The following is an 85,566-nucleotide window of genomic DNA, read 5'->3' as shown; positions in this document are numbered from 1 at the left end:
TCCACCCGTTCCCATACCGAACACGGAAGTTAAGACCTCCAGGGCCGATGATACTTGGGGCATAGCCCCTGGGAAAGTAGGTTATCGCCAGGTAACACACAAAGAAAGACCATCTCTGAATGAGGTGGTCTTTCTTTGTGTGTCATCCTTCCACCTCATCTGGGGTGTCTTAAATTCGCCAACGTGGGCGAATTTGGGGAGTCGGGGTTACAATAATATCTCTATTAGGGGATAGGCTAATTCGAAATTTGCAATTAAATATAGTTTTTAGTCATAAAAAACATGAATAACTCAAAAGATGAGTTAGTGAACAATAAAACATACTTTTCCAAGATGATTGTGTTAAAATAAGAATAAATGGGGATATACAGCACACAGATGGTCTGGCCGTCAGACAATAATAGATGAACCCAAGTGGTAATTTTCTTAGAGGAGATGAGTTTGTGGTCTTTACGCTAAGCAATCAAATTGCGAATAAGATAGTTGATTTTATTCATGAGCAAAGCGGGTTTGCTGTTATAGTATGTAATAAATCAGGGATAATCATCGCTGATTCTGCCCAAACAAGAATAGGGGTAGAGCATAAGGGAAGCCATAGAATAATGACTACAAATATTGATAACACTGCCGTTACTAATGAAGAAGCAGTGAATTCCGGAGGTACGCTAAAAGAAGGCTACAATCAAGCCATTAAAGTAGATGGAAGTAAAATTGGCACCTTTGGAATAGCAGGGCCTTTAGATATTGTCACTCCGGTGGCCAAAATTGCTGCTGGTATGGTTGTGATGATGATGAGAGATGAAGAATTAAAAGAAATTATTCGAGACCAAGTAAAAGCTTTGAGTTTAGCAATAGAAAAGGCGGTGAGTGCAGTACAACAAACCGCTGCCTCTGCTCAAGAAGTGGCTTCTATTAGTCAAGTCATTGCGACTGAGGCACGTGAGGGTGAAAACTACCTTCAATCTACTTCAGATATTTTAGGCTTTATTCGTAAAGTAGCCAAACAAACTAATCTATTGGGTTTAAACGCTGCTATCGAGGCAGCCCGGGCCGGGGAAAATGGCCGTGGCTTTTCCGTAGTAGCAGGTGAAGTTCGAAAATTAGCAGATGAAAGTAATCAGTCAGCCAACGAAATCAGTGCCTTACTATTAGAATTTCGCTCTATTATTGAAAGAATCTCTGAAAGTTCATTGCGAAACAGTGCCATTACAAGAGAACAAGCACAGGCAAATCAAGAAATTGCTATATTAGTAGAAGGGTTACAAGAAGTGAGCAGAGAGTTAAATTCGCTTGCATTAAGTTTATAGACGAATGTTCCTTTGTACATTACTTTGAGCCAATGCTTCCGATGGGATATAACAAAATCTATCGTGTTAGAAAATGATTATATCTGACAACTAAAGAAAGCTCTAAATAACATAAGGGACGACGTTTTTCAACGCGTCCCTTAAGCTAGAAAAGTTAGGTTTTATACCCAGATATTAGTCTATAACATCGGCCCCTTGTTCGGCCATTTCTTTTTCTGCAAAGGTAATCATTTTTTTAACCATATTTCCCCCGATTTGACCTACTTCTCGAGTGGTCATATTGGCAAACCCTTTTTCTTCTATATCGTCATCTAAATTTAGTTCTTCAGCTACTTCCCACTTAAGCTGATCCAACTGGTTTTCGGATTCTGGAACTTCAGGTGTGTTTCGACTCATATTGACCATCCTCCTTCTCAGTTGTATTTGAAATCATTATTATATTAACCATTAAGAACTTTTTTATCCGTACAGTACATACATATTAAATTTATTTGATAGCAAACTAAGTCAAGCTTAGAATAAAAAGTACACTTCATAATTTAAATTACAATAACCGGTACTTTAAAAGGAAAAATAATCCTTCCGTCGAATCTAAGATGTTATAAAGATATTCTAAATATTATCTTTCAGGAATTATTGGTTAGCCATGGAGCATGAAAATACGTATACCACCCCTTTGATAGAAAAAAGAGCTTGAAAAGTAGATAAACTTGAACTAATAAAATTCATTGAAAGGATCGGTTAAGTTTTTCAAGTTATGCTTAACTAAAGAAATAATATGCATGAAATGTCTTTGATGGGAGGAGTATTTGAAGTCATCGAACAAACTATCTCCCAGCACAACGTAAAAAAGGTGATTCAAGTTAAACTTAAGGTTGGGGAACTAACGAATGCAGAACCTGATGCCCTTCAGATGGCGTTTGAGGCTTATTCTAAGGATACTATAGCTGAAGGTGCAGAGTTGATTATAGAGCGTGTAGGCGTAATTGCTCGGTGTACAAAGTGTCAGAAGGAATTTTCAGTAAAGAGTATGTTTTTTCTGTGCCCCAATTGTGAAAACTCAAATATCAAAATTATTTGTGGTGAAGAATTATTATTAGAAAGCCTGGAGGTGGAATAATGGAATTAGGCCGTCGTGAAATTGAGGTAATGGCTAATCTACTTAACTCAAATGATACACAGGCAGAGAAAAATCGTGCGCATTTCAGAAAGAATAATTGTTTAGCAATTAATATGATTGGCTCACCGGGAGCAGGAAAGACTTCACTGTTAGAAAAGTCCTTACCCCTCTTAACGCGAAATTTGTGTGTCGGCGTAATAGAGGGTGATATATTTACTAGTAAAGATGCAGATCGCATAGCTATTTACGAGGTACCTGTGATACAGATCAATACCGGTGGAGGCTGCCATCTTGACAGTAAAATGGTTAACAAAGTTTTGCCTGACTTTGATTGGACTGCTATGGATCTCATGATCATCGAAAATGTCGGAAACCTAGTTTGTCCGGCAGATTTTGATTTAGGAGAACAATTTAAGGTTATAGTTCTTAGTATTGTTGAAGGGGATGATAAGCCCTCAAAATACCCCGTTATTTTTCGCAATGCTGAAGCTGTTATTCTAAACAAAATGGATCTTGAAAAGCTTACAGATGTTAATATGGAGTCAATGAAAAGAGATATTCTAGCCATAAATCCAGAGATAAGAATTTTTGAAGTATCTTGTCGTAACGGGGACGGCTTAAATGATTGGATAAACTGGCTAAGTCAAAAAGTTAATGATTATCAGGAACATAAGGATTAGGCAACATAGTGATGATGTTTCAGAGATTGGTAGTTCTAACAGAATAAAGAGCCTTTCACTTAGATTTAACACTGTTAAATCTAAGTGAAAGGCTCTTATTTTAAGTTGCAGTGAATTTACCTTCGTAACTTATAGAGTCTATCTCTTTAAGAACTAATTCTTTCAAGCGAGGAAATAGTGCTTCAATATCGGCACTTATTTCTAAGCCCCACTCCAAACTTTTTGGTTGGATACCAAAAATTAAGGTTTGTGGGGCATGCCCTAATACATTAGCCAGAGTCAGTACTTCGACAATCCCAATTTGATGAAAGGATACTTCATATTGTTCTGGGATTACTTGGAGATCACCGGGTTGAAAGCGGAATAATGCTCCAGGTTCAGCATTAGCATTAAAAGCATCTATGATAATGAGAAAGTCTACATCCTGAATTAGATGAACAAGTTCAAGTCCCGCCGTGCCCCCTTCAAGCAGTTCTACATTGTCGGGGAGCTTATCTTTTGCAAATACGTCTAAGAACCGAACTCCTAATCCCTCGTCAGACAAGAGAATATTTCCTACCCCCATCACCATAATTTTTGGCGATTGCATAGCTATGCGCTTTTCTCCTTTCGTTTCTTACCAAAAAACATAAACAGAAATTGCTCATAGGCGGATGTAAAAACTAGATAAAGATGAACAGCGATTACAGCCATAAATAACCACATGAAGAGGTAATGAATTCCACGAACGGCTGCCAAACCTCCAAAATATCCTGCTGCATTAGCTAATTCCACGGGCTTGTAAAGGATAAACCCTGTAACTGCTTGAACCACAGCCATGATAGGCAAGGCAATATAGGCCATTTTTTGGAGAGGGTTATATTTTCCGGTTTCAGGGTGTTTGCCAATAAATAAATAGTACTTTATTTGTGGCCAAAATGTTTTAATGTCCTGTGAGTTGATCAGAAATGCATCATAGTCTTTATTTTTGCCAAAAAAGGAGTAATAGAAACGGACAATTCCGTTAATAATTAATAGATACATAAAGATGAAGTGTAAATTCCGCATGAGGTTCATAGGCATCCCTGGGTAAGGGGAATGAATGAACCAACCTGTAATAGTTAATATAAAGAAATTAATTAAATTGATCCAGTGGCTAACGCGTTGAAACAATGGGTGGTCTAAGTCTAATTGGCTAGACATGTCCTTCCCTCCTTTATTACCAGCCGATCTGGAATTTTTTGATGTTGTTTGTTTCCGGATGGATGAGATGGATCGCACAAGCCAGACAAGGGTCATAAGAGCGCACCACTCGTACAATGTTGACTGGATTCTCCAGGTCGGGAACCGGGACGCCTATTAGTGCTTCCTCCACTGGACCACGAACCCCTTTATCATCTCTTGGCGAAAAATTCCAAGTAGTCGGAACGACCATTTGATAGTTCTCAATCTTATGATCCCCTACTTTGATAAAGTGACCCAGAGAACCGCGAGGGACTTCTGTCATACCTGCACCTTGTCCTGTGGCCGGAGCCTCCCAATGATCGGTATCATGAATGCGGAAATCTTTAGATCCCATTTCCTTCTCTAAGGCATCTAACCAATTGAACATATCTTTGGCCATCAGGAGAGTTTCATAGGCTCGGGCAGCATGACGTGCTACAGCACCGGGCTTAATACCATACTTAGCGATAATATCCATGAGACCTTTAGGCTGCATTACAAGCATACGCGCGAGAGGGCCAACCTCAATAGGTTTACCATCATAGCGGGGAGCTTTAACAAAGGTATAAGCTCCTTTTTTATCAAGATCCGGTATTGTATCTTCGGTGTAGGGTGTTTTGCCCTTAGCGCTTGCCTTATACCAAGAATACTGAACGTCTTCTGTAATTTTAGATTCATCTACAGGAATGATTTTGCTTAAATTACCATCCATAATGACTCCGGCTTTGAAGAACATATCTTTACCGGCATCGTCACGGGCAAATCCGCCATAAGACAGATAGTTTGGACTTCCTCCTCCGACACCTGCCTGCGCTAAGGGCAGAAGTGGGCCGGTACCAAATGTTAATACGTCTTGTAAATAGATTTTTTCAATAAAATCCAGCTGCTCATAAAGCATGGAGCGGAATTGCTCTACCACTTGAATACTTGGAAGCATTGTTACCCCACCGACGACAATAGAGGATTGATGGGGCTGTTTTCCAGCAAACAGTGCCGACATCTTCTTAGCCTTTGCTTGCATCTCAAGGGCTTTAAGGTAGTGGGCAACAGCCATGGTCACTAACTCTGGATCATTAACGCTAAAATCATCTGGTTTATAGCGTGGAGTGAGGGGGGAAGTATCTCCGGCATTGACAAGTTTGATAATTTTGTCTTTCACTGCCACAAGACCTGGATCGTTACCCTGATATTGAGCGACTGCCATGACATCTAAGTAGTCCAGGGCACTTAGATGGTAGAAATGCAGAGGATGGTCATGGAGGTACATGGCTCCAATGATTAGATTTCGGATAAGCCGACCTCCAGCGGGGACATTTGCCCCGTAAGCTTTGTCTAGGGCCAGCGAAGATGCCCAACCATGGGAGCCTGCACAAACGCCACATACACGCTCGGTAACAAATGTGGCATCACGGGGGTCACGGCCACGGAGCATTGCCTCAATTCCACGGTACATTGTTCCTATTATATGAGCGTCAACAACTTTTCCATTTTCAACCTCAACTTCAACTCTTAAATGTCCTTCAATACGTGTTAAAGGATCGATTACTACTTTCGCCATTACATGTCCTCCTTATGATCCTTGTTGCCCAATCTTCCGCTTGCTGCTGTAGCAATTAAATGTGCTCCCAGTCCTATTGCCGCGGCCCCTCCAACAACGAACCCTACGGTATCAGCGTCAACATGGCCAATTCCCGGCAGCTTAAAGATCTCTTGTTTAGCATATAAAGGACTAAATCCGTTATAAAAGTCTTTTTCTGAACATCCGGAACATGGAGATCCTGCATTAATGCAGAAGTTGGCATTGTCGTTCCACCATACTTGTGCACAGTCAGTGTATGTTTTTGGGCCTTTGCAGCCCTTTAATATCAGGCAATACTCCTTTTGAATCGGATCATTCCAGTCTGTAAGGTAGTTTCCGTTTTCAAAGTGACCGCGTCGCGGACAGTTGTCATGCAGTAAAGAGCCATAGTAAGCTGTCGGACGATTTTGGGAATCCAGGGCTGGCGCCTTTTGGTAGGTTAGGTAATATAGAATAGTGCCAATTAAAGTTGTAGGTTTAACTGGGCAACAGGGAAGATTTATGACCGGCTTGTTAATTCCCTCGTTTCTGAGAAGCTCTGCTACCCCTACGGCACCTGTGGCACAGGCACCTGGGATACCGGCACCTTCAGAAGCACAGCTTCCAATGGCGAGAATCACTTGGGCTTTTTGAGCAGCTTCAATAAGTATTTTGCGGAATGGTCTTCCACCTACCATACAGAACCGGTCTTCTTTAGCAGGACAGGATCCCTCTACAACCAATACGAAATTTTCGTTTAAAGTTGCTTGGTATGCTTCTTCAGATTTATGACCTGATGCAGCCATAATAGTTTCATGATAGCGTATGGAAAGCATGTCTAGAATGAGTTCAGCGGGAGAAGGATTCAGGGTGGAAATTGCCGATTCCGTACAACCGGTACAATCCATCCCTTCCAACCAGATAACCGGTGGCTTCTTTAGTGCTTGTTCTAACGCACTGGCTGCTTTAGGGACGATAAGCTCGGGTAAGCCTAGGGCTGCTGTTGTTGCTGCAACTAATTTCATGAAATCACGCCGAGAAACCCCTTTGACTTTGAGTAAATCAAAATTACCCATATTTTGCAGAACACCTCCTGATTTTAATTCCAAATGGGATGTGTGCATGAGATTTTTACTATATATGTAAGGTATATTCGAGGGAAGATCTAAGTTTCCTCTATATATATAGAATATTTTGAAGATTGTTAATATTAATTTATTATTTTCTAATCAGAAATATTTATGATTAGTAATTGTCAAGGGAGAGCATGTTCGCTGCATTTACTTCGATTTGTTGTTGGTTATTGCAGTACTCGCCTTAATAGATCTGAGATGACTAAATATTAAACTAATTACTTGAAGTATAGAGAGCCTGACGTGTACAATGAGAGTATTACTATTAAAAATTGTAATTATAACCGTGAAAGTTGGTTTAACCAAAAATGAAAAATGAAGCGAAAACTATTTTTTTTAATGGTATAGTTCAAGGTGTAGGTTTTCGACCGTTTGTTTATAAGCTTGCTGAAGAGCTGGGGATCAACGGGTGGGTAAATAACTCTAGTCATGGTGTAACAATCCATGCTGAAGGGAATAAGCTTGACTTGTTTTATGATCGTTTGCTTAAAGAAGTTCCCTCATTAGCAAAGATTGTTACTGCACAAGTAATTGATGTTGAGCCAAGGTATTATAAGACATTTAAAATTGTTGAGAGTAAAGCTGAGTCTAAGGCGGACGTATTAATTTCGCCGGACGTAGCAACTTGTCGAGATTGTCTTGCGGATATGGCTGATTCTAATAGTCGATTTTACCAATTTCCATTTACAAACTGCACAAATTGTGGGCCTCGTTATACAATCATTCATGACGTGCCTTATGATAGGGCATTAACAACTATGTCAGAATTTCGAATGTGCAAGTCTTGTGAAGAAGACTATGTGAATCCAAGAAATCGGAGGTTTCATGCTCAGCCAATTGCCTGTAAAAACTGTGGGCCGAAGTTTCAACTAACGGATGGAAGTGGTCGATCCCTCCCGGGTCTTGGTGTTGATCAATTGTCCCAAGGCGGAATTCTTGCGGTAAAAGGGCTAGGCGGATTTCATCTGGTTTGCGATGCCCGAAACGTTGAAGCTGTACGCCGGCTGCGAGAGAGAAAGGAACGCGGCTTCAAGCCTTTCGCGGTTATGGCCAGGTCTATAGCGGTTGCTCGCGAGCAGGTAAACATTCTTATTAAAGAAGAGGAGCTTTTAACCAGCTCATCAGCCCCTATCGTAATCCTAGAACGAAAACTTGCTTCAAGAGGGGGATTATCTGAGGATATTGCACCTGGTATACAGACTCTGGGCATCCTACTCCCTTACGCCCCAATACATTATCGCTTATTTGAAGGACCATATGATTTTTTAATTATGACGAGTGCTAACCTCAGTGGACGGCCACTGATTTATTCCAATGATGAAGCGTTGGCAGAGTTACAGGGAATTGCGGATTATTTTTTAATGCACAATCGGGATATTTATCATCCTTGTGATGATTCAGTGGTTCAATTGATTGGCGATGAAATTGTCTTTCACCGCAGAGCACGGGGCTATGTCCCTTTACCGATTTTGATGAGTAGTTATCAAGTCGAGACTCCCCTCCTTGGTGTGGGGGGCGAACTGAAAAATTCATTTTGCCTTGTTGCCGGGCAACGGGCTTTTGTGAGTCAATACATTGGGGATATGGAAGGATATGAAAATCTCCAGCGTTTTCACCAGGAATTAGAATCCTTTCAACGAGTCGTTAACATTGTGCCTAGTGCAGTTGCCCATGATAAACACCCAAACTATCAACTTACTAATTTTGCTTTGGAGCAGCCTTGGCCAAAGTGTGCTGTACAGCACCATCACGCACATTTAGTCAGTGTATTGGGAGAATGGGACAGAACTGAACCTACCCTTGGAGTTATCTGCGACGGGACTGGCTACGGGGATGATCATTGTATTTGGGGATTTGAATTTCTCTATGGGAACTCATCCGGTTATGAACGCAAGGCACATCTGGAGTATTTAGGGTTGCCTGGGGGAGATGCCGGTGCGAAACACCCTTTGCGAATTGCCTATGCCTATGTTAAAACTCTTTTGAGGGGTGAAGCCTGGGAAAAGACTAAACCTTTGTGGAGGCCTCTTTCCAACATGGAACGCCGGATTCTTGACCGCCAAGTTGACACGGGGGTCCAACTCTTTCAAACCTCAAGTGCAGGCAGACTGTTTGATGCAGTCAGTGCCCTAATAGGTGTGTGTATAAAGGTTACTTATGAAGGTCAAGCTGCTATCGAACTGGAAAGTGTCGGAGCTGGCTTTTTGCAGGATCATCTTGAAGATGAAGAAAGCAGTCAAAAGAATTCTCAAGTCCTTTATTCTTTTGAAACAAGAGTAGAGGAGGGGGTTCTAATACTGGGAGTAAGAGCACTTTTTGAAGATCTTATTCAAGATGTTTTACTCGGTGTGAGTAAAGAGGAAATTTCCTATCGGTTTCATATGACAATTGCCCAGGCTATTGTAGATATTGCTTTGCAGTTGGAGGTAGGGGATGGCCCCATGGTTTTAAGCGGAGGGGTGTTTCAGAATAGGCTTTTAACAGAAGCGGTTCTCAGAAACTGTCAGAGACATGGCATAAAAGTCTTGCGTTCTCGAAGCCTTCCTCCAGGAGATGGTGGATTAGCCTTCGGACAGATATTAATTGCGAATGAGGTGTTATAAATGTGTTTAGCCATTCCTGCTAAAGTAATCATGATTGAGGGATCGATTGCCAAGGTAGATATGATGGGTAATGAACGGGTTGTCAGTATCGACTTGGTTCCAGAGGTTGGAATTGGCGAATACGTGTTAGTTCATGCCGGGTTTGCCATCAGTGTTATTGATGATGAAAGTGCTAAAGAAACGGAAGAACTGCTGCTGGAGGTGGCTAATGCTTATGAAGAGGGGGAGTAAGGAGTCTGCGGCAAAGGCAGGTATACTTCTTGCGGAGATTGAGTCTTTAGGGCAAAGTCCATTTACCATCATGGAGGTATGCGGAACACATACTGTTGCCATAGCTAAAAATGCCATACGTGAGTTGTTGCCCAAAAGTATTCGCTTGGTTTCGGGGCCGGGGTGTCCGGTTTGTGTCACCTCTAATGGAGATATTGATCGCTATTTGTACTTGGCAGCTCAAAAAAATGTAATAACGGCAACCTTTGGAGATATGATTCGAGTACCGGGCACAGAGAAAAATCTACAAGAGTTGAGAGCTGAAGGAGCAGATATTCGAGTTGTTTATTCAACTCAGGATGCTTTAGAGTTAGCTCGTCAAAATCCCGACAAAGAAGTTGTCTTTCTAGGTATTGGCTTTGAAACCACAGTCCCGACAGTAGCCGTGAGTTTAGAAATTGCTAAACGTGAAGCAATAAAAAATTATAGTGTGTTGTCTATGCACAAAGTAGTGCCCCCTGTTTTAAAGTTATTAGCAGAAGACGAACAATTATTGGTGGATGCTTTTCTTGATCCGGGGCACGTCTGCTCGATTATCGGAATAGAGCCTATAAAATTTATGGCTGAGGATTATGGTAAACCCGGTGTTGTTACAGGATTTGAAGCCTTAGATATCTTAGAGGGGATTGCCATGCTCCTGCGGCAACGTGCTGAAGGTCGCTCAGACATTGAAATCCAATACCAGCGCGTGGCTAAGCCGGAGGGTAACCCACAGGCCAAGATGTTTATCGAGCGGGTTTTTGAGAGGATTGATGCATCTTGGCGGGGAATAGGAATTATTCCACAAAGTGGTTTGGGTATACGGGCAGACTATAGTCCATGGGATGCTGCACGGAAATTTTCCTTGCCCGTTTTTCAATCTCGGGAGACACCCGGCTGCCGTTGTGGAGATGTCTTAAGAGGGGTAATCTATCCTACCCAGTGTCCTTTATTTGCTGAGTATTGTACGCCAATGAAGCCTATTGGGCCATGTATGGTGTCTACAGAAGGGTCGTGTGCGGCTTATCACCGTTACGCCCAAAGGAGTGTGGATTAGTTGGAACGCATTATGTTGGCACACGGAAGCGGTGGTCGGTTAAGTCACGAATTAATTCTTAACCTTTTTCAGAAACACCTGGGAAATGCTCACCTGAATCAAATGAATGATGCAGTGCTCTTACCGGGAATGGAGCGGATTGCAGTGTCAACAGACTCTTTTGTAGTATCGCCATTATTTTTTCGGGGCGGAAATATAGGTAAACTTGCGGTCTGTGGAACTGTCAATGATTTAGCGGTAAGTGGTGCAATTCCGAAGTTTATAACCCTGGCCCTTATTTTAGAAGAGGGTTTACCTATAGAAGAATTAGAACAAATCATTAAAAGTGTTGCGGGGACCGCTGCCGAAGCAGGAGTATTGGTGGTTTGTGGGGATACAAAAGTCGTAGAACGTGGAAGTGCTGATAGGATTTTTATAAATACAACAGGGATAGGATACATTACCGATCGTTTAGTGGAACCTAAGCGAATTCAGCCCGGTGATGAGATTATTATTACCGGAACCATTGGGGATCATGGGATTGCAATTTTGTCTGAGCGAGAAGGGCTGGAATTTCAAACACCTGTGCTGAGTGACTGTGCTCCATTAAATAAACTAATTGATACTTTTTATTTGCCCGGAGTTAAGTGCATGAGAGACCCTACCCGTGGTGGTGTGGCGACAACACTTAATGAATTAGCACAACAAGCTGGAGTGAGTATGCTCTTAAAAGAGGAGCTCTTGCCCTTGTTGCCAAGTGTTGAAAGTGCCTGTGAGATGTTAGGTCTAGATCCTTTATATTTGGCAAACGAAGGAAAAGCTTTAGTTATTGTAGCTCCCGAAGTTGCGGACGAAGTGCTTTTAAAGATGCAATCTCATCCTTTAGGACAGAATGCAACTCGTATTGGGATAGTACAAGAAGGAAAGTCGGGGCTCGTGCTTTTGGAAACTTTCCTTGGGGGAAAACGCTTTGTCGGTATGCTTGAGGGCGAACATCTTCCCCGGATATGTTGAGAAAGTATGAGGCGGTATTATGCGGATAGCAGTCATCGATGGACAAGGTGGCGGTATTGGTAAACACATTGTAGAGCAATTACGCAAAAAGATTCCGGATCTCAATATTCTTGCCCTTGGTACAAATGCCTTGGCAACCGGTGCCATGCTACGGTCAGGGGCCACAGAGGGGGCGTCTGGGGAGTCAGCGATATGTTATAACGTGGAGCGAGTGGATATAATTGTTGGTTCAGTAGCGATTATGATGGTTTATGGCCTATTGGGAGAGATTACAGCAACTATGGCTACAGCAATTTCGGCCAGCAAAGCAGAAAAATTGCTGCTGCCTATTCAACGTGGAAATGTTCAGCTTATAGGTGTCCAACGCATTCCTCTGCCTCACCAGATTGAAGCTTTGGTAGAGGTAGTAGAGGAACGCCTGAAGGGTTAAACAGGGGACGGTTTACTTGTTAGCTTAAGACGAGTAACCGTCCCTTTGTGGTCTCTGTTCGGGGTGAACGTCTGACATCTTTTTTGATTAAAAGGGCATACTTGACAAAGGTTATATTGATTGCTATTATCAAAACATAGTAAATTGATATGAAATGGGGTAATTGATATGAGAGTTGTTGACAATATTACAGAATTAATAGGAAAAACCCCTTTGGTTCGTCTGCAGCGGATAGTTAAGCCTGGTATGGCTAACGTCTATGTCAAGGTGGAGTTCTTTAATCCGGGCGGAAGTGTCAAAGATCGGATTGCCTGGGGGATGATTAAGGATGCCGAGGAGCGAGGGATACTTCGTCCCGGCGGTACTATAATTGAGCCGACAAGCGGGAATACAGGGATCGGACTAGCCATGATCGCGGCTGCTCGAGGTTACCGCTTAATTGTGGTTATGCCAGATTCTCTAAGTGTTGAACGACGGATGCTGATGGCAGCCTATGGAGCAGAGTTTATCTTGACTCCCGGAGCAGAAGGAATGAATGGGGCTATCGCCGAAGCTAAGCGCTTACTCAACGAAAACCCCGATTATTTTATGCCTCAGCAATTTGAGAATCCTGCTAACCCGGAAGCTCATCGAAAGACAACGGCTTTAGAACTTCTTGAGCAATTGCAGGATATCCATGCCTTTGTTGCCGGAATCGGTACCGGGGGTACAATAACCGGAGTTGGAGAGGTACTAAAAGCTCGTCTGCCGGAAATACAGATCATCGGAGCTGAGCCGGCTTCATCTCCGGTCATCTCAGGAGGGAAACCTGGTTCCCATAAAATTCAAGGAATTGGTGCTGGGTTTATACCGGAAGTATTGAACAAGTCGATCCTGGATCAAGTTATACAGGTTAGTAATGAGGAAGCCATGGAAACAGCGAGGCGTATGGCTCGCGAAGAAGGACTTCTAGTAGGCATTTCCTGCGGAGCGGCAGTCAGCGCAGCCCTTCAGGTAGCAGCTACCTTGGGTGAAGGAAAGAACATCGTTGTCTTAGCACCGGATACTGGGGAACGGTATTTGAGTACGGAACTATTTAGTAATCGATAGAATAGTAAAAGTGTCCCCTCGTCAAATTCGGAACGAGGGGATTTTTGACTGGTACTGCATGATTGCTTGTCCAACCGTCATAATGACTATCCAAAATCGACACTGGTGACGATTTTGACCTACACTCAGGCGATTCTCTTACCCCAGCAAGACTAGCTGATAACCCCCAATGGCCACTATAATCACTTGGCATCGGTGGCTAGTGGGTCTGCCATGCATTTAAGCTTCGGCAGGCTTTGCTGTTATTAAAGAGTGATCTGTATACTGACAAGTTTTAATATACCTTTACAAGAGAAATTACCCTATGCTAAACTATCTGATAGTGATTAGCATAAGGAGGATTAACAGAATGTCAGGACATTCAAAGTGGTCAAACATTAAACATAAAAAAGGTAAGGTTGATGCTCAAAAGGGAAAAATATTCACTAAGTTGGGCCGTGAATTATTAATTGCTGCCCGGGCTTGCGGAGGAGACGTCAATGACTTCCGCCTCAAGATTGCCATAGAAAATGCTAAAGCACAAAACCTTCCTAATGAAAACATTCAACGAGCTATTCAAAAAGGGGCTGGCGGAACAGAAGGTGCAACTTATGAAGAGCTGCGTTATGAAGGGTACGGTCCGGGTGGGGTAGCGATTATGATCGATATCCTAACGGATAACCGCAACCGAACTGCTGGTGAAGTGCGGCATATATTCTCCAAGAATGGTGGAAATATGGGTGAGACCGGCTGTGTAGGCTGGATGTTCGAAGACAAAGGGCAGCTTAGGATCCTACGTGAGGGGCTAAAGATAACTGAAGATGATTTAATGATGATCGCTTTAGATGCCGGAGCAGAGGATTTTGAATCCGACGAGGAGGGGTTTGTTGTTTTAACCTCACCCTCAGACATGGAGGCGGTACGACAGACTCTTATTGACCAAAAAATTCCTATTGAAGAGTCAGTGCTTAGCCCTATTCCCCAGAACTCCATTGAAATTACAGATCCCGATCAAGCCCGTAAGATTGTTAATTTGATGAATAAGTTGGAGGACCATGATGATATTCAAGGGGTTTATTCTAACTTTGAATTAGCAGAAGGGCTTAATTGGTGAGCTGGTAGTTGAACGAGTTCACTTTTTGTAACGTAAAATTATTAAATTAAGCCCTCTTGGTAAGACTATAGTTATTTAAATTATAGTCAGGAGGGTTTTTTTCATTATGTCTAAGTGGAAAGTCATCAGTTTAGTTCTTATTATTGGCTTGGCAATTGGCGGCATAGTACCTGCTGCAACTTTTTGGTGGTCCAACAAAGATCAAGCCCATTCAGTGTTGAATACTTTTGACTCGGAACAAAAATTGTCAAGTGAACCTTCCGAAAGAGAAAGTTATCATTTTGGCGTGGAGCAGGGAGTTCTTTCTGTGATCGAAGGAAAACCCGGCGAGAATGGGAATGTTGTCCTCTCAGGCCTATGTGTGGAGTCTTGGCCTGAGGAGATTGTAGAAATGGCCCATAAAGTTGAGTTCTATTCCCTAGATGAAGTTCAGTCATTTATTGACACGGCAACGGAATCATTATGGCTTGAGTAAAACAGAATAGAGAAGAGAGAAAGGGAATCCGCCGTCTTCTGTCGAAATCTATATGGATGGAAAGGAAGACGTAAATGATTATTTTAGGAATTGACCCAGGGACGGCCATTATGGGGTATGGATTAATTGAGCAAAAGGGTAATGACTTAAGGCCAATCGACTATTCTTGCTGGCGAACTCCTGCTCACACGCCTTTGGCAGAACGGTTGTTAATGCTGTACGAGCAGATTGACCCTTATCTGCGTCTACACACACCTGATCATATTGCCGTAGAAGAATTGTTCTTTAATAGCAATACTTCAACCGCTTTATCTGTTGGGCATGCCCGGGGTGTTGTCTTGTTGACAGGAGCACAACACAGCATACCAATTTATGAATATACTCCTTTACAGGTAAAACAGGCTGTAGTTGGGTATGGAAGAGCTGAAAAAGCTCAAGTTCAACAAATGGTTAGAGGATTATTAAGACTCAAAGACATTCCGAAACCGGATGATACTGCAGATGCCTTAGCGCTGGCAATATGTCATGCGCACAGCTTTTCTTTGAACCAGAAGATTGGAGAATTTAGATGATTGGAATGTTGCGGGGCAAGGTTTGGGAAATCCAAGGTGAGCGTTTAGTGATGGATGTACAGGGCACTGGGTACCTGCTGACGGTTCCCTATGGACTTTTAGCAAAGATACACCCCGGGCAAGAACTTGTCGTCTACACTCACGTGGTCATGCGTGAAGACGATTTATCTCTTTACGGTTTTTCTTCATTTGAAGAGAAACAGCTCTTTCTCCAAATGTTAAGTGTTTCAGGAATTGGCCCCAAAGCAGCTATATCCCTACTTTCAACCTTTGGAGCGATACAGATTGAAAGCGCGATTGCAAGTGAAAATCTTAACTTATTAACAAAGGTTCCTGGTATCGGAAAAAAGACAGCCCAGCGGCTAATTCTAGAACTGAAAGAGAAATTTAAAGGGCATAATTTAGTTTCGAATGAAAGCGGTTCGTTTTCTGAACCCTTGTCTAAGCCTCACTCGGAAGCTCTGGAAACCTTGCTGGCTTTGGGATTTGGTTTGGAGGAAGCACGGCAGGCTCTGGGCCGAGCCTTAAAGGACGGCGGGGAATTAACGACAGAGGAGCAAGTAAAGAAGGCGCTGCGTTTTCTCGCCTCAGGGCACTAATAGTACTTTCTCTATAAATTCTGGTTGAAAACCATATATTTTTAAAACTTACAACAAATAGAGCTGCCCAATGAGGGTAGCTTTATTTGTTGTAGCAAGTCTCAGAAGGACGCTAAATCATTTAATTATGCCTCAAAAGCAGGAGATTCAGGGAATATGAAAGAATTAATATAGTTTGGGCAGTGGAGGATTTGCAAACAACTCTGCTCTGTATTATATTAAATTTTGATGGTTGCGAGAGGGGGTTAGAATATGGAAGAACGTCTGGTTGCGCCGCAGGAACAGCCTGCAGATCGCGAAGGAGAGGGATTGCGTCCTCAGCGCCTTAATGACTATATAGGGCAGAGAAAAGTTAAAGAAAATTTAAGCGTTTTTATCCAAGCCGCATCCACTCGCGGGGAAGCACTGGATCACGTTTTATTGTATGGGCCGCCCGGTCTGGGGAAAACAACTCTCGCGAATATTATTGCTGCGGAGATGGGGGTAAGTGTTCGTACCACCTCCGGCCCGGCGATTGAACGTCCCGGTGATTTAGCAGCGATTCTAACCGCTTTAGAACCCCGTGATGTGCTTTTTATTGATGAGATACACCGCTTAAGCAGTGCAACAGAAGAAATTTTGTATTCTGCCATGGAAGATGCATGTCTGGATATTGTCATCGGAAAAGGACCCAGCGCTCGCTCGATCCGCTTGTCCCTTCCACCCTTTACCTTAGTAGGAGCAACGACCCGTGCTGGACAATTAACCTCTCCTTTACGTGACCGTTTTGGGGTTATCAGTCGGTTGGAATTCTATGAAGTTGAAGATTTAAAGGAAATTATTCTCAGGGCGGCAAGTATCCTGCACTTAAGAATTACCGCCGAAGGGGCTGAGGAAATTGCACGCCGTTCAAGAGGTACACCTAGAGTGGGGAATCGCTTGTTAAAGAGAGTCAGAGATTTTGCTCTGGTTTGGGAAGACGGAACAGTTACCCAGTCTATTGCCAAGGAAGCCCTCAATCGCTTAGATGTTGACCCAGAGGGTTTGGATCAAATTGACCAAAAGGCCTTAAAGACGATTATTAAGACATTTGCTGGTGGACCTGTCGGACTGGATACCCTTTCGGCGACAATTGGAGAAGAGTCGGTTACCTTGGAAGATGTGGTTGAACCATTTTTGTTGCAAATGGGCTTCTTACAACGTACCCCGCGTGGGCGAGTGGCTACAGCAAGGGCTTATCAGCACCTAGGGTATCCGATGCCTCAGAGTCGTGCCGAAACCGAGCTTTTCCCAGAGTAGTTATATCTGTCACTGACTTGCGAGCATATATGATGAGGAAAAAGGGCAATCTGAGCATAAAAGCAAACTTAAGGGTGTGAAAGCATGCTCCAGATGATGTATCGGTTGCTCTGTTTATGGATCGTATCCTTATTAATCGTGCTGGCGCAGCCTGCACCTTGCACCGCAAAGATGATTTCAGTTGAGCTTGTTTGGAATCTTAGCCAAGCGGGGTGGATCCAGGTAGATATCGATAAAGGGGATTATCTGCTTAAATTAGGAAATGAATCCTATAAGTTTTCCGCTGGCTCGACTCTTCAGGTTGGTTGGGGAGGGTGGACTCCCGTCTTGAGGATAAACCATGAAGAGTTTAGAGTAGTTGATGGTTCTTTGTTAGATATTATCGCCCTTAACTCCGGGAGTCTGCGGATTAAAACTCCTGAGGGCAAAGCGGCAAGCTATCGTGGGGGATTACAACTTAATTGGCAAGATGGTCATTGGCGTTTGATTAATCAAGTTGACAGTGAAGACTACTTAAAAGGGGTAGTGCCAATTGAGATGAGCAACGAGTGGGCTAATGGAGGGCTTGAGGCACTTAAGGCTCAGGCTGTAGCTGCCAGAACGTATCTTGTAAGACAGCTAAGTAATGGTAAGCTAATCACAGATTCGCCGGATATCCATCAAGCCTATTCAGGTTTAAGCGTAGAAGGAGAGGCCTCACAGGCAATCGAAGCAACGCGAGGGGAAATCCTTGTAGATGCCCAGACTAAGCAACCCATCGATGCCCTCTACTCATCACATAGTGGAGGGCATACTGAGGATGCTAAAAATGTTTGGGGAAATGCAGATCTCCATAATATATCCCATCCTGACCCTTACTCGAAAGGAGTCGGAGGTGCGGTCAATCATTGGAGATTTATCGTATCTGCGCCTCTCCTGGGTTCAACATTTGGGCTAGGCCCTGTACGAGAAATAGAACTTGATAAGTTCCCTTCAGGAAGGGTAAAAAGTGTAAAGTTGGAAGATGAATTTGGTCAGACCACGATTGTTAAAGGCAGAGCATTTGTCCAAGCTTTCTATCCTTTTGGTCAACCAATACGAAAAGAAGCTTTTTTAGGAAATTTATTTGAGGCTAAGACCGTTGTTTCAAACCGTAGTTTATCTGAAAAATCCATATCTGATGGGCCTTTTAACTCTGCTGGATATTCAGGATTTCTGGATTTAACAAAGCAGCCTGAGCAGGAGCAGGGGCCATTACTTTCTAAAATCCTTAGTTCATCTTTAGGAACTAACACTAACCCTCAGCCCTATGCAGTCTTTATATTTGAGGGGCAAGGTTGGGGACATGGGGTAGGAATGTCACAATGGGGTGCTTATCATATGGCCCAATTGGGTTTTAAATATCAAGAGATATTGACCTATTATTATAACAATGTTCTTATATCCAAAGTATAGTTGACTGTTTCAGTAAGTCATAATGAAGGAGCAAGAAAGATTGAATGTCTCAGATTTTGATTTTGAATTACCTGAGGACTTAATTGCCCAACATCCGGTAGAGCCTCGGGATACTTCCAGGTTAATGGTTGTTAATCGCGGAAGTGGAGAAATAGCACACCACACTTTTAGGGATTTGAAGTCACTATTAATCAAAGGTGATGTCCTTGTATTAAACAATACCCGGGTTATTCCTGCACGGTTGATCGGGGAAAAAGAAGGAACTGAAGTAAAAATTGAAGTTCTCTTGCTTAAAAGACTTGAACTTGATGTATGGGAGGCTTTGGTTAAACCCGGAAAGCGTCTTAAGATCGGGCAAAAAGTAAGCTTTGGAAACGGAATATTAGTCGGAGAACTTCAGGAAATTTTAGCAAATGGGAACAGAAGGATTCATTTCAGTTATTCTGGAATGTTCGAAACTATACTCGATGACCTGGGGCAAATGCCCCTTCCACCGTACATAACTGCTCAATTAGAAGACCGAGAGCGCTATCAAACGGTATATGCCAAAGAGAGAGGATCTGTTGCAGCCCCCACAGCTGGGCTACATTTTACCCCGGAGCTTTTAGAGGAACTCCGGATGAAGGGGATAGAAATTGTTGAGATTCTCCTTCATGTTGGCTTAGGAACTTTCCGCCCGGTTAAAGTGGAGGATATCAGTGAACATGCCATGCATTCGGAGTACTATCGTGTTGAAGTTGAAGCAGCGGAGCGAATTAACCGAGCCAAGTTAGAGGGGCGTCGTGTCATCGCCGTAGGGACAACCGCAGCACGAACCTTAGAGTCTGTGGCACAGAAGGGGCAGGTCATTCCCGGTGAAGGGTGGACGGATATTTTTATTTATCCTGGTTATTTGTTTCAAATTGTAGATGTCCTTCTGACCAATTTTCATTTTCCAAAGTCTACTTTGGTCATGTTGGTTAGTGCCTTGGCGGGGAGAGAACTAATCTTAAAAGCCTATGAGAATGCTGTTCAGGAGCGGTACAGATTCTATAGCTTTGGAGATTCTATGCTTATATTATAAAGCTCAATGTAATTGGCCAGAGGTTCGGAATGCTTTTTAAATTTAAGAAGGAAGTGAATAGGTTTGGCTGCCGTATATTTGGAAATACTTAAGGAAGATTCTCGAACGAAGGCTCGTTTAGGTAAACTCCATACACCTCATGGAACTATAGATACACCGGTATTCATGCCGGTTGGAACCCAAGGGACTGTGAAAACTATGACTCCGGAAGAGATCAAAGAAATTGGGGCCGGAATGATCTTAAGTAACACTTATCATTTGTTCTTGCGCCCGGGGCATGAATTGGTTCGAGAGGCAGGGGGGCTTCATCGCTTTATGAACTGGGATGGGGCAATTCTTACCGACAGTGGCGGTTTTCAAGTGTTTAGCTTAGGAGATATGCGTACTATAAGAGAAGAAGGGGTTGAATTCAGATCACACATTGATGGATCTCGTCAATTCCTAAGTCCGGAAATATCAATGCAGGTTCAAATGTCTCTGGGCTCTGATGTGGTAATGGCTTTTGATGAGTGCGCACCTTATCCGTGTACTCATACATATGCTAAGGATTCTTTGGAGAGGACCACGCGCTGGCTTAAGCGTTGTAAGGAAACTTTAACTACGACGGATACACAATCCTTGTTTGGGATTGTTCAAGGAGGTATGTTCGAAGATCTGCGACGACAAAGTGCGGCTGAGATCACGGAATTAGATTTGCCAGGCTATGCTATTGGGGGCTTAAGTGTCGGAGAACCAAAGGATATTATGTATGAGGTGTTGGACTATACCGTTCCTTTACTCCCGAGAGAAAAACCCCGCTATCTAATGGGTGTAGGATCACCGGATGCACTGATTGAAGGTGTTATGAGGGGAATCGATATGTTTGACTGTGTGCTGCCAACTAGGATTGCCCGGAATGGGACAGCACTGACTCGTTTTGGCAAAGTAATTGTTCGTAATGCAGGATCTGCTCGGGATTTTGGGCCCATTGACCCATCCTGTGATTGTTATACCTGTCGGAATTATTCTCGTGCTTATATTAGACATCTGCTCAAAGCTGAAGAAATTTTAGGCCTTCGATTAATGAGCATTCATAATCTGCGCTATCTCCAGATCCTAATGCATGAAGTTAGGGAAGCAATTAAGGAAGACCGTTTGCCGGAATACCGGGAAAAGTGCTTTTCTGATTATGGGTATGAATAACAAGAAGTAAGCAAAAGCGACTTATATTTTTAGTAATTCGGAAGGATTTTTGCTATGATATGGTGAAGTAGTTTAGGAGATAAATAAAGGAGGAATATAAGTTGAATCAATCTACCTTAACTTTAGTCCTGTATTTTGTGGTCTTTTTTGGGATAATGTACTTTCTCATGATTAGACCTCAACAAAAACAAGCTAAAAAGCGTCAGGAATTAATGAATAATCTTCGTACCAGAGATCAGGTAATTACAACCGGTGGAATCTATGGTAAAATCACAAAAGTCAAAGAAGACTCTGTAATGTTGCTTATTGCTGAAAAAGTAGAGATAGAGCTGGCTAAAAGTGGCATAGTAAGCGTAGAGAACCGTGATATTGAGTTAGAAAAGGACAAGTAGTTCATTCTATTAGTAGATTTAAACTTATGTAAAAGCAAGAATAGGTAAAAGCAAGTGGCAAGACCACTTGCTTTTTAAGCTTATACTGTACATAACTGTAAACGAGGTGAACACTGTGCCCTTCTATAAAGATCCTAAAATTAATGAAGAAATGTATGAAGAGCATGTGCGAGCAGATTTAAATCACTGGGTTAGGAAATTGTTGCAAAGGCCGGGCTTGGTGGAACGAACCTCAAAAGTCATTCAAACCAAGGTAAATGACAAAATTATACCTCAAAAAGTCCATACTGTAATTACCGCGACTGTTAAAGGATTGATTAAATCCGTGGTCTTTGGACTTGAGTATGTACCCAATAGTCCCACAATTTATGGAATAAGCTTACGAGAACGCGACTTGAAGGCCCAGAGCCTCTTAACCAAATATCGAAAAGTTGCTGCAGCAGAAGGGGCCGGAACCGGTGCAGGCGGCTTTACACTAGCGGTAGCGGACTTCCCGGCTCTTATCGTAATTAAAATGAAATTTCTTTTTGAGTTAGCGCATATTTATGGGTTTTCTACCGAAGATTATCGAGAGCGTTTATTCTTGTTATATGTTTTTCAACTTGCATTCTCAAGTCAAGAGAAACGCCCCGAACTTTATAATGTCATTCTAAATTGGGATAAGAACATAGCGAATTGGCCGGTGGAGAAAGAAAGTTTGCAGCAAGTTAATTGGGAACAATTTCAACGGGAGTATCGTGATGCCATAGATTTCCGAAAAACACTTCAGCTCATACCTGGTTTGGGTATAATTGTGGGGGCCTGGGCAAATTATGGGCTATTAGACGATTTGGGAATTGTAGGTATCAATTGTTATAGAATGAGAATTTTGGGAGGGGTTAAACTTTGACAAAGGTCACTCTGCAAGAAATTAAAGCGGATCCTTATGTACAAGCTCTTATTGATGCCGGAAACCGCCATCTTGCTGCCATAGGCTATACAGAGCATGGCCTAAGGCACGCCGGCCTGGTCTCTCATATTGCGTCAAATATTTTAGAGAAAATGGAGCATTCCGATAGGGAGTGTGAACTGGCTGCGATTGCCGGCTATCTACATGACATTGGAAATGCCGTGAACCGTGTGGATCATGCTCACTCCGGGGCAATTCTGGCGGCGGGAATATTGGAACGCCATAAGATGAATTCCGAGGAAATCGCAATCATTATTGGGGCAATTGGAAATCATGATGAGCAAGATGGTAACCCGGTTAATGTTATTTCTGCGGCTTTGATTTTAGCTGATAAATCAGATGTTCACAGATCCAGAGTAAGAAATTCGGATTTGGCAAAGTTTGACATTCATGATCGGGTGAATTATGCAGTTAAACGGTCTTTTTTGCGAGTCTATCCCAAAGAACGTATTGCTTTAGAACTAACAATTGACACGGAAATTTGTCCGGTTATGGAATACTTTGAGATATTTCTGGCACGGATGCTTCTTTCCCGCAAAGCTGCAATTTTTTTAGGAACAAAATTTGAATTAAAGATTAACGAGGTAAAGCTACTCTAATAGTAAATTTTCCGTGGTATTCCCTAATTTTCTCAGATTACTGGTTATCGAAGATTGACATTGCAAACTTGAAGGTTCTATAATGGAGTTTGGCATGGGCAAGTCCCATAACAATAAAAGGGAGGAAGGCAGATGAGACGGGGAAACATCATCAAACTGATAGTGCTGGTGCTTCTTGTAGCGGTAGCTACAGGGTTATCGATTAAGCCCCTTGTGGATCCCGTAAATGGAATCCCGTTGGGACTTGATCTACGCGGCGGGGTACATCTAGTACTTCAGGCAGAGCAGGATAAAGAAGGCAATCAAATTACTAATGACGATATTGACAAAGCGAAAGCGATTATTGAGAACAGGGTTAACGATCTGGGAGTTTCCGAACCGATCGTCCAGGCAGACTATGGTAAGAAAAGGATTGTTGTTGATTTAGCAGGTGTTACAGATCCGGATAAGGCAGTTAATATCCTCAAAACAACCGCTAAATTAACCTTTAGAGATGCTCAAGGAAAGGTTCTCTTGCAAGGAGACGATTTAAAAGATGCCAAGGGCGGACAAGGTCAAGGCGGACAAGGGTATGTGGTAAATTTAACGTTTTCCTCTGAAGGGGCGAAAAAGTTTGGTGATATAACAACCCAGTTAGTGGGTCAGAGACTAGGTGTATATCTTGATGAGGAACTCTTGACCAATCCAACCGTTAACACACCGATTCTTAACGGTCAAGCAGAGATTACCGGCTATGCTACTTTAGATGAGGCAGCTGCAGATGCAGTTCTCATGCGTTCAGGATCGTTGCCTGTGAGCTTAAGTATTGCTGAGAAACGTCAAGTGGGAGCATCTTTAGGTGTAGACTCTTTAAACAAAAGCATTCATGCAGGTATTTACAGTTTGATTTTTATATTTCTCTTTATGTTGATTTACTACCGCTTACCTGGTGTTGTAGCTGATTTTTCGCTAATTGTTTACGGACTTATTGTCTTGTGGGCCTTTTGGGGGTTCAAGGTGGTATTAACTCTTCCAGGTATTGCAGGTTTCATTCTCTCAATTGGGATGGCTGTAGACTTTAATATCATTATATATGAGCGGGTAAAAGAAGAAATTCGGGCAGGGAAGTCGATTCGAGCTGGTGTAGAGTCTGGGTTTAGCCGAGCTTTTATAACGGTCATTGATGCCCACGTGACGACTCTTATCGCAGCATTTACTCTTTATCTCCTCGGGAGCGGTTCTGTTAAGGGATTCGCATTGACCCTGGGTATCGGGATTCTTGTTAGTTTATTTACTGCGATTACGTTTACTAGGCAGGTATTACGCTGGGTAGTGGGAATTAGCCCTAAGATGAAGACATTCTGGTTTGGCGTTAGGGGGGATGTGTAATGACGAAGACTGGACATTCAGCAACCTATGAAGAGGTTCAGAAATTACATCCACTTTATTTTAATATTGTAAGAAGACGGTTTTGGTGGTTTGCAATCTCTCTTTTAATTATTATCCCGGGGATTATTTCCTTGTTCCTCCAAGGGCTAAATTTGGGGATTGATTACACTGGTGGAACAATGCTCGATATTACCTTTAATAAGGCCGTGACACAAACCGCAATATCAGATACCATGAAATCTGTTGGGTTGGAAGGGCCTGTACAGTTGTCCAATGGTGACACTGCTGCCTTGATCAGAACTGAAGCCCTCGAAGAAGACAAACGAAGTGAATTACTGAACGCTTTAGAGACTAAGGTTGGGGCCTTTGACAAAGCATCTTTAAAAGAGGATAAGGTAGGCCCGGCCATGGGACAAGAACTGACCAGAAATGCTATATATGCTTTGATTATTGCCATGGGAATGATGATCATCTATATTACTATTAGATTCCAGTTTGTCTTTGCTATCTCAGCAATATTAGCTTTGTTGCACGATGTTTTTGTGGTTGTCGGAGTTTTCTCGTTGTTTCGCTGGGAAATTGATGCTACCTTTGTGGCAGCGATCTTGACAATTGTCGGTTACTCCATTAATGATACAGTGATTATCTTTGACAGGATTCGGGAGAATGAACCCAAGATGAGGCGGGGAGACAGTTATGAGGATATGGTGGACAAATCTGTTTGGCAGACTATGCGTCGGTCAGTTAATACGGTCATAACTGTATTAATTTCTCTGTTTGCGGTATTTATCCTGGGTGGAGAATCGACAAGAATGTTTTCCTTAGCCATGTTAATAGGTGTGTTTTGTGGAGCCTACTCCTCAATTTTCATTGCTAGTCAAATACTTGTCGAGATAAAAAGACACATGAAGAAAAAGCCTCGCTCAGGTGGTAAGGTGGCACAAGCTACTACAAAATAATTGTTCGTATTAAAAAGAGATCTCAAGCTAAGCTTTGGGATCTCTTTTTAATAGAAATAAAGTTTTAGCAAAGGATATAAGACTGATGAAATTAAGAATATATGTTAGAATAATGGCGACAAGTAATTTTGTTTAAATATCTCAAGCAAAGGGAGCAAGCGCTGTGAGCAAAATTGTGAAAAAGCTACTATTGGTTGTCCTTTTTCTGATTGGACTTGGTATTAGTGGTTGTAGTGATGAGAAAGCTTCAAATGTCACTTCTCAGTCTACACTATCCTTGGATGAACCTAGTTTGGCTAAGATTGAGTCATCTAATATTACCGCCAAAGTACAAGCTCTTCAGGAAGTTCAACAAATACCGGTCCTTTATTACCATTCAATTATGTTGGAGGAAGGTAATGAAGTAAGAATGCCTCCCGAACAGTTTGAAGCACAGATGTCCTACATGCGAGATAAAGGCTATGAGAGTGTTAGTCTGAACGAATTATATAATGCCTTTTATAACAATGAAATACTTCCGCCTAAACCGTTTGTGATTACCTTTGATGATGGTTATGGAGATAATTATACAAATGCGTTTCCTATTGTGAAAAAGTATGGTTTTACTGCTACTGTGTTTATGGTGTCAAGTTATATTGATGGAGAGGGTTTTTTATCCTGGGCACAGCTTAGAGAATTAGTGGCAAATGAATGGGAAGTTGCTGGACATACTGTAAGTCATCCCTACTTATCTCAATGTGATAGAAAAGTGCTATACAATGAACTTTTAAGTTCCAAGGAGGCCCTCGAAAAAGGTCTTGGCCTGCCGGTAAGATTTTTTGCTTACCCTTACGGAGATGTCACTGGGGATGTGGAGCAGGCAGTTAAGGATACTGGTTATGTGATGGCCTTTACTACAAAACGGGGTTGGTTTGACCCCAGCCTTGATAAATGGCACCAGAAACGTGTTTATTGCTTTGCTAATATGGGGCTAAACGAGTTTTCTCGACGACTTCAGGATTCAAACTACTAAGAGCTCTTACAGTTTAAGTGAACATGGGAACCCTGCTTACAAGAAGTGGGAGTTTAAGCTTTTGATAAAACCGAGCTAAGTTCAGAGGTAACGCTCCCATTAATTTGGAGAGGGTTATTTTTAATTTTATATGGAAAATATTAACACAATTTCTGTTTTTTACATATCTTACTGTGAGCCCAAGAAAATAGAATATATTGGAATAAGGAGGTAACTAATATGGCATATGGTGTTGGAGCAGTTGAAGGTGTTGAAGGTGTTGGATGTGGACCTAATTTCTTACCGGGTATTGCGGTAGTTGTAGTAATTATCCTCTTGTTAATTGCAATGGGTATAGTTTTCTAAATAAAGATCTTCTAACTTCTAAAAAATGAACTATAAGGAGGAAATACAATGTACGGATATGGATATGGAGCAGGAGCAGGATTTGGTGGAGCGGGATATGGTGGAGCATGCTGCCCAGTCACCCCAGTCGCCCCGGTTGGCCCGGTAGGTAATGGAATCGGAGCAGGAATTATCGCAATCGCTATTCTGATCTTAATTGCTTTAGGCGTTATTTTTTAATAGCTCACCCTCATGAGTTGTTGAGCAAAAAACTTTAAACTTCGGTGGCGAAACCTCCGATGGCAAAAGCCTGAGGATGGTTTCGCTGAGTGGGAGTTTTAAAACGGATAAGGGAGGTCATAAGTATGTTTGGAGCAGGCGCAGGTGGATTAGGTGCAGGGATTGCTGCAGTTGTAGTTATTATTCTTTTGCTTATCGCAATGGGAATCGTATTTTAAGTAATTAAATATGAGGAGGAGATATTATGTACGGATATGGTTATGGAGCTGGAGCAGGCGTTTGTTGTCCGCCAGCTGGCCCAGTTGGTACTGGAATTGGAGCAGGAATTATCGCAATCGCTATTCTAATCTTAATTGCCTTAGCAGTAATATTCTAAGCAAAAAAGTAATTTAAAGGAGGTCATAATATGTTCGGAGGAGCTGGAGTTGGCACTGGATTAGGTGCAGGAATTGCAATCGTTGTTGTAATCATTCTTTTGCTTATCGCAATGGGAATTGTATTCTAAGTTTGTAGCACATTTCAGTTGACATTTGGAGGTGAAGTTCATGTACGGATATGGTGCTTGTGCCGGTGCCGGTGGGTATGCTGGGGCTGGAATTATAGCTATTGCCGTTTTGATTCTGATCGCTTTGGGAGTTATATTTTAAGTTAGATTAGAGTGTTGTTAGGCCCCTTGGCTATGAGGGGCTTTTTTTTTGGCTATGGCAGACGATCCCTTCACACCTTTACGCAGTTGCAGAATTGGGGTAGTAGAGCGTAGGATCTTAAGTTAGTTGAGTAAGTAAGGAAATAGATAATGGCGCCGGCATATTGCTGCAGCGCCATTATCTGTAAATTTAAAAAGAGTCATAATATAGAAGGCTAGAATCAAATTAATATATCAACATAAGATTAAAGTTTGAACATATCAGGATTATCCCTGAGTTTACGGCCTACCACCACCAGCGGCGAAAGCCCCACCAAGGACCGAAGCCAAAGCCAAACCAAGGGAAACCCCAACCCCAACGACGTCCCCACCACATAGCAAAAACCTCCTTTTCAATATAGAAATAATTCTTGGAAAAGGTTTGAATTAGATCTACCTTGATACAGAGTATGTGGAATAATATAACTGTGTTAACAAATAAAGGGCTATATTCAAAATTTCCAAAGTGACTCTTTTTATAAGATTAGATTGGTAATTGGTGGGATATACTAACACGAATAAACAATGGGGGGAAAGGGCTCTTGGGATTTATACAACTAGTTCTATTAGAGGGTATACTTCTTATTTGCGCAGGAATGATTTTCTTTGGAGGAATCTGGGGAACCTTTGCTGCAATAGTGGCTTTAAGCGGAATAAACCTTCTTTCTTATGATGCACCACAGTTTTGGTATTGGGAAATTCCACTAATAGTTGGCGGGCTTCTGGGAAGTTTACTTCTGTTTACGGTTGGAAAGAGAGCAAATAAATCTCAAATTGTAGGAGGGCTTGTAGGAGGGCTAACAAGCTTAGTTATGTTTGGTGCCTTTGCAACACCTATTATTGCTATACTGCTATGGGCTTTTGTTTTCGGCACAGGTCTTATTCCTAAAAGTAAGAAGAGCCAGGTATTATGGAGCTTTGCTCCGACAATTTTAAGAATAATGTTAGGAATATGTGGGATTATTTACGGAAACATTCTCACTGCTTAGTGGAAATATACATTATTTTAATGGAATAGTGAGACTAAACAAAGCCTTGCTATTATGTATATTTTTTGTTATCTTATACATAACTTATTATGTCAGGCATATAGCTGGGCTTCAGCTTTGGGGCAGCAGAGTAATCTGCGGGACTACCTTATTATAAGGGGTCCTATTTTTATGTAGTTAGATTCTTTAGCATCTCGTTTACTGAAAGAATTGGTGAGGAGAGTTTGTCATGAATGAGAAGACAAAGGTCGCCACATTATCAGTCGTTTCAAATATAATATTGACATTATCTAAGGTTATAATCGGCTTTCTTAGTGGCTCCGTTAGTATCTTGTCAGAAGGAATTCATTCGGGTATTGATTTAATAGCGGCCATTATTGCTCTTTTTGCCGTAAAGGAATCCGGGAAGCCTGCAGATTCATGCCATGCTTATGGACATGGAAAAATCGAAAATGTTTCGGGTACGATTGAAGCTGCGCTAATATTTGTGGCAGCACTAATGATAATCGTTGAAGCGATTCAAAAAATCAGAGAAATCCTTAGCGGCAGTGGAGGCCATGTTTCGGATTTAGGGCTGGGATTAGGTCTGCTAATCATGGCCGTGTCGGCGGTTATGAATTTTATTGTATCTTCACGTCTGATGAAAGTTGCGATAAAGACTGATTCAGTAGCTCTTGAAGCGGATGCCTTACATTTACGGACAGATGTCTATACATCTCTAGGGGTCTTATTAGGATTACTAATTATAAAATTTACTGGGTGGATTATAATTGACCCCATTATTGCCCTTGGAGTTGCCTTTATGATTATACGAGCAGCGATTGACCTTTCCAAAAAGGCCTTTGCACCGCTAGTTGATGTTAGCTTGCCTGACGAAGAGCGAAGGATTATTGCTGAAGTGCTCCAACTCTATGAGGAAGAATTTGTTGAATTTCATAAACTACGGACCCGTAAAGCCGGAGCAGAACGGCATGTTGATTTGCATTTAGTTGTTGCCAAATTTACCCCTGTGGTTGACGTTCATGAACTCTGTGATAGGATTGAACAAGAGATTAATGAGAAATTATCGATAACTTATGTCTTGATTCATGCGGAACCATGTAGCACCAGAGAAGAAGAATGCCCTGTTGAGAATGGGGTGACTGCTACCTGTCAGCGCTGCGGTTATAGACCCCGAAGGAGTAATCTGAGGTCAGAAGTTCGAGATAAAGAGAGATAAGTGAGGCATAATTGAGTGAGAGTTGGTTCGGCCATCATTTCGAACAATCATCGGTGGGCTGGTCGACCATTGATAATGGTTGCTGCAATTTTTGCGCTGTTCTATAATGAAAGTCTGGAGGAGATATTTGTGAAACGCATATGGTCGGTACCGCAATCTTCCGGACGTAGGTCGGAAACACTGGGAAGTTTATTAGGGGTTTCCCCGATTGTCTCAGAGATACTGGTTCAAAGAGGGTACGAAAAGCCGGAAGAGGCTATTGAATTTTTACATCCTACGCTCCTAAATCTAAATTCCCCTTTCTGTTTTTGTGATATGAGGAAAACCATAAAGAGATTAACTTTAGCCCTAAAGCGTCAGGAAAAGATACTTATTTACGGAGATTATGATGTTGATGGAGTGACAAGTACCACTTTATTATATAAAGTACTTATAGATCTGGGTTTTCAAGCGGTAGCCTATATCCCTCACCGCCAAGATGAAGGTTATGGTCTCCATGCTGAGGCTGTTGAGCGTGCGGCTAAGGTGGGAGTGAGCGTAATAATTACGGTTGACTGTGGAATTACAGCAGTCGCCGAAGTAATCCAAGCAAAAACCAGTAATATTGATATCATCATTACTGATCACCATGAACCCGGTCAAGTCTTGCCGGAGGCCTTTGCTATTATCAATCCGAAGCTTGAAAATTCAGGTTACCCATTTCGTGATTTAGCCGGAGTTGGGGTAGCGTTTAAATTGGCTCAGGCCTTGTTACAATCTCTGGGAAACCTTGAAGTAGGCATTCAAACGGAAATGTATCTTTTAGATTTAGTTGCTTTAGGGACTATTGCAGATCTTGTCCCAGTAGTTGGGGAAAACCGGATTCTGGTTCATTATGGTCTTCGCCAAATGGAAGAAACCAATCACCCTGGCCTAGCTGCTCTTCTCGAGGAGTGTGGTTTAAAGGATAAACCTCTTAAAGCTGGACAGATCGGCTTTATGGTTGCTCCCAGAATCAACGCTGCCGGACGAATGGATAGCGCCCGAGCGGGGTTGGAACTGCTCTTATCCGAGGATGCCGAACGAGCTACTGAACTTGCTCGGCAGTTAACCAAAGAAAACCAAATGCGTCAGGAAACGGAAAAGGAGATCCTAGCAGAAGCCGTTTCCTTATTAGAGGGTAAACCGTTGCCCAGAGTTATCGTTCTTTCAGCAGAAAATTGGCATCATGGGGTTGTGGGGATTGTGGCCTCCCGCTTGGTAGAACGGTATTATCGACCGGTTTTTATGATCTCGGAAGATGGAGATGAGGCTAAGGGATCAGCCCGTGGAATTCTGGGGTATCCGGTTTTAGAACAATTAAGTCAACAGGCCCATCTTCTAACAAAGTTTGGCGGACATAGACAAGCTGCTGGCTTCTCTCTTCTTACAAAAGATGTCGGAAAACTCAGAGAGGGCCTTAATAAGCAAGCATTAGCCTTCGATGAAGCTCTGTTTCAAGAAGTCTTACGAGTTGATTCCTTAGTTACTCTGAATATGGTCTCTCCAGACTTACTTCGTCAACTTGAACAAATGGCACCCTTTGGACTTGGCAATCCCGGCCCAATTCTAGCTTGTAAGGAAATTCCTGTGCATTCCTTGAGTGCTGTTGGCAAAGAACAAAGTCATATTAAATTTCGTTTTGGATCTAAAGGAGAACAAGAAGGAATTGCGTTCAGAATAGGAGAACGTTTACGTGAACTTCAGGATGAACTAACCTTGGATGCCGCTTTTGCTCTTGATTGGAATACTTTTCGGGGGCGGGAGGATGTTCAATTAATGATTAAGGATGTCCAGCCTGAGGCAGATTGGAATGATCCTTTCATCAAATACACTAATCAGGAAGTAGCTGCTACACTTGAGGAGCAGGAAATAGAATGGTTAGATTGGAGATATATACTGAGGTCTGAATGGCCAGTACAAAAAAAAGAAGGTTTATGGGTTTGGGACAATACAGGGAGTATGCCGACTCTTCGACTTGGGAATGATTTGCCTAATAGCGATAATTCCCCTAAAAGTCTCATCCAGGACAAGCATTTAGATGTCAATGAACAAGCAATAGTTAAGCGAAACCTTGGCATGATACTCGGTTTGCCGCTAACAGGTGAGGATTTCAAGGAGGGTGTCGAAAAATTACGGGGATTAGGTATATTTCGCATTGCACTAGCAGGATTTGAAAGCCCTCTTGAGGAAAGAGTTCGTCAACGTTGTTGTTTTATATCTCGCGATGAGCTCGTTGAATTATATCGGGAACTCCAGACCAAATCAAAAACGGCTAACCCCTTTCTTTGGGGTGGGAATCAAACTGTATCCCAAGCTCAAAAAGCTGCCTTGAAGATATTTGAAGAGTTGGGACTTATCCAATGCCTAGGCGGATCAGACGAGTTCTTTCTAAAATGGATTCCCGCGAAAAGCAAATTAGAGCTGGACTCTTCTTCGCGCTATCGCCTAACCAAAGAACGGTTTGAACAGGCATTAAAGTTTCACAAAGAACTATTAAATTCAGCGCTTAAAGTCCTGTAAGAATTACTCCATTATAAGGTTGTTGCACTCAATTTGAAGTATGCTTAAAGAAAGGCGGCTTAAAGACATGGATTTTAGAGATCATATTCGCGTCATATCTGATTTTCCCAAGGAGGGAATTTCCTATAAGGACATTACTACACTGCTTAAAGAGGGTGAAGTATATCACCAAGCTATCGATGCTTTTGTAGAAAAGATAAAACCTTGGAAGCCTGATGTCATTGTGGGGCCTGAAGCCCGGGGCTTCTTATTTGGTGCCCCGGTGGCCTATGCCTTAGGAGTAGGGTTTGTTCCTGTTCGCAAACCCGGTAAATTGCCTTCAAAAACAATTTCTGAGACATATGCTTTAGAATATGGATTTGATACATTAGAAGTACATGCAGATGCTATAAAGCCTGGAGAACGAGTAGTTATGGTTGATGATCTGTTAGCAACTGGCGGAACAATGTTGGCAACAGCAAATTTGATCCGAAAGATTGGGGCAGACGTGGTTGGCATGGGTTTTCTAATTGAATTGGCATTCTTAAATGGCCGTGAGAAGCTGATCGATTACCCGGTTTTTTCACTGGTAGAGTATTAGATTTGCAGCTTTCTGAGTGGTAGATCAAGTGTTATTGCAAGGATGAGAGGAGTTCACCTATGTCCTTCCCAGAATTATTAGTAAAAATGAAAAAGAAGTTTCCGCAATCACGGATAGGTATTGTGGATAAGGCCTATCACTTTGCTGAAGTAGCGCATAGGAACCAACTTCGCAACTCAGGGGAAGATTATATCTTACACCCCTTAGAAGTTGCCCAGATCTTGGTTGAACTTGAAATGGATGAGGCCACAATTGCAGCCTCCTTGCTTCATGATGTAGTAGAGGATACTGAATTTACTATTGCTGATATAGAAAAGGAATTTGGATCAGAGATTGCTTTGCTTGTTGACGGTGTCACTAAACTCGGGCGAATCGAGTATAAGAGTAAGGTCGAACAACAAGTAGAAAATTTACGAAAAATGTTTTTAGCAATGGCTAAAGACATTCGAGTCATTCTCATTAAACTAGCTGATCGCCTGCATAACATGCGCACTTTAAAATATCACTCAGAGCAAAAACAAAAGGAAATTGCTCAGGAAACTCTAGAGATATTTGCCCCTTTAGCTAACCGTTTAGGTATTTTTCGAATTAAATGGGAGTTGGAGGATCTTTCCTTTCGATATCTAAAGCCCCAGGAATACTATGACCTTGTTGAAGGAATAGCGCTCAAACGGCGAGAGCGTGAAGCCTATATCAATGAAGTTATTGTGCAAATGCGAGAACGTCTGGATGAAGTGGAGATTTTTGCTGATATTGCCGGGCGTCCAAAACATTTTTACAGCATCTATCGTAAAATGACGACTCAGAACAAAGACCTGAGTGAAATCTACGACTTAATGGCAATTAGAGTAATTGTAGACTCTGTTAACGATTGCTATGGTGCCTTAGGGATCATCCATACTATGTGGAAGCCAATACCCGGTCGATTTAAAGATTACATTGCCATGCCTAAGCCGAATATGTATCAATCGTTGCATACTACCCTAATTGGACTGCACGGAGAACCTTTTGAAATCCAAATCCGAACCTGCGAGATGCACCGAACTTCAGAATATGGAATTGCTGCGCATTGGAAGTACAAGGAAGGAAGTAACAAAGAGTGCGCTACCAAGGGATCGAGTGGCAAAGACTGTGGTAACAAAACAACGAGTGTAAATTTCGAGCAAAAACTCTCCTGGTTGCGTCAACTGTTGGAATGGCAGCATGATTCTCGGGACGCCGGAGAATTTATGGAGTCCTTAAAAATTGACTTGTTTGCCGATACGGTCTTTGTGTTTACGCCTAAGGGTGATGTGGTTGAATTGCCTGCAGACTCCTGTCCGGTAGACTTTGCATATCGGGTTCACACGGATGTGGGACACCGCTGTGTAGGTGCTAAGATCAATGGTCGAATTGTTCCGCTTGAGACAAAATTAAACAATGGCGATATTTTAGAAATCCTTACCTCGAAGCAAGGGAGCGGCCCCAGCCGAGATTGGCTGTCTTTTGTTAAAACGTCACAAGCTAAAAATCGAATTCGTCAATGGTTTAAGAAAGAACAGCGTGAAGATAATATCATACGCGGGCGTGAAAACTTGGAGCGTGAGGTGCGTAAGTTAGGCCTGGATCCCGCAGCTGTCCTCAAGCCGGAAAGTCTTATGGTTATTGGGAGGAATTACAACTTTGTTGGATTGGATGATCTATACGCTTCCATAGGAGATGGCGTACTTACCACCAATAAAGTTTTAATGCGCTTGCGTGAGGATCTTACCAAAGAAGAACGAGAGAAAATGCAGCTAGCCGCCCTTCAACAGGGGGAAGGTAAAGCACCGGCTCAGATTTCTTACGGCAAAGCATCCCATGGGGTTAGGGTTAAAGGTGTCGATAATGTACTGATACGTTTTGCCCAGTGTTGTAATCCTCTGCCTGGTGATTTGATCATGGGTTACATTACCCGTGGGCGAGGAGTTTCTATTCATCGTGAGGATTGTAGCAATGTCCTTAGTCACTCTGATGAAGAAAGTAATCGGATCGTTGAGGTTATGTGGGCAGAACAAGCAGACTCCACTTACCCTGTCGATATCCAAATCTACGGCATGGATAAGCCGCGTCTGGTCACAGAGGTTATGAATACAGTTTTAGATACCCGCACACATATTCTTGGGATCAATGCTCGAGTTGGTAAAGGGGATGTGGCTCATATCCAGTTGCGAATTGAGATTAGGAATCTAGAGCACCTTAAAATGGTTATGCAAAAAATTCGTAAGGTGAAAGACATCACTGAGGTCAAGCGAATCCATTCAGGAGGAACCTAAATGCGCAGTGTCATTCAGCGTGTAAAAAGTGCTTCTGTAACCGTAAACGGTGAAAGGGTGGGAAATATTGCTGAGGGTCTTTTGGTGTTACTGGCTGTCGGTCAGGACGACGGAACTGAGGATTTAAACTGGATGATCGACAAACTGGTAGGACTACGAATTTTCGAAGACCAAGAGGCAAAAATGAATCGCTCTGTTCAAGACGTGGGGGGAGAAATTCTTATGGTATCCCAATTTACTCTTTATGGTGATTGCCGTAAGGGGAAACGCCCCAGCTTTTCAACGGCTGCGCCACCGGATCAGGCTAAGGCTTTGTTCAATCAAGGCGTAGAGAGAGCTCGAAGTTATGGCCTAAAGGTTGAGACTGGGGTCTTCCAGGCAGAGATGGACGTTGAACTGGTTAATAATGGACCTGTGACGATACTCTTAGATAGTAAAAAGAATTTCTAAGGAGGTTTATTGAATGCTTGAAGGGCGAGCTATGGGTGCCATGGGGGCAAATTGTTATTTATTCTCTTGTGCAGAAAGTAAGAATGCTGTGGTTATCGACCCGGGTGCTGACGGGAAACGGATTTATCGCTGGATATTGGAGAAGGGTCTCAAAGTTGAATATATCCTGCTGACTCATGGGCATATTGATCACATTGGTGCAGTGGATGAACTTCGAGAGTTATTAGGCGATGTAAAAGTAGGAATACACGAGGGCGACGCAGGAATGCTTACTGATGGGAAAAAGAATCTGTCGAGTTATTTTGGACCGGGGCTGGCCCTTCAGAAGGCAGATCTCTTGCTAGGAGACGGGCAAGAACTTATGATTGGAAAAGAACAACTAAAAGTTATTGCCACGCCGGGTCATTCCCCGGGCAGTGTTTGTTTTCTGTGTTCTGACGGGTTGATTAGCGGGGACACTCTGTTTGCCGGTTCGATTGGCAGAACTGATTTTCCGGGAGGGTCAATGGATCAGCTTTTGAGTGGGGTCAAGAATAAGCTTTTGCTGCTTCCTGAAAATACTCGAGTTTTCCCAGGCCATGGAGAGGAAACCAGTATCGGGGAAGAAAAGCGGGATAATCCGTTCTTGGTGTAGCCCTTACGCTTTATTGACAACCCCCATTGCATTTGATAAAATATATCGATCAAAGGTAAACGTTTGTTACCAATCGCAAAAAATATTAATGTAGAAGGCTCAAAACACAAAACCTTTTGGAAAATTCCGTGTTAACCTTTCTCCAGGGAGGGCTTGCATGACTGGAACCAGCCTGAAAGACGCACGGTAGGACAGCCAATAAGGGAGCTTTTTTACAATCGGATAGTCTCGTTAACGACTGTAAAGTGGGCGGAGTAATTCCGTCAATTAGGGTGGCACCACGAGAAGCTCTCGTCCCTTGCGCAAAGCAAGGAACGAGGGCTTTTTTTATACTATTACTTAAGGGGGAATATGTAATGGCAATTCAGCGTCCCAAAGGGACTCAAGATTTATTGCCGGGGATAATTGAACAATGGCAATATCTTGAAGAGACCATTCGCTCAGTTTGCCGAGAATATGGGTATGAAGAAATCCGGACACCAATGTTCGAAGCAACGGAACTCTTTCAAAGAGGGGTCGGTCAGACTACTGACATTGTAAAGAAAGAGATGTATACCTTCCAGGACAAAGGGGATCGATCTATGACCCTGCGTCCGGAGCTGACGGCATCAGTTTGCCGTGCTTATGTAGAGGACAAGCTCTATGGCCAACCTCAACCTGTAAAATTGTACTACATTGGTCCTATGTTTCGCTATGAGCGGCCTCAAAGCGGACGTTTTCGCCAGTTCCATCAATTTGGAGTAGAGGTATTGGGTGCTGACCAACCGATTGTGGATGCAGAAGTAATCAGTTTAGTTTGGAATTTGTATAAACGCCTTGGACTAAGCGGCTTAGAAGTTCATGTGAATTCTGTGGGATGTCCGGTTTGTCGGGCCAGGCATCGGGAGCAGCTTCAGGAGTTTCTGATCTCTCGTAAGAAAGATTTGTGTAATGATTGTCAGGAGCGTTTTGATCGTAACCCTTTGCGTATCTTAGACTGTAAGAACCCTTCCTGCCAAGAGGTGACTGTAGGTGCACCGACAACCAGGGATACTCTTTGTGAGGATTGTAGTACTCACTTTGAGAAGGTTCTAGCCATTTTAGGCAGGGCTGGAGTAGTGTATCGAGTTAATCCTCGTTTGGTAAGAGGCTTGGATTATTATACAAAAACTGCCTTTGAAGTTATGGTTGAAGAAATCGGAGCTCAGAGTGCAATTTGTGGGGGAGGCAGGTACGATAAGCTGGTTGAAGAAATTGGCGGACCTGCTACTCCCGGTATTGGATTTGCCATGGGCATTGAAAGGGTTTTAGCGGCCCTTCAGGTTCAAAATAAGCTGCCCGAAGAAAAACCGAAGCAATTTGCTATGCTGATCGCACTTGGTGAGAAAGCCCAGATTGAGGGGTTTGCCCTGGTGACTGCCCTGCGGAGCAAAGGCATGCCTGTTGGAATGGATTTGCTGGGACGTAGTTTAAAAAACCAACTAAAATCAGCTAATCGCCAAGGAGCCTCCTTAGCCTTTATCCTGGGAGAAGAAGAGCTGGATCGAAATGTGCTCGTTATACGAGACTTAACATCAGGAGAGCAGATGGAAGTTCCGTTAAATGATGCAGTCGAAGAAATATTTATGAAGTATCAGAGAGGTGTTTGACATGACAGTATTTTCAGAACGTATACAAAATGGTGAATTAGGATTAGAAAAAGTGGGAGAAACCGTTCGTTTGTTAGGATGGGTTCAGCGCCGTCGTGACCATGGGGGCTTAATCTTTGTTGATTTGAGAGATCGCTCCGGTATTGTCCAAGTGGTTTTTGACCCTGAGAGAATGGGTGCTGGATTTACAGTAGCAGAAAGCTTACGTTCAGAGTTCGTAGTCTCTATTCAAGGACAAGTAATCGCTCGTCCTGAGGGTATGATTAATCCTAACCTTGTCACCGGAAAAATTGAGATCGTTGCTTATTCGTTAGAAGTTCTCAACGGAGCTAAAACTCCACCCTACTATCTGGTGGATCAAGTGGATGTTGATGAAACCGTGAGATTAAAATATCGCTATTTAGATTTGCGTCGCCCGGAGATGCAGTCAGTGTTTAAAATTAGACATAGAGTTACTCAAATTATGCGTAATTTCTTTGACAGTCAAGATTTTTATGAAATCGAGACTCCGATGCTCAACAAATCTACCCCTGAAGGGGCACGAGATTATCTGGTTCCAAGCCGCGTACACCCGGGGGAGTTTTATGCTTTACCACAGTCCCCGCAATTATATAAGCAACTCCTTATGGTAGGTGGTATGGAGAAGTATTTTCAAATTGCTCGTTGTTTCCGAGACGAGGATCTAAGGGCTGACCGGCAGCCTGAATTTACTCAACTGGATGTCGAAATGTCCTTCGTTGAAGTGGAAGATATACTTCCCATGATGGAAAAATTAATGGTTAAAATTTTTGCTGAGGCTGTGGGAAAAGAGGTTTCTATACCTTTCCCCCGTTTAACGTATAAAGAGGCTATGGATCGTTACGGGTCGGATAAACCGGATACTCGGTTTGGGATGGAATTAATTGATGTGGGGGATCTGGTTGGAAAATCAGGATTTAAAGTATTCGCTAATGTTGTTGCCGGCGGCGGGAGTGTCAAATGTATCTGTGCAAAAGGGTGTGCCGGGATGCCTCGTCGAGAAATTGATGATTTAGCTAAATTTGTGAGTACCTATAGAGCTAAGGGCTTGGCCTGGATCGTCATGGCTGAGGAAGGAATTAAGTCCCCCATTGCCAAGTTCTTTACTGAGGAAGAGATGGCCGCCCTAATTGATCTTACCCGTGCCGAGACTGGGGATATATTGTTCTTTGTTGCAGATACCTATGCCGTGGTTTCGGATGCTTTAGGACATTTGCGCTTGGAATTAGCAAAACGCTTAGGGTTAATTGAAGAAGGGGTGCTTCAATTCTTATGGGTCACGGAATTCCCACTCTTAGAATATGATGATGAACAGAAACGCCATATTGCGATTCATCATCCATTTACTGCACCAATGGATGAAGACTTACAGCTTCTTGAGAGCGAGCCTCTAAAGGTTCGAGCAAAGGCCTATGATATGGTTCTTAATGGAACTGAGCTGGGAGGCGGAAGTATTCGGATTCATCGTCGTGAAGTTCAAGAACAGTTATTTAAGTTGCTTGGATTTTCTGAGGAGGAAGCAGTGGCTCAATTCGGATTTCTCATGGAAGCATTTGAATATGGCACCCCTCCTCATGGAGGAATTGCCTTCGGCCTAGATCGAATGATTATGCTCCTAACTGGAAAAGATAATATTCGAGACGTGATTGCCTTCCCGAAAACTCAAAGTGCCTCTGATTTGATGGCCCATGCTCCTTCGCCGGTTGCGGATAAGCAAATTAAAGAATTGCATATTCGAACGAATATTGAGGAGCCGGTTGCTGACAAAAAATAGTCCAGAACAGGTGTAGGAAATAGCGCGTTTTATTGCAATATAACTCTTTGCAGCGATATGAAGAATGTTCTGAAGTTATTGACGTTTATGGTCAAGGAAGAGTTGACACGGAAGGAAGCATTGGCTATAATATTAATTGTAGCTACCCCCTTAGGGTATCGGAGGATGCATAGCATGACGAATTCAACCCCCTATTCAGAATCCAAAGATGATATTGTACGTAGGCTTAAAAAAATTGAAGGCCAAGTAAAAGGGATTCAACGTATGGTCGAGAGTGACAAGTATTGTGTAGATGTCTTGATTCAGGTTGCTGCAGTTCGCGCTGCCTTGAATAGAGTCGGCACGATTGTCTTTGAACACCATTCACGGGGATGTATGCGCAATGCCGTGGAAAACAATAATCAAGAAGCTGCAATTGAGGAGCTTATTGGGGTGCTCGCTAAATTTATCAAATAAATCATAACTGATTAGGAGGAATTACAAATGGCAGGTGTGAATGTTAAAACGTTTAATACAGCAAATTTCGAATCAGATGTTTTAAAGTCTGAGCAAGTAGTGTTGGTAGATTTTTGGGCTCCTTGGTGTAGTCCATGTCGTATGGTTGCTCCTGTTATCGATGAACTTGGCGATGAATATCTCGGTAAAATTGTCATCGGTAAAGTTAATGTCGACGAGAATGGTCCTATTTCCAGTCAATATGGAGTTATGAGCATACCAACCTTGGCAATTTTCAAGGGTGGCAAAATGGTTGATAAAATCACTGGCTTCCGTGGGAAGGCAGATTTAGTAAAAATGCTCGATTCCCATATCTAATTTCGCATAATCCCGTCTTTAATTAGAGAAGGATTAGCCTCAATCAACTACTCAAGTGAACAATGTCGATAGGAATAAAAGCGACGCCCAATATAAGTTGGGCATCGCTTTTATTTTACTATCAAAAAGTATAAACGAACGAAGGTTATAGACAGTAACTAGGCTAATGGGTGAGAAGATAGTGTCTTCATCTGAAGCGTAAGGACAACTAAGCTGACGCGTTTTTCTTATTTATTTTGATGCTTTGGGATTTAGAAAACGATCTTTTCCTATTTCTGAGGGAATGTAAAAGGTTTCTCCTTGTACGGATGAGGGCAGGTAAGTTTGGTCAACCCAGTGATTAGGGTAGGCATGGGGATAAAGATATCCTTTTCCGTTTCCTAGTTTGTCTGCACCAGGGTAGTGAGCATCTTTAAGCTGGGCGGGTACTTCTCCGGTAGGGTGTTTTTTTACATAATTCATGGCCTTATCGATGCTTGTGACAACACTATTGCTTTTCGGAGCTGTTGTGATCGCCAGAACTGCCTGAGCTATAGGAATTCTTGCTTCAGGTAAACCTAACCACTCAAGTGCATTGGCAGCGGCATGTGCTTGTAGCATGACCATTGGATCAGCAAGACCAACGTCTTCTGAGGCGTGGACTATAATTCGGCGAATGATAAACCGTGGATCTTCACCTGCTTCTAATAAAACTGCTAACCAATAGAGTGCCGCATCGGGATCTGAACCCCGCATACTTTTAATAAATGCGGAAATGATGTCATAATGATTATCTCCTGATTTATCAAATCGTATAGCCCGTTGTTGAATGGATTCTTCAGCGATTTCCAGATTAATTCGTCGGATTCCGTTTTCCGGTGGAGTTGTCAGAACCGCCAATTCTAAGGCATTAAGAGCGCGACGTAAATCTCCATTGGCAAAATTGAGCCAATGCTCCCAGGCGTCAGAGGATATTTCCACCTGATATTGGCCTAACCCTCGCTCTGTATCCTTTAAGGCCTGCTCCAGTCCAAGGAGAATTTCTGAAGGTTCAAGTAGTTCAAGTTTAAAAAGCGTGGAGCGGCTGAGGAGTGCGGAGTTTAGTTCAAAGAATGGGTTTTCTGTTGTTGCTCCTATGAAGGTTATGGTTCCGTTTTCGACGGCAGGCAAGAGAGCATCTTGCTGGCCTTTATTGAAGCGATGAACTTCATCACAGAATACTAAAGTTCGTTTTCCGTAAAGGTGTAGTTCCTCTCCCGCCTGGGTAATAATTTCGCGGATGTCTTTAACACCGGAAGTAACCGCATTGATACGAACAAAACGAGAGGTTGCTTTAGCAGCAATCACTTGTGCTAAAGAAGTTTTTCCTGTTCCCGGTGGTCCATAAAGGATTAAGGATGAAACCCGGTCTGCCTCAATAGCTCGACGCAGGAGTTTTCCGGATCCTAATATTTGAGTTTGACCAATATATTCGTCAAGTGTTCGGGGACGCATTCGCTCTGCAAGGGGAGCGACTTGATGTTGATTAAATGTGGCTGAAAAAAGATCCATGATTGCTGTTCCTTTCAATACTCTAATCGTCCCGAGGCTTTTGAAGAATTATATCATGTGGATCAGACAAATGCTTATTGTAAGAGGATTTGCGTTGAAAATTGTTACTCAGATCACAGTAAAGAGCTCCTTTTTAGGCTAATATACTAAGTGAATAACTTCTGAAGCATAGTGAACATCAGACTTGACAAATCCCGAGTATTTTAATAAGATATAAACAAATAAAGAATATAAAAAGAATAAAGGTTCAGATCGCGGAAAAGAGGTGAGGGTGTTTGAAACTCTCGACCAAAGGTCGATATGGCGTAAAAGCCATGTTTGATTTAGCTCAACATATGGGTGAAGGTCCGATTTCTTTGAAAAGCATTGCAGAGAGGCAGAGTATATCAGAACATTATTTAGAGCAGCTTGTATCCGGTTTACGTAAAGCTGGGCTGGTTAAAAGTGTTCGTGGTGCTCAAGGTGGTTACCTATTAGGAAAAGAACCGGATAAGATCAAAATTGGTGATATCATCCGTGTATTAGAAGGGCCAATTGCCCCAACTGATTGCGTGTCAGAGGAGGATCCGGAAATTTGCTCCAAAGCTGAGTTTTGTGTCACTCGGACAATTTGGGAGAAAGTTAGGGATTCCATCGCGGAGGTTCTTGATTCAATCACACTTGAAACAATGCTGGAAGATGCCAAAAAGATTGAATCGGATCGAAGCTTATATATGTACTACATTTAGACTATTTGCATCAAAGTTAATTACAAGGGAGTGAGCCCAATGCGGAGAGTATATTTAGATCATAGTGCAACAACCCCGGTTGACCCTGAAGTGGCTTCAGTTATGATGACATATTACACGGAAAAGTACGGAAATCCCTCAAGCGTCCACGGTTTTGGCAGGGAAGCCAAACAAGCTTTAGAGCAAGCCCGTACTCAGGTGGCCGAATTAATCGGAGCTAATCCTAAGGAGATTACATTTACCAGCGGAGGAACTGAGGCAGATAATTTGGCGATTCTCGGAACTGCTGAAGCGCTTCGCACCAAGGGTAAGCATATTATTACTTCGTGTATTGAGCATCACGCTGTTCTGGAAACTTGTGAGCATTTAGAAAAAAACGGATTTGATTTAACAGTTATACCTGTCGACGAAGAGGGAGTAATATCCGTTGACGCCGTTCAGAAGGCTATCAGGCCGGACACAATTTTAATTACTGTCATGCATGCCAATAACGAGGTTGGATCGATTCAACCTATTGCAGAAATCGGCAAGTTGGCCAAGGAACATGGAATCGTTTTTCATGTTGATGCGGTTCAGTCTCTGGGGAAGATTCCGGTTAATGTTGATGAGATGAATGTAGACTTGCTAACTGTATCGAGTCATAAGATCTATGGCCCTAAAGGAGTAGGTGCCCTCTATGTTCGCAAAGGAGTACGAATTGTACCATTGGTTCATGGAGGCGGACAAGAACGCAAGCGCCGCTCGGGAACTGAGAATACTCCGGGAATCATTGGGTTTGGCAAAGCCTGTGAGCTAGCAGGGCAACGAATGGCTGAAGATGCTCAAAAGCAAACAAAACTCCGTGACAAACTAATGAATGGTATCTTAGATCGTATTGAATTTGTAAAAGTTAATGGACCTTTAGGGGAAAAGCGGTTACCCAATAATGTGAATGTCAGTATTCGTTATGTTGAAGGGGAGTCCTTGTTGCTCTCTCTGGATATGCTGGGTATAGCGGCTTCGAGTGGTTCGGCCTGTACCTCAGGTTCACTTGATCCTTCCCATGTTTTACTTGGTATGGGGTTGATTCACGAGATCGCCCATGGTTCACTGCGTTTTTCCCTTGGGCGTCAAAATACTGAAGAAGAAATTGATAATGTCCTTGAACAATTGCCTAAGATTGTGGAGCGGTTGCGAATGATGTCTCCCCTATATGATCAGGTTGTTCGTTCAAAACATGTATAATAAGGAGTGAGGAAGAAATGTATACAGAAAAAGTAATGGATCATTTTACAAATCCCAGGAATGTAGGGGAGTTAGAAAATGCAGACGGTGTGGGTGAAGTAGGAAACGCCAAGTGCGGGGACATTATGCGTATATATTTAGATATCGAAGGGGACATTATTAAAGACGTAAAATTTAAAACCTTTGGCTGTGGAGCTGCAGTTGCAACCAGCAGCATGGTGACTGAAATGGTTAAGGGAAAAACCATTGATGAAGCAATGGAAATCTCCAATAAGGCTGTAGCAGAAGCTCTGGGAGGACTTCCGGAGTCGAAAATGCATTGCTCTAATTTAGCTGCGGATGCCCTGCATAAAGCCATCGAAAATTATCGCGATAATCATCAGAAAAAGGAATAGATGAAGAATGACTCTGGCTACAAAACCTAAAGTTGTTGTGGGTATGAGTGGCGGTGTGGATAGTTCCATGGCCGCCGCTTTGCTCAAAGAAGAAGGCTATGACGTGATTGGGGTGACTTTACAGATCTGGGATCCAACAGGTCCGGAAGTCGAAGGGGGTTGTTGCTCTAACTCGGCTATCGATGATGCCAGAAGAGTTGCTTTTATACTTGGAATTCCCCATTACGTCATGAACTTTCGTTCTTATTTTAAGGAGACTGTGGTAGATTATTTCACCCAGTCTTATTTGTATGGAGAAACCCCAAATCCTTGCTTGGCCTGTAATAGGCATGTTAAATTTGGAGAGATGCTGCGAAAAGCTCGTGGATTAGGAGCTGAGTTCATCGCAACCGGTCATTATGCCCAGGTGCTTAGGGATCCGAGCAGTGAACGATTTCTTTTAAGTAGAAGCGCAGATCAACGCAAGGATCAGACCTATGCTCTGTACATGTTGACGCAAGAACAGCTTAAACATACCTTATTCCCTCTAGCGGATTACAAAAAGGAGCATATTAGGGAAATGGCTAGAGAACGTGGCCTTGGTGTGGGAGATAAACCTGAAAGCCAAGAGATCTGTTTTATCCCTGACGATGATTATGCTTCTTTTCTAAAGGAACGCTCGGAAGTTCCTATTAAGCCTGGTGATTTTGTAGATCTGGCAGGAAAAAAGCTGGGTCGGCACGAAGGTATAATCCATTTCACCGTTGGACAGAGAAAAGGTCTAGGAGTTACCTTTGGTAAGCCAATGTTTGTCGTCGGACTAAATCCTGAGCGTAATGAGGTGGTCTTAGGTGAAGATAAGGATGTCTTCACAGATACCCTTTGGGCCGAAGATCTTAATTGGATATCTATACCTGAGTTAACCGAACCGATAAAAGTCCATGCTAAAATTCGTTATAACTCATCTGGTGCGCCGGCTACAATTATTCCGGGAGAAATCGGATCAGGGTATGGAGTAATGGTTCAGTTTGATGAACCTCAGCGTGCAGTGACTCCGGGGCAGGCAGTTGTCTTTTATCAAGGAAACTTGGTGGTTGGCGGGGGGAAGATTATTTCTGATCCTCGGGGCCGAGATCGTGGTTCCAAGTCCGTGGTTCGTGGTTAGACTTGGGTATGAATAAAGTTTGATGTAGTAGGGCAGAGTATAGATAGAAATTATTTTTAGCGAGGTGGAAGAAGGATGAGACGCTCTCGTGAGATTGTCGGACTACCAGTCTTGGATTTAAAGAGTGGAAATTCTATAGGTTGGGTACATGATCTGGTTCTTGACAATGATAGAGATGAGGTAGTCGGAGTTCTCCTGGAAGGTGGGCACTTTTTCCACTCTGCGAAAGGTATTCCTCGGAAGGCTATTGTGACTGTTGGCAAGGACGCCCTTACTGTTAGTGAAAAGACTATAGAAGAACTTAAGGGGACACGGTGGTCTGACAAGGTAGGTAATGAAGTCTATACTCAAGGTGGAGACGCAAGAGGTACAATTGAAGATGTTTTTCTCGATGATTCCATAGAAAAAATGGTAGGATTCGAGGTTTCCGACGGTCTTTTCTCTGACCTGCTTCATGGGCGGGGAACGATTCTGAAGCCGCATGTTATGATCGATGGAAAAGATATCTTAATTGTTGATAACCAAGTATCCCCCTTGGATCAAGCAAATGAAGGGGGAATGCGATCATGAATTGTCCGGTTTGCGGTGGAAGAGCTATAGGGAAAGTTGGCGTTGAGCAGTTTTATTGTTGGGACTGCTGTGTTGAGTTTGCTACCCAAACAGATAAAGTGGTTATATATGATTTGGCTGAGGACGGTTCTCTAGTTGCCTGGGATGATCCAAGCCTTAATCCAAATGTTCCTTGTGCTGCTATTGAGTGACTTGTTTATATTTTAGATAAAAGCGCGCATCGCGCGCTTTTTGATTTTTGTAAGCTCTAATTGTTCAGCTAGGCCTTCAGGACCTTTGTCTCCAATTGTTTGTAAGGTCTGAGTTTTTCTTAGAACCTTGAAAGGAAGTGTGCTCTCTTGGCTTATGAAATCTAAGAATTATAAGTGGATTTTTGTAGGAATATGTTCGCTGCTGGGGATACTGATTCTTTTCAGGGTAAGAGCAATTCTCGGTCCGTTTTTTTTGGCTTTTGTGCTTGCTTATTTGTTAAATCCATTGGTGGATGTTCTTGAGAGTTATAGTATAAGCCGAAATAAAGCTATTGCCCTTGTATTTATCTTAATCATTACTTGCTGTGCTACGGCTATTTTTTTGGTAATTCCTATAATATATAATGAGCTTAGTAAATTAGTGGTAATATTGCCTCAGACCATTCAGTCAGTTGCGGATAGGATAGATGAATTTCGAAACCAATTTAAGGCCACAGGCTTACCAAGTCGGGTTGCCCTTGTTTTAGATGAACATTTGGTTGAAGGCGAGAGTATTTTGGCTGACCGACTTAACCTTTTTTTGGATAACTTGCCCAAAGCACTATCCTCAGTGACTCTTTACATGCTATCACCGGTGATTGCCATCTATTTTTTGGCCGACTGGAAGGACTTAAGAGAGGGGTTTTTCCGGATTATCCCCCAACGCTGGAGGATGGAATGGAGACGGTTATGGCAAGATATTAACCATGTTGTTAGGCAATACTTAAGAGGAGATCTATTTGTCGCTATAATCGTGGGGACACTTATTGGCATAGGTGTAAGGTTGGTTGGAATGGATTATGCCCTCTTAATCGGACTTATCTGTGGAGTTTTTGACCTCATTCCTTATTTTGGGCCGGCTATTGGAGCAGTTCCTGCTGTACTATTGGCTTTAACCCATTCCCCGGTTATGGCTTTAAAGGTAGCTTTGATAATTTTCTTTGTCCAGCAACTGGAGGGAAATGTAATATCGCCAAAGCTTATGGGTGATAGTGTCGGTCTTCATCCTCTCTGGATTGTATTTGCCCTCTTAGCTTTTGGAGAAATCGCCGGTTTTTGGGGCTTGTTTTTAGCGGTTCCTTTGGCTGCGGTTATTCGAGTTGTTTTTAAACATATTTATTTTCGGCTGGTGTCAACAAAAGTTTAATCTAGTTGACAAATAAGACATCCACTGTATATACTTGATAAACAATGGAAATTTTATAGTTAAGTGAGAAAGTTAAAAGTATCGATAGCCCGAAAGATAGCAGGGTGATCCCGAAAAAATCTCGTCCCTGATTAAAAGGGAGAGATTATTTTTTTTATTGAATTTAAAGGGGTGTTCATAATTGTATTCTGGTAATGAATTAAGGGACATGTTTCTTAAGTACTTCGAGGCGAAAGGACACACAATCTTACCCAGTGCATCACTTATTCCCAAAGATGATCCGACCTTGTTGTTAACAGTTGCAGGCATGGTTCCTTTTAAACCATATTTTCAACGCCAAGTTGAACCACCCATGCCAAGAGCAACGACTGCTCAGAAGTGCGTTCGTACTCCGGATCTGGAAGAAGTAGGTAAAACCGCTCGTCATCATACATACTTTGAAATGTTGGGCAATTTCTCCTTCGGCGATTACTTTAAAAAGGAAGCGATTCCTTGGGCCTGGGAGTATATAACTACGGTCTTAAAAATCCCTGTCGAAAAACTATGGATAACAATTTACCCCGAAGACACTGAAGCAAGAGAGATATGGGAAAAAGCAGGTGTTAAATCCGATCGCATCGTTGGTGACCCGGAGAACTTTTGGGCAGCCGGGCCGACAGGACCCTGTGGCCCTTGTTCGGAGATTTATGTCGATCTCGGTGTAGCCAGAGGGTGTGGCAAACCAGGTTGTGCTATAGGGTGTGATTGTGATCGTTTCCTGGAAATCTGGAATCTGGTCTTTATGCAGTATAACCGCGATGAAGCAGGGGTATTGACTCCCCTCCCTAAGCAAAATATTGATACCGGGATGGGCTTAGAGCGAATTGCTTCTGTGATGCAGGGTGTGGAGACGAATTTCGATACGGATTTATTCCGGCCGATTATTGATCATGTAGCTGCCTTGGCAGGGGTTAAATATAAAGAGAATGCTAAGAATGACTTAGCTCTTAAAGTTGTATCTGACCATGTCAGAGCGGTTTCCTTTATGCTTTCAGACGGGATACGTCCTAATAATGAAGGTAGAGGTTATGTGCTGCGTCGTATCTTACGCCGTGCTGTCCGCTTTGCTAAGCTCTTAGGAATTGATAAACCATTCTTGGAATCGGCCTTTAGAATTATTCAAAGAGACTATGCTCATGCTTATCCGGAACTTAAAGAAAATGAGAATTTCATTTTAAGCCACTTAAATTTAGAAGAAAAGAATTTCCAGGCAACCTTAGAGCAAGGCACTCAGTTATTACAGGAGAAGGTCAGAGGGCTTGTTGAAAAAGGGGAAAACGTATTATCCGGAACTGATGCTTTTTATTTATATGAAACATATGGCTTCCCCGTGGAATTAACCGAGGAAATGCTGGTAGAACAAGGTTTGTCTGTCGACATGGTAACTTTCGAAACTGCTGCTGAGGAACATCGCCTCCGGGCTAAAGAACAGTCGCAACAGATGCGTGCAGTAGTTGAGAGCCCAGAGGTTGCAGAAAGAGCAAAATCCTTAGGGGCGACTACTTTTGTTGGCTATGATAAAGTAGCTTTATCTACGCAAATTGAGGGCCTTTTTGTCAGTGGCAAGGAGGTACAGGATGCTGGTGAGGGCGAAGAAGTGCTGGTTTTCCTTACAGAGAGTCCTTTTTATGCCGAAAGCGGCGGTCAGGTCTCTGATGTAGGCCTAATTCGAACCTCCCGTGCTGAAGCACGTGTCCTCGACGTTAAAAAGGGCGTGACAGGAACTTTATATCATCGAGTCGAGGTTAAGACCGGGGTATTTCATGTTGGCGAACCTGTAGAAGTGGAAATTGATAATACAGATCGCTTAGCTACCACCAGACATCACAGTGCGACACACCTTCTGCAGTCGGCTCTGCGTTCAGTATTAGGGGAACACGTTCAGCAGGCGGGGTCATTAGTAAGCCCGGAACGCTTGCGGTTTGACTTCACCCACTTTTCTCCTCTGACGCCGGATAGCCTAAGGGCAGTTGAAGGGCTGATTAACGAAGCGGTTCTAAAGAATATGCCTGTTAAGGCAACGGAAATGTCCTTGAAAGAGGCCAAAGAAAGCGGTGCTACAGCACTTTTTGGAGAGAAATACGGAGACAGTGTGAGAGTAGTGGGCATGGGATCCTTCAGCAAAGAACTGTGTGGGGGAACTCATGTAAGCAATACAGGGGAAATAGGACTTGTGAAAATCCTCAGCGAAGGTGGAATTGGAGCCGGCCTGCGCCGGATTGAGGCTGTTGCCGGCTTAGAAGCCTTGGCATATCTACGTTCTCTTGATGAGCAGGTAAGCGAAGTCTCCCAGTCTCTAAAAGCACAGCCCTTAGAGATTGGAAAAAGGGTTAACACTTTAATGACTCAAATGAAGGAGCTTGAACGAGAAATTAGTCAACTGCAAGCAAAGTTGGCTAAGAATGAAGTTGATGGGTTGTTAAATAAAGCGACTGAGATTGATGGAATTACAGTTATTGCAGCTCAAGTGCATGCTCCTGACATGGAAGGTCTTCGTCAAATGGCGGACTTATTACGCGATAAAATGAAATCGGGAGTTATCGTCTTAGGGGCAGCCAGTGAAGGAAAGGTAAACTTTGTAACGACTGTGAGCCCAACAGGTTTAAGCGGGCTCCATGCCGGACAGATTATAAAGGAAGTTGCAAAAATAACCGGCGGGGGCGGGGGCGGAAAGCCGGATATGGCTCAAGCCGGTGGTAAAGATCCTAGTAAATTAGGAGAAGCTATCGATAAAGTTCCAAGTCTTCTCCGAGGTTTTCTTCATAAATAGAGGAGAATCTTCCCGATTGACAGAATATCTAAAGTTAATAGGAAAAGTCAGGACGAAAGGCGAAAGGGGGACAGGAAATGGATCGAATGGAAGAAACCATGATGTTTAAGGCTGTGGTGGAAGAAGAGATTTCTGCCCGGGATATACTACAAAAGGTGTACGCTGCGTTACAAGAGAAAGGGTATGACCCAATTAATCAAATGGTTGGTTATCTCATGTCTGGCGACCCTGTGTATATTACCAGCCATAATCAGGCGAGATCGATGATTCGTAAACTTGAACGCTTTGAGCTGATCGAAGAACTGGTAAGAACCTATTTGCAAGAAAAATAGTGCTGGAGTTAGAACCCTCACTCAATGTGGTGAGGGTTTAAACTTTACGAAGCATTGAAGTGCGATGTGTGCCTCGCACCAAAGGAGGCTATAAATGCGTCAAGTTAAGTTAGGGTTATGGGGAGCAGATGTCTCAGAGGTCTGTTTTGGAAGTTTAGCTGTCTCTCCCTTACAAGGCCGTCTAACCGCAGAGGAGGGAGTTTCAGTTCTGCGGTATGCCTTTGAACAAGGGATTAATTGGATTGACACTGCCGAAATATATGATAACTATGAACAAATAGCTGAAGCTATTAAGAATCAGCCTGATGTGCGGATTGTCAGTAAATCCTACTCTGTTACGGCTGAGGAAATGAAATTAAGTTTAGAGAAGGCACGAACTGCTCTCAATAGGGATACTCTCGATTTTTTTTTGCTTCATGAACAGGAAAGTGCTTTAACCTTAAAAGGGCACTCGGGGGCTTGGGAAGAACTCCGCCGTGCGAAGGAAAAAGGAATTGTACGCTGGATCGGCATTTCCACTCACGCTGTAGAGGGGGTTCGGGCTGGCACCTTATTGCCCGGTCTGGATGTAATTCACCCAATCTTAAATTATCAGGGGCTGGGAATTATTGATGGGACGTTGAGTGAAATGTTGGACGCCATTGCCTTTGCCTCAGATTTGGGCATTGGGATATATGCAATGAAGATTTTTGGCGGCGGGCATTTAACGAGGGATCCTAAAAAAGCCATCGACTTTATAAAAAGTATTGCGGGTGTTCAGGGAATTGCCTTAGGAATGTCCAGTCAGGCAGAAGTAGACTATAATTTGCTTTTGATAGAAGGGAAAGAAGTCCCTGAAAGTTTGCAAAATATGGTTAGACATAGAGAGCGAAAACTCTTTATTGCCGATTGGTGTCAAAGCTGTGGATTGTGCGTAGAGGCATGCCCGCAAGGCGCTTTGAGCATAGAAGAGACTGCGGTGGTTAACCCTGAAGCATGTGTACTGTGTGGGTATTGCGGGAGGGCGTGTCCGCATTTTTGCCTAAAAATTGTTTAGATTAATTTAGGAGGGAATCCTGTGCGGATTATGGGATTGGATTTTGGGTCTAAGACAATCGGTGTGGCCATTAGTGACGCATTATTTTGGACGGCCCAAGGGATTAAAACGATTAGGCGATCCAAGAAGGAACTTGATGAGTTAGAAGAACTGATTCGGGAATATGAGGTTATGGAGATTGTCCTTGGTTATCCAAAGAACATGAATGGAACTATAGGGCCTCGATGTACTTTGACCGAGGAGTTTGCAGAGGTTCTACGGGCGAAGTTTGGACTTGAAGTCAAGTTATGGGATGAACGTTTAAGTACAGTTGCTGCCCAGAGGACTCTGTTGGAAGCCGATATGTCTCGCTCCAAACGTAAGAACGTGATAGACAAAATGGCAGCGGTGTTTATTCTTCAAGGGTACCTGGACAGTCGGCAAATGAAGAAAACTTAGGCTCGATATTTGACAATCATTACCTACAATAGTACAATGACCATATTCTTTAATTAAGAGGTGAATCATATGACTGACCATCCACAAGACCATGAGCATGATGCTGAAGAGTTTGACACTGTCATTCTCACAGACGATGAAGGAAAAGACCATGAGTTTCTTCATCTAGACACATTGGAACTAGACGGCTCTACATACTTTGTTTTAATGCCTATTTCAGAGGATGAATCCGAGGAAGATGAGGCAATTATCCTTAAACTTGGTAAAGATGCTGAAGGTGGAGAAATGCTGCTTGACATCGAAGACGACGAAGAGTGGGAAAAAGTAGCTGACGCCTGGGAAAACCTAGTAGAATCAGAAGAAGACTAATTTTGCGCTTATTTATTAATTTTAAATGATCGGAAACAAAGAACTCGTTGAGTATAGCTCAGCGAGTTCTTTGTTTTTTTCTTGATAAGAAAACTCAGCAGTATTTAATTGTCTCTTCCTTAAACAATCAGCAAAGGATTAATAAAACTCTGTTTCCAATACTTTCACAAGTCAAAAGCTGTTAGTTCTACGAGATTCTTAGATAAACAAAAAACTCAAAGGAAAGACTAATTAAAAAAGAGGGGGTGAAGAAAATAAAGTGTTTTAGAAATAGGAGATTAAGTTATCTGTTCATTTTAAGCATTCTTTTTACTTCATTGCTCAGTGGTTGTAATTCATTAGATCACACACCTGATTATTCTCCGTCTCCGGTACCTGATAAACAAATTTCTCAAGATAAACAAGAGGCTAAAGCTAAAACACTAAATTCGGTTATGCCAGAGGGGAGTAAAATTGACGATTTAGATTTGAGTGGGACTCCCTTAGTCGAGGCATCTACTAAGATTGAGAATTGGGCAAAGGACAAGCTGGAAGAAACCCGTGTACTGTTGTACAATAATACAGAGATTCCTTTGACTTTAACTGACATAGGGTTTGAAGTTGATACTGAAAAGACTATTGATCAAACCCAGACTAACCCAGGAACTATTCAGCCCAGCGTCTTTAAAGTTAATTCCGAGGTTGCCAGTCAGAAACTTCAAGAAAAGCTTACGAAATTTAATACGCCGGCCAAAGATGCTGCCTATAAGATTGAGAAGGATAAGGTAGTTATACAGCCATCAGAACCTGGTCGAAGGGCTGATGTTGAACACTTAATAAGTAAGATTGAAAACCTATCACTCAGTGAAGTTCCAACACGGATTGAAATTCCCATGTCTGAAGTAGCTCCAGCGGTCACAACAGAGTCTATTAAAGATTTGGCTTTTGATTCTATCATTGGTGAATTTTCAACAAATTTTCTAGTAAAGGAGAAGAACCGTTCGGCAAACTTGACTGCGGCTGCTAAAGCCTTGGATGGCAAATTGCTTCAGCCCGGTGAGACTCTTTCCTTTAACCAGGTTGTAGGTCCCCGAGAACCAGGAACCGGGTATAAGGAAGCTTATGTATTTATAAATGGAGAATACGTCAAAGGGACTGGCGGGGGTATTTGCCAAGTGTCTTCCACACTATACAATGCAGTATTACTAAGTAATTTAGAAATTGTTGAACGTATGCCTCATGCTGTTGTTGTAGGTTATGTGCCTCCCGGACAAGATGCAACCGTTAATTATCCCAATATTGATTTCAAATTTAAAAATAACTCCCAGAGTTTAGCATATCTACGAACTGAAGTAAAATCTGGAGTCTTAACAGTTAGGATTTGGGGTAAGAAGACTGGTAATACTGTTCGAATTGAACGGCAAGTAGAGAGAGAAATCCCTTATACAACAAAAAGGCGGCTCGATCCTAAGCTTCCCAAAGGTCGAGTCGTTCGAGACCAGGGTGGTGTTAAAGGGATTGTAGTAAATACTTGGCAGGTTATCCGAGATGAGAGTGGCAGTGAAACCAAGAAATTTCTTGGCCGGGATTCATATGCTCCGACAAATCGCATTTTCCGCGTTGGAACATAAGGGTTCGAATAGAGAAAGAGAGAGTGAGAAATGGCCAGAAAAAAGAAGACCATGGGAGTATTTACGTGGATTATTCTTCTTTCCGTGGTCGGGGGCTTTGGAGTATTATCTTGGTGGAGTTGGGCAACAAAGCCTTACTCCACCTCGGGAAACAGTATTAAAATTACCATATCTCCGGGAACAACTGCGGCGCAACTGGCTAGGGAATTACAAGAGCGTCAGCTCATCCGCAGCGCGGGGATGTTCCAACTTTTGGCCCGTGAACGTCGAGATGATTTTAAACTATATGTAGGGGATTATCAGATAGCCCCCACAATGTCTCCTAAGGAAATGATAGAGCACTTAATTAGTGGTTCTACTTCTTTGGATACCAATATGGTGACAATTCCTGAAGGGTATACTACTGAACAGATTATTGAGCTTTTGGTGCAAAAAGGAATAGGGAGTAAAGGGGAGTTAACTAAAGTTGTTACGGAAGATTCGTTTCCGTATGAATTTCTAAAGGATGCGCCTCAAGGGATCCACCGCTTAGAAGGATATCTATTTCCAAATACCTATGACATCCCAGTTGAAACTTCTCCTCATGCAGCTATTGATTTGCTCCTGCGGCAATTTGCCAAAGAACTAACTCCAGAGGTTCAGAAGCAGCTTGTTTCAATGAAGCTCACTGTTGCTCAATGGGTTATCCTGGGTTCTCTAATTGAAAAGGAAGCTGTAAGAGAATCGGATCGTGCCTTAATTGCTTCAGTTTTGTTTAACCGCTTAAAGATTAACCAGCCTCTTCAGATAGATGCTACCATTCAGTTTTTGCTGGGTACCCCCAAGCCTAAACTCTCCTACCAAGATTTACAGATTCCTTCACCCTATAATACTTATCTGCATGCCGGTTTCCCGCCTGGACCCATCGCCAGCCCGGGGCATGCCTCGTTGCAAGCTGTGTTGAATCCGGCTCAGACAGATTTTCGCTACTATGTCGCCAAAAAGGATGGCTACCATGTGTTTGCGAAAACCTATGCTGAGCATCTGAAGAATGTTGAGTTGTATCAGTAAGCTATTTATGAGTTAGTTGATAGATTTGTTCTACGTCTTTGTCACCGCGACCGGAGATATTGACGATGATAATTTGGTTAGGGTTCATGGTTGGAGCAAGTTTAAGAGCGTAGGCTACAGCATGAGCGCTTTCTAGGGCAGGTATGATACCTTCTGTTCGGGAAAGTCGATGGAAGGCTTCCAGGGACTCGGTGTCAGTGATGCTTACATACTCTGCACGGCCACTGTCCTTTAGATAACTATGCTCTGGGCCAACGCCGGGATAGTCCAGGCCGGCGGATATGGAGTGGGTGGGCAGAGGTTCTCCGTTTTCGTCTGCCATAACGTAGCATTTAAAGCCGTGAACAATTCCGGGAGCTCCTGCGGACAGAGGAGCAGCGTGTTTACCGGTTTCCAGACCCAAACCCGCCGGCTCAACTCCTATGAGTTTAACAGAGGAGTCCTCTAAGAAATTGGCGAACATACCGATGGCGTTGCTGCCGCCGCCGACACAGGCCATCACTACGTCGGGAAGTTTTCCTTCGGCCTCGAGTATTTGCTGACGTGCTTCCCGGGAAATAACTGCTTGGAAGTGTTTGACGAGTGAAGGAAAAGGATGGGGGCCTACTGCCGAACCCAGCATGTAAAAGGTGTTCTCATAATTTACGGCAAAGTCCTCTAAGGCGGCATCCACAGCATCTTTCAAGGTACGTGTTCCTGATGTGACCGGGACAACTTTGGCCCCTAGGAGTTCCATGCGGAAGACATTGAGGGATTGACGCTTTGTATCTTCTTCTCCCATATATATAATGCATTCCATGTCAAAGAGAGCGCATGCAGTTGCTGTAGCTACGCCGTGTTGTCCGGCACCGGTTTCAGCAATGACCCTTTTAGCTCCCATACGTTTCGCCAGCAATGCTTGACCAAGAACATTATTAATCTTGTGGGCCCCGGTATGGTTAAGGTCTTCACGTTTAAGGTATACTTTAGCACCACCTAATTGTTGAGTAAGCTTTTTGGCATAGTAGAGAGGGTTGGGGCGGCCTACATACTGCCGTAAATAGTAATCAAGCTCCTGATTAAACTCCGGATCATCTTTATAGGTTTCGAAAGCATCGTCTAATTGAGCTAAGGCATTTTCTAATTGGGGGGGAACAAAACTACCGCCAAATTCTCCGAAATATCCTTTTTCCATGGTTTGATTCCTCCATCTTCTTTTAAAACTAAAAAACTTTCCGTCCTTCAAAGGACAGAAAGTTAATTTCCATTATGCCACCTTTTTGTATGGGACATACAAATGTATATTACCCCATATAGGAATCTTAGATACGGAGTAGGTTCTCGGCAACAAGTAAGCAGATGCGGAGAGTAAGCCTCTCGATATCCGTGTCTCTGTAACGGGAAACCCCCGGTATCACCTACTTACGCAAAGCGTGTTCGGATTACGACTCCGAGATCCATTCAGTCTACGGGACATGTATCAGACTCCCACCTGCTCTGACTCGCTAAAACAGTCCTCAAAAACTTACTAATTCTCTTCATTGTCTTGCATGTTAATTTTCTGTATTGTAATATGTCAGAAGGCACTTCGTCAAGGGGTGTTATGTAAAAGATTTTTTCTGTTTGATCTTATTACTTCGAACAGGTTGAATAAGGTACTATCCATTTATGTTAAACTATAGCGGAATAGCAAAACGATTAAAGCTTAAAGTTAGTTAGGGGAATATAGATGAAAAAACCGGAACTATTGGCTCCTGCAGGAGATATGGAAAAGTTAAAATATGCGCTAGCCTATGGAGCGGACGCAGTATATATGGGGGGGCAGGCCTTTGGTCTGCGAGCTTACGCTGGAAATTTTGATTGGGCGGAAATGGAGCAAGCGGTTAACTGGACTCATGATCTGGGGAAAAAGCTGTATGTAACAGTTAATATTTTTGCCCATGAGCCGGATTTTGCAGAGCTTCCGACCTACCTCAAACACTTAGAGGAATTGAAGGTAGACGGTGCCATTGTTTCCGATCCGGGAGTTATCATGATGGCTAAGGAAGTGGCTCCTCGTCTGCCTCTACATTTAAGTACCCAGGCTAATAACACAAACTCGTATTCCGTCCGCTTCTGGATGAAGCAAGGGATAGAGAGAGTGGTTTTGGCCCGGGAATTAACTCTTCAGGAGATGAATGATCTACGCCCTAAAGTGGATGGTGGCTTAGAAATCTTTATCCATGGCGCAATGTGTATGTCTTATTCCGGGCGATGCCTACTAAGCAACTACTTAACAGGCAGAGATGCCAATCGCGGAGAATGTACACAGCCCTGCCGTTGGGGCTATGCACTTGTCGAGGAAAAGCGGCCGGGGATTGCTTTTCCCATTGAAGAGGACGAACGGGGAACCTATGTGTTTAATTCCCACGATTTATGCCTTTTACCCCATCTTCCTTTGTTAAAGCCAATTGATATTGACAGCTACAAAATTGAAGGACGAATGAAAAGTGTTCAGTATGTAGCCAGTACAGTCAAGGTTTATCGGGAGGCTATCGATACTTTATGGGAGCAAGGGGAAGAGGCCTTTCAGGAAAAGCTTCCACAATGGTTGGAGGAAATGGATAAAGTTAGCCACAGAGACTATTCGCCAGGCTTCCTCTTTGGAAAGCCGGGTGCCAGTTCGCATAATCTGATTTCTTCTCATTATGTTCGAGATTATGATTTCGTAGGAGTCCACTTAGTTGAAGAGAAAATGGAAAACCAAACCCTTAAGATATTGGATGAGAACCTCTCATGGGTTGAGCAAAGAAATAATTTTAAGGTCGGTGAAGTCTTAGAAGTCTTAACTCCCCAGAGAGAATGTTGGTCTTTCGAAGTTAAAGAGATGTGGGATATTGAAGGGGTACCGATGGAGGTGGCTCGTCATGCTCAGCAAAAGATAAAGATGTCTGTACCAAGGAAAATCTTGCCTTATAGTATTTTACGACGAGCAAAAAGCGAGAAAAAGTAGTCATAGAATAAGTAATTGAAAATTAAAGGAGGAGACAGCAATGAATTTTAATGATATTGAGCCCTCAAGTCCTCCTTTTTTGGATCTGGATGTTGTTGTAAAGGCCCGTTTAGAAAGGGTGGAAATGCAGATGTTAGATAAACTTGTCGAAGGCCTCGGACATCTGGGAATTGTTACAACAACTGATCGAGCATTAGGGGAAGTCATGATTCAAACAACCAAGCAGTGTTGGCCGGATTTAAAGAAGGCCATAGAACAAATGCCCTTTGAGATAGAGTTTATCTAGATTCTAAAGAGAAAAATTATGGAAACAGGAGATAAGTTAATGAATTTTTCCGAACCCCAAGGAGTCCAACTTTCGGATCTTGACCTGATCATAAAAGCGCGCATAGATCGTTCCCAAATCCAATTGCTTTGTAAGCTTGTGGAGGGCTTAGGTCATTTGGGCGTTGTAACTACAACGAATAAGGCATTAGGGGAAGTCATGATTCAAACTACCAGGCATTGTTGGCCTGAGTTAAAAGAAGTTGTGAAAGAAATGCCCTTAGAGATTGAATTTGTGTGAAGTAGAAAGGGACGGTTTAGCGTTTATCTAAACCGTCCCTTTCTACTTCCGAACCATTAATTTTTTGATGGCTTGATCAAGTCCTTCTAAGGTTAACTCATACATGGGAAAGACGCTGCGGACCATTTTTATGGTGTGAGAGCCGTGAACCCGATCCCAAAATTTTTCCGGTATGGGGTTAAGCCAAACATTATAAGGGAAATTTTTAGCCAAGCGCTGCAGCCAGGTAAATCCCGGTTCTTCGTTGCTAACATCCCAAAAAATATTGCCGTCAATCATCGTCAGTTCACTGGGGGCCATAGCCGCATCCCCGATAATAATAACCTTGTAATCAGAACCCAGGGAATGCATAACATCATAAGTTTTGACGGCTCTTCTGGGGCTGCAGCTGGGGTCCAGGTGGAGCAAATCATAAAAACAATTGTGGAAGTAATAAAACTTTAAATCTTTAAAATGAGAGGATCTATGCACTGCTGAAAACAATTGGCTGCATATGTGAGCATAAGGGGCCATAGAGCCCCCCGCATCCATTAAGACAATTAGTTTTACCGCGTTTTTGCGGGGTCTTGTCCAAACAAGCTTTAGTTGACCGGCATTCTTACAGGTTTCATCAATGGTATCCTCTAGATCGAGCTGATCTTTTGCTCCATCAATACGTGTACTAAACTGGCGTAATTTACGTAAAGCCACTTCAAATTGGCGTACGCCTAAGGTTTTGTCGTTGCGATACTCTCGGTAGTTTCGCTCGGAGGCCACTTTCACCGCAGATTGCCCATGGGACTCCCCGCCTATGCGGATGCCCCCAGGATGAAAGCCGGAGTGCCCAAAAGGGGAATTTCCCCCTGTTCCTACCCAGGTATTCCCGCCGTGATGAGGCCCATCTTGTTTGCGCATACGTTCTTCTAAAGCTTCCTTAAGACTTTCCCAATTGGGCAAGCCTAATTTGTTCAAGATATCGTTGCGTTCTTCTTCAGAGAACATTTTAGCCGGCAGAGGATTTTCCATCCATTTTGAAACCTGATCCAATAACTGTTCAGGGGTTGCTATCCCCTGAAAGTACTTTTGAAAGGCCAGGTCATATTGGTCAAAATGACTTTCGCTCTTAACTAAGACTGCCCGAGCAAGATAGTAAAACCCAGAAAGACTTGATTCAGCTAAGCCTTGGCCCAGGGCTTCCATTAAGGTCATCCATTCTGTGATAGAAACGGGAACCCCTTCCCGGCGTAATTGATAAAAAAAGTGTGTAAACATAGGCCATTCTACCAGCCACGTCTGCTGGCACGGGACGTGCCATCTGTCTCACGCAAGTGCAGCTGCCTTAAAGCTAGATCGAAATCCTGGTTCTTCTTTAATAACGCTCCGAGAAAGGGGATCTCTTTGGCAATCTTATCAGGATCAATTCCTCCGATGGTTATGGCTTGCACCCAATCGAGAAGTTCGCTGGTACTGGGTTTTTTCTGTAAGCCTGAGACACTGCGCAGCCAATAAAAGGACTTTAAGGCCTCGGCAAGGAGGATGGTATCTAATTGGGGGAAATGGACATGAACAATCTCTTCCATCATTGTTTGATCGGGAAAGTCGATATAATGGAATACACAGCGGCGTAAAAAGGCATCCGGGAGCTCCTTTTCTGCGTTGCTTGTTATAATCACAATGGGACGATGCTTGGTTGCAATGGTTTCTCCGGTTTCAGGGATATAGAAATTCATAACGTCCAATTCCCAAAGCAGATCATTAGGGAATTCCAAGTCAGCCTTGTCTATCTCATCGATTAAAAGTACCACCCGCTCCTCGGACTGGAAGGCTTCGCCAAGTTTTCCGAGCTTAATATACTGTTTGATGTCGGATACATTTTGCCCGCCAAATTGACTGTCGTAGAGGCGCTGAACTGTGTCATAGACGTAGAGCCCGTCTTGGGCTTTAGTGGTGGATTTAATATTCCAAACTATTAAGCGGAGGCCCAGGGAGCGAGCGATGCTCTCGGCGAGTACGGTTTTCCCTGTGCCGGGCTCTCCTTTTATCAGGAGCGGTCTTTTTAAAGCGACTGAGATATTGACACTATTGCTCAGATCCTTGGAAACTATGTAATCCTCAGTACCTTGATAGATTAGCTCATCGGTCATTTAGGTATTTCCCCCTGTTCTGATTAAACTTGTATCAACATAATACCACTATTTGGTGGGTTTTGGGCAATAATTTATCAGACTATTGAATTTTTATAGCGTGAGGGATTGGATTAAGTCTATTCCTCTTTTCTCCATTGATTGAGAGGAGCATCAAACTAACATCTAAATTACAAAAAATGGAATTATAGCCTCGATCTTGTTGTGAGAACTGACTTAGTAGTACGAAGATTACTTTAGCAGATAATAATTAAATTTAATTGCTTACAAAGGTTAAGTAGTTTTAACATATAGAATATCTTCAATAATTATTAGTTGTTTCCATAACAAATTAGAGCGTTTAGAGATGCATTAAGTTGCAGAACTATTGACTATTCATAGCTTTAGCGATACTATTATGAATTAATATAGGTCAAAAGTCCCATAGACTATAGACCAAAAGTCCTAGCGAACTTTGTCAAAAAATACATACTTTGAGATTATTTTGGGGACAAGTTAAATTTTACACTAGCCGTTTAAGGATATTTTCCATTAATATTAAATATTTTTTATGCTATAATATACCTATTATTGTTTTAATTACATATTAAGCCTGAATCCATTAAAGAGAGAATTAGTCGTCCGGGTTCCTTGGGGGGTAAATTAAAGCTTGCAACGGAAAGGTGTCAGTAAGAGTGTATGGAAAAGCCTAAACAGAAAATAAAGCTGGGCGAACTCTTAATGGGAGCAGGAATGCTTACACAGGCTCAGCTAGAAGAAGTGTTAGCTGAACAAGGAAAGTCCAGAAAACGGATGGGTCAAATCCTTATTGAGCGTAACATTCTAACAGAAGAAGAAATCATGGATACTCTCGCTGTGCAGCTTTCTCTCGAACGGTTCGATATTGGCAAAGCCTTTATTGATCCGGAAGTAGCTAGATGCATCCCGAAAGAAGTGGCTAAAAAATATAATCTGATTCCCTTTGGTGAAAAAGATGGCAAACTGCAAGTAGCCATGAGCGATCCTCTCAATATCTTCGCCATAGACGACATTTCCTTTATTACTCAAAAGACGATTCAACCTTGCATTGCAGGATTTGAGGCTATTGAAAAGGCCATCGAGCTTTATTTCAGCAAACAATCAACTGATAAGGCCTTAGAAGACTTGAAAAAGGAATATAAAGTTGAACTTGACGGCAAGTACGATCAAGCTATCATTGATGAAGTTCAGAGCGCGCCGGCAGTAAGGCTTACCAATTCAATTCTTAATCAGGCCATTACTTCTGGGGCAAGTGACATACATATAGAACCCTTTGAAAAGGAAGTAAAGGTTCGTTATCGAATTGATGGAGTCTTGGTGGCCAGTATGGCGATCCCTAAGAGCTTGTACTCATCAGTGTGCACCCGCATCAAAATCATGGCGGGGATGAACATTGCTGAAAATAGAATCCCTCAAGACGGAAGGAACGAAATGGAGGTCGGGGGGAGGAGCTATGATTTCCGGGTTTCCTCATTGCCTACTGTATTCGGTGAGAAAATAGTAATTCGGATTCTTGATGGAAAAAACTTTGATCTAAACAGAAGTATGATTGGCTTTACTAATCATGATAATGCTATTCTTAACCGGATTCTAAGCATGCCCTATGGAATCGTCCTCTTAACCGGTCCTACGGGAAGTGGGAAATCTACGACCCTTTATACAATTCTAAAAGAGTTTAACACTGTCGATAAAAATATTGTAACTGTTGAAGATCCTGTGGAATACACCTTGTTGGGTATTAACCAAGTTCAAGTTAATTCAAAAGCAGGATTAACCTTTGCTTCCAGCTTGAGAAGCATTCTCAGACAAGATCCGGATATTATCATGATCGGGGAAATGCGGGATGAAGAAACGGCTCATATCGCAGTCCGGGCTGCTATAACCGGTCACTTGGTATTTTCCACCCTCCATACCAATGATGCTCCGACCTCCTTGACCCGCTTAGTAGATATGGGGATTGCTCCTTATCTAGTTGGGGAGTCCACTATTGGGATCATAAGCCAAAGACTCCTGCGCAAACTCTGCCCCTCCTGCAAAAGAGGTTATCTGGCAGATGATCGGGAGAAAAAAATCCTGCGGGATCTGAACGTTGTGAAATTATATAAACCAACAGGTTGCCCCGCTTGTAATAATACCGGCTATAAAGGCCGTATTGCCATTCATGAGGTCTTATACTTAGATAATAAAATGCGCAGTATTATTGAAAAAGGTGCCAATGCCGATGAATTGAGAACACTTGCCGTCAAGAACGGGATGGTGCCCCTTTATGAGAACTGTAAGAGACTTGTTATCAATGGAGTTACCAGTATTAATGAAATGGTTCGTACAGTCTACGCCAGAGATTAGCCTATAACAATAAACACTTCTGAATCTCGAAATGAGGTAGAAAAAGAGAGATGCCTATTTATACCTTTAGGGCCAAAAAGTTAAATGGAGAAGAACTCACGGGTACTCAAGAATTTGCGTCCATAGAGGTTCTTAAGGCCATGTTGTCTGACCAAGGATTTTTTCTGATAGATGCTCAGATTAAAGGAAAAGAATACAGCTTTGGCGAATTGCTCAAACGAGTTGATATGAAGGATATTTCCCTTTTCTGTCGACAATTCTCGGTTATTCTAAATGCTGGGATTCCCATCGTCGAGGCTATAGCGATATTGCGAGATCAGGTAGAAAAGAAAAAGTTTAGAGATACCTTGGAAGATGTCCATGACCAACTCCAAAGAGGGAACCTGTTTTCCAGCACGCTGCTGGCTCATCCCAAGGTTTTCCCGGATTTTATGATAAATATGGTTGAAGTGGGTGAAGCCAGTGGTACCTTAGACTCCATTATGATTAGCTTGGCCGAGTATTATGAAAAAGAGAACAAGCTTCGCCGTAAAATCAAAAGCGCCATGACTTATCCCATGATTCTCCTGATTCTGATGATTGGCGTGGTCACCTTACTGATGGTGAAAGTTCTGCCGACCTTTGCCAATATCCTGCAGTCTATGGGCGGGGAATTGCCTGCCTTGACCAAAATTCTCATGGGGATGAGCGATTTTATGGTTAAGAATATGGTTCTGATTTTTGCTATTGTGGCACTTGGAGGAATAGGGCTAAGAGTTCTTTCCAAGAATGATGAATTTAGGTTTTGGTGGGATTCTTTAAAGCTAAGAGCCCCGGTTATTAAAACAACCGTTGTAAAAGTAATCACTGCTCGATTCGCGAGAAGTATGGGGATTTTACTTAAAAGCGGCATACCGATTATCCGCTCATTTGAGATTATGAATGATTTGTTGGGTAATCGATTGGTAGCTCACAAGTTTACCGAATGCCGGGATGAAGTTATGGAGGGCAAGGGGATATCAGGCTCCATTAAGAAGATGGGAGTGTTTCCCCCTATGCTAATTCATATGATTGAGGTAGGAGAAGCCACCGGACAATTGGACGAAATGTTAACTAGAACAGCTGGATTCTTCGATGAGGAGGTGGAGGAAGCCATCGAGAAACTGACGGCCATGCTTGAACCTGCCATGATCGTGATCATGGCAGTGGTCGTAGGGACAGTGGTTATGGCAATGATGTTGCCAATGGTCAGCATTATGCAGACTGTACATTAATTAAGGGGGTAGAAAAGGGATGGAATTAAGACAACGGATGGACAAGCTTAAACAAAAGCAAAAGGGTTTTACTCTTGTGGAATTAATTGTCGTAATAGCTATTATTGGCATCCTGGCTGGTGTCATGTTGCCTAGGTATTTTGGGTTTACTGATGATGCAAGGGAGCAAGCGGCAATGTCAGAAGCCAGAGTTCTTAAGTCACTTTACGATATGGACTATAGTACCAATGGAACTTGGAAAGATATAGACGGTAAATCAACAGTAACTCTGAATGGCTCAAGTTCGACCTTTTCAGGAACTATTTCGTGTCCTGATACGCCGGATGGAAGTTTTACCTTTGTGCACACTAATAGTTGGTCAATCGCATGCACGATCGATGGAAAGTTGACTTCAACGAAACCATAACACCTGTACCCTACTAATTATCAATTAAGAATCATAATAACGAACAGTTATTATGATTCTTATCTAAAGGGGTTATCAGTTTGTCAAGGAATAGAGGTTTCACTTTAATCGAAATGATGATAGTGCTTGTGATTATCGGAATCATAGTCAGTGCTGGATATCCTAGCCTCCCTGAGGCGGTGAATAGGTCCAGAGAGACTGAGCGATCGAGGCATGAATATGTAGTCAATAAAGCTTTAAAACAGTACTATGCCCTAACGGGGAAATACCCTGAATATACATTACCCGTCAACTTGTCATCTCTAAAGGACGACCTGTATAGCCAAACTGGTGTTTCCCTAAATGTAGAAAAGTACCCCAATACTTCCCCACAAACATTTAGAGACCCCGATGGAGATGGAAAGTGCGAAATTAGTTCACTCCACGTTAAGTGATGCATGAGGAATCTAACATGAAAAAAAAGAGCTCAAAGGGCTATACACTCGTAGAATTAATTGTAGTTATGGCGATAATGGGCATCTTGGGTACAACCCTTCTAACAATGATGAATACGGGTGGTAAACTCTACAGAGATGCTAATGCAATCATGGAAGAGCAAAGTAATTCAAGACTAGCTATGTCATACATAACTATGAGAATTAGACAAAATGATGTTAAAAATAATATTAGTATAAAAAATGTAAGTATAGATAGCGAAATGTATAGGGCCTTAACTATTGTTGATTCCACTAATTCGAGTAGATCCTATTGGATTTGTTTTGATACAACGACTAATAAATTAAAAGAGCATATTGTTACCAGCACATCAACCTCAGTCTCCGACATAGCAGATGTGAGTGACTTCATAATAAAAAAGTTAGATAGTGTTTCAAACATGCCAACCACACTACATATTGAAGTCACCTCTAAGGATGGAACAATCCACTTAAATGAAGATCTTACTCTAAGATCTCCACAACAAAACTTACCCATAGAAAACTAAGGACCAGGGCTAACGTCTGTTCCATGATATAAAATCACAAATTGAGGCCGGGAGGAACATCATGTTCGGGGATAACAAAGTTCTAGGTATAGATATCGGAACGCGTTTGACGAAATTTGCATTACTGAAGCAAGGAACCAAGCCGGAAATCAAAGCCTGGGCAATTGTTCCTACCCCACCGGGGAGTGTGTCCGACGGTCTGATTCGGGATAGGGAAGCCGTTCTGGATATGCTCAAGAATGCAATCAGCGAGTTTAAATTAACGGCGAAAAAAGTTGCTGTGACAATTCATTCTTCCGGCATTATGCTTCGAGAGCTTAATTTGCCTGCTCTTGAAGATGAAGAAATCGAACCTGCTGTTCAATTTGAATTATCCCAGAGTTTTCCGGATATGATCCAAACCCACTCTACAGCTTTCAAGATATATAGCAAAACAAATGATCGTCTCAATGGTATCAGTACATCCTGCCCGAAACATATTGTAGATAGCTATATTGAGATGTTTGCCGATTCCGGCCTTAACCTAAAATATGTTGATGTTAATGCCAATACTTTGGCTAAAACCTATAATCACTTTGTTCATCCCCCGATGCAGGGGGATTCGGTTTTAATTGTGGATCTCAGTTATGCCATGTCACAAGTTAATGTTTTAGTGGATGGGAAGTTAATTCTAAGTCGCAGTGTTTCAGGCGGAGGATCCTTTGTTGATAGTTTGATTGTCAACCGTTTCGAGATTACCATGGAGGAAGCAGAAGCGGCTAGGCAGTCAGGGTATAAGAATTTGTCAATAAGCCAGGATGAGTTAGATTCCTGTCTTCGTTTAGGATATTCCTCGGTGGAGGAACAGATGAGACAAACCCTGGATTATATAAGGTATAGTAAGCTTCCGGATGGGATTAAAGAGATTTGTCTTACCGGCGGAGGCAGTGATTTTCCTGGTCTGGAGACCTACTTCAGTGGTATGTTCAGGACGCCTGTCACTATTGCCCAATCTGATAGTATTCCCCTTGAAGTCTCAGATAAATTTTTTATATTGATGCCGGCGATTGGCGCGGCTTTGAGGGAGGACTAGTGTCTTGAAGGATATTAATCTGATTTTAAAGACTCAGCAACAGAAGAGGGAACGTCAAAACTCCGGAATGAGTCAAAAATTCGGAATAGCTGTTATAGCTGTTTTAGTATTAGGGCTGTTCGGATATGGGATTCTAACCTTTCTTCATACTCGTTTGGAAAAGAAGGAGTTAGCAATTGAACAGAAAATAGCGGAAGCGGCCCCGGTCGTTGAGCTAAAGAAAAATATCTCCGCCAAACAAGAAAAGATCAATAAACTTTCTGGAATGGTAGATTTAGTAGCTTCTCAATCTACAATTAATACAAGAATATTCGAGGGCATTTCCAGCGTCATGCCAGAGAGCGTTTTTATTGTCAATTACTCTGTAAGTCAAACTGGAGAATTCAATATAATTGGTAAAGCAAAGGATATGGACAGTATCGCGTATTTTGTTCACGAACTGAAGGGCAATGGCTTGTTTAGTGATGTCTATCTAAGCAATGTAAGTGATACTACCAGTAAGAATACGGAAACTAGAGTGGAACCAGAGTATAATTTTTCAGTTCTTTTAACTTTGAAAAAGTGAGGAAAAACTATGAAGCTTAAGATTGATTTGTCTAAACTAAGGAATCTCGGCTTAACTTTTAAGTCCCAAAAGAGCAAAAAGATGCCGAGACTCTTGCAAAAAGTTAAAAACAAGCGTCCCAAATCATCCTCACTAAGTCTTTCGAAAAAGGATTTTATACTCTTATCCGTATTGATCTTAGGACTTGAAGGATATGGTTTGTATAATTTGGTTCTAGATCCTAAGTGGCAGGAGTTTAGTAAACTAAAAACAAGCTATGCTGCGAAGGAATTAATTGCTGCTAACTTCGAAAAGGATCTGGCCCAAAAAGATCAATATCAGGAGAACCTTAAGTTGTTGGATTACAAGTATAGTACCTTAACAAAGGTTATACCTCACGAGATTCCTCAAGAGGAAATTGTCTTGATCCTTAACAAATTAGCCAAAGACAGAGAATTGGATATTAACGGAATAGCACTGAGTACAATATCTTATGTGAGCAAAAAGGATTACGAAGCCGGGAAAGTTACCTCGGATCACCAGGATGGAGGTAAAGCAGTCACAACCACAAGTGTAACCAGCGATGCTAAGAATGGTGAAGGAACTTCGCCAACTAGTGCAGAGGCGAATAAGACCACTGCTAAACCCCAGCTGGCAAATGACATGGTCATTGTGGAAGAAGTGGATATTGCCTTCTCGGGGAGTTATGGTGCTTTATATAATTTCCTCAGTGACCTAGAAAAGAGTGAACGAAAAATCATTGTTAAAGAAGTTAGTATGACCAGAGGGACAGGGGACTTATTAAAAGGGCAGCTCAAAGTTCAATATGTAGGGTATGTAACCACTGATGATAAGAGTACGTATTCTTTAGAAACTCCGCCTGTGAATGGTAAAATCAGTCCGTTTCAGGCTTATCTAGGATTTGAAGACAACGTTCCAGCTTTGACGGATGTCTCCTCAGCCCAAGGGCCCGCCCCAGTCAAGACGTATAATCCTAATTTTTACCTTTTGCTTAATACGAATGATGATAGTGCGCCCAAGATAATCATGGGGGATTACACTAAGAATGGTACGGAACTTTATAGCGATAGCAATAGTAGTGTCAGGGGGAAGTTATCCATCAGTGGTAATCAAGATAATATGACTTACTCATATACACTAGGTGGGTCTACGCAAACAAAAAATGCTAAATTAGTTATAGATAGCGGAAAAATACGTTTTGATGTGATTTCAAAAGCGCGTAAGAGTGAGCAGGATAAGGTAAGCTTAACACTCGACGTTGATAATAAAACAGACTATCCCTTAGAAATCAATGTAATAAATGATGATAAACAAGTCCCTCGGTTCAGTCTCGGTAGTAAACTCGGCAGTGTAACAATAAAGTAGGTGAGCTGTTGAACTATAAGCGTAACCAAGGTTTTACCCTAATTGAAGTGATGGTTGCTCTGGCTGTGGTGGCCATTGTTTCAACGTCGCTCCTTCAAATGTTCGTGACAACTACGTATGTTAATAAAGACGCACAGCTTACCGATCTAGCCAATACAATTACTGTCCAACAAGCTGAAACGTTTAAAGCTGACCCATTAGGCTACAGTCATGGAAAACGATATTTGCACATCTATTATAAAGGGAATGGTGACCCTATAGAACCAATTCCCTTTGATACAACCGATACTCCCGATTTAACAGATATTCCAGTTGATATTCCTGATGAGGCTGTGATTATGGTTAAAGGCGAGTGGCAGTCAGACTCTAGCATTCCAACAGCATCTGATACGGGGTATTATCCTGATTTCGCTAAAATAATTAATTTGTCAGATTACACTGCTGACTTATCAGTGATAATAAATCAAATCGATACCAATTATAATGGCAGCGTGGAGTCAGCACGAAGTACTACGTCTATTGATACGACTAAGATAAAGAATAAATTTTTGCCTATTAGGGTTGATTATGGAAGTAGATTAAGAAATATAAAGTTAATCAATAACTCTGATTTGGAAGTGCAATTCTATGTTTATTATACAGTGAATGACAGTGATGTAACGTTTGATACAGGGCAGGGAGCTTCAAGTGTATCTTACGTTCGCGACATCAGTTCCAGTTCCAGTAATATAAGGTGCGATTTGAGGCTTACTGCCTTTCGATTAAGCAAAGATGCCGCAAATGAGTATGTTGGTACAAAAATGTTTGATTACTCAGCAAATAAGTACATTCATACTAATTAAATTCAGGATGGAGCGAGAGGGATGCCAAGACGGATACGCATCAATCTGAAAAGTGAAAAGGGTAATGCGCTGCTTATGGCATTGTCTATAATTCTCATACTGACCTCTTTTGGTACAGTTTCACTTATGACAAGCGTGGCTAATATCCAAATGAGTGCCAAACATCGGGATTGGTCCAAAGATTATTTTAAACTGGATATGGAAGCAGAGAGAAAGGTGAACGATTTAAGTGCACAGCTGGAAATAGCTGAAGCTCAAGCCCAACGTTACATGGCTGGGCATTATTATGCTAAAGATCAGACAGATATCGATTCAGATGACGAGCTTAGAATTGGAGTTTTGGACGGACAAGAATATATATATACTCAATGGCAAACTACCTTAGACCCAAACACGTCGGACGCGGAAAAAAAGAAGTTTATGGAGGATACTTTAAAAAGGGTTTATTATTATTACGCATCTAGCTTGATGCAATTGAATTTGCACCAAACTGATGGATTTACAACATCTTATCTAAAGAATAATACGGAACCGATTAATGATTTAAATGCCTATCAGCGTGCATTATTTGATGATAGTTATATTCTGAATGATTTAAAGTTGATTGAAAAAATTGCGGTTAATGATTCCTCTGTAATCGGAAAAGCTGTTTCCGTCAAGCTCAATGTTCAGCTTCCAGCTTATGAGATGGTACAACAATCGAAAAAAATAACATTTAATGGTAATCCTGTTTGGACGAATGTAATTACAGCGACTGGCAGCATTGGCTTTGAGGGAAGTGGAGATAAAAGAATTAATGGAGATTTGTTTTCTGCAGATAAGGATGAGTTTCCTGAAAACCAAGTTATATTCTTTCAAGACAGAGATGATACAACACTTCTGAATGACAACGACACAAATGTTTATCCAGCTGGTGTATATAGCGACGGGGCAAATGTAGATATCTATGGTAATGTGTATTCCAGAGGGAATCTTCATATAATTGGTAGTCAATCTGAGATAAATGTTCATTTGTATTCAGATTCATCAACTTCAATTTCTACTGATTTAAAGAATCAAGTATTTGCTAACAACAATCTTTTTTTCGATTATAGAACCATGAAAGACATAGCTCATACAATGATAACGTCTTCTGATGATTTCATTCAAAACTTAATGACCGCTGATAAACCTTACATTCCTTTAATTTATGAGGATGTATATGGTGGTAATGTATACTGCAACAGCCTTTCGGTGGATGAAAAAAATTATAAGGGTCAATATGTCGACAATAGTGTAATCTCTGTAGATGGTAATGTAACTGCATTTAATGATATCAAAATGAATGGAACAAGTTCTGAAATAACAGTCGGCAGCTCGCTGGGTCGTGGGAATTTAATTGGAATTAATTCTGAGGCAATTAAGAAGGATCCTAATGCTTGTAGCACTGTGATTAATAACAAGCCACTATCACAAGATGGAAGTTCTGGAAGCACTATAAAATTAAACGGAAAATTTATTGTGCCGGGAACCGCATATGCAGAGTATGCAGGATACAGAGCATACGAAGAATACATGGAAAATAATGATGCAAGTTATGATACAATTAGCAGCAAAAGGTATTATCGAACGGGCGAAAGCATCACAGCACGTAGTTCAAATATTTTTAGTGCTTATCTGACGCCGGTGCCATCAGATATTTTGAATGATTCCACAAATCCTTGGCATAATGCATTTTTACAATACATGTATGTTTCTGACCAATATACTCTAGATCCCCAGTCGGGTAACTCTTTCTATTTATTACGGGGAGAGGAACCCCCTACACTTAATAAAGAATCAGATAAATTTGATGCAAAAAGACTTCGATTGGTTGAACATCTGGGAAGAGACCCCGTTCAAACAAATATTTTTTCAGGTTTGGACCCTGATAAAGTAGAAGGATATTCGCTGGGGGAAGCATTACTTCATGGTAGGATTGTCCATGGACCAAAAATCACTTACCCTGATCCCGCCGATCCCACTAATTACCGTCTTGATCTCTCGACTGATCTCCAGCCCCATTCTATTCTTAGATATATTGATAATCAAAATGCTTTCGGTACCTTTCAAGAATCATTATACAATTCATTTATCGCTAAAACATGGAATCTTGGTACTGCCGACAAACTAGCAACTAGCTTTGATGGAGTCTTCGTTGAAAAATCCGCAATCTTTACTAATACTACATTAAATACGGCTATTAACGTCATCCCTTCCGAAAAACCCACCTTCGTCTATCTCAAGCCGTCTTTTGGTAGTCCGGCTATTCTAGACCTTAGCAATTCTTCCGAACTTAAGGGTATCATTTATTGCGAAGGTGATTTGGATATTGTTGGAGATGGTTCGTTAAATGGAACAATTATTTGTGAAGGAAATGTAAAAGTGGAGGGTAGTCCAACCATTACTTATGACGAAGATGTAATTCAGACAGTATTGGTAGCTGATGGAAATGCAAGGAGATTTTTTGCAAAATTATCAATGGGTGATGATACTAATGTCACAACGACTTCCTATGACGGAGCAGTGAGAAAAAATGTAGTGCGTTACAAAATTGTTGAATGGAAGGAGATACAGCAGTAGTAATTGTATCCGTTCCGATTTATTATCAGAGCGCTAATCATTATGGCATTAATCTTAGTTTTATGATGAGTTTGGTAGGATTGACCTACTTTGCTTAAGAAAAAAATGTAAACTATTTCTGCATTGTATATTCGACCTAATTATATGGATAAATGCTACGCGAGTCATAGGGCGGGGTAGCGAATATATACATTGTACGTTAATAAGAGAGTTGTATGAAAGGAGAGATATCATTAGTCGGTATGGAAAAATTAGAATTAAATTAAAAAAAGATGGTTTTGTTTTAGAGAGAACACACCTAAGATCCTTTTCTTTTCAAATTATTACATACTTGGAGTATCTTTATCGGTTGAGACCGCGATGGCTTTTTCACCAAACAGATCTTTGAGCAATCACGTTACCTTGAAGGCTTTCTCATTTTGAACGGGGGGGTTACTTATGTATACATCATTAGTTCAAGGTCTAGCTATACTCAAGAAAAACAAAGTATTGAAGACAGTAAGTTTTCTATTCCTTTTTATGCTTATAATTGCAGCGGTTCCAGCCCAGGTACATGCTGCTGCTGTTCCCATTAGTGTTGACCAATTCACCCCAGCCAATGTGGCTGGTGACGGTGGGACAAGCCTATTATGGAAGAGGGCGAACGCAAATACGACTTCTACAGGTATTCTGCGGATTGTTCCTAATACTGGCAATCAACATGGAATAGTGGTTCGACGCAGCAAAGTTAAGCTTACCGGCGGTTTCAGTACGTATTTTGTAATGAATATGAATGGTAGTAAGTCAGCCTTGCCAGCAGATGGACTGACCTTCGTCGTTCAGAGTAACCCAGAACCTAAGGTAGGAAACTGGGGTGCAGGACTGGGTTATCAGAGCGTTGGGAAATCTCTGGGAGTTGAATTCGATATTTGGAAAAATACGGGTTGGGACGTTGCAACCTCAACGGGTCAGTACTATTATGATCCGAATGCCAACCATGTGGCGATCGTAAAAAATGGTAATAACATGCATGATCCGGTAAATAAGGATGCGATCGATGACGGTACGTTAACAACGGGAACTGTGGTGACTACAGGAGCAGGGACCGCGTTAACTCGGACTAATCCAGGAACTCTTACTCTTTACAAAGAGGATGGAACCCTCGATGTCAACGTCTGGATTGACTACGATGGAACCACCCTGACAGCAACGTATGGACCTTCTTCGACTAAAACATCAAGTTCCAATCGTGTAATTTCTAAAAACGTTGGTAATGAGTTAAACAACCAAGAAGTTTATGTTGGCTTTTCTGGGTCGACGGGAGGCTCAAATGCTAATGTAGATATAAAAAAGTGGTATTTTACTGACACCTATGATCCAGACCCTGTTGTTCCTCCAACACAGGGGGCAAATAGTGTGGGGATAACATTAATTCCAGGATCAATTAATCCAACTGCGGCAAATTTCCGAGTCAAGGATATCAACAATAATGATATGTTAAATCAGAACGTTGCTGTTTATATAGATGATAGTACTACTCCCATCGCCACTATCAATACTGGTACAGACGGTGCCCAAGCCACCTATAGCATAGGAACATTGGCAGCAGGCAGTCATACTATTAAAGGGGTTGCTGCCAATGGCGGAGCCTCAAATTCTGCTTCTTTTAGTATAATAATACCGATTACAGCCATAGGGCCCATAAGTGGTTCACCTCAAGTCGGAGCAGTATTGACAGCAGGAGCCTTGACACCCGAAGGAGCTAACGCGAGTTACCAGTGGCAAATCGCTTCTGCAGTAAGTGGCAGCTATTCAAACATTACAGGAGCAACAGGAACCACATATATCCCAGTTGCAGCTGATTTAGCTAAGTTCATTAGAGTAGTGGCGACAGGTATCGGTAATTACTCGGGTACAGTAACAAGTGCACCAACTCAAGCTATAGCAGCTCCACCTTCACTTTATATTAGCCCTTCAGCAGCAACAATTCCATTTGGCTCTAAGCAACAGTTCGAAGCCCTTTTTAGTAACAGTGCTTCTAACGCATTTGACTATTCGATTTTCTCAGGGAGTTCGAGTGATTTATTGGGGATATATGGAAGTAGCTTGACAATTAATGGAGATATTCATACAAATAATGCTTTTCAATCTAGTTCTTCTAACTTCAATATGACCGGAACTTGCGAGGCTGTAAAAACAGTGAATGTATGGGGTAGCAGCATAAATATGAAAACACCTGTTGAAAATGCTGCCTATATAGACATGCCTGACTTTAGTGAAATCATTAAAACTCAGGCTAATGCAGCTGGACAATCATATGTAGGAAATAAAAATTATAGCAATACTGACATCAATCTTTCATCTCCGATTTATGTAACGGGTAATCTTACAATAAGTGGCAGTCGAATTTCCGGAAAAGGTACAATAGTGGCAACTGGAGACATAACTATCAGTGGCAGTGGTATATCTTTGGCCAATGATGCATCTGTCTGCATTTATTCTAAGAATGGTAATATAACTGTGAGTAGTTCTGTTGCGACACTGAATGGTATTTTTTATGCTCCAAAGGGGAGAATTGGTGTGTACGCATCTAATGAGACTATTAATGGTCGCCTTATCGGAAATACTGTCCAATTATCCTGCAGTACATTAAATATTACTAGTAGTGCTAACGATTTATTAAGTATACCTGCAAGTGGACCATTACCTGTAACTCCGGTTTGGTCAAGTAGTAATCCAAGTGTGGCATCTATTTCGTCAGATGGAGAAGCCACCGGCAACGGTTTAGGCACCTGTACAATAACCGCTAGTTATTTATTTAATAATACTACCTATCATGCTTCGGCCCAGCTCACAGTAGCTTCCCAAACAGCGATCAGCCCAACGACAGCAACGTTTGACAAAAACCCCGATAATACGAGTGAGGGTCACTATGCGGACGTAGCGACAACCATGACCTTATACGGAGCGACTTTAGGCAGTATAAAGAACGGAAGCTTAAATCTGACCTCAGGTAGTGATTATACGATTAGTGGAAACATTGTCACAATTAAGAAAGCCTATTTGGCCACACAAAGTATAGGGACGACGAACCTAACGTTTACTTTTAGTGACGGAAGCACTAAGACATTGACCGTCTCGGTGAGTGATAGCACGCCGCCAACGATAAGCCCAACGACAGCGAAGTTTGATAAAAACAGCGCTAACATAAATCCCGGTCATTATGCTGATGTTGCAACAACCATGACCTTAAACGCAGCTACGTTAAGCAGCATCAAAAACGGAAGTGTAACTTTAACAGCAAACGATTATACAATTAGCGGAAGCAGCGTCACGATTAAGAAAGAGTATTTGGCCAAACAAAGTGTGGGGACAACGAGCCTGACGTTCACCTTCAGTGACGGAAGCACGCAGACTTTGACTATTACAGTGAGTGACAGCAGGCAGCCAACAATCAGCCCAACAGTGGCAACCTTTGATAAAAACAGTGCGAGTACGAACTTTGCAAATGTCAGCACAACGATGACCTTGTACTCAGCGAGCTTAGGCAGTATCAAGAACGGAAGCGTAACTTTAACTGAAGGCAGAGACTATAACAGAAGCGGAAGTACAGTAACGATTCTGAAAGAATATCTAGCGGCACAAAGTGTGGGAACTACGAGCTTGACGTTCACTTTCAGTGACGGAAGCACGCAGACTTTGACCGTTACGGTGAGCGACAGCACGCCGACGATCAGCCCAACCACAGCAACCTTTGATAAGAACACGTCGAATACGAGCACAGGACACTATGCGGATATAACAGTAACACTGACATTGAAAGGAAGCAGTTTAACTTCCATCACAAATGGAAGCACTACCTTGAATGCAGGCAGCGACTACACCGTCTCGGGGAGCAATGTCACACTCAGCACAAGGTATCTATCAACACTACCGACGAGCGAAATCCCAACGAACCTTACATTCACCTTTAGCAGTGGGAACATGCAGGTATTGGGGATCGCGGTGAGCGATAGCACGCCGACGATCAGCCCAACCACAGCAACCTTTGATAAGAACACGTCGAATACGAGCACAGGGCACTATGCGGATATACAAGTAACGATGACGTTGAAAGGAAGCAGTTTAACTTCCATTACAAATGGAAACACCATCTTGAATGCAGGTATCGACTATACCGTCTTGGGGAGCAATGTCACACTCAGCACAATGTATCTATCAACACTACCGACGAGCGAAATCCCAATGAACCTCACCTTCACCTTTAGCAGTGGGAACATGCAGGTACTGGGGATCACGGTGAGCGATAGTACGCCGACGATCAGCCCAACCACAGCAACCTTTGATAAGAACACGTCGAATACGAGCACAGGGCACTATGCGGATATACAAGTAACGATGACGTTGAAAGGAAGTAGTTTAACTTCCATCACAAATGGAAGCACCATCTTGAATGCAGGCATCGACTACACCGTCTCGGGGAGCGATGTCACACTCAGCACAACGTATCTATCAACACTACCGACGAGCGAAATCCCAACGAACCTCACCTTCACCTTTAGCACTGGTAACACGCAAGTATTGGGGATCACGGTGAGCGACAGTACGCCTACACTTTTATTGTCAAATCCTAGTATTACAACTAAAAGTGGAGATCATAAAATCTCGATATTACCAAATGTCCCAATTCAGGCAAGTGTTTCTTTTGACCTGAGTGGTGAAGCTAATTATCTGAGGATGAATTTCGATGAAAGTAACGCGAAAGTTGAAATTACAAATATCTATCACGATAATCAGCGAATCAGCCTCAAGAAGGATAGTACAGACCCGAAGAAATTACTTCCTGACACAACTTTCGTAAGTGGTAGGTACACCTTCGATGCTCTGATAACAGATGTCAAAGAAGTAACAGAAGAAGGCAACCCTTTACTCATTATACTAACTGCGACTGCTCAGAATGCGAAAAACCCATCAGCCCCAGATACAAGTATTAAGGTCGACACGTCTTCTTTGTCTTTAAGTATAAATGTAGGAACAGCTCCACCCTTGCACTAATTGAAGACACTATTCTGTTGATTATGTCCAGTAGATATAATTGAGAGAAGACCTCCCAAGTTTGAGTTGTGCTAGCAATGAAGCAAAAACCTCAAATTGCTGGAGGTCTTTTCTGTGAAACCCTAGGGCGCAGATGTATAGTTGTTTGGGTTCAGAATCTGAAATTAATAAAAAGGATGATTGTATGCTTATGTACGGCATTATTTTCATTTTCGGCTTTATCATGGGTTCTTTTCTAAATGTCTGCATCTACAGGATCCCACGAGGGGAGTCCATAGTATCTCCAGCAGCACACTGTCCTAACTGTGGAACCAGACTGAAACCATTTGACCTTCTTCCGCTCTTAAGCTACTTGATACACCATGGAAAATGCCGATATTGTGATCGAAAAATATCCCCTAGGTATCATTTCGTCGAATTGCTTACAGGAATCGTTTGTGTAACCTTGTTCATTAAATATGGATTGACAGTTGACTTCTTGGCCTTTCTGTTTTTAACCTTTATCTTGATCGCTGTCTTTTTCATCGACTTAGACCATCAGATTATTCCTAATCAGCTGGTAATTACCGGACTTATTGGGGGAGCAGTCCTCTTTGTTTATAACCTTTTCCTGCCTTTCCAAATCTATTCTGACGATCGTTGGTGGAATCCATTACTAGGTTTAGTTTCTGGCTCTGGATTTTTATTCGGTGTTAGCTTAATCGGACTAGTTATTTACAAGGGTGATGAGGTCATGGGCATGGGAGATGTAAAGTTATTCGCGCCAATCGGGTTATTTCTGGGTTGGAGAATGACGTTACTTGCGCTCTTTCTTTCAGTTGTTTTGGGAGGAATGTTGAGTCTGCTATTGATCCTCTTTGGTAAAGCGACCAGAAGAAGCAGGATCCCTTTCGGGCCGTTTATTGTTATTGGCACATTTACAACAATCATGTGGGGTTGGCAGCTCTTGCACTGGTATGTGAACAACTATTTATATTACTAGGGTAGCGGAGAGATATCTGTGAAACTCGGTGTATTTCTAATGATTGTACCATTTGTACTTTAAGATAATAGTCTTATTATAAACTGAAATTGATAAGGTAGTTGTCGGACTTCTTGTAATTTGTTTATTGAAAACCGCCTCCCTGAAACATGGGTGAGGCGGTTTTCAATAAATTAAAGTGGATAAGCAAAATCTCCAATTTCTAAGCATAGGTATTAGAATACCATGCGAAAGGAGTGGAGAATTTGATCGCAGAACTGTTCTTTGTTAGCGTAGCTCTCTCAGTTCTAAAGGGAGTCACCTTACTTGTCTCGTATATCAATAATAACGCCTTTCCACAACCCCTAAATGAGCAGGACGAGGCGCGTTATTTAAGAATCCTAAGTGAAAGCAAGACTGAACCATTCACCTTAACTCAGGAAGTGGAGAATGCCCGCAATATCTTAGTGGAGCATAATTTGCGTTTAGTGGCTCATCTTGTTAAAAAATTCGATGGGACTGGAGAAGATGGAGATGATTTAATCTCCATTGGGACGATTGGTCTAATCAAAGGGATAAATACCTTTGATCCCAATAAAGGGACCAAGTTGGCCACTTATGCTGCCCGTTGTATTGAAAACGAGATTCTGATGCATTTAAGATCTTTAAAAAAATCCCGGGGTGAAGTTTCGATCTATGATCCAATTGGCATGGATAAAGAGGGAAATGAAATTTCCCTCATTGATGTCTTAGGTTCTAATGAAGAGGATATTTCCTTAAAGGTTGAAAATGAATCCGAGCAAAAAGCTTTACTCGAACTTGTCAAAAAGCTGACCAAACGGGAAAAACTGGTTCTTCAATTGCGCTATGGATTAATGAACAGTCCCAAGAGGACACAACGCGAAATTGCCAAAGCCTTAGCAATCTCCAGGTCATATGTTTCGCGCATCGAAAAGAAAGCTATTCAAAAATTAATGGAAGAGATGGCAAAGATTGATCCAAATAGATAGTCCGTTACTTGCTCTTGTGGCATTCTCTAAGGTATAATGATAGAAACTTACACACTTTGGAGGATTCTATGTTAGAGTATTTTCAACCGACGCATCAAGCTAATTCCCTCGATCTCATTCCTGTAGAACAGCTTAGTCGGGATGGGATTCGCGGGCTAATCATAGACTTAGATAATACTATGACCCCATGGAATAATTTGGAAGTAGCTCCTAAAGTGGAAACCTGGTTTAAAAAGGTTAAGGCAGCTGGAATTCGAGCATGTGTGGTGTCGAATAACAGTAAACGACAGCGTGTAGCCGTAGTAGCAGATCAATTAGGGATACCTTTTGTTTTCGGAGCCACCAAGCCGCGCCGCAAAGCATTTCGGGCAGGAATGAAGCTCCTGGAAACAGGCCAAAAGGATACTGCAGTGATCGGAGATCAGTTATTTACGGATATTTTAGGCGGAAATCGTCTTGGGTTATATACGATTTTAGTCACCCCCATTAATGATCGTGAGTTTATCGGAACCCGGATTATGCGTCGAATAGAGAAGGTGCTCGTTTGGATTATGAAGCATTTCGCTTCTGCGAAACCCTTCAGCCCGAAAATTCATTAAGCATTAAGGAATGGCTTAGCCATTCCTTTTTCAGTATATTAGCCCCCCGTCAGGTAGTATAATTTTTTGGGGTGCCACAGAGTACCCTTTTCCTTCCCAATGCATTAAGCGGACAAGCTTGTGGCCAAAATCGGAAACGTTTCCGATTTTGGATCTGAAGGTTTGGGGCGTTGACAAGCTCTGATTAGTGCTCTTGCTTGGGTGAGTTTAGAGTTGAGGTAGGCTATATTGGCGTAGAATAACGGAAAATGGATATAAAGGAATGTTATCCGTGGAAAAACAATTTGCAGTTATAGGTAATCCAATCAAGCATTCTCTCTCTCCTGCCATGCATAATGCTGGGTATGAGACATTAGGGATTAACGCAGAATATCAGCGCTTTCGGGTAGAAGAGCGTTGTTTGGAAGATGCGGTAAAAGGTCTCAGGGCTTTGGGCTTTGCTGGGTGGAATGTCACGCTGCCTCATAAGGAAGCTATTGTTTCCTTTATGGATTCGCTAACTCCTGAAGCAGAGAAGGCTGGAGCAGTGAACACTGTGAAAAACCAGGATGGTCGCTTGATTGGTCACAATACGGATGGGAACGGATTTGTTCGTTCCGTAGAAAATGACCTTAGAGGATTAATAGGGAAAAAAGCAGTTCTTCTGGGTGCAGGCGGAGCCAGTAAAGGGATTGCTATGGCTCTGGCCCAGCAGGGGATGAATTTGCATATCCTCAATCGGAATCTGGAAAAAGCAAAAAGTTTGGTTCAAATCATTCACAGCGTGGGGGGAACAGCGACATTTGGAGAGTTCGAGCCGGGAGACTGGCTGGAAAACCTGGATCTCTTAGTGCAGACTACCTCTGTAGGGCTGAATAAAGAACCCTTTCCTTTTTCTATTGAAGGGATTAATAAAGAGGCTCTGGTTGTCGATATAATATTTAACCCTTTGGAAACCAGTTTTTTGAGAGAGGCTAAGAAGTTGGGATGCCGCACTCAAAATGGCCTGGAAATGCTTCTCTATCAAGGTGCCTTAGCTTGGGAGTTTTGGCTTGGTGAACAGGCCCCCCTTGATGCAATGAGGCAAGCCCTTAAAAATCAGCTTTTTCAGGGTATGTTTTATAAAGAATAGATTAAAGGGATGAATGTTATGGTGAGTGCATTAAAAGTCAGGGGCCGAGAGCAGGGATTTACTCTGCTGGAGATACTGCTGGTTCTGATCCTTTTGGCAGGCTCGGGCTTTTACTTGCTCATCAAGCTTCCCATTAACTTTGAAAGACAGCACTTAACCTTTCAAGCAACTCAACTGTTAGAAGATATACGGGATACTCGGCAGGCGGCAATGGCTGAAAATAATTGGTACGCCGTTAAATTTTATTACCAAGCAGGGGATCACCATTACCAAATATTCAAGCAAGGCAAATTAATAAAAAACGTCTACTTCAAAGATGGCATCAGTTTTTTAGGCAGCCCGGGAGATTTAACCTTTAATGCTTTAGGACGAAGTGTGGGGACAACGATCACTTTGACAAATTCCTTGGGTGAACAGAAAAGTGTCATTGTGGCCCCGGTAGGTATGCGCATTCGGGAGAAGTAAGACATAGAAGGGGAAGACGAAAGTGCGGTTTTTAACGGCAGGGGAATCACACGGTCAGAAATTAGTAGGAATTATCGAGGGCCTTCCCGCGGGAATGAAGATTTCCAAGGCTTACATTGATAAGGCTCTCGGAAAGCGTCAACAAGGCCCCGGCAGAGGCGGTCGAATGGCCATTGAACAAGATGAAGTCCAGCTTGTATCCGGAGTGCGGGGCGGATTAAGTACAGGAGCTCCAATCGCTTTAGAGATTCTCAACCGAGATTGGGAGAACTGGGAGAAAATTATGACCTGGAGGGATGAGGCTGATGTTGAAAGCCGAAAAGTTCTGACTCCTCGTCCTGGACATGCTGATTTGACGGGATCACTCAAATATCGTACTGAAGTTCGGAATATCCTCGAACGGGCGAGCGCCAGAGAAACAGCGATGAGAGTAGCCACTGGGAATATTGCCAGGCAGATGCTGGATTCCTTAGGGGTGGAAATTCGCGGACATGTCCGTGGAGTAGGTGGTGTTCACGCCAAATTTACCGATGAGGCAGCTTATTGGCAACACGTGGAACAGTCGGAGTGGTCCGTTGGCGATCCGGTGGCTGAAGAGCAGATGGAGAAACAGCTAATCTTGGCTCGAGAACAAGGGGAATCACTAGGTGGAATTCTGGAAGTACAGGTTCATCATCTTCCGGCAGGATTAGGATCTCATGTACAGTGGGATCGAAAATTAGACGGAAAGATTGCCCAAGCAGTCCTTTCTGTTCAAGCAATCAAAGGTATTTCCTTTGGCCTAGGGTTTGAAGCAGGTGATCGTATGGGCTCTAAGGTTCATGATCCAATTTGTTATGCAGAGGGTAAGGGCTTTTCCCGGGCTTCCAACAATGCCGGCGGAATAGAGGGTGGCATGACCAACGGAGAACCAATCATTCTTCAAGCGGTTATGAAACCAATTCCCACCCTTTATCAGCCTTTAGATACGGTACATTTAGAAACTAAAGAAGTGGTAAAGGCAAGTGTAGAACGTTCCGATGTCTGTGCCGTGCCGGCGGCCTTAGTCGTGTTAGAACACGTAGTGGCCTGGGTCATTGCAGAAGCGGTACTGGATAAGTTTTCTGCAGATAGTTTTATCGAACTAGAAAATGCTTGGCAGGAGTATCAAGCATATTTACGACAAAAGTGAGAGGAGGATCTCCATGCGGAACATTGTTCTCATTGGATTTATGGGAACCGGCAAAAGCACGGTTGGGAAGCGCTTGGCTCAGTCACTTTCTTGGAACTTTGTTGATACAGACTGTGAGATTGGAGAAGTAACCAGTTTAAGTGTCAGTGAAATCTTTCGTCGGCATGGGGAGACTCGTTTCCGTTCCGAAGAGAGTATTGTCGTTTCCAGGCTTAGTCAGCAGGAACAACTTGTAATTGCCACGGGAGGCGGAACTGTCTTAAATCCACTCAACTTGAGTGCTTTGGCTAAAAACGGAATTGTGATTGCTCTCCATGCTTCTTTGGAGGCGATTCTTAGTCGGATTGGGCATAAGAATGATCGCCCACTCCTTAAAGGTCCCAGAGAAGCCATTGAAAAGCTTTGGTCTGAAAGGCAGAACGTGTATGTCCAAGCGGATTATATAGTAGATACGTCGCAAAAAAACGTGGATGAAGTTGTCAAAGAGATTCTTCTTCTGCTAGAGAGGGTGATGAAGGATGAGCTTAGCGATGCAGCAAAAGATCGAAATAGCGGCAGATAAACCCTATCCCGTGTATCTGGGGTCATCTCTTGAAGGTCTGGGAGAATACCTCCACCATCAATTCGACGATATAGAGCATATCTTGATAGTTTCCCATCAAGTTGTTGCAGACCTTTACGCTCAACGACTAATGAAGGGTTTGCAGGATTACCGTATCAATCTCCTAATTGTCCCGGCCGGAGAAGAGGAAAAGTCCCTGGATCGCTTAAGTCAGCTCACGGCAGAAGCTTTAGGCCATGGCACAGATCGCAAATCCCTGGTCATTGCTTTGGGCGGTGGAGTTATCGGAGATTTAGCCGGATTTTTTGCCAGTATATTCATGAGAGGCATTCGCTTAATTCAAGTTCCTACAACCCTGTTGGCACAGGTAGACAGCAGCATTGGTGGAAAAGTGGCTGTAAATCATCCGGCTGGCAAGAATATTTTAGGTGCCTTTTATCCCCCTCAAGCAGTCTGGACAGATTTCTCAACCCTGGAAAGACTTCCTTGGGAAGAAGTGGAGAATGGCTTGGCTGAAAGTATCAAGCATGCTTTGATTGCCGACGGGGATCTTTTTCAGTTTTTTGAGAATGAACAGAAACCTATTAAGCAAAGGGATAGCTTGATTTGGAGTGAAATGGTAACCCGCTCGTCCCTTGTCAAAATAAGAATAGTTTCTCAAGACGAACGAGAACAAGGGATTCGTGCTCTGCTAAATTTAGGACACAGTTTCGGGCATGCCCTAGAAACCGAGATGGATTACCGAGGTATAACTCATGGACAAGGGGTCAGCGTTGGGATTGTGGCTGCTGCGCATCTAGCCTTTGCCAAAGGACTAATGACCTCAGCAGAGGTGGATAGAGTAATTGCTTTGCTAAATTCTTATGGCTTGTTGACGAAAATTAAAGGGCTGGATTCGCAAAATCTATTATACAAAATGCAAGCGGATAAGAAAAATCAAGGGGGCCGAAAGATATTAATTCTTCCCCAAGGAATTGGGCAAGCCCTTGTATCTAAGGAATGCTCCGACTCTGAGATTTTAGCAGCTTGGAAAGAGGTTCTCATATAGTGAGAGACACAGTGAGAAGTCATTTCAGTTTAAGAAAAACTATGGACAAAGCACCAGTTTAAGGTCGTATCAGCTGAACTTCTCATCCAGAATTAAGAATTCTGGAGGGTTTTCAATGTTTCGAAGGAATAAATACTATTATAGGCTTTTAAGTAAGAAAATCTGGCTAGGCTCAAGGAGCTTTGTCAGATTTTCGCTGTTATTGCTGTAATAATATGCCAATCAGAGAAGTAATCGTGTGGTTAATCCAGAAGAGTAGCAATTGCCAGTATTTCTAATAAAGTTATGTCGAGAGCAGGAGGGATTTCTTAATAGATAGAGAAACAAGAAGTTTAATGTAATAATTTTCGTGTATTAAGTTGAAAGTTGTGAGTTAGTTGGGAAAGCAATCCGGTTTTACTTTATGGGAAGTTTTAATCGTCCTTTTCCTTATGGGAGTATTACTAACAACTTTTTCTCAACATTTCGGTTCTGCTTCCAAGACTGTACAGAAGCATATTAATCAAGCAAATATCCAAAGAATAGAAGGTGCTGCCCAACTATATAAGATTGATGTGGGCACTTATCCCAGCAGTGTTAGGCAATTAGTTCATAATCCAGAGAGTGTAAGGAATTGGCAGGGGCCATATTTGGATGAAATCCCTATCAATCCATTTGATTCGGAACTGGAGTATGAGATTGATTCCACCGGAAAAGTATCCGACTCTATGACCAAGTGAAGTCGCTGGACTAAACGGAACCCTTCGAGATTTTGGTGGGAGGGAGGTATAAAACTGTAGCCAAAATACATAAAACCCTATAAGACCCTATTGATAATTTATAATGCTGTTGGTGTGCAGTTACTAATGGGGTGCTTTTGAATTGTACTATTATTTAATTGGTGAACTTCCAAACTTATTGGTAATCCCCGCCATATTGCTCGAAGATGATCAAGGAGTTGCTTGAGAATGATACTGGGGAAGAAAGTTAGACTCAAGCCCACCGAAGAACAGGAACATCAACTGTGGAAATCTGCCGGAACTGCAAGATGGGCTTATAACTGGGCACTAGATCAACAAGAAAAAAACTTTGCTAAGGGCGGCAAGTTTCGTTCGGATCATGAGCTAAGAAAAGAATTAACCCAATTAAAGCAAACCGAAGAGTTCTCTTGGCTTTATGATGTTTCTAACAATATCACGAAACAAGCGATCAAGGATGCTTGTAATGCTTACAAAAAATTCTTCAAGAAACTTGCCGATAAACCAAACTTCAAGAGTCGAAAGAAATCAAAACCGGCTTTCTACAATGATGTTGTGAAA

General features: G+C 42.4%; 84 protein-coding genes and 1 rRNA gene. 76 read left to right on the top strand and 9 right to left on the bottom strand.

The window, feature by feature from the left end; translation table 11 throughout:
• Window positions 1-93: ribosomal RNA gene (rrf, locus tag BLS16_RS17035) — 5S ribosomal RNA — on the top strand; the annotation flags it as partial.
• A gap of 350 nt (window positions 94-443) precedes the next feature.
• Window positions 444-1,307, top strand: coding sequence for a methyl-accepting chemotaxis protein (locus tag BLS16_RS24690; protein ID WP_092334868.1), 864 nt, complete (start codon window positions 444-446; stop codon window positions 1,305-1,307).
• Between the two features lie 174 nt (window positions 1,308-1,481).
• Here BLS16_RS24690 and BLS16_RS17025 read toward each other — a convergent pair whose 3' ends face one another.
• The gene (locus tag BLS16_RS17025) at window positions 1,482-1,703 is read right to left on the bottom strand and encodes an alpha/beta-type small acid-soluble spore protein (protein WP_092334867.1); all 222 of its coding nucleotides are present in this window, start codon (window positions 1,701-1,703) and stop codon (window positions 1,482-1,484) included.
• A gap of 382 nt (window positions 1,704-2,085) precedes the next feature.
• Here BLS16_RS17025 and hypA point away from each other — a divergent pair, with 382 nt between their 5' ends.
• Both hypA and hypB read left to right on the top strand, forming a co-directional pair.
• The gene (hypA, locus tag BLS16_RS17020; protein WP_092334866.1) at window positions 2,086-2,427 is read left to right on the top strand and encodes a hydrogenase maturation nickel metallochaperone HypA; all 342 of its coding nucleotides are present in this window, start codon (window positions 2,086-2,088) and stop codon (window positions 2,425-2,427) included.
• Window positions 2,427-3,107, top strand: a complete 681-nt coding sequence (hypB, locus tag BLS16_RS17015) for a hydrogenase nickel incorporation protein HypB (protein WP_092334865.1) — start codon at window positions 2,427-2,429, stop codon at window positions 3,105-3,107. The genes hypA and hypB overlap by 1 nt, the downstream gene beginning before the upstream one ends.
• A 100-nt stretch (window positions 3,108-3,207) precedes the next feature.
• Here the strand turns inward: hypB and BLS16_RS17010 are convergent, their stop codons facing one another.
• The 4 genes from BLS16_RS17010 to BLS16_RS16995 are packed head-to-tail and all read right to left on the bottom strand — an operon-like array spanning window position 3,208 to window position 6,944.
• Window positions 3,208-3,696, bottom strand: a complete 489-nt coding sequence (locus BLS16_RS17010) for a HyaD/HybD family hydrogenase maturation endopeptidase (protein ID WP_092334864.1) — start codon at window positions 3,694-3,696, stop codon at window positions 3,208-3,210.
• A 2-nt stretch (window positions 3,697-3,698) separates the two neighbouring features.
• A complete protein-coding gene (gene cybH, locus BLS16_RS17005) occupies window positions 3,699-4,289 on the bottom strand; it encodes a Ni/Fe-hydrogenase, b-type cytochrome subunit (protein ID WP_092334863.1) in 591 nt (196 codons plus the stop codon).
• A 16-nt stretch (window positions 4,290-4,305) separates the two neighbouring features.
• Entirely contained in the window at window positions 4,306-5,868 is a 1,563-nt protein-coding gene (locus BLS16_RS17000) for a nickel-dependent hydrogenase large subunit (protein WP_092334862.1), read from the bottom strand.
• Window positions 5,868-6,944 carry a hydrogenase small subunit gene (locus tag BLS16_RS16995; RefSeq protein ID WP_092334861.1) on the bottom strand — a complete coding sequence of 359 codons (1,077 nt, stop codon included), beginning with the start codon at window positions 6,942-6,944 and terminating at the stop codon, window positions 5,868-5,870. Before BLS16_RS16995 ends, BLS16_RS17000 begins: the two co-directional genes overlap by 1 nt.
• 365 nt (window positions 6,945-7,309) lie before the next feature.
• Here BLS16_RS16995 and hypF point away from each other — a divergent pair, with 365 nt between their 5' ends.
• The 34 genes from hypF (at window position 7,310) to trxA (ending at window position 40,586) form a co-directional block, all read left to right on the top strand.
• Window positions 7,310-9,604: a carbamoyltransferase HypF gene (hypF, locus tag BLS16_RS16990; RefSeq protein WP_092334860.1), complete on the top strand. Its 2,295-nt coding sequence runs from the start codon at window positions 7,310-7,312 to the stop codon at window positions 9,602-9,604.
• The gene (locus tag BLS16_RS16985) at window positions 9,605-9,835 is read left to right on the top strand and encodes a HypC/HybG/HupF family hydrogenase formation chaperone (RefSeq protein WP_014901859.1); all 231 of its coding nucleotides are present in this window, start codon (window positions 9,605-9,607) and stop codon (window positions 9,833-9,835) included.
• Window positions 9,813-10,910, top strand: coding sequence for a hydrogenase formation protein HypD (gene hypD / locus BLS16_RS16980; RefSeq protein WP_092334859.1), 1,098 nt, complete (start codon window positions 9,813-9,815; stop codon window positions 10,908-10,910). The genes BLS16_RS16985 and hypD overlap by 23 nt, the downstream gene beginning before the upstream one ends.
• Window positions 10,911-11,903: a hydrogenase expression/formation protein HypE gene (hypE, locus tag BLS16_RS16975; RefSeq protein ID WP_092334858.1), complete on the top strand. Its 993-nt coding sequence runs from the start codon at window positions 10,911-10,913 to the stop codon at window positions 11,901-11,903. It abuts the gene before it with no gap.
• Window positions 11,904-11,922: 19 nt separating this feature from the next.
• Window positions 11,923-12,333, top strand: coding sequence for a DUF3842 family protein (locus BLS16_RS16970; protein ID WP_092334857.1), 411 nt, complete (start codon window positions 11,923-11,925; stop codon window positions 12,331-12,333).
• Window positions 12,334-12,501: 168 nt separating this feature from the next.
• Window positions 12,502-13,422, top strand: a complete 921-nt coding sequence (gene cysK, locus BLS16_RS16965) for a cysteine synthase A (RefSeq protein ID WP_092334856.1) — start codon at window positions 12,502-12,504, stop codon at window positions 13,420-13,422.
• A gap of 349 nt (window positions 13,423-13,771) precedes the next feature.
• A complete protein-coding gene (locus BLS16_RS16960; RefSeq protein WP_092334855.1) occupies window positions 13,772-14,515 on the top strand; it encodes a YebC/PmpR family DNA-binding transcriptional regulator in 744 nt (247 codons plus the stop codon).
• Between the two features lie 106 nt (window positions 14,516-14,621).
• Window positions 14,622-14,990: a hypothetical protein gene (locus BLS16_RS16955; protein WP_092334854.1), complete on the top strand. Its 369-nt coding sequence runs from the start codon at window positions 14,622-14,624 to the stop codon at window positions 14,988-14,990.
• 74 nt (window positions 14,991-15,064) lie between these two features.
• Window positions 15,065-15,562 carry a crossover junction endodeoxyribonuclease RuvC gene (gene ruvC / locus BLS16_RS16950; RefSeq protein WP_092334853.1) on the top strand — a complete coding sequence of 166 codons (498 nt, stop codon included), beginning with the start codon at window positions 15,065-15,067 and terminating at the stop codon, window positions 15,560-15,562.
• Window positions 15,559-16,161 carry a Holliday junction branch migration protein RuvA gene (ruvA, locus tag BLS16_RS16945; RefSeq protein WP_092334852.1) on the top strand — a complete coding sequence of 201 codons (603 nt, stop codon included), beginning with the start codon at window positions 15,559-15,561 and terminating at the stop codon, window positions 16,159-16,161. The genes ruvC and ruvA overlap by 4 nt, the downstream gene beginning before the upstream one ends.
• 252 nt (window positions 16,162-16,413) lie before the next feature.
• Entirely contained in the window at window positions 16,414-17,439 is a 1,026-nt protein-coding gene (ruvB, locus tag BLS16_RS16940; protein WP_092334851.1) for a Holliday junction branch migration DNA helicase RuvB, read from the top strand.
• An 84-nt stretch (window positions 17,440-17,523) separates the two neighbouring features.
• Window positions 17,524-18,873, top strand: coding sequence for a SpoIID/LytB domain-containing protein (locus BLS16_RS16935; protein ID WP_092334850.1), 1,350 nt, complete (start codon window positions 17,524-17,526; stop codon window positions 18,871-18,873).
• A 40-nt stretch (window positions 18,874-18,913) separates the two neighbouring features.
• Window positions 18,914-19,936 (top strand): tRNA preQ1(34) S-adenosylmethionine ribosyltransferase-isomerase QueA, encoded by a 1,023-nt coding sequence (gene queA / locus BLS16_RS16930; protein WP_092334849.1) that lies wholly within the window; start codon window positions 18,914-18,916, stop codon window positions 19,934-19,936.
• A gap of 63 nt (window positions 19,937-19,999) precedes the next feature.
• Window positions 20,000-21,118 (top strand): tRNA guanosine(34) transglycosylase Tgt, encoded by a 1,119-nt coding sequence (gene tgt, locus BLS16_RS16925; protein ID WP_176786212.1) that lies wholly within the window; start codon window positions 20,000-20,002, stop codon window positions 21,116-21,118.
• Window positions 21,119-21,219: 101 nt separating this feature from the next.
• Window positions 21,220-21,510 (top strand): preprotein translocase subunit YajC, encoded by a 291-nt coding sequence (gene yajC / locus BLS16_RS16920; RefSeq protein WP_014901874.1) that lies wholly within the window; start codon window positions 21,220-21,222, stop codon window positions 21,508-21,510.
• A 115-nt stretch (window positions 21,511-21,625) separates the two neighbouring features.
• Window positions 21,626-22,399 carry an EcsC family protein gene (locus BLS16_RS16915; protein ID WP_092334847.1) on the top strand — a complete coding sequence of 258 codons (774 nt, stop codon included), beginning with the start codon at window positions 21,626-21,628 and terminating at the stop codon, window positions 22,397-22,399.
• Window positions 22,396-23,058: an HD domain-containing protein gene (locus BLS16_RS16910; protein WP_092334846.1), complete on the top strand. Its 663-nt coding sequence runs from the start codon at window positions 22,396-22,398 to the stop codon at window positions 23,056-23,058. The genes BLS16_RS16915 and BLS16_RS16910 overlap by 4 nt, the downstream gene beginning before the upstream one ends.
• A gap of 132 nt (window positions 23,059-23,190) precedes the next feature.
• Window positions 23,191-24,426, top strand: a complete 1,236-nt coding sequence (secD, locus tag BLS16_RS16905) for a protein translocase subunit SecD (RefSeq protein ID WP_092334845.1) — start codon at window positions 23,191-23,193, stop codon at window positions 24,424-24,426.
• Window positions 24,426-25,385 carry a protein translocase subunit SecF gene (gene secF / locus BLS16_RS16900; protein ID WP_092334844.1) on the top strand — a complete coding sequence of 320 codons (960 nt, stop codon included), beginning with the start codon at window positions 24,426-24,428 and terminating at the stop codon, window positions 25,383-25,385. The genes secD and secF overlap by 1 nt, the downstream gene beginning before the upstream one ends.
• Before the next feature lie 175 nt (window positions 25,386-25,560).
• On the top strand, window positions 25,561-26,397 hold the full coding sequence (locus tag BLS16_RS16895) for a polysaccharide deacetylase family protein (RefSeq protein ID WP_242876342.1): 837 nt from the start codon (window positions 25,561-25,563) through the stop codon (window positions 26,395-26,397).
• A gap of 219 nt (window positions 26,398-26,616) precedes the next feature.
• Window positions 26,617-26,742, top strand: a complete 126-nt coding sequence (locus tag BLS16_RS24685) for a hypothetical protein (RefSeq protein WP_282433767.1) — start codon at window positions 26,617-26,619, stop codon at window positions 26,740-26,742.
• Between the two features lie 48 nt (window positions 26,743-26,790).
• Window positions 26,791-26,961 (top strand): hypothetical protein, encoded by a 171-nt coding sequence (locus tag BLS16_RS23770; protein WP_176786211.1) that lies wholly within the window; start codon window positions 26,791-26,793, stop codon window positions 26,959-26,961.
• Between the two features lie 244 nt (window positions 26,962-27,205).
• Window positions 27,206-27,337 (top strand): hypothetical protein, encoded by a 132-nt coding sequence (locus tag BLS16_RS24680; protein ID WP_282433766.1) that lies wholly within the window; start codon window positions 27,206-27,208, stop codon window positions 27,335-27,337.
• An 851-nt stretch (window positions 27,338-28,188) separates the two neighbouring features.
• On the top strand, window positions 28,189-28,635 hold the full coding sequence (locus BLS16_RS16890) for a hypothetical protein (RefSeq protein WP_092334842.1): 447 nt from the start codon (window positions 28,189-28,191) through the stop codon (window positions 28,633-28,635).
• 229 nt (window positions 28,636-28,864) lie between these two features.
• On the top strand, window positions 28,865-29,854 hold the full coding sequence (locus tag BLS16_RS16885; RefSeq protein ID WP_092334841.1) for a cation diffusion facilitator family transporter: 990 nt from the start codon (window positions 28,865-28,867) through the stop codon (window positions 29,852-29,854).
• 129 nt (window positions 29,855-29,983) lie between these two features.
• A complete protein-coding gene (gene recJ, locus BLS16_RS16880; RefSeq protein WP_092334870.1) occupies window positions 29,984-32,395 on the top strand; it encodes a single-stranded-DNA-specific exonuclease RecJ in 2,412 nt (803 codons plus the stop codon).
• Window positions 32,396-32,462: 67 nt separating this feature from the next.
• On the top strand, window positions 32,463-32,975 hold the full coding sequence (locus BLS16_RS16875) for an adenine phosphoribosyltransferase (RefSeq protein WP_014901889.1): 513 nt from the start codon (window positions 32,463-32,465) through the stop codon (window positions 32,973-32,975).
• Between the two features lie 59 nt (window positions 32,976-33,034).
• A complete protein-coding gene (locus BLS16_RS16870) occupies window positions 33,035-35,269 on the top strand; it encodes a RelA/SpoT family protein (protein ID WP_092334840.1) in 2,235 nt (744 codons plus the stop codon).
• Window positions 35,270-35,719, top strand: coding sequence for a D-aminoacyl-tRNA deacylase (gene dtd / locus BLS16_RS16865; protein ID WP_034597208.1), 450 nt, complete (start codon window positions 35,270-35,272; stop codon window positions 35,717-35,719).
• A 13-nt stretch (window positions 35,720-35,732) separates the two neighbouring features.
• On the top strand, window positions 35,733-36,353 hold the full coding sequence (locus BLS16_RS16860; RefSeq protein WP_092334839.1) for an MBL fold metallo-hydrolase: 621 nt from the start codon (window positions 35,733-35,735) through the stop codon (window positions 36,351-36,353).
• A gap of 356 nt (window positions 36,354-36,709) precedes the next feature.
• Window positions 36,710-37,981: a histidine--tRNA ligase gene (gene hisS, locus BLS16_RS16855; protein WP_092334838.1), complete on the top strand. Its 1,272-nt coding sequence runs from the start codon at window positions 36,710-36,712 to the stop codon at window positions 37,979-37,981.
• Between the two features lies 1 nt (window position 37,982).
• A complete protein-coding gene (gene aspS, locus BLS16_RS16850; RefSeq protein ID WP_092334837.1) occupies window positions 37,983-39,773 on the top strand; it encodes an aspartate--tRNA ligase in 1,791 nt (596 codons plus the stop codon).
• Between the two features lie 174 nt (window positions 39,774-39,947).
• Window positions 39,948-40,229: a metal-sensitive transcriptional regulator gene (locus BLS16_RS16845; RefSeq protein ID WP_014901895.1), complete on the top strand. Its 282-nt coding sequence runs from the start codon at window positions 39,948-39,950 to the stop codon at window positions 40,227-40,229.
• A 27-nt stretch (window positions 40,230-40,256) separates the two neighbouring features.
• Window positions 40,257-40,586 (top strand): thioredoxin, encoded by a 330-nt coding sequence (gene trxA / locus BLS16_RS16840; RefSeq protein WP_092334836.1) that lies wholly within the window; start codon window positions 40,257-40,259, stop codon window positions 40,584-40,586.
• A 231-nt stretch (window positions 40,587-40,817) separates the two neighbouring features.
• On the opposite strand, the gene BLS16_RS16835 is transcribed toward trxA, so the two are convergent.
• Complete coding sequence (locus tag BLS16_RS16835; protein ID WP_092334835.1) at window positions 40,818-42,116, bottom strand: replication-associated recombination protein A; 1,299 nt, start codon at window positions 42,114-42,116, stop codon at window positions 40,818-40,820.
• Between the two features lie 275 nt (window positions 42,117-42,391).
• Here BLS16_RS16835 and BLS16_RS16830 point away from each other — a divergent pair, with 275 nt between their 5' ends.
• The 14 genes from BLS16_RS16830 to mltG all read left to right on the top strand — a co-directional run bounded on the left by BLS16_RS16830 (window position 42,392) and on the right by mltG (window position 55,198).
• Window positions 42,392-42,844 carry an RrF2 family transcriptional regulator gene (locus tag BLS16_RS16830; protein ID WP_092334834.1) on the top strand — a complete coding sequence of 151 codons (453 nt, stop codon included), beginning with the start codon at window positions 42,392-42,394 and terminating at the stop codon, window positions 42,842-42,844.
• A gap of 39 nt (window positions 42,845-42,883) precedes the next feature.
• Window positions 42,884-44,068 carry a cysteine desulfurase NifS gene (nifS, locus tag BLS16_RS16825; protein WP_092334833.1) on the top strand — a complete coding sequence of 395 codons (1,185 nt, stop codon included), beginning with the start codon at window positions 42,884-42,886 and terminating at the stop codon, window positions 44,066-44,068.
• A 17-nt stretch (window positions 44,069-44,085) separates the two neighbouring features.
• A complete protein-coding gene (gene nifU, locus BLS16_RS16820; protein ID WP_014901900.1) occupies window positions 44,086-44,463 on the top strand; it encodes a Fe-S cluster assembly scaffold protein NifU in 378 nt (125 codons plus the stop codon).
• A gap of 7 nt (window positions 44,464-44,470) precedes the next feature.
• Entirely contained in the window at window positions 44,471-45,607 is a 1,137-nt protein-coding gene (gene mnmA / locus BLS16_RS16815) for a tRNA 2-thiouridine(34) synthase MnmA (RefSeq protein WP_092334832.1), read from the top strand.
• A gap of 75 nt (window positions 45,608-45,682) precedes the next feature.
• Window positions 45,683-46,177 carry a PRC-barrel domain-containing protein gene (locus BLS16_RS16810; RefSeq protein WP_092334831.1) on the top strand — a complete coding sequence of 165 codons (495 nt, stop codon included), beginning with the start codon at window positions 45,683-45,685 and terminating at the stop codon, window positions 46,175-46,177.
• Window positions 46,174-46,368 (top strand): hypothetical protein, encoded by a 195-nt coding sequence (locus tag BLS16_RS16805; protein WP_092334830.1) that lies wholly within the window; start codon window positions 46,174-46,176, stop codon window positions 46,366-46,368. Before BLS16_RS16810 ends, BLS16_RS16805 begins: the two co-directional genes overlap by 4 nt.
• A 154-nt stretch (window positions 46,369-46,522) precedes the next feature.
• Entirely contained in the window at window positions 46,523-47,554 is a 1,032-nt protein-coding gene (locus BLS16_RS16800; protein WP_092334829.1) for an AI-2E family transporter, read from the top strand.
• A gap of 181 nt (window positions 47,555-47,735) precedes the next feature.
• Window positions 47,736-50,363, top strand: a complete 2,628-nt coding sequence (alaS, locus tag BLS16_RS16795; RefSeq protein ID WP_092334828.1) for an alanine--tRNA ligase — start codon at window positions 47,736-47,738, stop codon at window positions 50,361-50,363.
• A 77-nt stretch (window positions 50,364-50,440) separates the two neighbouring features.
• On the top strand, window positions 50,441-50,695 hold the full coding sequence (locus tag BLS16_RS16790; RefSeq protein WP_014901906.1) for an IreB family regulatory phosphoprotein: 255 nt from the start codon (window positions 50,441-50,443) through the stop codon (window positions 50,693-50,695).
• 94 nt (window positions 50,696-50,789) lie between these two features.
• Window positions 50,790-51,731 (top strand): aldo/keto reductase, encoded by a 942-nt coding sequence (locus BLS16_RS16785; RefSeq protein WP_092334827.1) that lies wholly within the window; start codon window positions 50,790-50,792, stop codon window positions 51,729-51,731.
• Between the two features lie 21 nt (window positions 51,732-51,752).
• Window positions 51,753-52,169: a Holliday junction resolvase RuvX gene (gene ruvX / locus BLS16_RS16780; protein ID WP_092334826.1), complete on the top strand. Its 417-nt coding sequence runs from the start codon at window positions 51,753-51,755 to the stop codon at window positions 52,167-52,169.
• Window positions 52,170-52,238: 69 nt separating this feature from the next.
• Window positions 52,239-52,538: a DUF1292 domain-containing protein gene (locus BLS16_RS16775; RefSeq protein WP_092334825.1), complete on the top strand. Its 300-nt coding sequence runs from the start codon at window positions 52,239-52,241 to the stop codon at window positions 52,536-52,538.
• Between the two features lie 245 nt (window positions 52,539-52,783).
• Entirely contained in the window at window positions 52,784-54,148 is a 1,365-nt protein-coding gene (locus tag BLS16_RS16770; protein WP_092334824.1) for a VanW family protein, read from the top strand.
• A 30-nt stretch (window positions 54,149-54,178) separates the two neighbouring features.
• A complete protein-coding gene (gene mltG / locus BLS16_RS16765; protein ID WP_092334823.1) occupies window positions 54,179-55,198 on the top strand; it encodes an endolytic transglycosylase MltG in 1,020 nt (339 codons plus the stop codon).
• Between the two features lies 1 nt (window position 55,199).
• Here the strand turns inward: mltG and trpB are convergent, their stop codons facing one another.
• Window positions 55,200-56,372 (bottom strand): tryptophan synthase subunit beta, encoded by a 1,173-nt coding sequence (trpB, locus tag BLS16_RS16760; protein ID WP_092334822.1) that lies wholly within the window; start codon window positions 56,370-56,372, stop codon window positions 55,200-55,202.
• Between the two features lie 534 nt (window positions 56,373-56,906).
• Between trpB and BLS16_RS16755 the strand changes: the two genes are divergently transcribed.
• The 3 genes from BLS16_RS16755 to BLS16_RS16745 are packed head-to-tail and all read left to right on the top strand — an operon-like array spanning window position 56,907 to window position 58,734.
• The gene (locus BLS16_RS16755) at window positions 56,907-58,169 is read left to right on the top strand and encodes a peptidase U32 family protein (RefSeq protein ID WP_092334821.1); all 1,263 of its coding nucleotides are present in this window, start codon (window positions 56,907-56,909) and stop codon (window positions 58,167-58,169) included.
• Between the two features lie 40 nt (window positions 58,170-58,209).
• On the top strand, window positions 58,210-58,455 hold the full coding sequence (locus BLS16_RS16750; RefSeq protein ID WP_092334820.1) for a DUF4911 domain-containing protein: 246 nt from the start codon (window positions 58,210-58,212) through the stop codon (window positions 58,453-58,455).
• A 39-nt stretch (window positions 58,456-58,494) separates the two neighbouring features.
• Window positions 58,495-58,734 carry a DUF4911 domain-containing protein gene (locus tag BLS16_RS16745; protein WP_092334869.1) on the top strand — a complete coding sequence of 80 codons (240 nt, stop codon included), beginning with the start codon at window positions 58,495-58,497 and terminating at the stop codon, window positions 58,732-58,734.
• Window positions 58,735-58,776: 42 nt separating this feature from the next.
• Here BLS16_RS16745 and BLS16_RS16740 read toward each other — a convergent pair whose 3' ends face one another.
• Together BLS16_RS16740 and BLS16_RS16735 are read right to left on the bottom strand one after the other, a co-directional pair.
• On the bottom strand, window positions 58,777-59,985 hold the full coding sequence (locus tag BLS16_RS16740; RefSeq protein ID WP_092334819.1) for a vWA domain-containing protein: 1,209 nt from the start codon (window positions 59,983-59,985) through the stop codon (window positions 58,777-58,779).
• An 8-nt stretch (window positions 59,986-59,993) separates the two neighbouring features.
• Window positions 59,994-60,857 (bottom strand): AAA family ATPase, encoded by an 864-nt coding sequence (locus BLS16_RS16735; RefSeq protein WP_092334818.1) that lies wholly within the window; start codon window positions 60,855-60,857, stop codon window positions 59,994-59,996.
• 678 nt (window positions 60,858-61,535) lie between these two features.
• On the opposite strand from BLS16_RS16735, the gene BLS16_RS16730 reads away from it, so the two are divergent.
• The 21 genes from BLS16_RS16730 to BLS16_RS16630 form a co-directional block, all read left to right on the top strand.
• Window positions 61,536-63,221, top strand: a complete 1,686-nt coding sequence (locus BLS16_RS16730) for a GspE/PulE family protein (protein ID WP_092334817.1) — start codon at window positions 61,536-61,538, stop codon at window positions 63,219-63,221.
• 50 nt (window positions 63,222-63,271) lie between these two features.
• Window positions 63,272-64,474, top strand: coding sequence for a type II secretion system F family protein (locus BLS16_RS16725; protein WP_092334816.1), 1,203 nt, complete (start codon window positions 63,272-63,274; stop codon window positions 64,472-64,474).
• A 19-nt stretch (window positions 64,475-64,493) separates the two neighbouring features.
• The gene (locus tag BLS16_RS16720) at window positions 64,494-64,880 is read left to right on the top strand and encodes a pilin (RefSeq protein WP_092334815.1); all 387 of its coding nucleotides are present in this window, start codon (window positions 64,494-64,496) and stop codon (window positions 64,878-64,880) included.
• 80 nt (window positions 64,881-64,960) lie between these two features.
• The gene (locus BLS16_RS16715; RefSeq protein ID WP_092334814.1) at window positions 64,961-65,314 is read left to right on the top strand and encodes a type II secretion system protein; all 354 of its coding nucleotides are present in this window, start codon (window positions 64,961-64,963) and stop codon (window positions 65,312-65,314) included.
• 17 nt (window positions 65,315-65,331) lie between these two features.
• The gene (locus BLS16_RS16710) at window positions 65,332-65,862 is read left to right on the top strand and encodes a PilW family protein (RefSeq protein ID WP_176786210.1); all 531 of its coding nucleotides are present in this window, start codon (window positions 65,332-65,334) and stop codon (window positions 65,860-65,862) included.
• Window positions 65,863-65,923: 61 nt separating this feature from the next.
• Window positions 65,924-66,934, top strand: a complete 1,011-nt coding sequence (gene pilM / locus BLS16_RS16705; protein ID WP_092334812.1) for a pilus assembly protein PilM — start codon at window positions 65,924-65,926, stop codon at window positions 66,932-66,934.
• Window positions 66,935-66,938: 4 nt separating this feature from the next.
• The gene (locus BLS16_RS16700) at window positions 66,939-67,499 is read left to right on the top strand and encodes a PilN domain-containing protein (RefSeq protein WP_092334811.1); all 561 of its coding nucleotides are present in this window, start codon (window positions 66,939-66,941) and stop codon (window positions 67,497-67,499) included.
• A gap of 9 nt (window positions 67,500-67,508) precedes the next feature.
• Window positions 67,509-68,864 (top strand): hypothetical protein, encoded by a 1,356-nt coding sequence (locus BLS16_RS16695; protein ID WP_092334810.1) that lies wholly within the window; start codon window positions 67,509-67,511, stop codon window positions 68,862-68,864.
• An 8-nt stretch (window positions 68,865-68,872) separates the two neighbouring features.
• Window positions 68,873-69,706 (top strand): type IV pilus modification PilV family protein, encoded by an 834-nt coding sequence (locus tag BLS16_RS16690; RefSeq protein WP_092334809.1) that lies wholly within the window; start codon window positions 68,873-68,875, stop codon window positions 69,704-69,706.
• 21 nt (window positions 69,707-69,727) lie between these two features.
• The gene (locus BLS16_RS16685) at window positions 69,728-72,307 is read left to right on the top strand and encodes a DUF2572 family protein (RefSeq protein ID WP_092334808.1); all 2,580 of its coding nucleotides are present in this window, start codon (window positions 69,728-69,730) and stop codon (window positions 72,305-72,307) included.
• Between the two features lie 438 nt (window positions 72,308-72,745).
• Window positions 72,746-77,341, top strand: coding sequence for a X2-like carbohydrate binding domain-containing protein (locus BLS16_RS16680; RefSeq protein WP_092334807.1), 4,596 nt, complete (start codon window positions 72,746-72,748; stop codon window positions 77,339-77,341).
• 190 nt (window positions 77,342-77,531) lie between these two features.
• The gene (locus BLS16_RS16675; protein WP_486598908.1) at window positions 77,532-78,323 is read left to right on the top strand and encodes a prepilin peptidase; all 792 of its coding nucleotides are present in this window, start codon (window positions 77,532-77,534) and stop codon (window positions 78,321-78,323) included.
• A 245-nt stretch (window positions 78,324-78,568) separates the two neighbouring features.
• The gene (gene sigK / locus BLS16_RS16670; RefSeq protein ID WP_092334805.1) at window positions 78,569-79,312 is read left to right on the top strand and encodes an RNA polymerase sporulation sigma factor SigK; all 744 of its coding nucleotides are present in this window, start codon (window positions 78,569-78,571) and stop codon (window positions 79,310-79,312) included.
• 68 nt (window positions 79,313-79,380) lie between these two features.
• Window positions 79,381-79,911 (top strand): YqeG family HAD IIIA-type phosphatase, encoded by a 531-nt coding sequence (locus BLS16_RS16665; protein ID WP_092334804.1) that lies wholly within the window; start codon window positions 79,381-79,383, stop codon window positions 79,909-79,911.
• A gap of 271 nt (window positions 79,912-80,182) precedes the next feature.
• Complete coding sequence (gene aroE, locus BLS16_RS16660) at window positions 80,183-81,022, top strand: shikimate dehydrogenase (protein ID WP_092334803.1); 840 nt, start codon at window positions 80,183-80,185, stop codon at window positions 81,020-81,022.
• An 18-nt stretch (window positions 81,023-81,040) separates the two neighbouring features.
• Window positions 81,041-81,487: a prepilin-type N-terminal cleavage/methylation domain-containing protein gene (locus tag BLS16_RS16655; RefSeq protein ID WP_092334802.1), complete on the top strand. Its 447-nt coding sequence runs from the start codon at window positions 81,041-81,043 to the stop codon at window positions 81,485-81,487.
• A gap of 22 nt (window positions 81,488-81,509) precedes the next feature.
• Window positions 81,510-82,658, top strand: a complete 1,149-nt coding sequence (gene aroC, locus BLS16_RS16650; protein WP_092334801.1) for a chorismate synthase — start codon at window positions 81,510-81,512, stop codon at window positions 82,656-82,658.
• 13 nt (window positions 82,659-82,671) lie between these two features.
• Entirely contained in the window at window positions 82,672-83,220 is a 549-nt protein-coding gene (locus BLS16_RS16645) for a shikimate kinase (RefSeq protein ID WP_092334800.1), read from the top strand.
• Entirely contained in the window at window positions 83,189-84,268 is a 1,080-nt protein-coding gene (aroB, locus tag BLS16_RS16640) for a 3-dehydroquinate synthase (protein WP_092334799.1), read from the top strand. Before BLS16_RS16645 ends, aroB begins: the two co-directional genes overlap by 32 nt.
• A gap of 377 nt (window positions 84,269-84,645) precedes the next feature.
• Window positions 84,646-84,987: a competence type IV pilus major pilin ComGC gene (locus BLS16_RS16635; RefSeq protein WP_092334798.1), complete on the top strand. Its 342-nt coding sequence runs from the start codon at window positions 84,646-84,648 to the stop codon at window positions 84,985-84,987.
• Window positions 84,988-85,215: 228 nt separating this feature from the next.
• Window positions 85,216-85,566: helix-turn-helix domain-containing protein (locus tag BLS16_RS16630; RefSeq protein WP_143015545.1), on the top strand; the 351-nt coding region annotated here is incomplete at its 3' end.

It is taken from the genome of Desulfosporosinus hippei DSM 8344 (assembly GCF_900100785.1).
GTDB lineage: Bacteria > Bacillota > Desulfitobacteriia > Desulfitobacteriales > Desulfitobacteriaceae > Desulfosporosinus > Desulfosporosinus hippei.
This window is presented reverse-complemented; position numbering and strand designations above follow the sequence as displayed.

Bases quoted from the DNA above. Each gene is read 5' to 3' on its own strand.
- BLS16_RS17025 (WP_092334867.1), bottom strand. From the start codon at position 1,703: ATGAGTCGAAACACACCTGAAGTTCCAGAATCCGAAAACCAGTTGGAT.
- hypA (WP_092334866.1), top strand. From the start codon at position 2,086: ATGCATGAAATGTCTTTGATGGGAGGAGTATTTGAAGTCATCGAACAA.
- hypB (WP_092334865.1), top strand. From the start codon at position 2,427: ATGGAATTAGGCCGTCGTGAAATTGAGGTAATGGCTAATCTACTTAAC.
- BLS16_RS17010 (WP_092334864.1), bottom strand. From the start codon at position 3,696: ATGCAATCGCCAAAAATTATGGTGATGGGGGTAGGAAATATTCTCTTG.
- cybH (WP_092334863.1), bottom strand. From the start codon at position 4,289: ATGTCTAGCCAATTAGACTTAGACCACCCATTGTTTCAACGCGTTAGC.
- BLS16_RS17000 (WP_092334862.1), bottom strand. From the start codon at position 5,868: ATGGCGAAAGTAGTAATCGATCCTTTAACACGTATTGAAGGACATTTA.
- BLS16_RS16995 (WP_092334861.1), bottom strand. From the start codon at position 6,944: ATGGGTAATTTTGATTTACTCAAAGTCAAAGGGGTTTCTCGGCGTGAT.
- hypF (WP_092334860.1), top strand. From the start codon at position 7,310: ATGAAAAATGAAGCGAAAACTATTTTTTTTAATGGTATAGTTCAAGGT.
- BLS16_RS16985 (WP_014901859.1), top strand. From the start codon at position 9,605: ATGTGTTTAGCCATTCCTGCTAAAGTAATCATGATTGAGGGATCGATT.
- hypD (WP_092334859.1), top strand. From the start codon at position 9,813: ATGCTTATGAAGAGGGGGAGTAAGGAGTCTGCGGCAAAGGCAGGTATA.
- BLS16_RS16970 (WP_092334857.1), top strand. From the start codon at position 11,923: ATGCGGATAGCAGTCATCGATGGACAAGGTGGCGGTATTGGTAAACAC.
- cysK (WP_092334856.1), top strand. From the start codon at position 12,502: ATGAGAGTTGTTGACAATATTACAGAATTAATAGGAAAAACCCCTTTG.
- BLS16_RS16960 (WP_092334855.1), top strand. From the start codon at position 13,772: ATGTCAGGACATTCAAAGTGGTCAAACATTAAACATAAAAAAGGTAAG.
- BLS16_RS16955 (WP_092334854.1), top strand. From the start codon at position 14,622: ATGTCTAAGTGGAAAGTCATCAGTTTAGTTCTTATTATTGGCTTGGCA.
- ruvC (WP_092334853.1), top strand. From the start codon at position 15,065: ATGATTATTTTAGGAATTGACCCAGGGACGGCCATTATGGGGTATGGA.
- ruvA (WP_092334852.1), top strand. From the start codon at position 15,559: ATGATTGGAATGTTGCGGGGCAAGGTTTGGGAAATCCAAGGTGAGCGT.
- ruvB (WP_092334851.1), top strand. From the start codon at position 16,414: ATGGAAGAACGTCTGGTTGCGCCGCAGGAACAGCCTGCAGATCGCGAA.
- BLS16_RS16935 (WP_092334850.1), top strand. From the start codon at position 17,524: ATGCTCCAGATGATGTATCGGTTGCTCTGTTTATGGATCGTATCCTTA.
- secD (WP_092334845.1), top strand. From the start codon at position 23,191: ATGAGACGGGGAAACATCATCAAACTGATAGTGCTGGTGCTTCTTGTA.
- secF (WP_092334844.1), top strand. From the start codon at position 24,426: ATGACGAAGACTGGACATTCAGCAACCTATGAAGAGGTTCAGAAATTA.
- BLS16_RS24685 (WP_282433767.1), top strand. From the start codon at position 26,617: ATGGCATATGGTGTTGGAGCAGTTGAAGGTGTTGAAGGTGTTGGATGT.
- BLS16_RS23770 (WP_176786211.1), top strand. From the start codon at position 26,791: ATGTACGGATATGGATATGGAGCAGGAGCAGGATTTGGTGGAGCGGGA.
- BLS16_RS24680 (WP_282433766.1), top strand. From the start codon at position 27,206: ATGTACGGATATGGTTATGGAGCTGGAGCAGGCGTTTGTTGTCCGCCA.
- BLS16_RS16885 (WP_092334841.1), top strand. From the start codon at position 28,865: ATGAATGAGAAGACAAAGGTCGCCACATTATCAGTCGTTTCAAATATA.
- BLS16_RS16875 (WP_014901889.1), top strand. From the start codon at position 32,463: ATGGATTTTAGAGATCATATTCGCGTCATATCTGATTTTCCCAAGGAG.
- BLS16_RS16870 (WP_092334840.1), top strand. From the start codon at position 33,035: ATGTCCTTCCCAGAATTATTAGTAAAAATGAAAAAGAAGTTTCCGCAA.
- dtd (WP_034597208.1), top strand. From the start codon at position 35,270: ATGCGCAGTGTCATTCAGCGTGTAAAAAGTGCTTCTGTAACCGTAAAC.
- BLS16_RS16860 (WP_092334839.1), top strand. From the start codon at position 35,733: ATGCTTGAAGGGCGAGCTATGGGTGCCATGGGGGCAAATTGTTATTTA.
- hisS (WP_092334838.1), top strand. From the start codon at position 36,710: ATGGCAATTCAGCGTCCCAAAGGGACTCAAGATTTATTGCCGGGGATA.
- aspS (WP_092334837.1), top strand. From the start codon at position 37,983: ATGACAGTATTTTCAGAACGTATACAAAATGGTGAATTAGGATTAGAA.
- BLS16_RS16845 (WP_014901895.1), top strand. From the start codon at position 39,948: ATGACGAATTCAACCCCCTATTCAGAATCCAAAGATGATATTGTACGT.
- trxA (WP_092334836.1), top strand. From the start codon at position 40,257: ATGGCAGGTGTGAATGTTAAAACGTTTAATACAGCAAATTTCGAATCA.
- BLS16_RS16835 (WP_092334835.1), bottom strand. From the start codon at position 42,116: ATGGATCTTTTTTCAGCCACATTTAATCAACATCAAGTCGCTCCCCTT.
- nifS (WP_092334833.1), top strand. From the start codon at position 42,884: ATGCGGAGAGTATATTTAGATCATAGTGCAACAACCCCGGTTGACCCT.
- nifU (WP_014901900.1), top strand. From the start codon at position 44,086: ATGTATACAGAAAAAGTAATGGATCATTTTACAAATCCCAGGAATGTA.
- mnmA (WP_092334832.1), top strand. From the start codon at position 44,471: ATGACTCTGGCTACAAAACCTAAAGTTGTTGTGGGTATGAGTGGCGGT.
- BLS16_RS16810 (WP_092334831.1), top strand. From the start codon at position 45,683: ATGAGACGCTCTCGTGAGATTGTCGGACTACCAGTCTTGGATTTAAAG.
- BLS16_RS16805 (WP_092334830.1), top strand. From the start codon at position 46,174: ATGAATTGTCCGGTTTGCGGTGGAAGAGCTATAGGGAAAGTTGGCGTT.
- BLS16_RS16800 (WP_092334829.1), top strand. From the start codon at position 46,523: ATGAAATCTAAGAATTATAAGTGGATTTTTGTAGGAATATGTTCGCTG.
- BLS16_RS16790 (WP_014901906.1), top strand. From the start codon at position 50,441: ATGGATCGAATGGAAGAAACCATGATGTTTAAGGCTGTGGTGGAAGAA.
- BLS16_RS16785 (WP_092334827.1), top strand. From the start codon at position 50,790: ATGCGTCAAGTTAAGTTAGGGTTATGGGGAGCAGATGTCTCAGAGGTC.
- BLS16_RS16775 (WP_092334825.1), top strand. From the start codon at position 52,239: ATGACTGACCATCCACAAGACCATGAGCATGATGCTGAAGAGTTTGAC.
- mltG (WP_092334823.1), top strand. From the start codon at position 54,179: ATGGCCAGAAAAAAGAAGACCATGGGAGTATTTACGTGGATTATTCTT.
- trpB (WP_092334822.1), bottom strand. From the start codon at position 56,372: ATGGAAAAAGGATATTTCGGAGAATTTGGCGGTAGTTTTGTTCCCCCC.
- BLS16_RS16755 (WP_092334821.1), top strand. From the start codon at position 56,907: ATGAAAAAACCGGAACTATTGGCTCCTGCAGGAGATATGGAAAAGTTA.
- BLS16_RS16750 (WP_092334820.1), top strand. From the start codon at position 58,210: ATGAATTTTAATGATATTGAGCCCTCAAGTCCTCCTTTTTTGGATCTG.
- BLS16_RS16745 (WP_092334869.1), top strand. From the start codon at position 58,495: ATGAATTTTTCCGAACCCCAAGGAGTCCAACTTTCGGATCTTGACCTG.
- BLS16_RS16740 (WP_092334819.1), bottom strand. From the start codon at position 59,985: ATGTTTACACACTTTTTTTATCAATTACGCCGGGAAGGGGTTCCCGTT.
- BLS16_RS16735 (WP_092334818.1), bottom strand. From the start codon at position 60,857: ATGACCGATGAGCTAATCTATCAAGGTACTGAGGATTACATAGTTTCC.
- BLS16_RS16730 (WP_092334817.1), top strand. From the start codon at position 61,536: ATGGAAAAGCCTAAACAGAAAATAAAGCTGGGCGAACTCTTAATGGGA.
- BLS16_RS16725 (WP_092334816.1), top strand. From the start codon at position 63,272: ATGCCTATTTATACCTTTAGGGCCAAAAAGTTAAATGGAGAAGAACTC.
- BLS16_RS16720 (WP_092334815.1), top strand. From the start codon at position 64,494: ATGGAATTAAGACAACGGATGGACAAGCTTAAACAAAAGCAAAAGGGT.
- BLS16_RS16710 (WP_176786210.1), top strand. From the start codon at position 65,332: ATGAAAAAAAAGAGCTCAAAGGGCTATACACTCGTAGAATTAATTGTA.
- pilM (WP_092334812.1), top strand. From the start codon at position 65,924: ATGTTCGGGGATAACAAAGTTCTAGGTATAGATATCGGAACGCGTTTG.
- BLS16_RS16695 (WP_092334810.1), top strand. From the start codon at position 67,509: ATGAAGCTTAAGATTGATTTGTCTAAACTAAGGAATCTCGGCTTAACT.
- BLS16_RS16685 (WP_092334808.1), top strand. From the start codon at position 69,728: ATGCCAAGACGGATACGCATCAATCTGAAAAGTGAAAAGGGTAATGCG.
- BLS16_RS16680 (WP_092334807.1), top strand. From the start codon at position 72,746: ATGTATACATCATTAGTTCAAGGTCTAGCTATACTCAAGAAAAACAAA.
- BLS16_RS16675 (WP_486598908.1), top strand. From the start codon at position 77,532: ATGTACGGCATTATTTTCATTTTCGGCTTTATCATGGGTTCTTTTCTA.
- BLS16_RS16665 (WP_092334804.1), top strand. From the start codon at position 79,381: ATGTTAGAGTATTTTCAACCGACGCATCAAGCTAATTCCCTCGATCTC.
- BLS16_RS16655 (WP_092334802.1), top strand. From the start codon at position 81,041: ATGGTGAGTGCATTAAAAGTCAGGGGCCGAGAGCAGGGATTTACTCTG.
- BLS16_RS16645 (WP_092334800.1), top strand. From the start codon at position 82,672: ATGCGGAACATTGTTCTCATTGGATTTATGGGAACCGGCAAAAGCACG.
- aroB (WP_092334799.1), top strand. From the start codon at position 83,189: ATGCAGCAAAAGATCGAAATAGCGGCAGATAAACCCTATCCCGTGTAT.